Consider the following 109,369-nt stretch of genomic DNA (forward strand, 5'->3'; position numbering starts at 1 on the left):
GCGCACCGACGAAGAAGCGGTGATCGCGCGCCACACGGCGCGCGTGCTGCACATGGGCTGAGCGCGGGCTGAGCGCTCAGCGCGCGGCGGCGCTGGTGGCCATGCGCGGCACCGTGGCGCCGCAGTGGCGCAGGAAGTCGGCGGTTGCGCCGCCCAGCAGCTTGTCGCGGTGCATCACTGTCGCCAGCTTGCGCACGCCGGCCGGCAGCCGCGTGCGCAGTTCGACCAGGTGCCCGTCTTCCAGCGCCTGCGCCACGGTGTAGCGCGACAGGCAGGCCAGGCCGGTGCCCGTGGCCACCACGCGCTTGATGGCCTCGGTGCTCCCCAGTTCGAAGCCCACGTTCACCTGCTCCAGGTTCTGGATCAGCCAGGCATCGGTGACCTGCCGCGTGCCCGAGCCGTGCTCGCGCAGCACCCAGGTGGCCTGCGACAGCTGCTTGTGCGTGGCCACGCGGCCGGCCAGTGCATGGCCCGGCGCAGCCACGATCACCAGTTCGTCGCTGCGCCATGCGCGCACCACCAGGTCGGGGTGGGTCTGCGGGCCTTCGATGAAACCCACGTCGACGTCGAAGCCCGCCACCGCCTCGATCACGTCGCGCGTGTTGGCGATGTGCAGCCGCACCTGGCTCTGTGGGTGCAATGCGGTCCATTGCGACATGCGCTCGGGCAGCAGGTATTCGCCGATGGTGAAGCTCGCCGCCACGCGCAACGGCGCCGCATGCTCGGCGCTGAAGAGGGCCTGCACCTCGCCCGCCTGGTCGAGAAGCGCCTGCGCTTTGGGCAGCAGGGCGCGGCCGTTCTCGTTGAGCACCAGCCGGCGGCCGATGCGGTCGAACAGCAGCACGCCGACCGAGGTTTCCAGGTCGGCCAGCGCGCTGCTCGCGGCCGACTGCGAACGCGCAATGCGGTCTGCCGCCGCACGGGTGCTGCCGCCGCGCGCGGTGGCCACGAACACCTCCAGCTGCCGCAGGTTCAGGCGCAGGCGCTGCGCCGAAAGTTGATCTGTTTTTCCGGTCATGGTGAGAGATATTCTGCGCTTTTCCGATTGATCGGGTGTGCCTAACATCGGCTGCGCCACGCCTGAAAACAAAGGACCGACAGTGTTCAGTTTCCTGTCCCGCGAGCCCGTGCACGACCCGCTGTCGGCGCCCACTCCCACGGCCGACACCACGGTCAAGACCACCACCTGCTACATGTGCGCCTGCCGCTGCGGCATCCGCGTGCATCTGCGCGAGGGCGAGAAGGGCCCGGAGGTGCGCTACATCGACGGCAACCCGGACCATCCGCTGAACCAGGGCGTGATCTGCGCCAAGGGTTCGTCGGGGATCATGAAGCAGGTGTCGCCCGCGCGCATCACGCAGCCGCTGTTGCGCAAGGCCGGCAGCGAGCGCGGGGCGGCCGAGTTCGAGCCCATCAGCTGGGAGCGCGCCTACGACCTGCTGACCGAGCGCCTCGCGAAGATCCGCGCCACCGACCCGAAGAAGTTCGCGCTGTTCACCGGGCGCGACCAGATGCAGGCGCTCACCGGCCTGTTCGCGCGCCAGTTCGGCACGCCCAACTATGCGGCGCACGGCGGCTTCTGCTCGGTCAACATGGCCGCGGGGATGATCTACACCATCGGCGGCAGCTTCTGGGAGTTCGGCGGCCCCGACCTGGAGCGCGCCAAGCTGTTCGTGATGATCGGCACCGCCGAAGACCATCACAGCAACCCGATGAAGATCGCGATCAGCAAGTTCAAGCGCTCGGGCGGGCGCTTCATCTCGATCAACCCGGTGCGCACCGGCTATTCGGCCATTGCCGACGAGTGGATCCCCATCAAGCCGGGAACCGACGGCGCGCTGTTCATGGCGCTGCTGCACGAGCTGATCGCAAGCGAACTCGTGGACCATGCCTTCCTCAAGCGCTTCACCAATGCGCCGCAGCTCGTGGTGCTCGACGACTGCGAGCGGCAGGGCCTCTTCGCCTTCGACCCCGACCCGCAACGCGGCCCGCCCGGCGACGGACGCAATCCGCACAACAAGCTGGTGTGGGACAAGGCCAGCGGCAGCGTGAAGAACGCGTACCCCGAAGGAATCGAGGAAGGCTGCGACCCGGCGCTCGAAGGGCACTACACGCTGGCCGACGGCACGCGCGTGGCGCCGTCGTTCCAGCTGCTGCGCGATCGCGTCGCCGCCTGCACGCCCGAGTGGGCGCAGGCCATCACCGGCATCGACGCGGCGCGCATCCGCAAGCTGGCGCGCGAGATGGGCGAGACCGCGCTCAAGCAGGCCTTCGAGCTGCCGATTCCGTGGACCGACGCCTGGGGCAAGAAGCACCCGACCACGCAGGCGCGGCCGGTGGCCTTCCATGCAATGCGCGGGCTGGCGGCGCACTCCAACGGTTTCCAGACGGTGCGCGCGCTGGCGGTGCTGATGAGCGTGCTCGGCACCATCGACGCGCCCGGCGGCTTCCGGCACAAGGCGCCGTATCCGCGCCACATCGTGCCCAACTACCGGGCCTTCAACGACCCCGGCATGATCCAGCCGAACACGCCGCTCAATGCGGCTCCGCTGGGCTTTCCGGCCGGCCCGGACGAGCTGGCCATCAACCCCGACGGCTCGCCGATACGCATCGACCATGCCTTCTCGTGGGAGCACCCGCTGTCGGCGCACGGGCTCATGCACAACGTGATCACCAACGCGGCCAAGGGCGACCCCTACCGCATCGACACGCTGCTGATCTTCATGGCCAACATGGCCTGGAATTCGAGCATGAACACCATGGCCGTGCGCGAGATGCTCAACCGCAAGGACGAGAAGGGCGAGCACATGATCCCGTTCCTGGTGGTGTGCGACGCCTTCCAGAGCGAGACCGTGGCCTTCGCCGACCTGGTGCTGCCCGACACCACGTACCTCGAGCGGCACGACGTGATGGGCATGCTCGACCGGCCGATCTCGGAGTTCGACGGGCCGGTCGATTCGGTGCGCGTGCCGGTGGTGCCGCCGACGGGCGAGTGCAGGCCGTTCCAGGAGGTGCTGATCGAGCTGGCTTCGCGGCTGAAGTTTCCGGCCTTCACCACGCCGGAGGGCGGGCGCAAGTACACGGGCTACCCGGACTTCGTCGTCAACTTCGAGCCGCAGCCGGGTATCGGCTTTCTCATGGGCTGGCGCGGCAAGGACGGCACCGAGCACCTGCGCGGCGCGCCCAACCCCAAGCAGTGGGAGGCCTATGCGCAGAACAACTGCGTGTTCCAGTACCACATGCCCGAGACCATGCACTACATGCGCAACTGGAACCGGGAGTATCTGGACTTTGCGAAAGACAAGGGCTGGCGCCAGCGCAACGACCCGGTGCAGCTGGCGCTGTATTCCGACACCCTGCAGAGCTTCAGGCTCGCGGCGCAGGGCAAGAGCCCGGGGCGGCAACCGCCCGATGCATTGCGCGAGCGCATCGACAAATACTTCGACCCGCTGCCGTTCTGGTATCCGCCGCTCGAAGAAGCGGCGACCGACCTGGCCGCCTATCCGCTCAACGCGCTCACGCAGCGGCCGATGGCGATGTACCACTCGTGGGACTCGCAGAACGCGTGGCTGCGGCAGATCCACAGCCACAACTACCTGCACGTGAATCCGCTGACCGCGCAGGCGGCGGGCATTGCGGACGGCGGCTGGTGCTGGGTCGAGAGCCGGTGGGGCCAGGTGCGCTGCATGCTGCGCTACAGCGAGGCGGTGGAGCCGGGCACGGTGTGGACCTGGAACGCCATCGGCAAGGCCGACGGCGCATGGCAACTGGCACCGGGAGCCGACGAGGCGCGCAAGGGCTTCCTGCTGAACCACCTGATCAGCGAGGAACTGCCCTGCGCAGGCACCGCGAGCGGGACCATCAGCAATTCGGATCCGATCACCGGGCAGGCGGGGTGGTACGACGTGCGGGTGCGCATACGGCCGGCGGAGCCCGGCGAGCCCGAGGAGAGCTATCCGCAGGTTGCGAGCATGCCGGTGGTGCCCGGGGTGCTGGGGAAGGCGGCGAGTGTGTTGACGTACTTTGCGGGGAGGGGGAAGAAATGATGCAGTGGCTCAAGGATCTGCTGTCCCCCGTGTCGCTCCCTCCCCCTCTGGGGGAGGGCGGGGGTGGGGGCATCGGCGTTGGAGCTGGAAGCCTTGTTGCATCGAAGGCCGGCGTGCCCCCACCCCGACCCTCCCCCAGAGGGGGAGGGAGCAATGCAACCCAGCGCGCAGAGCAGGGCGAAACCCTCGCCAAGCAACTCGCCCTCGTCATCGACCTCAACGTCTGCGTCGGCTGCCACGCCTGCGTCACCTCCTGCAAGCAATGGAACACCTCCGGCAGCGCGGGCCCGCTGGCCGATGAACGCCCCTATGCCGCCAACCCCACCGGCACCTTCTTCAACCGCGTGCAGACCTACGAGGCCGGCGCCTTTCCCGTCACCGAGACCATCCATTTCCCCAAGAGCTGCCTGCACTGCGAAGACCCGCCGTGCGTTCCGGTGTGCCCCACGGGCGCGAGCTACAAGCGCAAGGAAGACGGCATCGTGCTGGTCGACTACGACAAGTGCATCGGCTGCAAGTACTGCGCATGGGCCTGCCCCTACGGCGCGCGCGAGCTCGACGAAGAGCGCCAGGTCATGACCAAGTGCACGCTGTGCGTGGACCGCATCTACGACGAGCAGTTGCCCAAGGAAGACCGCAAGCCGGCCTGCGTGAAGGCATGCCCGACCGGCGCGCGTATCTTCGGCGACGTGAAGGACCCGGACTCTGAAGTGTCGAAGGCCATCCGCGAGCGCGGCGGCTACCAGCTGATGCCCGAGTGGGAGACCAGCCCGGCCAACCAGTACCTGCCCAGGCACATCACGCAGCCGGCGGACGCGAAGGAGTAGCCGCATGCATCCCGCGTTCTCGATTCTTTTCTTCACCACGCTGGCCGGCGCCGCGCAGGGGCTGGTGTTCGCGCTGGCGCTGGCGGTGCTGTTCGGCCTGGAACTGGCGCCGGGCTTCCTGGGCATTGCGCTGGGCGTGGCCGAGGTGCTGCTGGTGGCGGGCCTTGCCGCATCGTTCATGCACCTGGGCCGCAAGACGCGCGCATGGCGGGCGGTGCTGATGTGGCGCACTTCGTGGATGTCGCGCGAGGTCATCGTGCTGCCGGTGTTCATCGCGCTGGTGGCGTCGTGGTGGCTGTCGCTGCGGCTGGGCGCCGGCGCGCCGTGGTCGTGGCTGTTGCCGCTGCTGGTGCTGTGCGGCGCGATGCTGCTCTGGTACTGCACCGCGATGATCTACGCCTGCCTGCGCTTCATCGAGGAATGGGCGCATCCGCTGACGGTGCTCAACTTCACGCTGATCGGGCTGTCTTCGGGGCTGGTGCTGGCATGCGCGATGGCGGCCCTGAGCGGCGAGGCGCGCTTCGTGCAGGTGTTCGGGCCATGGGCGCTCGTCGCCACGCTGGCCGCCTGGGCCGCGCGCGGCGGCGCCTTGCGGCGCAACGCGCGCCTGCGCCACAAGTCGACCTTGCAGTCGGCCACGGGCATCCGCGCGCAGAAGCTGGTGCAGAAGTCCATGGGCATGTCGGCCGGGTCGTTCAACACGCGGGAGTTCTTCCATGGCGTGTCGCTCGCGGCGCTCGGGAACATGAAGCTCGGTTTTCTGCTGCTGGCCTTCGTGCTGCCCGCGTTGCTGGCGGCATGGGGCGTCGCGAGCGCGTCGGTGCTGCCGTGGCTGCTGGCGGTCGCCGTGCAGGCGCCGGGCCTGCTGGCCGAGCGCTGGTTTTTCTTCGCGCAGGCCAGACATCCGCAGAACCTCTATTACCAGGTCGTTTCCTAGGCTTGTTGCTGTTTGCGCCACGGGTCATCGGCGCGTCATGCACGGATGGAAGGATTCGAAACTTTTGTTTCCTGCCCTTCCTCCATGTTGCCGAACCTGCCCCTTCCCCGTGCCTTGACCGGCCTGCCGTCTTCGTCCCTCGGCCTTGTCGCGCTGCTGCTGGCCTCTTGCGGCGGTGGAGGCGGCGGTGGCGGCGGCGTTCCTTTCGCGCTGCCTCCGGCCGCCACGACGCCCGCGCCCGCACCTGCCGCTTCTTCGAACGTGAGCGGTGTGGTCGTGGGAAGTTATTTCGTCAACGCGAAGGTCTGCCTCGACATCAACGCCAACGGCCGCTGCGATGCCGACGAGCCCTCCACGCGCACCGACAAGCAGGGCGGCTTCACGCTGGCCGGCGCAAGCGCAGGCATCGTCGCCGAGATCGGCACCGATGCCACCGAGCTCGACCCCGCCACCTCCACCTCGAAGCCCGTGACCTCGCGGCTCGTGCTGCGCGCGCCGAAAGAGGCACCGGGCGTCGTCGACTACCAGTCGACTGCCGTGGTCGCCGAAATGGAAGCCGGCGGCCTGGACTTCAAGGCGGCCAGCAGCAAGGTCGCCATCTCGGTCGGCGTGGTGGCAGCCAAGCTGCTCGGCGACTTCAACACCGAGAGCGATCCGGTGACCAAGGCCGCGCTAAAGGCCGCGTCCGACGAGGGGCTGCAGCGCATCCGCGACGCGCTTGCGTCGGCCGCCGCCGGCGACGACGTCAAGGCTGTGCTGACCGCCGCGGCCCTGACCGACCGCTACTACCAGACCAAGGCCCCGTACCGTCCGCAGCAGGACGTGAGCACCTACGAGGCGCCGCCCGCGGGCTTTGCGCCGGTCTACACGGAGATGATCGCGCGCCACGGCTCGCGCGGCCTGTCCAGCCTCAAGTACGACCTGGCCGTCTACAACATGTGGGAGAAGGCACGGGACGACGGTGCGCTCACGCCGCTCGGGCAGAAGCTCGGCCCCGACGTGCTGAAGATCATGAAGGCCAACTTCCTGCTGGGCTACGGCGTGGCGGGCATCAGCACGCCTGGCTACGGCAACGAGACGCAGGTCGGCATCAACGAACACACGCAGTTGGCGGCGCGGCTGGTGCAGCGGCTGCCGGCCTACTGGAAGCAGGTCGGCGACAGCGCCGGCTCGGCGCCCCGGCAGATCGTGACCGTCACTTCCGGCGTCGACCGCGCGGTCGACAGCGGCAACTTCTTCGTGCAGTCGCTCAAGGCGGCGCAGCCCGCGCTGGCGCCGCTCGTCACCTATCCGCCCGCACCGGCGCCTTACCCCGACACCGGCGCCGCGGTGAGCCAGCCGGCCGGCACCAACCGCTTCCTGCTGTACTTCCACAAGCTCGTGAAGGCCACCGACCAGGTGACCAAGCCGGCTGACCCGCTCTACACGACCTACCAGGACAGCCAGGCCTACCAGGCCTACAAGTCCGGCGACGCCGACCTGGCCGCCAAGCAGAGCGGCCTCACGGTCACGCCCGAGGCCGCGGCTGCCGGCCGGGTGCTGCTGGAGCGCCTGTTCGCCAAGAGCTTCGTCGACAAGATCGCCGACGGCAGCTACAGCTTCGCGAATACAGGCACCCGCACTTTCGCGAGCGACGACGGCAAGTTTTCGTCCAGCCTGAGCGGTGACGGCAAGACCGCGATCAAGTCGCCGGGCGATGCCGGTTCGCTGCTGTACGAGCTCTACGTGATCGCGCCGGCCATGCGCAGCGAGGCCGGCGTCGACTTCGCCGCCTACATGCCCGCCGCGCAGGCGAAGTTCTTCGCCGCGCTCAACGACGGCTCCGACTTCTACGACAAGGGCCCCGGCATGACCGAGAAGGGCGACATCACTTCGCGCATGTCGCAGATCCTGGTGGACGACATGTTCAACGAGGTCGACGCCATCGCGCGCGGCGACCGCTCGCATGCCGCCAAGCTGCGCTTCGCGCACGCCGAGATCCTCATGCCCTTTGCCGTGCGCATGGGCCTGAAGGGCGTGGACCAGAGCGTGCCCAAGGCCGCCAACTTCAGCTACGGCAGCAACGCATGGCGCGGCGAGTACGTGTCGCCGATGGCTGCCAACATGCAGTGGGACGTGTACGCGGACGCCAGCGGCAAGCTGCTGGTGAAGATGCTCTACAACGAGAAGGAAACCGACTTCAAGGCCGCCTGCGACGGCGCGAAGAAGGCGGGCACCGCCCACTACTACGACTACACGGCCCTGAAGGCCTGCTACGGCCACGTGGTGGCGCAGTAGGCCTGCTTCGTGTTGCCGCGGCGGCCGGCAGCGGCTGCGCCTACTTGCGTACCGGTTCGCGTATCGCGGCCCGCGCAAGCCGCCACGCCGCGAACAGGAACACCAGCGGCAGCACGATGGTCTGCAGCACGAACAGGGCGATCAGCTTCACGATGCGCTCCGCCCAGTCGGAGGCGGATTTCAAGATCTCGTCGTAGGTCGCCTTGAGGTTGGGCAGCTTCGGCAGCCAGCGTTCGACGCGGTCGCGCCAGCCTTCCTGCGCCGCGGGGGCTTCCTGCGTGGCATCGACCACGGCGGTCGGCGACTTCTCGATGCCCGAGAGCGCTGCCTGGTAGTCGTTGGCCATGAACACGCGGTAGAGGCCTTCGTTGGCCACGGCCGCCAGCGGCACCGCGAAGCGCACCAGCAGCAGGCCGATCAACGCCGATTGCAGCCAGCGCGGCGAACTGCCGCGCCGCCAGCGCCACACGATCCAGGCCAGCGCCACCGCGCAGACCAGGTAAGACATGAGGTGGTGCGCGCCGATGCTCAGCAGCACCAGCTGAATGCCGAAAGACACGCTGGCCGCGAGCATCACCGCCGCGAATTGCTCGATGAGTTCGTTCAGCGGCTTCAGCGCCTGCCCCGGCGCGAAGCTCACGCCCACGCCGCCCGGCGTGGCGTCGACCTGCGTGCCCTGCGCCACCGACACCACCGCGCCCAGCGCGCGTGCCGCGGCAAAGGTGGTCAGCGCGCGCTTCAGCCCGTCGTTGACCTGGGCTCGCGCGGGCGCGTCGATGGGTGCGACCCAGCAGCCGATGAACACCAGCACGGCGATGAGCAGGAGATAGGCGCGTTGCAGCAGGAGGGGCTTGGGCAGGGGCATGGTCGGGGCGCGGTCGGGGCGGAGGATGCGGCCATTCTCCACACGGCCCCCGGCACGCGGTGCCGATACCCTTGAGCGGTGTCTAGCTTCTGCGCGACCCCGTGGCGCGCGGCTTGCCGGGCGTGCCCGGCAGCAGGTGGTCGAGCGGCAGCGCCGTTTCCGACTTGATCTCGCGCAGCACGATGCTCGAGCGCACGTGCGTCACGCCGGGCAGGCTGAACAGCACCTCGTGCAGGAAGCGCTCGTAGTGCTTCATGTCGGGCACGGTCACGTTGAGGATGTAGTCCGCCGGGCCGGTGGCTGACACGCAGCGGATGATCTGCGGGCTCGCCGCCACGGCTTCTTCGAAGCGCTGCACCATTGCCTCGCTGTGGCGGTCGAGGTTGACCTCTGCCACGGCCGACACGTGCAGGCCGACCTGCTCGGGGTCGACCAGCGTGGTGTAGCCGCGAATGACGCCGGCCGCCTCCATGTCCTTGATGCGCTTCCAGCAAGGCGTGGGCGACAGCCCGATGGTCTCGGAAATCTGCTGCACGGTCTGTCGCCCGTCGTGCTGCAGCGCGGAGAGGATCTTGAGGCAGTGCTCGTCGAGTGAAACGGTGCCGGCATTCATCGCGGGATCGCAGGTAGTGGCGTCGCAGCGATTCTCACTGATCGATGTGTCCGGCCGGTGCCGTGCCCCGGCCGCCGCCGGCGCCGAAGCTATGCGTCGCGGGCGCGCGCGAATTCCAGCGGCAGGTCCTTGAACTGCTTTTTCAGCGAAGCGTCTGGCGAGCCGCCCACCACGATGCGCGCGAAGGCATCGAGCGGGCTGAAGAACGCCGGGCGCAGCGTGCCGAGCTTGCTTTCGTCCACCACCAGGAAGCTCTGCGACGCGCAGCGGATGGCCGCCTGCTTCACGGGCACTTCGTGGAAGTTGGAGCAGCTCGCGCCGCGTTTCAGGTCGATACCACCCGCCGAGATGAAGGCCTTGCTCACGCCCAGCCTGGCGAGGTACTGCAGGCCCTCGTCGGAGAAGAAGGTGGCCGAAGAGGGGTGGTAGAGCCCGCCCATCAGCATCAGCTGCGTGTTCGGACGGCGACTCAGCACCTGCGCAATGTTCGTGGAGTAACACGCCACGCTCAGCGGCATTTCTGGCGGCAGCGCCTCGGCGAAATGGACCATGGTGGTGCCGCAGTCGATGAACAGGCTGTCGTGCGGCTGCACCAGCCTGGCGGCGTGTTCGCAGGCCAGGCGCTTGTTGGCCGCGTGCTGGTCGCTGGCCTCGTCGAGCGAGTAGCGCTCGGCACCGGGCAGCGTGGTGGCCAGCACATAGCCCCCGAGGGCGGAGAGGGGCGATTCGGCCGACGACAGGTCGCGGCGGATGGTCATTTCCGTCACGTCGAGCTGCAGCGCCGCCTGCTTGATCGGCAGCGGGCCGCCGGCCTCGACGAGTTCCTGCATCCTGGCCAGGCGCATGGCCCGGGCTTCGGCTCCGGCTGTTCTTCGCATGTTCGGTTTTCTCAGATCCACGTGGCGGAGTATCGGTCATGGCACGCTGGATTAATGTTTCTTGAAAAACATATTGCGCTGATAAATGTTGTTGTAATAACATTTAGGCCAACACGAACAGCATCAAGGCTGAGCAGCCACGCGGCGCAGCCCGGAGACAAAAGACATGCCCATTGCCTGCCCGCCGCAGCCGCGGCCCTTGCGCCTGACGGCGCCCGCCCATCCATGACCTCCACTTCCCTCGTTCGCCCCAGCGGCGCGGTGCGCTCGCGCCCGGCGCCGCCGGCTTCCGCCAATGCGGATGCCCCGGCCTTGCCGGCGGCGCCCGCGCAGGCGCATGCCGCCGCTGCCCGCAACACCGCCCAGCCGTTCGACGCGGGCTGGATCGAAGGCATCCGCTTCAACCTCTCGGCTGCGGAGCGCCGCGTGGCCACGCTGCCCGGACGCCGCTCGGTCAAGAAGGACGCGCAGGCCGGCTGGCTGCTCAAGGCGATCACCTGCATCGACCTGACCACGCTCAGCGGCGACGATACCGCCGAGCGCGTGAAGCGGCTCTGCGCCAAGGCCGCGATGCCGGTGCGCCCGGACCTGCTGGCCGCCCTCGGCTTCGCCGACCGCAAGCTGCACACCGGGGCTGTGTGCGTGTACCACCGCTTCGTCTCGACCGCGGTCGAGGCGCTGGCGGGCACGGGCATTCCGGTGGCGGCGGTGTCCACGGGCTTTCCGGCGGGCCTGATTCCGCACGAGCTCAAGCTCAAGGAAATCGAGGCCTCGGTGCGCGACGGCGCCTCGGAGATCGACATCGTCATCACCCGCGAGCACGTGCTCACCGGCCAGTGGAAGAAGCTCTACGACGAGATGCTCGATTTCCGCCGCGCGGCGGGCGCGGCGCACGTGAAGGCGATCCTCGCGACGGGCGAGCTCAAGACGCTGCGCAACGTCGCCAAGGCCTCGATGGTCTGCATGATGGCCGGCGCCGACTTCATCAAGACCTCCACCGGCAAGGAGGGCGTCAACGCCACGCCGCTGGTCACGCTCGCGATGCTGCGGATGATCCGCCAATACGAGGCCCGCACCGGCCTGCGCGTGGGCTACAAGCCGGCGGGCGGCGTCTCCACCGCCAAGACCGCGCTCGACTACCAGGTGCTCATGAAGGAAGAGCTGGGCCGCGACTGGCTCGAGCCCGATCTGTTCCGCATCGGCGCTTCCACGCTGCTGGCCGACATCGAGCGCCAGCTGGAGCACCACATCACCGGCCGCTACTCGGCCTACAACCGCCACCCGATCGGATGAGCCCGATGAGCAGCAGCAGCAACAACAAAAACTCCGCCGCCGGCAGCAGCGTCGCGCGCTATTTCGACACCATGGACTACGGCCCCGCGCCCGAGAGCGACACCGATGCACGCGAATGGCTCGCGCGCCATGCCGAAGGCTTCGGCCACTTCATCGACGGGCGCTTCACGCCCGCTTCCGGCGGCGTGCATTTCGACACCGCCGAGCCGGCCACCGGCCAGCGGCTGGCGCGCGTTGCGCAGGGCTGCGCGAAGGACGTGGACGCCGCGGTGGCGGCGGCGCGCGCCGCGCAGCCCGGCTGGCATGCGCTCGGCGGCCATGGTCGCGCACGGCACCTGTACGCACTGGCACGCATGGTGCAGCGCCATGCGCGCCTGCTCGCGGTGGTCGAGGCGCTGGACAACGGCAAGCCGATCCGCGAGACGCGCGATCTCGACGTGCCGCTGGCCGCGCGCCACTTCTATCACCACGCCGGCTGGGCGCAGCTGCAGGAGCGCGAGTTCGCCGACCAGGTGCCGCTGGGCGTGGTCGGCCAGATCATTCCGTGGAACTTCCCGCTGCTGATGCTCGCTTGGAAGATCGCTCCCGCGCTGGCGCTGGGCAACACCGTGGTGCTGAAGCCGGCGGAGCTCACGCCGCTGAGCGCCTTGCTCTTCGCTGAACTGGCGGCGCAGGCGGGGCTGCCGGGCGGCGTGCTCAACGTGGTGACGGGCGACGGCGCCACGGGCGCTGCGCTGGTCGCGCACGAGGGCGTGGACAAGATCGCCTTCACCGGCTCGACGGAAGTAGGGCGGCTGATCCGCGCCGCCACGGCGGGCACGGGCAAGTCGCTCACGCTGGAGCTGGGCGGCAAGTCGCCCTTCATCGTGTTCGACGACGCGGACATCGACGCCGCCGTCGAAGGCGTGGTCGACGCCATCTGGTTCAACCAGGGCCAGGTGTGCTGCGCCGGTTCGCGGCTGCTGCTGCAGGAAGGCATCGCGGACGACTTCATCGCGCGCCTGAAGCGCCGCATGCAGACCTTGCGCGTGGGCTTGCCGCTGGACAAGGCGATCGACATGGGCAGCCTGATCGACCCCACGCAGCTCGAACGCGTGCGCTCGCTGGTGGCCGCCGGCGTGCGCGATGGCGCGACCTGCTACCAGGCGCCGGGCGAGCTGCCGCCGGGCGGCAGCTTCTTTGCGCCGACGCTGCTGACGGGCGTGCAGCCGGCATCCACCGTGGCGACCGAGGAGATCTTCGGGCCCGTGATGGTCACGATGACTTTCCGCACGCCCGACGAAGCCGTGGCGCTCGCCAACAACACCCGCTACGGCCTCGCCGCCAGCGTGTGGAGCGAGACCATCGGCCTCGCGCTGGGCATCGCGCCGCAGCTGCAGGCAGGCGTGGTCTGGGTCAACGCGACCAACCTGTTCGACGCGGGCGTGGGCTTCGGCGGCTACCGCGAATCGGGCTACGGGCGCGAGGGCGGAAGAGAAGGCTGCTACGAATACCTGAAGCCGCGTGCCTGGGCGCAGCGCAAGCCGCGCCTGGCAGATGTGGCCGCTGCGGCGGCGGCTAACGAAGCCGCCGCGAAGACCGGGAACGGGTCTTCGCCCGCGCTGCCCGCCATCGACCGCACCGCCAAGCTCTTCATCGGCGGCAAGCAGGTGCGGCCCGACGGCGAGCTGTCGCGCCCGGTCTTCGCGGCCGGCGGAGAGCGTGCCGGCGAAGTGGGGGTGGGCAACCGCAAGGACATCCGCAACGCGGTGGCCGCTGCGCGCGCCGCGGCGAGCTGGTCGAGCGCGACGCCGCATCGCCGCGCGCAGGCGCTGTACTACCTCGCGGAAAACCTGTCGGCCCGCGCCGGCGAGTTTGCCGCGCGCATCGCGAGCCTGACCGGTGTTGGCGCGCAAGCCGCGCAGGCCGAGGTCGACGCATCGGTGGGCCGCCTGTTCGCCTACGGCGCCTGGGCCGACAAGTACGAGGGCGCGGTGCATGTGCCGCCGCTGCGCGGCGTGGCGCTGGCCACGGTCGAGGCGATCGGCGTGGTGGGGGTGGTGTGCCCCGACGAGGCGCCGCTGCTGTCATTCGTGAGCCTGCTCGCGCCCCTCATGGCCATGGGCAACCGCACGGTGATCGTGCCCGGCGAGAAACACGCGCTGGTCGCCACCGACTTCTATCAGGTGCTGGAGACCTCCGACCTGCCGGCCGGTGTCGTCAACCTCGTGACCGGTCCGGCCGCGAGCCTCGCGCGCACGCTGGCCGAGCACGACGATGTGGATGCACTGTGGGTTTTCGGCGCGAAGGAACTGTCGCGCGATGCCGAACTGCTGTCGGTCGGCAACCTCAAGCGCACGCTGACCGACCACGGCCTTGCCACCGACTGGCACGACCCGGCCTCGGCCGAGGGCCCCGCGTTCCTGCGGCACGCCACGCAGGTCAAGAACATCTGGATTCCCTATGGCGAATGAGCGGGCGGCCGTCGTGCCCGTCACACGAACCAAGGGAAATCCCCAAATAGCAAACGTTTGCGCAAACGTTTTCTTTACTTAAGATCGCAACCGCGACAGCCGTTCCAATTCGAGGAGACAGACCGCATGCTGAAGTCCATTCATCCGCTGCTCAACGCCGACGTGCTCTACGCCCTGCGCGCCATGGGCCATGGCGACGAACTGGTGCTGTGCGACGCCAACTTCCCGGCCGACTCGGTCGCACGCCAGACCACGCTGGGCCGGCTGCTGCGCATCGACGGCGTGGGCACCACCGAAGCGGCGCGCGCCATTCTTTCGGTGCTGCCGCTGGACAACGCGGTGGACGATCCGGCGCGGCGCATGGAAATCATGGGCCAGTCCGACGAGATCCCGCCGGTGCAACTTGAAATGCAGCGCGAGATCGACGCGGCCGAAGGGCGCCCACGGCCGATGGGCTCCATCGAGCGCTTCGCCTTCTACGAGGCCGCGCGCCGCGCGTACTGCGTGATCGCCACCGGCGAGCGCCGCTTCTACGGCTGCTTCGTGTTCAAGAAGGGCGTGCTCGCCCCCGAGGCCTGAATCGCGATGACCGCCTTTTCCTCGCAGCAGCACGGCGTGGCCGTGCTCGGCATCTTCGTGGCCGACCTCGCCTTTCGCGCGGCCGATCTTCCGGGCGTCGGCCAGACCATCGCCGGCTCCGGCTTTGCCATGGGCCCCGGCGGCAAGGGCTCCAACCAATCTGTGGCGGCGGCGCGCGCAGGCGCGCAGGTGACTTTCATCTCCAAGCTCGGGCAGGACTCCTTCGGCGCCAACGCGCTCGCACTGTGGGCGCAGGAAGGCATCACGCCGCGCGTGCCGCAGGTGGCGACGCAGCCGACCGGCGCGGCCTTCATCTACGTGCACGAGGTCACGGGCGCCAACGCCATCATCGTGGTGCCCGGCGCGGCGGCGCTCATCGACACCGCCGACGTGGATGCCGCCGCCGATGCCATCCGAGGCGCCCGCGTGTTCGTCACGCAACTGGAGCAGCCCGCCGGCGCCGCGCAGCGCGGCCTGGAACTCGCGCGTGCGGCAGGCACGGTCACGGTGTTCAACCCCGCGCCCGCGTTGCCCTTCGACGATGCCGTGTACCCGCTGTGCGACTACATCACGCCGAACGAGCACGAAGCCGCCGCGCTCAGCGGCATTGCCGTCGAGACCGTCGAGGACGCGCGCCGGGCTGGCGACTTCTTTCTTTCCAAGGGCGTGGGCTGCGCGCTCATCACGCTCGGGGACAAGGGCGCGCTGCTGCACAGCGCGAACCAGTCGGTGCACCTGCCCGTGTTCAACGCCGGCGCGGTGAAGGAAACGGCCGGCGCGGGCGACGCCTTCAACGGCGGCTTCGCGGCCGCGCTGGCCGAAGGCGCCTCGCCGCTGGAAGCCGCGCGTTTCGGCTCCGCCGTGGCGGCCATTTCGGTCACGCGCGCGGGCACCGCGCCGTCGATGCCCACGCGCGCCGAGGTCGACGCGCTGCTGGGCCGGGCGGCAGCCTGAACCGCGAACCGCAAAGGAGTCTTTCGTGAAATTCAGGTTCTCGGACCGCGAGCTCAACTTCCTGGTCGGCATCAACGTCGCGATCCTCGTGGTTGCCACCGTGCTTTCGAAGGGCGACTTCCTCGACGTCTACAACTTCCAGTCGATGGGCGGCCAACTGCCCGAACTCGGCCTGCTCGCCATGGGCGTCGCGCTGTCGATGATCTCCGGCAACGGCGGCATCGACCTCTCCGGCGTGGCGCTGGCCAATCTCTCGGGCGTGGTGGCCGCCACGCTGGCACCGATGCTGGTGCAGCCCGATGCATCGCCGTGGCTCTACACCGGCGCCTTCGCAGCCATTGCCATAGCGGTGGGGCTGGCGGGCGGGCTGCTCAACGGCGTGCTGATCGCGCGCGTCGGCCTCACGCCCATTCTCTGCACGCTGGGCACGCAGCTGGTCTACACCGGCCTGGCCGTGGTGCTCACCGGAGGCTCCAGCCTGCGCGTGGGCAATGCGGATCCGCTGTCGGCCATCGGCAACGAGACGGTGCTGGGCGTGCCGATTCCGTTCGCGATCTTCGTGGTGATGCTGCTGGCCGTCGGCTGGCTGCTCAAGCAGAGCCCGTTCGGCATCCGGCTCTTCCTGCTGGGCACCAATGCCAAGGCGGCGCGCTACGCGGGCATTCCGCAGGGTCGCATGCTGATAGCCACGTATGCGCTGTGCGGCGTGCTGGCGGCGGTGGCGGGCGTGATCATCGCGGGCCGCACGGCCAGCGTGAAGTCGGACTACGGCAACTCCTACCTGCTGATCGCCATCCTCATCACGGTGATGGCGGGCGTGCGGCCGCAGGGCGGCTACGGGCGCATGGTGTGTCTGTTCTTCTCGGCCGTGGCGCTGCAGCTGCTGTCCAGCACCTTCAACCTGCTGGGCATTTCCAACTTCTTCCGCGACTGCGCCTGGGGCCTGCTGCTGCTGTTCTTCCTGGCATCGGCGCGCCTGAGCCTGAGCGACCTGCGCAGCTTCATTTCCGTTTCGCGCACCAGCGCACCGCCGCATCAGCCCCCTCCTGGCGCGACGCAGAGAACCACCGAGGGCTAGGAGACAAACGAACATGCTGAAGAAAACCAAGATCGCCTGCACCGTGCTGGCACTGGGCACCGTGGCCTTCGCGTCGGCGCTGCATGCGCAGGGCAAGCCGCAGGACATCGTCACCGTGGTGAAGATCACCGGCATCAGCTGGTTCAACCGCATGGAAGTGGGCGTGAAGGAGTTCGGCGCGAGCACGCCGGGCGTCGCCACGCGCCAGATCGGCCCGGCCCAGTCTGACGCCGCGCAGCAGCAGCGCCTGGTGGAAGACCTGGTGGCCAAGAAGGTCGACGCGATCGCGGTCGTGTCGATGGACCCGCCCACGCTGGAGCCGGTGCTCAAGCGCGCGATGGAGCGCGGCATCAAGGTCGTCACGCACGAGGCGGACAACCAGAAGAACACCATGGTCGACATCGAGGCCTTCGACAACACGGCCTACGGCGCGCGCATCAACGAGCGCCTGGCCGCGTGCATGGGCCAGCAGGGCAAGTGGACCTCGCTGGTCGGCTCGCTGGGCAGCCAGTCGCAGGTGCAATGGGCCGACGGCGGCGCGGCGAACGCGAAGAAGTACCCCAAGATGCAGCTGGTCGACGCCAAGAACGAGTCGCTCAACGACGCCGAGAAGGCCTACGGCAAGGCCAAGGAAATGCTGCGCAAGCATCCGGACCTGAAGGGCTTCCAGGGGTCGTCTTCGCTGGACGTGCTGGGCATCGGCCGGGCGGTGGAAGAGGCCGGCCTGCAAGGCAAGGTCTGCGTCTTCGGCACCGGGCTGCCGAGCGAGGCGGCCAAGTTCCTGGAGTCGGGCGCGGTCGGCGGCATCGCCTTCTGGGACCCGAAGGACGCCGGCATCGTCATGAACAAGGCGGCCAAGATGCTGCTCGACGGCAAGACCATCACCGAGGGCACCGACATGGGCGTGCCGGGCTACAACAAGGTCTCGGTGAAGAAGGGGCCGGGCGTCGGCATCGTCGTCACGGGCCAGGCCTGGGTCGAAGTCGACAAGCAGAACTACAAGAAATACGCCTTCTGAGCCTGCGAGCCATGACCCTTGAAGCGCTCTCTACCCACGCCCCGGCCGCGCCGGCGGGGCGCCGCGTCTTTCTCGAGGTGCAGGACGTGCACAAGCGCTTCGCGGGCGTGCACGCGCTGCGCGGCATCGACCTGACCATCGAGGCCGGCGAGATCTACCACCTGCTCGGCGAGAACGGCTGCGGCAAGAGCACGCTGATCAAGATCATCTCGGGCGCGCAGCCGCCGAGCCAGGGCCGCATCGTGATCGACGGCAAGCCGCACGAATCGCTGTCGCCGCTGCAGGCGCTCGCGCTGGGCATCGAGACGGTCTACCAGGACCTGTCGCTGCTGCCGAACATGAGCGTGGCCGAGAACGTCGCGCTCAGCGAGCAGCTTGTCGCCACCGGCGGCAGGCTGGCGCGGTGCTTCGACCGCAAGGCGCTGGCGGCCACGGCCGCGCGTGCGCTGCAGGCGGTGAAGCTGCCGACCGACACGGCGTTCCTCGCGCGGCGCGTCGACGAAATGCCCATTGCCACGCGGCAGCTCGTGGCCATCGCGCGTGCCGTGGCCACGCGCGCGCGCATGGTCATCATGGACGAACCCACCACCTCGCTTACGCAGAAGGAAGTGGACAACCTCGTACACGTGGTGGAGGCGCTGCGCGAGCAGGGCGTGGCCGTGCTGTTCGTGAGCCACAAGCTCGACGAGTGCATCGCCATGGGCGGCCAGGCCATCGTTTTCCGCGACGGCACGAAGGTGGCGCAGGGACCGATCCGCGACTTCACCAAGGCCGAGCTCGCCCACTGGATGACCGGCAAGCACCTCGACGGCGAGCGCTACCGCCACGGCTCGCACGGCGGCGAAGAGCTGCTCAAGGTGGAGTCACTGGGCCGCGGCGCGCTGTTCAGCGACGTGAGCTTCACGCTGCGCAAGGGCGAGATCCTCGGCGTGACCGGGCTGCTCGACTCCGGCCGCAACGAACTGGCGCTGGCGCTGGCGGGCGTCCAGGCGGCCGACCGCGGGCGCGTGCTGCTCGACGCACGCGAGATCACACTGAAGACGCCCACCGACGGCATCCGCCAGGGCATCGGCTACGTGCCCGAAGACCGCCTGAGCGAGGGCCTGTTCCTCGACAAGCCGATTCGCGACAACATCGTCACCGCGGTGCTCGACCGCCTGCGCGGGCGCTTCGGCGCGCTCGACGCGCGGCAGTGCCAGGCGCTGGCCGAACGCACCGTGGCCGATCTGCAGATCGCCACGCCCGACGTGGACCGGCCGGTGCAGTCGCTGTCGGGCGGCAACCAGCAGCGCGTGCTCATCGGGCGCTGGCTGGCCATCGGGCCGCGCGTGCTGATACTGCACGGCCCCACCGTGGGCGTGGACGTGGGCTCCAAGGACACCATCTACCGCATCGTGCAGCGGCTGGCCGAGCAGGGGCTGGGCGTGATCCTGGTGAGCGACGACCTGCAGGAACTGCTGCAGAACTGCGACCGCATCCTGCTGATGCGCAAGGGCCGCATCGCCAACGACTTCGACGCGCCGGGGCTCGCCGAGAGCGATCTCTATCACGCGCTGGTTTCAGACACACCTTCTCCCGCATTCCCATGACGGCTTCCACCATGCAAGCGCATTCCGCGCCGGCCACGCCCGCGCCGCAGGCGCGGGTCTCCCTGCGCGGCTGGCTCGCGCAGCGCCCCTCGGTCTTCACGCTGGCGCTGATCGTGCTGGCGAGCCTGGCGGTCGGCGCCATCAACCCGAGTTTCTTCCAGCTGCCCGTGCTGTTCGACATCGTGCGCGCCTGCACGGTGCTGGGCCTGTTCGCGCTGGGCGTGCTGATCGTGCTGGCGGCCGGCGGCATCGACGTGTCGTTCGCGGCCATTGCCGCGCTCACCATGTACAGCATCACCAAGCTGGTGCTGAACTACTTTCCGGAAGTGCCCATCGCGCTGCTGCTGATAGCCGGTGCCGCGAGCGGCGCGGTGCTGGGCGTGCTCAACGGGCTGCTGGTGCACTGGCTCAAGGCGCCTTCGCTGATCGTGACCATCGGCACGCAGTACCTCTACAGGGGCATTCTTCTGACCTTCGTGGGCACCGTGTTCTTCATGAACGTGCCGGCGCCCATGGACGCCTTCGGCAAGCTGGCGCTCTGGCGCTTCGACACGCCGCAGGGCCTGCACGCGGTGCTGCCCGCGACCGTGCTGGTGCTCGCCTTCGCGGCGGTGCTGACATGGTGGCTGCTGAACCGCACGCTGATCGGGCGCGCGGTGTACGCCATCGGCGGCAGCCTCCCCATCGCGGAGCGGCTCGGCTACAACCTGCGCACGGTGCATGTCTTCGTGTTCGCGTACGCGGGCTTCCTGTCGGGGCTGGCGGGCATCGTGCACGTGTCCAGCACGCGGCTGGCGAACCCCTTCGACCTGGTGGGCAACGAGCTGGACGTGATCGCCGCCGTGATCCTGGGCGGCGCGCGCATCACCGGCGGCAGCGGCACGGTGGGCGGCACGCTGCTGGGCGTGGTGCTGGTCACGCTGATCAACAACGTGCTGATCATGGCCGGTGTGCCGAGCACCTGGCAGAAGGTGATCATCGGCGCGTTCATCCTGGTGGCGGGCGGCTTCTTCGCGATGCGCAGGCAGGACTGAGCGCGGCCGGTCGGGTTTTCTCGGGATTCGGGTAATCGGAGAAGAGGAGCGACTTTTTCTTCCTTCTGGAAGTGGATTCTTCTCCAAACAAGGGTCTGCGCTAGTGCATTGAAGAAGCACTTCCCCGGAATGCGGCAGAACAATTCCGGGCATGAACGCCCCACACAACGCGACCGCGCTCAAGCGGCCCGGCTACCAGCTTTCCGACAACCTCTGGGCCCCTTCGGGCTCGGTCTTCATCACCGGCACCCAGGCGCTGATTCGCGTGCTGGTCATGCAGGGCTGGCGCGACGCGGCGCGCGGCCTGCACACCCAAGGCTTCGTCAGCGGCTACCGCGGCTCGCCGCTGGGCATGGTCGACCAGGCCATCTGGAAGGCGGGCGAACGCTTCAGGCAGACCGGCATCCGCTTCGTGCCGGCGGTGAACGAAGAGCTTGCGGCCACCCAGGTGCTGGGCACGCAGCGTGTCGAGTCCGACCCCGAGCGCACCGTCGACGGCGTGTTCGCCATGTGGTACGGCAAGGGCCCGGGCGTGGACCGCGCGGGCGACGCGCTCAAGCACGGCAATGCGTACGGCTCGTCGCCGCACGGCGGCGTGCTGGTGGTGGCGGGGGATGACCACGGCTGCGTGTCGTCGTCGATGCCGCACCAGAGCGACCACGCCTTCATGGCCTGGCGCATGCCCGTCATGCAACCGTCCAGCGTGGCCGAATACCTGGAGTTCGGCCTGTACGGCTACGAGCTGTCGCGCTATTCGGGCGCGTGGGTCGGCATGGCGGCGCTGTCGGAAGTGGTCGAGAGCGCGGGCACGGTGGACCTGGACGAGGTCAACGCGCGCGTCGAGGCCTGGGAAGACGCCGACACCGTGCGCGCCGCCACCGGCCATAGCGCGCCGGCGGACGGCCTGCACTACCGCTGGCCCGACCTGCCTTCGCTGCGCATCGAATCGCGGCTCGAAGACAAGCTCGCGGCCGTGGCTGCTTTCTCCAGGCGCAACAGCATCGACCGCGACGTGATCGTGAGCGAGCACGCCAGGTTGGGCATCGTCACCTGCGGCAAGGCGCACCACGACCTGATGGAAGTGCTGCGCCGGCTCGAGCTCTCGCCGGAGCAGCTGGCCCGCGCCGGCGTGCGGCTCTACAAGATCGGCCTGAGCTTCCCGGTCGAGCAGACGCGCATCAAGGCCTTTGCGAAGGGGCTCGAAGAGATTCTCATCGTCGAGGAGAAGGGCGCCGTCGTCGAGACGCAGCTGCGCGACATCTTCTACAACGCACCGCCCGATGCGCGGCCCGTGCTCGTGGGAAAGCACGACCGCGAGGGGCAGCCGCTGGTGTCGGCGCTGGGCGAGCTGCGGCCGTCGCGGCTCATCGAGCTGGTGGCGCACTGGCTGGCGGTGCACTTTCCCGACAACCGCGACCTGGGCGACCACCTGCAGCATGTGCGCGACTTCACGCCGCCCGAGCTGCTCGGCAACGCGAGCGATGCCGTGAAGCGCCTGCCTTACTTCTGCGCGGGCTGCCCGCACAACACCAGCACCAAGGTGCCCGAAGGCTCCACCGCGCGCGCGGGCATCGGCTGCCACTTCATGGCCAACTGGATGGACCGCAGCACGGCGGGGCTGATACAGATGGGCGGGGAGGGCGTCGACTGGATCTCGCACGCCATGTTCACGAAGACGCCGCATGTGTTCCAGAACCTGGGCGACGGCACCTACTACCACTCGGGCTACCTCGCCATCCGGCAGGCCGTGGCGGCCAAGGCCACGCTGACCTACAAGATCCTGTTCAACGACGCGGTCGCGATGACGGGCGGCCAGCCGGTGGACGGCGTCATCAGCGTGGACGCCATCGCACGGCAGGTGGAATCGGAGGGCGTGAGCAAGGTCGTGGTGGTGAGCGACGCGATCGGCAAGTACGACGACATCAAAGGCCGTTTTCCGCAAGGCACCGAGTTCCACGACCGCGCCGCGCTCGACGACGTGCAGCGTCGCCTGCGGGAAATCAAGGGCGTGACGGTGCTCATCTACGAACAGACCTGCGCCGCCGAGAAGCGCCGCCGCCGCAAGAAGGGCGAGCTGGCCGATCCGCCCAAGCGCCTGTTCATCAACGAGGCGGTGTGCGAAGGCTGCGGCGACTGCACCGTGCAGAGCAACTGCGTGGCCGTGCTGCCGCACGAAACCCCGATGGGCCGCAAGCGCAAGATCGACCAGACCAGCTGCAACAAGGACTATTCCTGCGCCAAGGGCTTCTGCCCCAGCTTCGTGGGCGTCACCGGCGGCAAGCTGCGCCGCAAGAGCGGTGCGCTGGCGGCGGGGCGCGATGCGTTCCTGCATCGCGTGGCCGCCTTGCCGCATCCGGCCGCACACGCATGGAGCGCGCCCTACGACCTGCTCGTGACCGGCGTGGGCGGCACCGGCGTGGTGACGGTCGGCGCGGTGATTGCGATGGCCGCGCACCTGGAAGGCAAGGCCGCCAGCGTGCTCGACTTCATGGGCTTCGCGCAGAAGGGCGGCTCGGTGCTGAGCTTCGTGCGGCTCGCGGATTCGCGCGAGCGGCTGCACCAGGTGCGCATCGACACGCAGCAGGCCGATGCCATCCTGGCCTGCGACGTGGTGGTGGGTGCATCGGCCGATGCGCTGCAGACCGTGCGTCACGGCCGCACCCGGGTGCTCGCGAACATCCACGAGATTCCGGTGGCCGAGTCGCTGCGCAACCCGGACGCCGACCTGCACGTGGACCTGCTGCTGGAGAAGATGCGCTTCGTGGCCGGCGAAGAGCAGGTCGAGACCTTCGATGCGCAGAGCCTGGCGGAAGAGTTCCTGGGCGACACGCTGGCGGCGAACATCGTGGCGACCGGCTACGCATGGCAGCGCGGGCTGGTGCCGCTGAGCCTGGAGGCGCTGATGCATGCGATCGAGCTCAACGGCGTGGCCGTGGCCGCGAACCAGTCGGCGTTTTCGCTGGGTCGGCTGGCGGCGGGAGACCCCGCGGCGCTCGACCAGCTGCGCGCCGCGCCCGCCGCCGATGCGCAGTCGTCGCAGGCCGATGAGCTTCCGCTCGACATGCTCATCGCCGACGCGCGCCGCCATCTGACCGGCTACCAGAACGCCGCATGGGCGGATCGCTTCGAAACGCGCGTCCGCGGCCTGCAGGCGCGCGAGGCCGCATTGCAGGGCGGTGATGCAAGCCTGCCATTCACGCGCAATGCCGCGCGCAGCCTGCTGAAGCTCATGAGCTACAAGGACGAATACGAGGTGGCGCGGCTCTACACCGACGGCGCTTTTCTCAAGAAGCTTTCGGAGCAGTTCGAAGGCGAGCTGAAGCTCGAATTCCACATGGCACCGCCCGTGGTGGCGCGCGGCACGCACGGCCGTGCGCCTGCCAAGATCCGCATCGGCAGCTGGATGCTGCCCGCGATGCGGTGGCTTGCGCATGGCAAGCGGCTGCGCGGCACCGCGTTCGACCCCTTCGGCCGCACCGGGGAGCGGCGCATGGAGCGCGAGCTGATCGCGCACTTCGACGGGCTCTTCGATGCGATGGCCAATGAGCTGTCAACCGACAACCAGTCGCTGGCCGCGCGCATCGCCGCGCTGCCGATGTCGATTCGCGGCTTCGGGCATGTCAAGCTCGCGAACCTGGAAGCGGCAAAGCTGCGGGAGGCGGAGTTGCTGCATCGCTTTGCGCCGTCGCGCTATGCGAAGCCGGCGTCCGCATCGGGTGCCGGGCAGATCCGTGGCATTGCGATCGTGGCCGGCGCGCGCTGACCGTCGCCGTTCAGCCGACCGCCTTGATGAGCTTGTCGCGGCCTGCCTTGGCGAGCATGGATGCGACCGCGCAAGATGCGAGCCGGGCCGGCTCCGAATCGGCCCGGCTCGTGAGGATCACCGGCACCTTGGTTCCCAGCACGATGCCCGCCGCATAGGCGCCGCCAAGAAAGGTCAGGCTCTTCGCGAGCATGTTGCCGGCATCGAGGTCGGGCACGATCAGCACGTTGGCACGGCCCGCCACCGGCGAGTTGATGCCCTTGATGCGCGCGGCCTCGGCGTCGATGGCGTTGTCCATGGCCAGCGGACCGTCGAGCACCGCGCCGGTGATCTGGCCCCGGTCGGCCATCTTGCACAGCACGGCGGCATCGAGCGTCGACGGTACCTTCGCGTTGACCGTTTCCGTGGCCGACAGTATTGCCACGCGCACCGCGGGCATCTGCAGCGCGTGCGCAAGATCGATCGCGTTCTGCACGATGTCGACTTTCTCTTCGAGCGTGGGCGCGATGTTGATGGCCGCGTCAGAAATGATCAGCGGTTGCCCATGGCCCGGCACGTCCATCACGAAGCAATGGCTGATGCGGCGCGAGGTGCGCAGTCCGCCTTCGCGGCGCACCACCGCGCCCATCAGTTCGTCGGTGTGCAGGCTGCCCTTCATCAATGCATCGACCTCGCCGCGAAGAGCCATCGCGACCGCTGCGTCGGCCGCGGCATGGCTGTGCGGCGCATCGACGATGGGGGTGTTCGAGAGATCGATGCCGACCTCGCGCGCCGCTGCTTCTATCTTTGCGCGCGGCCCGACCAGCGTCGGCGCGATCAGGCCCAAGGCTGCTGATGAGAAGGCCGCTTCGAGCGACACGGCATTGGCCGGATGAACCACGGCCACGCGCAACGGCGGCAGGCTGCGTGCAGCGGAGATCAGGCGGTCGTAGTGCGGATGTGCTGCAAGGGGCGAAGACGCCATGCGGGCTCCTGGAGGTGAAGGGGAGAATGCGTTGCCGCAACGGTACTTGAAAAAAACTGCCCGAAGATGCCGACTGTTGCGTAAAGAATATCTGCACATGAAGCCCCATGTCCAACCGAACAAGATCGTCGTGCTGTCCGGCTCCGGCGTGAGCGCCGAGAGCGGCCTGCCCACATTCCGCGATGCCAAGGGCTTGTGGAACACCTACGCCTGGCAGGAACTCGCAAGCCCTGAAGGCTGGCGAAAGCACCCCGAGGCGGTGCTTGCCTTCTACAACGAGCGGCGCGCGAAAGCCTGGCAGGCGCAGCCGAATGCGGCGCACCTTGCCATCGCATCGCTCGAGTCGGCATACGAAGTCGTGATCGTCACGCAGAACGTCGATGCACTACACGAGCGCGCGGGCTCGCGCAACGTGCTGCACCTGCACGGCCAACTCGCGTATGCGCGCGGCACGTCGGAGCCGGAACCCAGGCGCTACCGCGTGGACGGCGAACCCATCGCCATGGGCCAGTTGTGCGAAGACGGCACTCAGCTGCGGCCCGACATCGTGTGGTTCGGCGAAGCGGTGCAGCACTTCGAGGAAGCGGAAATGCATGTGGCTACCGCGGCGCGCGTGCTGGTGGTGGGCACGTCGCTCACCGTCAACCCGGCGGCGTCGTTGGTGCGGTATGCGGATCGCTCTGCGCAGAAGGTGCTGGTTGCGCTCGACATGGAAGACGTCCCGTACGGATTCACCTTCCTGCAAGGCAGGGCCACCGATGTGGTGCCCACGCTTGCCGCAAAGTGGTTGAGCGAAGCGCACGGAGCCCCGTAGCCGTCACTGGGCGGGCACCGTACCCGTTGTGAGTCATTCAGCTGGTGCCTGTAATTCTTTTTGCGCATGCCGTTTGGCACTGGCCTGCGGTGGGTGCCTGGCTTAAGGTACGGACGGATTCGATGCGCCGACGTCGCTGTGTCACCAGCGCTGGCGTCATCCGGTTGTGATTCGCTGCCGTCCTGCTGCAAGGGCAGGGCGGCTGGTTCCACGGTGCCCTGCATGGGCACGCAATTTCTGAGGGAGTTGATCTCATGGCAGTAGACATGTTCATGCGCGTCGAAGGCGCGAACGGCGAATCCAAGGATTCGAACCACAAGGAGTGGAGCGACATCAAGTCGTTTGCGTGGGGCGCAACGCAGCCCGGAAACATGGTCAGCGGCGGTGGCGGCGGGGTTGGCAAGGCCAGCTTCAACGACCTGCAGGTGCTCGCGCGCATCGACAAGGCGGCACCGTCGGTGCTGAAGAACTGCGCCAGCGGCAAGCACCTGAGCAAGGTCGAGGTGTCGGTGTGCAAGGCCGGCGGCTCGCAGATCGAATACACGCGCATCACGCTCGAAGAAGTGCTGGTCACGTCGGTGCAGTACACGGCCGAGCAGGGTTCGGACGCGGTGTTCGTGCAGTACGCCTTCCAGGCCGCGAAGGTGAAGCAGCAGTACTGGGAACAGACCGACAAGGGCGGCAAGGGCGCCGAGACGGTGCTGGGCTGGAACATCAAGGAAAACAAGGAAGCTTGAGTTCCCTTTGCCGGGTGCGTTGACCAGGGAGCCTTCCACGAATGACCCGCAGCTTCATCGCCCACAGCGCGCTGGGCGAGCGCCTGAAGTTCCGCTCGATGACGGGACAGGAGCGCATTTCCGCACTGTTCGAGCATCGCGTGCGGCTCATCAGCGACATGCCCAACATCCAGCCCAAGCGCATGCTGGGCGAGGACATGAGCATCGAGGTGAACCTTGCCACCGAGCTTGGCGGCGCCGGCAAGCGCTTCCTGAGCGGGCAGGTCACGCGCTTTGCCTACGTGGGCAAGGACGACGGCGACATGTCCGTGTACGAGGCCACGCTGCGCCCGTGGCTGTGGTACGCCACGCGCCGCTCCGACTTCAAGATCTTCCAGTTCAAGACGGCGCCGCAGATATTGCAGGAGGTGCTTGCGCCCTACGGCTTTGCCATCGACGCGCGCCTGAGCGGCAACTACCGCACCTGGGACTACTGCGTGCAGTACGCCGAGAGCGACTTCAACTTCGTCAGCCGGCTGATGGAGCAGGAGGGCATCTACTACTTCTTCTCGCACGCGCAGGGCAGCCACCAGCTGGTGCTGTGCGACGGCCCTGATTCGCACACGCCGCTGCCCAACGGCCCGGTGAAGGTGCCCTACCACGCGGGCGTGCTGGCCGCGCAGATCCTCGAGCAGGACTTCATCGACAGCTGGAGCCATTCGGAAGACATCGCGTCGGGCAACTTCGCGGCCGACGACTACGACTTCAGGAAGCCCAACGCCGAGATCGACACCGTGCGCCAGCAGCCGGCCGGCCACAGCCGCGATAACTTCGAGATCTACGACTGGCCCGGCGGCTACACCGAGCTTGGCGACGGCGAGAACTACGCGCGCCTGCGGCTGGAGCAGCTCGCCGGGCGCCGCGAACTGGTGAGCGCTGAAGGCAACCTGCGCCACATGGCGCCGGGCTACCTGTTCGAACTGGCGCGCCACCCCAACGCCGAAGACAACCGCCGCTACCTGATCGAAGCCGTGAGCTACGACTTCCAGGAGAACGCGCTGCGCGTGGTGGGCGCGGCGGACGCGGCCTACAGCGAATCGACCAGCAGCACCAGCTACCGCCAGACCTTCGAGGTGCTGCCCGACAGCGCGCCCTACCGGCCCGAGCGCGTCACGCCCAGGCCGCGCACCACCGGGCCCCAGACCGCGGTGGTGGTCGGCCCGGCGGGCGAAGAGATCCACACCGACGAATACGGCCGCATCAAGGTGCAGTTCCACTGGGACCGCTATGGCCGGCGCGACGAGAACTCCTCATGCTGGATCCGCGTGTCGCAGACCTGGGCCGGCAGCAACTACGGCGCCATGCACATACCGCGCATCGGGCAGGAGGTGATCGTCGACTTCCTCAACGGCGACCCCGACTACCCGATCGTCACCGGCTGCGTCTACAACGCCGCGCAGATGCCGCCCTGGGAGCTGCCGCGCCACAAGACCCAGACCGGCTTCCAGACGAACTGGAGCAAGGGCGGCGGCGGCAAGCACATGCTGCGCTTCGAGGACAGCCGCGGCACCGAGCACATCGAGCTATCCACCGACCACGGCAACACCCACCTGCACATGGGCTACCTGATGAACCAGGGCAGCGGCGTGCAGCGCAGCTACGGCTTCGAGCTGCGCACCAACGAGTGGGGTTCCATCCGCGCGGACAAGGGCCTGCTGCTGACCACCTACACGCAGGACTACGCGCAGCGCGCCTCGCGCGACAACCCCGACGGCCACGAGCACATGGGCGCCACGCTGGCGCAGAGCAACGCGCTGATGCAGGCGTCGGGCCAGGCTGTTGCGGCCACCAAGGCGCTGGTGGGCGCGATGGCGCAGGGCAAGAACCAGACGCTGATGGGGCTGGTGCAGGGCGTGCAGGCCGCGGGCGGCGTTTCGCAGGCCGTGGCGGCGCTGGCCGCGGGCGGCACCCCGGAGGCGGGCGTTTCCGACAACCCCGACCCGGCCATGGCCGACGCGCAGCAGATGCTCGACCTCTCGCGCAAGATCGACAAGCCCGTGGTGTCCATCGTCAGCCCCGAGGGGCAGACCATGATCAGCCCCAAGCCGATCGTGGTGAGCTCGGGGCAGAGCGTGTCGGTGCGCGCCACCTCGGCCATGACGCTGACCACCGGCGCGCAGCTCACGCAGCTGGTCACGGGCGGCATGCTCACGCAGGTGAGCGAGGGCGGGCAGGTCAACGTGGTGTCGGGCGGCGACATCGTCTCGCACGCCAGCGCCGGCGCCGTCAACCTGGTGTCGAAGACCGACGCCTCCATCACCTCGACCGACAGCAACGCCAACATCACCGGCCGCAAGTCGGTGGTGATCCAGGCGGCCGACCAGGACGTGTTCGTGACCGGCAAGACCAGCATCTCGCTGATCTGCGGCAAGTCGTCCATCGTGCTGCTTGCGGACGGCACGGTGAAAATCAACGGCGTGAAGGGCCTCGTCAACTTCACGGGCGAACTCGACCAGCGCGGCAGCAAGATCTTCCTGAACTGCGATGCGCCCATCGGCAGCGAGCCTGAAGAAGCGGTGGTGGAAGACGGCGTGCCCGTGGCGCCCGCGGCCGCCGCCACGTCGGCCGAGGCATCGGAGCATGCCGTGCCCGCGGCCGCGCCGCCGGGCTATGTCACCACCGGGCTCGGCAAGGGCGTCGACGCCATCGCGGCGCGCTCGCCCACGCTGCAACGGCAGGTCAAGTTCCTGCAGGGCCAGGGCTGGAAGATCGGCTACGGCGCAGCGGGCGGAGGCACATATGCCGACACCAACCCCGCCGTGAAGAAGATCGTGATCGACGGCAACTACGCGAGCGACCCGTACAAGACTGCCGCGTCGCTGTCGCACGAGGTCGGGCACGCGGTGTATTCGTACCGCTTCAAGCCCGACATGTCCTCGAAGACCGCGTTCGTCAACAGCATGCTCGGCTCCGAGGGCGAGGCCGCGCTCAACCAGATCCAGGTGCAGCGCGAAGTGTGGCGCGCGGCCAAGGTCGACATCCTCAAGGGCGCGAACCCCGCGAACGTGGAAGCCTTCAACGATGCCTACAACAGCATGGTGAAGGGCGGCACCCGGGAGGCCGCCAGGGCCGCCGCCGGCAAGTACTACGGCACGCTCACCACGTCGACCACCGGCGAGCAGTACACGCAGTATTACGGCAACTCCTACGACAAGAAATATGCCGGGAAGCACTGAACCCATGAACCCGCAAGCCACCGCCATGACGCTCTGGCAGGCCATCGATGCGCTGGCGGCGCAGCTGCCGTTCTCCATGCAGAAGGTGGGCCGCACGCTGTCGACCACCCTGAGCGACACGCATGCCGAAGGCGGCACCGTGTTCCAGTTCTTCGAAGGCACGCCGGTGCGCCTTGTGGATGGCGCCGAGCTTGCGCGCATCGACCTGCGCATCAAGCGCGAAGGCGCGCATCCCGGCTTCCTGGTGCTGGAGCTCAAAGGCCGCTGCGTGCCCTTGGCCGAAGTGCGCCAGCACTACCCCGCGCTGGAGATCACCGGCGTGCCGCGCGGCCGTTCGCTCGATGAATCGACCAGCCACACGGCCACGCGCGGCTGGGGCCGGTTGTCGTTCGGCTTCACCGAGCGCAACCCCGATTGCCTGGCCTTCGTGGCCTTCGACCCCACGTAGAACACCCGCAAGAAAGCAGCCTGATGAAGTACCACATCCAGGAAGGCCGGTTCGACGTGCCCGACGACGGGCGCATCGACCGCACGATGAACGTACTGGCCATGCCCGACGGCTCGGGCACCACGCTCATCGTGAGCCGCGACGCGCTGCGCGAGCAGGAGAGCCTGGCGCAGTTCGTGACGCGGCAGATGAACGACCTGACGCGCCAGGTGAGCCAGCTGAAGGAGGTGTCGCGCACCGACATTTCCGTGGGCCCGGCCATCGCGAGCCTGCGGGCCATCGAGCTCGCCACGCAGTTCAGGCAGAACGGGCAGGCGCTGCACCAGCGCCAGGCCGTGTTCGTGCTGCCGCAGGACCCGGCGGGCAAGGCCGTGCTCATTCTCACGGCCAGCAGCCCCGTGCCCTTCGATGCCGATGCGCTCGCGCTGTGGCGGCGCACGCTCGAGAGTTTTCAGCCCAGGGCCTGACATCTCCATGAAGGCCACGAAGACCCATGGCCGGTAAACCCGCCGCCCGGCTGCACGACCCCATTGCTCACACCAATGCGCACGCGCGCTTCTGGGCCAAGTTCGCGGGCGGGCTGATCGGCGGCATTGCGGTGGGCTTTGCCGCGGGCCTGGCGGCGGCCGCCGTGGTCGGCACCGGGGGGCTTGCGGGGCCGCTGGTGGCGGGCGCCGTGGTGGTGGGCGCGCGCATGGCCGGCGGCTACCTCGGCGCGAGCCTGGGCGAGTCGATCGCCGATGCGCTGGTGCCCGAGACCCTCACCGTGACCGGCATGATCACCAGCGGATCGTCTGACGTGTTCATCGACAGCAAGGCCATGGGCGCCGCGCGCGCCTCGCCAGAGATGCCGATGGACACCGTGAGCTGCAAGAACGACTCGCCGCAGATCCTTCTTGCCGAGGGCGCGGAGACCGTGTTCGTCAACATGGGCGTCGCTTCTCGCAAGGACGACCACACCGAATGCGGCGCCAAGGTGAGCGAAGGCTCGCCCACCGTCTTCATCGGCGGGCCGACCGCGCGCGTGCGCGAGGTGGCCGATGAGGTGCCGCTCATCTCGAAGGTGCTGGTGACCGTGTTCAACCTGGTCATGATCTACCGCGGCCTGCGCTGCCTGCCCAAGCTCGCGCGCCAGGGCAAGAACGCGCTGCCTTGCCTGATCGAAGGCGCGGTGGGGCTGGGCATGGGCATCCACGGCATGGTCAGCTCCTTTGGCAACCCGGTGCATGCGGCGACGGGCGGCAAGTTCCTGGGTGGGGAGAGCGAGCTCGACTTCACGCTGCCCGGGCCGCTGCCCATTGCCTGGCAGCGCTTCTACGGCAGCCACGACCTTCGCCGCGACGGCGCGCTGGGGCAGGGTTGGAGCCTGCCCTATGCAATGGAGCTGCGCCTGGGCAGCGATGACCAAGGCCAGCCCATCGTCACGCTCATCGACGAGCAGGGCCGCCCGATGGTGCTGCCCGACATCGAGCCCGGCACCCGCCAGTACAGCCTGCGCGACGGCCTGGACCTGTGCCGCACCGAAGGCGGCCACTACTTCATTCACGTGCCGGGCGGCCTGTTCTTCATGTTCGAGCCGCCGGCCGAAGGCGGGCCGCACGCGCAGACGCTGAAGCTCGCGCGACTCGAAGACCGCAACGGCAACTTCATCGACCTGCGCCACGACGCGCTGGGCCGGCTCGCGGCGCTGACCGACAGCACCGGGCGCCTGCTGGCGCTCGACTACCCGGGCGAGAGCCGCCGGCTGGCCGCGGTGCGCCTGGCCGCCGGCGCACCCGGCGAACTGCCGGGCGTGCTGGTCGCCTACCGCCACGATGCCGAAGGCCGCCTGCTCGACGTGACCGATCGCAACGGCGCGGTGGTACGCCGCTTCGGCTACGACGCCCAGGGCCTCATGAGCTTCCACGCCGACGCTGCGGGGCTGGAGTGCCACTACGAGTGGCGCGGCTCGGCCGGCGACGCACACGTGGCCCGCCACTGGACCAACGACGGCGAGAGCTACACCGTGCGCCGCATGCCCCCCGCCGCCGACGACGCACTGGCGCTGGGCGAGACACTGGTCGTCGACCAGCTCGGCCGCGAGTTCGCCTGGCACTGGAACGCCGACCATCAGGTCACCGACTACACCGACGCGGCCGGCCGCCAGTGGCATGCGGAGTACAACGACCTGCGCCAGCTCGTCGCCATCACCGAGCCCGGCGGTGCCACCACGCGCTGCACCTACGACCCCATGGGCTTCATGAGCAGCCGCACCGATGCGCTGGGCCGCACCCGGAGCACCGGCTGGACCGAGTTCGGCGAGCCATGGCGCGAGACCCTGCCGGACGGCAGCACATGGACCTACGCCTACAGCGACCAGGGCAACCTGGTGCGCGAGACCGACCCGCTGGGCCGCACCACCGAGTACGCCTACGACAGGCGGGGCCTGCCCATCGTCGTGACCGACGCCAAGGGCGGCACCAACCGCATGGCCTGGAACGAGTGCGCGCAGTTGCTCTCCCTGACCGACTGCTCCGGCAAGACCACGCGCTACGCCTACGACGGCTGGGGCCACCTGCAGAGCGTGACCGATGCCGCGGGCCAACGCACCCGGTTGACACACGACGCCATGGGGCGTCTGCTGTCGGTGTCGCTGCCCGACCAGAGCCACCAGTCGTTCCGCCGCGACGCAGCCGGCCGCATCGTGGCTGCCACCGATGCGCTGAGCCGCAGCACGCAGTTCGCATTCGGCCTGCGCGGCCAGCCGCTGGCGCGGCAGGACGCAGAGGGGCGCCGCATCGCGTGGCACTACGACAGCGCCCAGCGCCTGCAGTCACTCGTCAACGAGAACGGCCTGCACTTCGAGTTCGTGCGCGACGCCGCCAACCGCGTGGTGGAAGAGCGCCGCGTGGGCGGCACGCGCGTGCAGGTCGAATACGACGCCAACGGCTGGCCGGTGTGCATCACCCATGTGCCGGGCATCGGCGACGAAGACCTCGCGCTCCACGACGGCACCGCGCCACGGCCCGCCGCGAGCCGGCCCTTGCGCACCGAACTGCTGCGCGACGCCGTGGGCCGCCTCGTCGCAAAGCGCACCGGGAGCCACCACTACCGCTACAGCTACGACCAGCTCGACCGGCTGACCGAGGCGGTCAAGCTGGAGGCGCTGCAACCCGGCACCGGCGGCGAAGTGCGCGCGCTGCACCGCACCGTGTTCGCCTACGACAAGCTCGGCCGCCTCATCGAAGAGACCGCCATCGACGAGCTCACCGGCGAGACGCACACCCTGCGCCACGCGCACGACGAACTCGGCAACCGCACGCAGACCGTGCTGCCCGCCGTCGCGTCGCAGCCGGGCGTGCAGCGCGCGCTGAACTACCTGTACTACGGCTCGGGCCACCTGCACCAGGTCAACCTGTCGCAGCGGCACGGCGACGCACCCGAGGTGCACCAGCTCATCAGCGACATCGAGCGCGACGACCTGCACCGCGAAGTGGCGCGCAGCCAGGGCGCGCTGCACACCCGCTTCGCGCTCGACCCGCTGGGCCGGCGCGCCGCGTCGTGGTGCCGGGCCGGCGGGCTGGACGCGGCCTTCACCACCCAGGACCCGGGCTGGCGCCAGGCCATCGACAGCGCCGGCACCCCCGGCGCCCGCGTGCTCGACGGGCTGATGAAGGAATACAGCTACGACCCCGTGGGCGAACTGCGGCAGAGCCGGCATTCGCTGCAGGGCACCACAGCGCACAGATACGACGCCACCGGACGCATCGAGCAGACCGTGCACAGCGCGGCTGCCGCCAACAGCGAACGCTTCGCCTACGACCCCGCGGGCAACCTGCTCGACCCATCGTCTGGCGCGCCCGGCTACGTGCGCGACAACCTCGTGCGCGTGTTCGAGGACAAGCGCTACAGCTACGACGGCCATGGCCGGCTGGTGCGCAAGAAGGCGGGCAGGCACACAGAGCAGCGCTTCGAGTGGGACGAGGAAAGCCGCCTTGTGGCCGTGCACACCACCCGGCGCCCGGGCACGCCCGAAGCCACCACGCAGCTCACGCGCTTCGACTACGACGCGATGGGGCGTCGCGTGGCCAAGCACGACGCATTCGGCAGCACGCGGTTCATCTGGGAGGGGATGCGGCTGATAGAGGAGCGCAGGGGCTCGCAGGTGGTGAGCTACGTGTACGAGGCGGGCAGCCACGTGCCGGTGGCGCGGCTCGATGCGAAGGCCGAGCCCGCCTCGGCATCGACCACGGCGCAGGTCTTTCACTTTCACAACGACACCGCCGGCCTGCCGGAAGAACTGAGCAACAACGAAGGCCAGCTGTGCTGGCGCGCGAACTACAGGACATGGGGCGCGACCGTTACCGAGCAGTGGGAGGTTACGGCCCTGAATGGCCGCGCCGTTGCATCGACCGGCACGGTGCCCCAGGCCATCGAGCAGAACCTGCGCTTCCAGGGCCAGTACCTGGACCGGGACACGGGGCTGCACTACAACACCTTCCGGTTTTATGACCCGGACATTGGGCGGTTCATCAGCCCTGACCCGATCGGGCTTGCGGGCGGCGACAACCTGCATAGCTACTCGCCCAACCCCATCCGATGGATCGACCCGCTGGGTTGGATCTGCGGCGAGACGCTCGCACGGCCGGTCGGCTTCAACAGGGGCAGCCGCAACTTCACGCTGGAGCAGGGCAACGCCACCTCGGGCTGGAAGCACATCTACGACCGACACGTCGACCCGGCGCGGTTCCCCAACAAGTCAAAGTTCAACTCCAGCATGAGCCAGGGAGAGATTTCCTCGCTGCTGGGCAAGACGCTCAAGCACGGCAAGGAGTCGAGCTACGAGGGGAAGGCCGTGTTCGAGTCCCGGCTGAAGTACGACGGACAATACAAACGCTATCGCGCCACCGTCAACGAAGACGGAACCGTTCGAACCTTCCACCCGCTGGACTGACTATGCTGGACATCTACTACACAGACCCCTCCACAACGGACATGCCCGAAGACCCGGGCAGCCTGGAACTGGCGGGTTCCATCGAACTCGATGCGCACCGTTCGCTGGCCGTCTTGTTCGACAAGGGCAGCAAGGCCGGTGCAAGTTTCAAGTATTTCGAAGATTCCCTGTTGACGCCTGCACAGGTTGCAACGCTGCTGAAAATCTTCACTTCGAATGTGGGAGAACTCGGCGGCAACCGCCAGGCGCTTGCGGCGTTCGACGCGATGCGCGGCATCTTTGAAGGAGCGGTGAGCAAGGGCGCAGGGCTTGTGGCGTTCGGCGACTGAGCCTGTGGTCAGACCGAATGTTCCTTTGACCAAGTGGTGCTGCTTCCATCCAGCGTCACGGTTCATTTCCGCAAGGAGGAGGGCGACGTGCAGGTACTGACGAAGATCGCCGGTGCTCTGCTTTCTTCCGGCGCACTCGCGGACCACTACCGCTCGATGCTGCGGCGCTGAGCGATGGCCCCGGCTGTACGTACTCATGCTCGACAAGGGACTAGTAGATGGCACAGTGCCAGCCTGCTTCTTCGAGAGCCTGTAAGCCCATGACCGCAATTGCTCCCGGCAAACTATTGGCATATTGGGCAGCGCGGCCGACCGTGATGCCGATGCAGGAAGAACTGAGCCTGATCCGCGATATACGCGCACTGGACACTGCCGACATCGCGGAGGATCTTGCGTCGTTCGTCTCGCTCATCGAACTCGTCCAGCGATCGCATGCGAGCAACGGAATTTTCGAGATGACCGAGGCCGACGAAGTGCACACCGCCGGCTTCTTCCAGTGGCTCAAGAGCCTGGAAAGGACGCTTTGCGTGCCGTTGGCAATGCACGCTGATGGCCTTCAGCTAACCTGCGCGGAACTGCAGAAGCGGATGCCTCGATAGCAGCGAGTTCCGGGTGCGGGCAAATTGCGCGGATACGCATTGTTCGTGTGCCACGGTGTGCCCAATGCGGCACTTCCCTTCGTACATTTGTTGGTCGCCGCGCCTCACGGCGAGACATCGATGCACACCGCGCGATGTCGATGTGAGGCACAAAAGGCGACGGCCAAGGTGCGCTAACACCATGGCCGTCTGACCACCTGACGTGCACATCTTTGGAAAGGCAGCACACCAAATGGCTGATCAAATTATCGCCGGGCAAAACGCGCCCACCTTCCACAGCGCAAACGCCTCATCCGACGCGGCTGATCTTCTTGAGAAAAAGTTGTCCCAACTGCAATCCTTGCTGAAGTGTTGCTACGGGGACGGATGTGATTGGTTCGACGCGATCGGGGCAATGCATCGAGACCGCGTCATGTGGATCGCGGCAGACCTTGCCGACGATGCGGCGCAACTCTCTCAGGAACTGCTGAAGCAGATCAATGCGACGGACCTGCCGAGGGCTTGACTAGCAATCGGCCGCTAGGCGGAGGCACCCAGCAAATTAGGGGGGTGCCGCCTCTTCATCAGCGCTGTCGCCAGCGTCCCCTCCCTAGTTCGTGCGCCGAAGGAGAGCAGTCCTAGAACCTGGGTCGAGGTCGGCGCGAAGCCGCCGGCAAATTTCAGGCGAGGCTCTATGAAACCAATGTAGCCAGGATGGGGTGGCAGCGCCCTATTTCATCGGGGATCGACCCTATGAGTTGGGTTGAGTTGTTTAAAGATTGTTAAATTTATGCACTGGCGCCTATCGCCTGCACATTTTTGACCAATCTGCCTCGACCCTCTGCTGCGACATGACCCGCATATTCAGCTTCGACGACTTGCCGACGGCCGACCTTGTCGTGGATGCGATTTATGAAGGGGGGAGCGCCAGCAACACGGGCAGTGACCCGATCGCCAAACTGCTTCCCGGGGCGGGCAACCAGGGTGGATTCAGAGCGTCGGGCCCAGGCTTGAAGAAGAGGTTTGTCGTTCTGTATTCCAGCGGAGAAGAAGGTGACTGGCCCGATCGCTTGGACTTGAACACCGGGCAGTTCATCTACTACGGCGACAACCGTACGCCGGGCCACGATCTTCATGACACCACGCGACGCGGCAATCTTCTTTTGAAGGCGGCCTTTGAGAGCGCTCATGGAGATGCGGCGAAGAGGGCGGAGGTGCCGCCGTTCTTTGTCTTCACCAAATGCCCTACTGCAAAGAGCAATCGGTCTGTCCAGTTCAAGGGGCTCGCGGTGCCGGGCTTTCCAGGTCTTCCCATGGCAGAAGACTTGGTGGCCGTTTGGAAGACGACTGCGGGGGAGCGATTCCAGAACTACCGCTCGGTTTTCACGGTTCTCAACGCGGCGACGGTCTCGCGCGCGTGGATCAATAGTCTCTCGGCTTCGGCGGTTGCGCCAGCAGTTGCGCCTAGCGCATGGCGTTCATGGATAGAGACTGGGGTCTACATGCCGCTGACCTCCGAACCAACGAAAGTGATCCGAAGCGAAAGCGAGCAGCGTCCGGATACGGCCCTCAAAGCGGCAATCCTGGAGCGGGTTTGGACCCATTTCAAAGACTCGCCACATGCGTTCGAGTCTTTTGCTGCCCGGATCTATCAGCTCTCAGATCGGCGCGTGATCATTGATGAGATCACTAGGGGCAGTGTGGATGGAGGACGGGACGCAATCGGCAGGTACTTGCTCGGACTGAGTGGTGACCCGGTCTACGCGGAGTTTGCCTTGGAGGCGAAGTGCTATCGGCCCGCGTCCGAAGGCGTGACGGCGAACACGGTTGGCGTGCGTGAGGTCGCTCGTTTGATCTCTAGGATCAGGCACCGGCAGTTCGGCATCTTGGTAACCACGTCATTGATTGCAAGACAAGCCTACGAGGAGGTGCGTGATGACCGTCATCCGATCGTGTTCATCTGCGGCAGAGATATTGCCGAGATACTGATTCAAGCCGGTTACAACTCGCCGGAGCGCGTTGGCGAGCTGCTCGCCGAATGGCCGGCATGAATCCCGCATAACGGAAAAAGCCCGCTACCTTGTGGATAGCGGGCTTTTAGTTTTGGTGCCGGAGAGATGAATCGAACACCCGACCTTCTCATTACGAATGAGCTGCTCTACCGACTGAGCTACACCGGCGAAGCCTCAGATTATAGACAAAAAATCAGGCTTTCTCTGCGTGGTACTTCGTCAGGCGCTCAACTTCGTTTCTAGAACCCAACATCACGCTCACGCGCTCGTGCAGTTTGGAGGGTTGCAGCTCCAGGATGCGCTGCTTGCCGTTGGTGGCGGCGCCGCCTGCCTGCTCGACCAGCCAGCTCATGGGGTTGGCCTCGTACATCAGGCGCAGCTTGCCGGCCTTTTCGGGCTCGCGCTTGTCCCACGGATACATGAAGACGCCGCCGCGCATCAGGATGCGGTGCACGTCGGCCACCATGCTGGCAATCCAGCGCATGTTGAAGTCCTTGCCGCGCGGGCCTTCCTTGCCGGCCAGGCATTCGTCGATGTAGCGCTTCACGGGCTCGTCCCAGTGGCGCATGTTGCTCATGTTGATGGCAAATTCCTTGGTGTCAGCCGGAATCTGGATGTCTTCCTGCGTCAGCACGAAGCTGCCTTGCTCGCGGTCCAGCGTGAACATGGCCACGCCGTTGCCCACGGTCAGCACCAGGGTGGTTTGCGGGCCGTAGATGCAGTAGCCGGCGGCCACCTGCTGGGTGCCGGGCTGCAGGAAGTCGCTTTCCTGCACGCCGGGGTGGTCGTCGGGCTTCTTCAGCACGCTGAAGATGGTGCCGATGCTCACGTTCACGTCGATGTTGCTGCTGCCGTCCAGCGGGTCGAACATGAGCAGGTATTCGCCCTGCGGGTAGCGGTTGGGCACCACGTGGATGGATTCCATTTCCTCGCTGGCCATGGCCGCGAGGTGGCCGCCCCATTCGTTGGCTTCGATCAGCACTTCGTTGGCGATGATGTCCAGCTTCTTCTGGATCTCGCCCTGCACGTTCTCGCTCTCGGCCGTGCCGAGCACGCCGCCCAGCGCGCCCTTGTTGACGGCCTGGCTGATGCTCTTGCAGGCACGGGCGACCACTTCGAGCAGCAGGCGCAGCTGGCCGGGAATGAGGCCGTCGGCGCGCTGTTGTTCGACGAGGTAGCGGGTGAGGGAAATCTTTTGTTGAGCCATGTGTCTTGTGGGGTTCGGTTGCTTCAGTTTCCGGCGAGAGCGCGCGTCACCACTTCATGGGTGTCCTTGCTCAGGTCGGGCTTTGCGGCCACGCGGGCAATGGCTTCGCGCGCGGCGCTGCGGTATGGCTCGGCCAGCTTGCTCCAGCGGTCGAGCGAGCGCGCCAGGCGCGCGGCCACCTGCGGGTTGATGGCGTCCAGTTCGATGACGCGTTCGCTCCAGAACACGTAGCCGGCCGCGTCGGGGCGGTGGAAGGCGCCGGGGTTGGCGCTGCAGTAGCTGAAGATCACGCTGCGCGCGCGGTTGGGGTTCTTCAGCGAGAAGTCGGGGTGCTTCATCAGCTGCTTGACCAGCGGCAGGATGTCGCCGCCGCGGTCGCTGGCGCCGGCCTGCAGGGAGAACCACTTGTCGATGACCAGCGCCTCGTCCTTGAAGATGGCGTGGAAGCGCGCCAGCGCCTGCGCCGCCAGGGTGTGGCCCGACGACACCAGCGCGTTGAGCGCGTTGAAGCGGTCGGTCATGTTGCCCGCGTCCTTGAAGCGCTGCAGCGTCTTGCCCGGCCACACCACGTCGCCGGAGGCGCGTGCCGCCAGGCACAGGAAGTTGAGCGCCATGCCGGCCAGCGCGCGGCGGCCCGACGAGGTCGGGTCGGGGCTGTAGGCGCCGGTGTCGTGGTTTTCTTCGTAGGCCTGTTGCCAGTCGGCGAAGAGGGCGGTGGCCAGCTGGGCGCGCATGGCTTCGCGCACCAGGTGCACGCGCTGCGGGTCGACCACTTCGAGCTGCTCGGCAATGTAGGTTTCCGACGGCAGCGTGAGCACCAGTTCCTTGAAGGCGGCGTCGAGCTGCGGGTTGCGCAGCACGCTGCGCATGGCGTCGATGTAGGCGTCGTTCAGCACCGGCGTGGTGTCGGTGGCCAGGGCGGCAATGCCCTGCAGCGCGGCGCGCAGGCCCAGGCGCTGGCCGGCTTCCCAGCGGTTGAACGGGTCGGGGTCGTTGGCCAGCAGGGTCAGCAGCTGGGCGTCGGTGTACTCGAAGTCGAGGATCACCGGCGCGCTGAAGCCGCGCAATATGGAAGGCACGGGCTCGGCGTCCAGCCCTACGAAAGTGATCTGCTCGCCGGCGCGCGACAGCACCAGGGTGCGCGTGCCGCGCGTCACTTCGCTTTCGCCTTCGAGCTGCAGCGGCAGTTCGCGGCCGTTGGCGTCGAGCAGGCCCACGTTCAGCGGAATGACGAAGGGTTCCTTGACCGGCTGGCCCGGTGTGGGCGGGCAGCTCTGCACCACGCTCAGGGTGTAGCTGCGGTTCGCGGGGTCGTACACGCCGTGGGCCGCAAGGCGCGGCGTGCCGGCCTGGCTGTACCAGCGCTTGAACTGCGGCAGCAGGCGGGCCAGTTCGGAGTCGGGGTTGGCGTCGGCAATGGCCTGCGCGAAGTCGTCGCAGGTCACGGCCTGGCCGTCATGGCGCTCGAAGTAGAGCGTGATGCCCTTCTCGAACCCTTTGCGGCCGACCAGCGTCTGCATCATGCGCACTACCTCGGCACCCTTTTCGTAGATGGTGACGGTGTAGAAGTTGCTGATCTCGATGTAGCTGTCGGGCCGCACCGGGTGGGCCATGGGGCCCGCGTCTTCTGGGAACTGGGCGGTGCGCAGCACGCGGACGTCTTCGATGCGCTTCACGGCGCGGGCCGAGGCGTCGGCGCACAGGTCCTGGCTGAATTCCTGGTCGCGGAAGACGGTGAGGCCTTCCTTCAGCGAGAGCTGGAACCAGTCGCGGCAGGTCACGCGGTCGCCGCTCCAGTTGTGGAAGTACTCGTGGCCGACCACGCTTTCGATGTTGCTGTAGTCGGCGTCGGTGGCGGTGGCCTGGTTGGCCAGAACGTACTTCGTGTTGAAGATGTTCAGGCCCTTGTTTTCCATGGCGCCCATGTTGAAGTCGCTGGTGGCGACGATCATGAAGCGGTCCAGGTCCAGCGGCAGGCCGAAGCGGGCCTCGTCCCACAGCACCGAGTTGATGAGCGAGTTCATCGCGTGCTCGGTCTTGTCGAGGTCGCCGGCGCGCACGTACACCTGCAGCAGGTGGTCCTTGCCGCTGCGCGCCTTGATGCGCTGCTCGCGCGCTACCAGCTTGCCCGCCACCAGGGCGAACAGGTAGCTGGGTTTCTTGAACGGGTCGACCCACTTGGCAAAGTGGCGGCCTTCGGGCAGTTCGCCCTGTTCGACCAGGTTGCCGTTCGACAGCAGCACCGGGTAGGCGGCCTTGGCGGCGCGCAGCGTGACGGTGTAGCTCGCCATCACGTCCGGACGGTCGAGGAAATAGGTGATGCGGCGGAAGCCCTCGGCCTCGCACTGCGTGAAGAAGGTGTCTTCGCTCACGAACAGGCCCATCAGCTTGGTGTTCTTGATGGGGCAGCAGGTGGTGAAGATCTCGAGCTCGAAGGCATCGGGCAGGCCGTCGATGACGAGCTGGTCGCCTTCCATGCGGAACGACGCGCCCTGGCCGTTGACCAGCACGCGCGCCAGATTCAGTTCGTCGCCGTCCAGGCGCAGCGGCTGCACCGGCACATCGGGGTTGCGGCGCATCTGCATGCGGTTGAGCACGCGGGTCTTGGCGGGGTCGAGGTCGAAGGTCAGGTCGACGGTGTCGATCCAGTAGGCCGGAGCGGCATAGTCTTCGCGGCGAATGGCAATGGGTTGCCCTTGGGCGTCACGCTGCAGCATCGAGGGTCTCCAGAAAATTTGAATGGGCGAGTTCGTTGTAGTCGCGAACGGCGGCGATCACGTGGGGGCCTGCCAGCTCGGCGGCGGTATGGGTGCTGCAAACGGCCACGGCACGCATGCCGCCGCGGCGCGCGGCCTCGATGCCGAAGGGCGCGTCTTCGAACACGATGCAGCGCTCGGGCGCCACGCCGATGCGGCGCGCGGCTTCGAGAAAGATGGCGGGCGTGGGCTTGCCGGTGAAGCCTTCGTCGCCGCCCACGATGGCCAGCGGCAGCGGGTCCATCTTCAGCCGGGACATGGCGAACTCGATGTTGTGCTTGTCGCCCGCCGTGCCCACCGCCACCTTGAGCCCGCGCGCCTCTGCCGCCTTGGCGAAGGCGGTGAAGCCGGCCACTTCGGTGAAGTTGTCGTGGAACATGGCGCGGTAGATCTCTTCCTTCTCGTGCACCATGGCCAGGCACTCGGCATCGGACAGCTCGCGCTCGAACAGCTCGCGCATGCTCTCCGTGCCCGTGCGGCCGGTGGTGCGCGCAAGGATCTCGCTCACGTCGAGCTTCACGCCGTGGTTCTGCGCAAATTCGACCCACGACCGCGCATGCCAGGGCATGGAGTCGATCATGGTGCCGTCCATGTCGAAGATGAAGGCTTCGACCTTGCCGTGCATCGGGCTCATTGGGGTTACACGCCTTGCTTGAGAGAGGCTTCGATGAACACGTCGAGGTCGCCGTCCAGCACCTTCTGGGTGGCCGAGACTTCGACGTTGGTGCGCAGGTCCTTGATGCGGCTGTTGTCCAGCACGTAGCTGCGGATCTGGTGGCCCCAGCCCACGTCGGTCTTGCTGTCTTCGAGCTTCTGCTGTTCTTCCTGGCGCTTGCGCATCTCGTGGTCGTACAGGCGCGAGCGCAGGCGCTTCCACGCCACGTCGCGGTTGCTGTGCTGGCTGCGGCCGTCCTGGCACTGCACCACGATGCCGGTCGGAATGTGCGTCAGGCGCACGGCCGAGTCGGTCTTGTTGATGTGCTGGCCGCCGGCGCCGCTGGCGCGGAAGGTGTCGGTGCGCACGTCGGCCGGGTTGATCTCGATCTCGATGGAGTCGTCGATTTCCGGGTACACGAAGATGCTGGCAAAGCTGGTGTGGCGCCCGCCCGACGAGTCGAACGGCGACTTGCGCACCAGGCGGTGCACGCCCGTTTCGGTGCGCAGCAGGCCGAAGGCGTAGTCGCCTTCTACCTTGATGGTCGCGCCCTTGATGCCGGCGGTGTCGCCCGGCGTTTCGTCTTCGATCTGCGTCTTGAAGCCCTTGCGCTCTGCGTACTTCAGGTACTGGCGCAGCAGCATGCTGGCCCAGTCGCAGGCCTCGGTGCCGCCGGCGCCGGCCTGGATGTCGATGAAGGCGTTGAGCGGGTCGGCCGGGTTGTTGAACATCCGGCGGAATTCGAGCTGCTTGATGTCGGCTTCGAGCGCGGCGGCGTCATCGGCGATGGACTGCAGGCCGTCCATGTCGCCTTCTTCCTTCGACATCTCGAAGAGTTCGGTGTTGTCCGACAGCCCGTTGGTGAGACGGTCGAGCGTGACGACCACGTCGTCGAGCGACTTCTTCTCCTTGCCCAGCTCCTGGGCCTTCTTCGGGTCGTTCCAGACGTTCGGGTCTTCGAGCGATGCGTTGACTGTCCTCAGTCGTTCAGCTTTGGCATCGTAGTCAAAGATACCTCCGTAAATCGACCGTGCGGGCGCTCAGGTCCGCGAGCATTGCGCCGATTTGGTTGATCTGTTCTGCGTCCATGGGGTGTCCTGACTGTGTTCGGGGGAAACCGGACATTTTCTCATGCTCCGGCAACCGGGCCGGGAGCGCCCCCGTATTGCTCCTTCCCCCGCTGGGGGAAGGCCGGGATGGGGGCGGGCAGGGCGTTTAGTGCGAGCGCCGCTTGCCCCCACCCCAACCCTCCCCCGGCGGGGGAGGGAGAAAGTCATCAGAACGCGGGAATCAGCGAGCCCTTGAACTGCGTCTCGATGAAGCTCTTCACCTCCGGCGACTGGTAGGCCGCCACCAGGCGCCTGGCCCAGGGCTTGTCCTTGTCGGCGCGGCGCACGGCGATCAGGTTGGCGTAGGGGCTCTTGGGCGATTCCTTGATCACGGCGTCCTTGTTGAACGACAGGCCGGCTTTCTCCGCGTAGTCGTTGTTGATGGCGGCAATGGCCAGGTCGTCGAGCGAACGCGGCAGCTGGGCGGCGTCCAGCGCCACCAGCTTCAGCTTCTTGGGGTTGGTCACCACGTCCAGCGGGGTGGCGTTGTTGTTCTTCACGGCCTCGGGCTTGAGGGTGATGAGGCCGGCCTGCTGTAGCAGCAACAGCGCGCGGTTGCCGTTCGACGGGTCGTTCTGGATGCCGACCGAGGCGCCGTCCGGCAGCTGGTCGACCGACTTGATCTTGCGCGAGTAGAAGCCCAGCGGCGCGGTGATGGTCAGGCCCACCGGCACCAGGTCGAAGCCGCGCGCCTTGATCTGGTTGTCCAGGAAGGGCTGGTGCTGGAAGGCGTTGGCGTCCAGGTCGCCCGAGGCCAGCGCCGCGTTGGGCAGCTGGTAATCGTTGAACACCACGACCTGGATGTTCAGGCCGTCCTTGGCGGCGACCTTCCTGACCACCTCGAAGATCTGCTCGCCGTTGCCCACGGAAACGCCGACCTTGATGTTGTTCTTGTCCTGGGCCAGGGCAGCGCTGCCGCTGAAGACGGCTGCGGCCAGCGTGGCGATGAAGAGGCTGCGGCGACGGAAAGTGGAATGCATGACAGTGCGGAAATCGAAAAAATGAAGGCGCGAATGTGGCACTGCAGCAAGGAATTGGGAACGAACGAATAGGCATATCGATATGGCGTGTATGGCGCGCATCGAGGTTTTCTTATGCTGTATGCGATATAAACAGCATCCTTTTTCTTCGTTCCCTTTTGCCGCTTTTGTTTTCATACTCGGCACCTTTTTCGCGAACCTCCGTGCCCGGCGCCCTCGCCGGCCGCGCTTCTTCCCAATGAGCCATCCTTCGCCCGATGCGGGCCGCGCCAGCGCGGCACCCGTCATCCGACTCCAATCCGTGCAGAAGTCCTTTGCACTGCCCAGCGGCGAGGTGTTCGACGCCGTGCATTCGCTGTCGCTCGAAATCCAGCAGGGCGACGTGTTCGGCCTGATCGGCAAGAGCGGCGCCGGCAAGTCGACGCTGCTGCGCCTGATCAACCTGCTGGAGCGGCCCGACGCGGGCCAGGTCTTCGTGGGCGGCCGCGACCTCACCACGCTCTCGCGCAGCGAGCTGCGCGACACGCGCCAGAACATCGGCATGATCTTCCAGCAGTTCAACCTGCTGCAGAACGCCACGGTGTTCGACAACGTGGCCTTCCCGCTGAAGATCCACGGCCGCCACTCCAGGGCCGAAATCGACGCGCGCGTGCGCGAGTGCCTGGCCCTGGTGGGCCTGGCCGAGAAGATCGACACCTACCCGGCGCAACTGTCCGGCGGCCAGAAGCAGCGCGTGGCCATCGCCCGCGCGCTGGCGCCGCGCCCGCAGGTGCTGCTGTGCGACGAGCCCACCTCGGCCCTCGACTCCGAGACCACGCGCTCGCTGCTGGAGACGCTGCGCGACATTAACCAGAAGATCGGCGTGACCATCGTGATCGTGACGCACGAGCTGTCGGTGGTCGAGGTGCTGTGCCGCAACGTGGCCATCCTCGAAAAGGGCCGCCTGATCGAGCAGTTCGCCGTCGAAGAGGCGCCGAACGAAGAGCGCAAGACCGCGCTGGGCCGCGAAATCGACGACCTGGTGCGCCGGCGCGAACGCGACGTGCGCGAACAGCAACAGGCGCAGCAGCAGCAAGACCGCGCCGCAACGGCCGTGGCCGCCAAGGAGCCCGCCTGTGTTTGAGAACATCGCCCCCATCCTCCCCGAGCTGTGGGTCGCCACCGGCCAGACCTTCATGATGCTGGCCATCGGCCTCACGGCGGCGGTGCTCATCGGCGGCCCGCTGGGCATCCTGCTGTTCCTGCTGGGCCCGGGCCAGTCGCTCGAGAACAAGCCTGCGTTCCTGGTGCTCAACTGGCTGGTGAACACGGTGCGCTCGTTCCCTTTCATCATCCTGCTGGTGGCGCTGGTGCCGTTCACGCGGGTGATCGCGGGCACGTCCATCGGCCCGCTGGCGGCGGCGGTGCCGCTGTCGTTCGCGGCCATTCCCTACCTGGCGCGGCTGGTCGACCAGTGCCTGCGCGAAGTGCCGCGCGGCGTGATCGAGGCGGCCCATGCCATGGGCGCGACCGAGCTGCAGATCGTCTGGCGCGTGCTGCTGGTGGAGGCCCGTTCGGGCCTGGTGCTGGCGCTGACCGTGCTGGCCGTGAGCTTCCTGTCTTACTCGGCGGTGGCCGGCGTGGTGGGCGGCGGCGGCATCGGCGACCTGGCCATCCGCTACGGCTACTACCGTTTCCAGACCGACGTGATGGTGCTCACCGTGGCGCTGCTCGTGGTGCTGGTACAGATCCTGCAGTTCGTGGGCAACACCACGGCAAGCAGGCTCGACAAGCGTTGAGTTGATTCTTTCTTATCCCTAGCTAGCTTTCTCTATCTCATGAAGACCGTTTTCCTGCGCCGTTCCGTTCTCGCCCTGTCCCTGGCCGCGCTGTCGCTCGGCGGCCTCTCGCTGCAGGCCCATGCGCAAGACCCCGCCAAGAAGAACCTGGTGATCGGCGGCACCGCCGGTTCCAACGCCGACCAGCTGAAGGCCGGCATCGTGCCGATCCTCGAAAAGAAGGGCTACAAGGTCAAGCTGGTGGAGTTCAACGACTACGTGCAGCCCAACCTGGCGCTGGCCCAGGGTTCGCTCGACGCCAACTTCTTCCAGCATCAGGTCTACCTGAAGAAGTTCGCGGCCGACCAGAAGCTCGACATCACCGAGCTGGTGCAGGGCCCGATCGCCCCCATGGGCGTGTACTCGACCAAGCGCAAGACGCTGGCCGACGTGAAGGAAGGCGACCGCGTGACGCTGCCGAACGACCCGAGCAACCTGGCCCGTGCGCTGGTGCTGCTGGAGCAGAACAAGCTGATCACCATCAAGGCCGGCATCGACCCGCTGCGCGCTTCTGAAAAGGATGTGGCCGAGAACCCGAAGAAGCTGAAGTTCATCCCGCTCGAAGCCGCGCAGCTGCCGCGCTCGCTGGGCGACACCGAATACGCCATCGTCAATGGCAACTTCGCGATCTCGTCGGGCCTGAAGCTCACCGAAGCGGTGGTGCTCGAGAAGACGCCCGACTACTACCTGAATGTGGTGGCCGTGAAGACCGCCGACAAGAACACGCAGTGGGCCAAGGACATCGCCGAAGCCTATCGCTCGAAGGAGTTCAAGGCGGTGGTCGACAGCAAGTTCCAGGGCTACGCCAAGCCCAGCTTCCTGCAGTAAGCCTTTCTTTCCTTTCCATCTGACGAAGGACGCTCCCCATGCCCGTTCTGGCCGTATTCGATGCCCAAGGAAGCTGGCGCGACACGCATGTGTGCGACGGCTGGATCACCGAGCACCTGGCGGGGCAGGGTGTGAGTTGGGGGCGCGGCAAGAAGAAGGGGCAGCGGGTGCTGGACAGCGCGGGGCTGTTCTATGTGCCTACTGCTGACGGCTATCTCGGCCTGCTGCTGGAGGCCGGTGAATGGGCGGCCATGCCGGCCGGCAAGCCGCACTTCTTCGATGCGGGGGAGGCGGAGTCGCTCGACGGTCTGCCTGCGTCTTTGCCTTTGTTCGAGGCGTTTGTCGAAGAAGTGCTGTCCTTGACTGGGAACGACGCGGACGAGGAGTGAGTTCTTTGTTCGGGGCGCGTGCACAGGCCACCGGGTACTCCCCTCCGCGAATGTCCCCCGGCCTGCGGCCTCCTCCTTTATTTCGCTGCGGGGAGCACTCGATGCCCTGTGCACAGGGCACGCTGCTGGTGTTCAGCCGATGAATCACCGCTCTGCACACGATCAGGCCGATGAAGTGCCTTGCGCAGCGAAATAAAGGAGGAGGGGCGCAGCCCCGGGGGACATTCGCGGAGCAAGGCACCCCGTCGGCCTGATCGCACCCCCAAAAGAGCGCCTGAAAGAAAAGCGCTAAGCAGCCAACCGCTGCACAGCCCGTCCACCAGGACGCGCCAACCCGAGGTGATCGCGTAATGTGCGCCCCTCGTAGTCCTTGCGGAAGATTCCGCGCTTCTGCAGGATCGGCACCACGCCGTCGACGAAGTCCTGCAACCCGTGCGGCAGAGCATCGGGCATCAGGTTGAAGCCATCGGCAGCTCCGGCCCTGAACCAGCGTTCGATGTCGTCGGCAATCTGCTCCGGTGTGCCGACGATCACGCGGTGCCCGCCGCCGCCCGCCAGCTCGCGGATCAGCTGGCGCACCGTGTAGCCGTGCGTGCGGCCGGCCGCCACCACGGCGTTGAAAAAAGTGTGGTTGCCGTTGCCATTGGCCGGCAGCGGCAGGTCGTCGGGCAGGCGCTCGTCGAGCTTCAGCCGGTCGGGCGTGACGCCCAGCGTGCCGGCGATGCGCGTCAGGCTGTAGTCCCACGGAATCAGGTCGACCAGTTCGTCGCGGCGGCGCAGCGCCTCTGCCTCTGTGCTGCCGACGATGGTGGTCAGGCCCGCGAGCACCTTCACCGCGTCGGGGCCGCGGCCGAGTTCGGCGGCGCGCGTCTTCAAGGCGCGCGCGTACGCCAGAGACTCCTCGAACGATTGCGACGCCGAGAACACCGCCTCCGCATGGCGCGACGCCAGCTCGCGGCCGTCGGCCGATGCGCCGGCTTGCACCAGCACCGGGTGCCCCTGCGGCGGGCGCGGCAGGTTCAGCGGACCCTGCACCGCGAAATGCTCGCCGCGGTGCGCGATGGCGTGCACCTTGGCCGTGTCGATGAAGCTGCCCGTGGCCTTGTTGCCGATGAAGGCATCGTCTTCCCAGCTGTCCCACAGCGCCTTCACGATGTCGGTGAACTCCGCGGCGCGCGCATAGCGCTTCGCATGGTCGGGCACCGCGTCGAGGCCGAAGTTGCGCGCCGACGGCAGGTCGGCCGTCGTCACCACGTTCCAGCCCGCGCGGCCGCCGCTTACATGGTCGAGCGTGGCGAAGCGGCGGGCGATGTTGTAGGGCTCGTTGTAGCTGGTCGAGGCCGTCGCGATCAGGCCGATGTGCGTGGTGGCGGCGGCCACGCAGGCCAGCAGCACCGTGGGCTCCAGCGCGGTGATCGGGCGGAAGTGGATCTGGTCCACGATGGCCGCGTTGTCCGCGAGGAACACTGCGTCTAGCTTGGCCGCCTCGGCGATCTGCGCGGTGCGGATGTAGTGCTGGATGTCCGCAAAGGCCCACGGGTCGCTCTCCGGCAGGCGCCAGGCCGAAGGCACGAAGCCCGAGTGCAGGATGTTGACGTTCAGGTGCAGCTGGCGCGGCCGGTGGCCGGGGTTCGAAGCGCTCATTGGGCGAAGTAGTCGGGCAGGCGGTAGCCGGCCCAGGTCGGGTTGGCCTTGAAGAAGCGCTGGAACTCGGGCGACTGGTAGGCCGCGGCGATGTCTTTCGCGAACTTGGCGTTCTCGTTGCTGCGCTTGACTGCCACCACGTTGACGTAGGGCAGCGTCATGTCTTCGAGCTTGAGCGCCTCGGTGAGCTTCAGCCCCGAGGCCACCGCGAAGTTGCCCTGCACGGCGGCAATGTCGGCATCGGCCAGCGAGCGTGGGGCTTGCGCGGCTTCGAGCGGCACCAGCTTCAGGCGCTTGGGATTGGTCGCTATGTCGCGCTCCGACACCGCGATCGGACTCACGCCCGGCTTGAGCGTGACCCAGCCGATGGCCGCAAGGATGTTGAGCGCGCGCGCCGCGTTCACCGGGTCCGAAGGCAGCGTGACGGTGGCGCCGTCGGGCACCGCGTCGACCGACTTGTGGCGCTGCGAATACAGGCCCATGGGCGGCGTCGGCACATGCACGATGGGCACCAGGTCGAAGCCCTGCTGCTTGTTGGTGGCGCTGAGATACAGCGTGTGCTGGAAGATGTTGGCGTCGATCTGCCCGCGCTCCACGGCGTCGTTGGGCTGCACGCCCTGGCTGAACTCGACGTACTTGACGGTGTAGCCCAGCCTCTTCAGCTGGGGCTCGATGCCGTTGGTGAAGGCGTCGCGATACGGGCCGGGCATGAAGCCCACGCGCAGGTCGGCGGCCTGGGCCGACACGTGGATGAACAGGCCCAGCGCAAGGCTGCCGAGCAGCGAGGCGGACCAGCGTGCCAGCGAGGGCGCGCGCAACTGAAAACGCATGACGGGCAACTCCGGGAAGCAAACAAAGAGAGCTGGGCACTCTAGGTCGCGCCGCCGGCCGTGCGAACGAAGATTCGCGCGCTTGGTTATCCGCTGGCCAAATATCCGTCAGCCGGTCGAGCCTTCGCGCTTGAGGAAATCCACGAAGGCCCGCAGCGGCGCGGGCATGTGCGTGCGGCTCGGGTAATACAGGAACGGCCCCGAGAAGCTCTGCCACCAGTCCTCGAGCACCGGCACCAGCGTGCCGCGGTCGATGGAGGGGCGCAGGTATTCATCGAAGGTGTAGATCAGGCCCAGCCCGGCTTCGGCGGCGTGCAGTTCGAGGCTGAGCATCGACGCAACCAGCGGGCCGGTCGGCGTGATCTTGACGGCCTTGCCTTTGCGCACGAAACCCCATGCCGCGAGTACGCCGCTCTGGAAGCGGTGGGCGATGCAGGCGTGCTTCAGCAGGTCGGTCGGGTGCCTGGGCGTGCCGTGCTTCGCCAGGTAGCCGGGCGAAGCGGCGGCCACGAAGCGCTGCGTGCGCGGGCCCAGCGGCACGGCGATCATGTCGCGGGCAATGCTCTCGTCGTAGCGGATGCCGGCGTCGAAGCCCGCCGCGAGCACGTCGATGAAGGTGTCGTTGGTCGTCACTTCGAGCGTGATGCCCGGGTGCGCGTGCAGGAAGCTGCTGGCCAGCGGCGGCAGCACGCGCTGCGCCACGATGGTCGGCACGTTCAGCCGCAGCGTGCCGGTGGGGCTGTCGCGAAAACTGTTGAGCGTGTCGAGCGCGCCGGCAATGTCGTCGAGCGCTGGCGAGATGCGGTCGAGCAGGCGCTGGCCCGCTTCGGTCGGCGTGACGCTGCGCGTGGTGCGGTTCAGCAGCCGCACGCCGAGCTGCGCTTCGAGCCGGCGCATCGCCTCGCTGAGCGAGGAGGGCGACACGCCGCGCAGCGCCGCGGCACCGCGAAAGCCGCGCGCCCGCGTCACCGCCACGAAGGCGCCCAGGTCCGAGAGGTCGGGTTCGTTCATGGCCTGATTGTGCTTTTTTCCGCACAACCCGTGCGGAGGCGGACGGATTATCGAACGGGGCGTTTCCTTCCAGACTACCTCCCATGCCGCTCGCAACCGCACGCGGCCCCTCTGAAAGGATCGTCACCATGAACACCCTCCAACTCGGCGCCACCGGCCCGCAAGTCTCCGCCTTCGGGCTCGGCTGCATGGGCATGTCGGGCATGTACGGCCCGTCCGACCGCGCGGAAAGCATCGCCACCATCCACGCCGCCATGGATGCGGGCGTCACCCTGCTGGACACCGGCGACTTCTACGGCAGCGGCCACAACGAGATGCTGATCGGCGAAGCGCTGAAGGGCATGAAGGGCTCGCAGCGCGACGCGGCGTTGCTGAGCGTGAAGTTCGGCGCCATGCGCGACCCGGCCGGCGGCTGGATCGGCTACGACGCGCGGCCCGCGGCGGTGAAGAACTTCGCCACCTACTCGCTCCAGCGTCTGGGCGTTGACCACATCGACGTGTACCGCCCCGCGCGGCTCGATGCGAACGTGCCCATCGAAGACACCATCGGCGCCATCGCCGACCTGGTGAAGGCGGGCTACGTGCGCCACATCGGGCTCTCCGAAGTGGGCTCGCAGACGATTCGCAGAGCGGCGGCGGTGCACCCGATCTGCGACCTGCAGATCGAGTATTCGCTGATCTCGCGCGGCATCGAGGACGACATCCTCTCGACCTGCCGCGAGCTGGGCATTGCCATTACCGCCTACGGCGTGCTTTCGCGCGGCCTGATCAGCGGGCACTGGACGAAGGACAGCGCGGGCGCCAAGGATTTCCGCGCGCACAGCCCGCGCTTCCAGGGCGAGAACGCGGAGCGCAACCTCGCGCTGGTCGATGCGCTGCGCAAGATCGCCGATGCCAGGGGCGTGACGGTGGCGCAGATCGCCATCGCGTGGGTGGCGGCGCAGGGCGATGACATCGTGCCGCTGATCGGCGCGCGGCAGCGCACGCGGCTCGACGAGGCGCTGGGCGCGTCGAGCGTGCGGCTCACGGCCGACGATCTGGCGGCCATCGAGCGCGCGGTGCCCAAGGGCGCTGCGGCCGGCGACCGCTATGCGGCGGCGCAGATGGCGACGCTGGACAGCGAGCCGCGCCGCGGCTGAGCAGCAGGCTCAGTCCGCCAGGAATTCCTCGATCATCCGCGCCACGCGCTGCGGCTGGTCGTGGTGCAGCATGTGGCCCGCGTCTTCCAGCCGCTCGATGCGCGCGGCGGGCACGGACTTCAGCCGCTCGTGGAATTCGTCGAGCGTGTAGCGGTTCTTCCACCAGCCGTGCAGGCTGTCGTCGGAGGCCTCGACCATCAGCAGCGGCGCGGTGATGCGGGCGTACAGCGCCAGCGTCTCGTCCACGCGGAAGATGTGCGCGTTGACGATCTTGTGCGCCGCGTCGCCCAGGATCTGCCAGCGCTCGCTGCCGTCGGGCTGCGCATGGTTCACCGACCAGTGGCTGGCGAGCCAGTTGGCCTTGTCGGGCGTGAGCCGCGGGTTGGTCTTCATCAGGCGCCGGGCCACGCCGTCCACTGCCGAATAGCCGGCCAGCGCCATCTCGCCGCGGTGCAGGCGCTTGAGTTCGTCGATCCACTGGCCGTAGCGCGCGGGCGCTTCTTCCGGCTTGCGCGCGGGCATGCCGAAGCCTTCGAGGTTGACCAGGCGGCGGATGCGCTCCGGCCGCACGCCCGCGTAGTGCATGACGACGTTGCCGCCCATGCTGTGGCCGACGAGGTCGATCTGCCTGGCACTTTCTCCTTCGCCGGCGTAGTGGTCCAGCAGCCATTCGAGGTCCGCCAGGTAGTCGGCGAGCCAGTAGTTGTCGACGCCGCCGCCGTCGGTCAGGCCGAAGCCGCGCCAGTCGGGCGCGATGATGAAGCGGTCTTCCTCCATGGCGTCGACCACGAACTGCCAGGACGCCGCCACGTCCATCCAGCCGTGCACCAGCACCAGGGGAGGGCGCGCGTCGGAGGGCTGGCCCCAGAGGCGCACGTGGTAGCTGAGGTTGCGCACGGGCACGAATTCGCTGCGGGAGGGGCGGAGGGCTTGGTACATGGGCGTCGATGATAAAGAGGCCTTTGTGCTGACGCAGTCCGGCACAGGACAGCGGGCGGGTGCGCAACGCTCGGGTTTTGATGGGGCGGCCAGCAGGCCATGGGTCGGGGCGGTAGCATCCCGCGCATGAAAAAGATCCAACTCGGTCAAAGCGACCTGCACGTCACCCCGATCTGCCTCGGCACGATGACCTTCGGCGAACAAGTCGACGAACCCACTTCGCATGCCATCCTGAGCCGCTCGCTCGAGCGCGGCGTCGACTTCATCGACACCGCCGAGATGTACTCGGTGCCCACGCGCAAGGAAACCTACACAATCACCGAAACCATCATCGGCAACTGGTTCGCCGCCAACCCCGGCGCGCGCGAGAAGCTGGTGGTCGCGACCAAGGTGGCGGGCCCCTCGCGCGGCATGCCCTGGGTGCGCGAAGGCAGCGGCATGACGGCGGCCGACATCGAGGCTTCTTGCAACGCCAGCCTGAAGCGCCTGAAGACCGACGTCATCGACCTGTACCAGATCCACTGGCCGGAGCGCCATGTGCCGCTGTTCGGCAACATCTACTACGACCCGGCCAAGGAAAGCTCGAAGACGCCGATCCTCGAGCAGCTCGAAGCGCTGGGCAAGCTGGTGAAGGCCGGCAAGGTGCGCGCCATCGGCCTGTCGAACGAAACGCCCTACGGCGTGCACGAATTCGTGCGGCTGGCCGAGCAGCACGGCCTGCCGCGCGTGGCGACGGTGCAGAACGTGTACAGCCTCATCAGCCGCGGCCACGAGAACGCGCTGGACGAGACCATGCACCGGCTGAACGTGTCGCTGCTGGCTTACTCGCCGCTGGCCTTCGGCCTGCTGACCGGCAAGTACGACCAGAGCGGCATCGAAGGGCCGGATGCGCCCAAGGGCGCGCGCATCTCGAGCTACGAGTCGGTGCGCAAGCAGCGCTGGGGCCGGCCCGATTCGCTGCGCGCGGCCAAGCGCTACAACCAGCTGGCACGCGACAACGGCCTGACGCCGACGCAACTGGCGCTGGCCTTCTGCTACACCAAGTGGCAGGTGGCGAGCACGATCATCGGCGTGACGTCGGTGGCGCAGCTGGATGAAGACCTGGACGTGTACGGCACCACGCTGTCTCCCGAGATCCTGGCCGAGATCGACAAGATCCGCTGGGAGATTCGCGACCCCGCGGCCTGAAGCTGGCAGGGGTGTGATACGGCAAAGTTTTCGTGGAACACCAAGTTTTCTGAAGCCATCCTGAACCCGCAATTGCCACCGAGATGGCCAAGAAAAGCACCCATACCTCCGAGACGCCCGCCACCCAGCTGCTGCGCGCGCACAAGATCGCCTTCAGCGAGCACCCTTACGAATACGTGGAGCACGGCGGCGCGCAGCGCGGCGCCGAGATGCTCGGGCTCGACCCGTTCACCGTCATCAAGACCCTGGTCATGCAGGACCAGGACGCCAAGCCGCTGATCGTGCTGATGCACGGCAACCGCACGGTGTCGACCAAGAACCTCGCGCGGCAGATCGGCGCCAAGTCGGTCGAGCCTTGCAAGCCCGAGGTGGCGCAGCGCCACAGCGGCTACATGGTGGGCGGCACCTCGCCGTTCGGCACGCGGCGCGAGATGCCGGTGTATGTGGAGGCGGCCATCCTCGAGCTGCCGAGGATCGTGCTCAACGGCGGGCGGCGCGGCTACCTGATCGGCATCGATCCGCGGGTGTGCGTGGACCTGCTGGGCGCCAGACCCGTGCGATGTGCGCTGGCAGAATAGCCGGCGCCAGATAGAACAACAACCATCCCTCGCGGAGTGCCGTCTTGAGTTTCACCTTGCCTTCCATCATTGCCATCGTGGCGTCTTACCTGATCGGCTCGCTGTCCTTCGCGGTCATCGTGAGCAAGGCGCTCGGCATGGCCGATCCGCGCAGCTACGGCAGCAAGAACCCCGGCGCCACCAACGTGCTGCGCTCGGGCAACAAGGGCGCGGCACTTGCCACGCTGCTGCTGGACGCGCTCAAGGGCTGGGTGCCGGTGTTCCTCATTCACCAGTTCGGCGCGCAATGGGGGCTGGGGGCGGGCGTTGCCGCGCTGGCCGGCCTCGCAGCCTTCCTGGGCCATCTCTACCCGGTGTTCTTCGGCTTCCAGGGTGGCAAGGGCGTGGCCACGGCGGCCGGCGTGCTGGTGGGCATCGCGCCCTGGCTGGGGCTCGCCACCGGCGCCACCTGGCTGATCATCGCGATCTTCTTCCGCTATTCGTCGCTGTCGTCATTGGTGGCGGCATTCTTCGCGCCGGCCTACTATCTGATCGGCGGCGGCATTGCCTGGCCGCTCGACCGCACGGTGCTGGTCGCCCTCGTCGTCATGAGCCTGCTGCTGATCTGGCGGCACCGCGAAAACATCCGCCGGCTCGCGGCCGGCACGGAGTCGAAGCTCGGCTCCAGGAAAAAGAAAGACTGAAAGAAAACCATGGCCTCCATCACCCGCTTCCACGTCGGCCCGCGCCTCTCCGAAACCGCCGTGCACAACGGCACCATCTATCTCGCGGGCCAGGTGCCCGACGACACCACGCAGGACATCCGCGGCCAGACCGCGCAGGTTCTGGCCATGGTCGACCGCCTGCTGGCGGAGGCCGGCAGCGACAAGTCGCGCATTCTCATGACGCAGATCTTCCTGGCCGACATCGGCGACATCACGGCCATGAACGAGGTGTGGGACGCCTGGATTCCGGCCGGCAACACGCCGCCGCGCGCGACCGTGCAGGCCAAGATGGCCAATGCGGCCTACAAGATCGAGATCGTGGTGACGGCCGCGCAGCCCTGACGCCGGGCTTCAATAGCGTTTTTCAAGGACCATCTGGTCCGCGTCGCGCCGCATCGAAAAGCGGTTGATGAAGCTGTTGCCCAGCAGCACGAAGGGCATCGACTGCTGCGAGACCACGGCGTCGATGTCGTACACCTCGACGTCGCCCACGCGCACGGACTGCAGCCGCAGCTTGTAGCCCGAAGTCGTGCCGTTGGCGGTGCCGATCTGCACCGGCTGGCCCTTGCTGTAGTCCAGCCCGATGCGTTGCGCATCGGCCGCCGACATGGCCACGCTGGTCGCGCCCGTGTCGAGCATGAACGTCACGGCCCGCCCGTTGATGGCGCCCTGCGTCATGAAGTGCCCGCGGCTGTCGGCCGACAGCACGACGCGGCTGCCGCCGCCCGAGCCGCCTCCGCCGCCGCCGATGCTCACCGGCGTGTCCATGCGCAGGTTGACGCGCTTGCCGTCGAGCTCGACCACCGCCTGCTCGGACTGCAGCGACACGAGCTTCACGCCCTGGAAAGTTTCGCCGACCGCCACCGTCTTGGGCGGGGCGCCGTTCACGATCAGGATCGCGCGGCTGCCGATGGTGCCGGTCAGGGTGACCGAGCCGGCGGCGTGCGCCACGGCGGCCGCAGCCAGGAGCTGCGCCGCGACGACGAGCGCTTTCATGGAGCGGGGCTCAGTCGCGGAAATTATTGAACGTGAGCGGCATGTCGGGCACGTCCTTTTTGATGAGGGCCATGGCCGCCTGCAGGTCGTCGCGCTTGGCGCCGGTGATGCGCACCGCGTCGCCCTGGATCGCCGCCTGCACCTTGAGCTTGCTGTCCTTGACGATGCGGGTGATCTTCTTGGCCTGCTCACTCTCGATGCCGCTCTTGACCTTGATGACCTGCTTGACCTTGTCGCCGCCCATCTTCTGCACGTCGCCCTTGTCGAGGAAACGCACGTCGACGCTGCGCTTGGTGAGCTTGCTGCGAAGGATGTCTTCGACCTGCACGAGCTGGAACTCGGCGTCGCCGATCATGGTGATCTCCTTGTCCTTGAGCTCGACGGCAGCGGACGTGCCCTTGAAGTCGAAGCGCGTCGCGATCTCCTTGGCGGTGTTTTCGACCGCGTTCTTCACTTCGGGCAGATTGGGCTCGCAGACGGTATCGAAGGACGGCATTGACTCTCTCCTGAATTCACTGATGCTGGATGCGACAATTCTCCCATGATCGTGGAGTCCAACGTCCCGCTGCAGCCCTACAACAGCTTTGGCATCGTCGCACGCGCGCAGCATCTTGCGCGCATCACCGGCGAGGCCGACCTGGCCGCGCTGCGCGCCGATGCGCAGTGGCGCGACGCGCCGCGTTTCGTGCTGGGCGGCGGCAGCAACATCGTGCTCACAGGCGACGTCAAGCCGCTGGTGCTGAAGGTCGAGATCAAGGGCCTGCGGCTGGTGGAAGAAACCCCGCGCGCCTGGATCGTCGAGGCCGGCGCTGGCGAAATCTGGCACGACGCGGTCGAATGGATGGTGCGCAACGGCTACCCGGGGCTCGAGAACCTCGCGCTGATCCCGGGCACCGTGGGCGGCTCGCCGGTGCAGAACATCGGCGCCTACGGGGTCGAGCTGCAAGACCGCTTCGAGTCGCTCGATGCCTACGACCTGGAAACCGGCCGCAGTTTCACGCTCGACGCGGCCCAATGCGCCTTCGGCTACCGCGATTCCGTGTTCAAGCATGCGCGCAGCGGCCCCAACGACTTCGGGCTGGCGGGCAGGGCGGTGATCACCCGGGTGCGCTTCCGGCTGCCCAAGCCGTGGAAGGCCGTGGTCGGCTATCTCGACCTGGAGCGCAAGATGGAGGAAACCGGCAACTTCACGCCGAGCGCACTCGACATCTTCGAATGGATCTGCGCCATCCGCCGCGCCAAGCTGCCCGACTGGCGGGTGCTGGGCAACGCCGGCAGCTTCTTCAAGAACCCGACGGTCACGCCCGAGCAATGCGCCGACATCATCGCGCGCGACCCCAAGATCGTTCACTACCCGATGGACGACGGCAGCATCAAGCTGGCGGCCGGCTGGCTCATCGACGCCTGCGGCTGGAAGGGCAAGTCGGTCGGCAACGCCGGCGTGTACGAGAAACAGGCGCTGGTGCTGGTCAACCGCGGCGGCACCGAGAACCCGGTGACCGGCGGCGAGGTGATGACGCTCGCCAAGGCCATCCAGACCAGCGTGTACGAGCGTTTCGGCATCCGCCTGGAGCCGGAGCCGGTGGTGGTCTGAGCCCGCGGGAATGGATCTCGACTTTCTCCAGCTGAACTACCGGCGGCGCATTGCCGCCCTGGTATGGGCTCGCCGCGCGGTGCCGGTCGTCGCGCTGCTCGCGTTGTTCCTGGGCTCGCGCCGCTGGGGCTCGATGGTGGTGGTGATCTTGGTGGCGCTGCTGTTCGCGGCGGTGCTCAGGTTCCTCGAAACCAGCCTGCGGCGCCAGTTCATCCGCGAAGCGCGGCTGCCGGCTTTTCTCGTCGGCAAGCTGTGTCAGGCGCATCCGCAGCTCAGCCGGCGCGACGCCGAACTGGTGCTGCGCGGCCTGCGCCAGTTCTTCATGGCGCACCTTCGCAGCGACCGCAAGTTCGTGGCCATGCCCTCGAAGGTCGTCGATACGGCCTGGCACGAGTTCATCCTGCACACGCAGGGCTACCAGAACTGGTGCAAGGCGGCGTTCGGCGGCATGCTGCATCACAGCCCGGCCGAGGTGCTGGGCCGCGACCCCAAGCGCAACGACGGACTGCGCCGCACCTGGTACTGGGCCTGCAAGGAAGAGAGCATCGATCCGCGCAAGCCGGCGCGGCTGCCGCTGCTGTTTGCGCTGGACGTCAAGTTCGCGATCGACGGCGGTTTCCACTATGTGCCCGACTGCCGGGCGGTCGAGCGGCACATCGGCTCCGACGCCCATTGCGGCACGAGCTTCGGGGAGTCGTCCTCTTCGGATGGCGGCAGCTCGGGCGATGCCGGCGGCTTCGGCGGCTGCGAGTCGAGCAGCGGCGGCGGCGATGGTGGCTCCAGCGACGGCGGAGGCTCGTCCGACGGCGGCGGGGGCTGTGGCGGCGGCTGCGGTGGAGGTGGCGGCGGGGATTGAACTCCGTGCCCCAACGAAAACGGGCCCCGAGGGGCCCGTCGTCGTTTCTGCCCCGCACCGAGGCAGGGACCGGCGATCAGCTCGCGTCGCCGTCGTTGGCCAGCTTCGGCAGCGATGCGCCTTCGTTCGGCGACAGCAGGCCGACCTGCGTGTAGATGCCGAGCTTCTCACGCGTGTCGGCGATGTCGAGGTTGCGCATCGTCAGCTGGCCGATGCGGTCCAGCGGCGTGAACGCGCCCTCGACCTTTTCCATGCTCAGGCGCTCGGGCTTGTACGTCAGGTTGGCCGACTCGGTGTTCATGATCGAGTAGTCGTTGCCGCGGCGCAGCTCGACGGTCACCTCGCCGGTGATGGCGCGAGCCACCCAGCGCTGCGCGGTCTCGCGCAGCATGATGGCCTGCGGGTCGAACCAGCGGCCCTGGTAGAGCAGGCGGCCGAGCTTGCGGCCATTGTCGCGGTACTGCTCGATGGTGTCCTCGTTGTGGATGCCGGTGACGAGGCGCTCGTAGGCGATGAACAGCAGCGCGAGGCCGGGAGCCTCGTAGATGCCGCGGCTCTTGGCCTCGATGATGCGGTTCTCGATCTGGTCGCTCATGCCCAGGCCGTGGCGGCCGCCGATGCGGTTGGCTTCGAGGATCAGATCGACCAGGCTCGAATAGCGCACGCCGTTCAGCGCAACGGGCACGCCTTCTTCGAAGCGCACCGAAACGGTCTCGCGCTTGACTTCGACTTCGTCTTTCCAGAAGGCCACGCCCATGATGGGCTGAACGATCTGGATGCCGCTGTTCAGGTGCTCGAGGTCCTTGGCCTCGTGCGTGGCACCGAGCATGTTGGAGTCGGTCGAGTAGGCCTTCTCGGCCGACATCTTGTAGGCGAAGCCGGCCTTCTGCATGAACGCCGACATTTCGGCGCGGCCGCCCAGCTCGTCGATGAAGACCTGGTCGAGCCAGGGCTTGTAGATCTTGAGGTTGGGGTTGGTCAGCAGGCCGTAGCGGTAGAAGCGCTCGATGTCGTTGCCCTTGTAGGTGCTGCCGTCGCCCCAGATGTTGACGTCGTCTTCCTTCATGGCCGACACCAGCATCGTGCCCGTGACGGCGCGGCCCAGCGGCGTGGTGTTGAAGTAGGTCACGCCAGCGGTGGTCACGTGGAAGGCGCCGGCCTGCAGGGCGGCAATGCCTTCGTTGGCCAGTTGCACGCGGCAGTCGATCAGGCGGGCGTTCTCGGCGCCGTAGAGCATCGCCTTGCGCGGGATCTCGTCGTAGTCGGGCTCGTCGGGCTGGCCGAGGTTGGCGGTGTAGGCGTAGGGAATGGCGCCTTTGTTGCGCATCCAGTGCAGCGCCGCGCTGGTGTCCAGGCCGCCCGAGAAGGCGATGCCGACCTTCTGGCCGGCGGGTACGTTTTGGAGGATGGTCGACATGTCGGGTCCCGGTTCAGCCGAAATGGCAGATGTAGCTGTAGGGCTCGCCGCTGACGCGGATCTGGAAGCTGGAGTTGCCGGGCACGCTGAACTTCTGGCCGGGGCCCGAGGCAATCCATTCGCTGGTGCCCGCGAGCTGGTATTCGCAGCTGCCGCCGGTGCCTTCCATGATTTCAGGCGCGCCGGTATTGAAGGTGAGGGTGGACGGCAGGATCACGCCGACCGACTTCTTGGTGCCGTCCGCCAGCGTGAGGTTGTGGCTCACGCATTTGCCGTCGAAGTACACATTGGCCTTGGTGGCCACTGCGGCGCTGTTGATTGTGTCGGTAGTCGTCGTCATTGGGTGGCGCCGGCGCGCAAGCGGTCGGCGAATCGAGGACGCACCGCACCAGCGGCGCACCCGTCAAGGGTTGGAAAAGTCCTCGATTTTAGGGGCTCGACGGGCCCCCGCCCGCTCAGCGGTGCCAGCCGCCGCGGAAACCGCCCCAGCCGCCGCGGTGGTAGCCGCCGCCCCAGCCACGCGAATAGCCGAGGTTCAGCGAGATGCCGACCGGCGGATAGGCGTATGGATAGCCGTAGCCATAGAAGGGGTCCACATACACCGGTGCCGCGTAGACGGGCGCCGGCTGCACGTACACGGGCGCGGGAGCGCTCGCGCCGACCACCACGCCGGGTTCGGGCACGACGTTGTCCCACGGGGAGCCGCCGCCGCCGCTGCCGCTGGCTTCGACCGGATAGGTCTGGACCTGTCCCTGCGGGGCCACCGGCGAGGTCACGACGCCATACGAAGACGCCTGGACCGCGATGGTCGCGCCGGGCCGGGTGTTCGTGCGGGTGGTGTACTGCTGGCCGTTGTACTCGTAGGTAACGTTGTAGCTGACATCGCTACCAGTCGTTTCGCGGATCGGCGTGGCGGAAATCACCCGTGCCTGGACGACCTGGCCTTGCTGTTGCTGCGCGTGCACGAGGCCCGTGCCAACCGCCAGCGCGCCGGCCATCGAGATGCCGGCAAGGGTGCGAAAAACGTGTCTGTTCATGTTGGTCTCTCCTGCGGATGCCGGTTGGACGGCCCGCCGCAAGGCGGGTTCCGGCATTTACACGGCCTTCACAGCGGCCCAGGCCTCGGCATCGAAGCCCGTGGTGACCGGCTTTTTCGGGCCCCAGTCGACCACCGGCCGCTTGATGAGGCTGGGGTTGGCCAGCAGCACCGGGCGGGCGGAGGCGGCATCGGTCACGCCTTCGCGCGTGGCTTCGTCCAGCTTGCGCCAGGTGGTGCCCTTGCGGTTGACCAGGGCCTCCCAGCCCGGTTTCTTCAGCCACTGGTCGAGTTCGGCTTCGGGCACGCCCTGTTTCTTGAAATCGTGGAAGGTGTAGGCCACGCCATGTTCGTCGAGCCAGGCGCGAGCGCGCTTGACGGTGTCGCAGTTCGGAATGCCGTATAGGGTTGTCATGGCCGCGATGATGCCCCGGCGCGCGGGTCGGCGACAATCCCGGCCTCCATGGAAACCCTTAACGACTGGCTCGCCCGCGCCGAGCAACTGCATCCCAAGAACATCGAGCTCGGGCTCGATCGCGCCAAAGAAATGGCGCAGCGCCTCGGCCTGCGCTTCGGCTGCCCCGTCATCACCGTGGCCGGCACCAACGGCAAGGGGTCGACCTGCGCGATGCTCGAGTCGATCCTCACGCACGCGGGCTACCGCACGGCGGTCTTCACGTCGCCGCACCTGGTGCGCTTCGAAGAGCGGCTGCGGCTCAAGGGCGAGGCCGTCGATGCTTCCAAACTGATAGCAAGCTTCGATGTGGTCGAAAAAGTGCGCGGCGACATGCCACTGACCTACTTCGAGTTCACCACCCTCGGCATCCTGCATTGCATGATCGAGGAAAAGCCCGACGTGGCAATTCTCGAAGTCGGCCTGGGCGGGCGGCTCGATGCAGTGAACATCATCGACACAGACTGCGCGGTCATCACCAGCATCGACCTCGACCACATGGAATACCTCGGCCCCGACCGCGAAAGCATCGGCTTCGAGAAGGCCGGCATCATGCGCGCGGGCAAGCCGGTCATCGTGAGCGACCCGATGCCGCCGCAGAGCGTGATCGACCATGCCAATGCCATCGGTGCCGACCTCTGGCGCTTCGGCACCGACTTCAACGTGTCCGGCGACAAGCAGCAGTGGGGCTGGTCGGGCCGCGGCCGGCGCTATAGCGGGCTGGCCTACCCGGCGCTGCGCGGCGCCAACCAGCTCATCAATGCCGCGGGCGTGCTCGCGGCGCTGGAGGCCCTGCGGCCCCAGTTGCCGATCACGGCGCAGGCGGTGCGCAACGGGCTGGCCATGGTCGAGCTGCCGGGACGTTTCCAGATCGTGCCGGGCGAGCCCGCGCTGGTGCTCGACGTGGCGCACAACGCCCACGCCGTGGCCGCGCTGGCCGAGAACCTGGACGCGATGGGCTTCTATCCCACCACGCACGGCGTGTTCGGCGTCATGGCCGACAAGGACCTGGCACCGATCCTCGCGCGCATCGGCCCGCTGATCGACCGCTGGTACTTCACCGACCTGCCCACGCCGCGCGCCGCCAAGGCGGCCGATCTTCTCGCTGCCTGGCAGGCCCAGAACAGCCGTGCCGACGCCTCGGGCAGCGTGCACGCGGGCCCGATGGACGCGTTGCGCGCAGCCATCGAGCAGGCAGGGCCCGCTGATAGAATCGTCGTCTTCGGATCGTTCTTCACCGTGGGTGGCGTGCTCGAAAACGGCACCCCCCGGCTGCAAGCCAAACACCTGCTGCCAGGCGGCTGATCGCCGGGCTGTACACACACCCATCGGCACCACCGGGCATAACCTCGCTGCACTCCTCCAGGGATCGAACTTCATGGCGTTTTTCAAGTTCCGCACGCGCGGCCCGCAAGGCAACGAAGGGCGCAGCGCCCCCGCCGCAGCGCCGGCGGAAAGTGTCGAAACCATGCGTCGGCGTGCGCGCCACCGGCTGCTCGGCGCGGCCGTTCTGGTGCTGCTGGGCGTCATCGGTTTCCCGCTGCTGTTCGACACACAGCCACGGCCGGTGTCGGTAGACATCCCCATCGAGATTCCCGACCGCAACAAGGTCAAGCCGCTGCCCGTGCCCGCCACGCCGGCACCGGCCGTCAGCACGGCCCCGACCGCGCCCGAAAGCGGCTCGTCGCGTGTCGCTTCGGCTTCTTCGGCCGGAGGCATGATCACCGAGACCGCGGACGGCACCGAAATCGATCCCGGCAAGCCGGCCGCCAGCACGCCGCCGGCCGCAGCGGTTCCGGAGCGCAAGCCCGAACCCAAGCCGGAGCCCAAACCCGAACCCAAGCCGGCAGAGCACAAGCCGGAACCCAAGCCCGAGCCGAAGCCGAAGCCGGAACCCAAGCCCGAAGCCAAGCCCAAGCCGGCAGCCACCGTCGACGACGGCGCCCGGGCCCGCGCGCTGCTCGAGGGCAAGCCGATCACGGCCGCCGCTGCCGCCACGTCCAAGCCCGCCGCCGCCGACGAGGCCGGTGGCCGCTTCGTGGTGCAGGTGGGCGCGTTCGCCGATGCCGACAAGGCGCGCGAAGTGCGCCAGAAGCTCGAGCGGGCCGGTCTCAAGACCTATGTGCACGTGGCGAAGACGGCCGACGGCGAACGCACGCGTGTGCGTGTCGGCCCCTTCGCCTCGCGTGCCGAGGCCGACCGCGCCGCCGAGAAGGTCAAGGGCTTGTCTTTGTCGGCCGCCATCCTCACGTTGTAAGAATCTTTTTCGCTTGCCGTGGCCCTGTTCGACTGGATCGCCGTTGCGCTCATCGGTGTGTCGATGCTGCTTGGCCTGATGCGCGGGCTGGTGTTCGAGGTGATATCGCTGATCGGCTGGGTGGCCGCCTTCATTGCCGCCCAGTGGCTGGCTTCAGGCGTGGCGGCATGGTTTCCGTTCGGAGACCCGCAGGGCGCCTGGCGCTATCCGCTGGCCTTCGTGCTGGTGTTCGTGGCGGTGGCGTTCGGCGTGGGCCTGGTGGCCTCGCTCACGCGCAAGCTGATCACGGTCGTGGGACTGCGGCCGGTGGATCGTATTTTGGGAGCGGCGTTCGGTGCGGCACGGGGGGCGGTGGCCCTGCTCGTGCTGGCGGTCGTTGTTCATTTGCTGGTGTTCAGCGACAGTGCCTGGTGGCACGAATCGCGCAGCGCCATTGTTCTCGATGCGGCATTGCAGGGCCTCAAGCCCTCGCTGCCTGAAAAGTTGGCAAGCTACCTGCCCTGAGAGGAATCGTTCATGTGTGGAATCGTCGGCGTTGTCAGCAACGCACCCGTCAACCAGCTGCTCTATGACGCGCTGCTGCTCCTGCAGCATCGCGGCCAGGACGCGGCAGGCATCGTGACCTTGCTCGAGCGCAAGTTCTTCATGCACAAGGCCAAGGGCATGGTGCGCGACGTGTTCCGCACGCGCAACATGCGCGCGCTCCCTGGCAACGTCGGCCTTGGCCAGGTGCGCTACCCGACCGCCGGCAACGCCTACAGCGAGGAAGAGGCCCAGCCCTTCTACGTGAACGCGCCGTTCGGCATCGTGCTGGTGCACAACGGCAACCTGACCAACGCGCATGCGCTGCGCGCGGAGCTGTTCTCCACCGACCACCGCCACACCAACACCGAGAGCGACTCCGAAGTGCTGCTCAACGTGCTGGCCCACGAGATCGAGCGTTCGTCGCGCGGCGTGCCGCTGCACCCGGCTGAAGTCTTCGCCGCGGTCAAGAACATGCACAAGCGCCTGCGCGGCTCGTATGCCGTGGTGTCGCTGATTGCCGGCCACGGCCTGCTCGCCTTCCGCGACCCGTACGGCATTCGCCCGCTGTGCATGGGCCGCAGCGCCGACGGCGCGGTGATGGTGGCCAGCGAATCGGTTGCCCTGGAAGGCTCGGGCCATGTGTTCGAGCGCGACATCGCCCCCGGCGAGGCCGTGTTCATCGACCTCGAAGGCAACGTGCATTCGATGCAGTGCGCCGAAACGCCCACGCTGAACCCCTGCATCTTCGAATTCGTGTACCTCGCACGCCCTGACTCGGTGCTCGACGGCATCTCGGTGTACCAGGCTCGCCTGAACCTCGGCGAGACGCTGGCCAAGCGCGTGGTCTCGACCGTGCCGCCGAACCAGATCGACGTGATCATCCCGATCCCCGAATCGAGCCGCCCGAGCGCCACGCAACTGGCGCACCTGCTGGGCGTGCCGTACCGCGAAGGCTTCGTGAAGAACCGCTACGTGGGCCGCACCTTCATCATGCCGGGGCAGGGCGTTCGCAAAAAGTCGGTGCGCCAGAAGCTCAACGTGATCGCCAGCGAGTTCAAGGGCCGCAACGTGCTGCTGGTCGACGACTCCATCGTGCGCGGTACCACCAGCCGAGAAATCGTGCAGATGGCCCGCGATGCCGGCGCCCGCAAGGTGTACCTTGCCAGCGCCGCGCCGCCGGTGCGCTACCCCAACGTGTACGGCATCGACATGCCGACCAAGGGCGAGCTGGTGGCGCACGACCGCACCGTCGAAGAAATCCGCGAGCTCATCGGCTGCGACGCGCTGATCTACCAGGACGTCGACGCCATGAAGCGCGCCATCGGTTCGCTCAACGGCAAGCTCGACGGCTTCGACGCCTCCTGCTTCGACGGCGTGTACGTGACCGGCGACATCGACACCGAAGCCATCTCGCGCATGAACGGCAACCGGCCGCGCATCGAGGAGACCGAAGAAGATTCCTCGCGCCTCGCGCTCCCCAATCACAGCGAATAAGAGCCGACGAAGTGACCGACGAAAGACCCCTGCCGCCCGGCCTGCATCCCGACACGCTCGCGCTGCGCACCGGCCTCGCGCCGAGCCAGTACGGCGAGCATTCCGACGCGCTGTTCCTGACCAGCGGCTTCGTGCAGCCCGACGCCGAAACTTCGATGCGCCGCTTCGCGGGCACCGAGCCGGGCTTCACCTACTCGCGCACCTCCAACCCCACGGTGACCAGTTTCGAGCAGCGCATCGCGGCACTCGAAGGCACCGAGGCGGCCATCGGCGCATCGACCGGCATGGGGGCGATCCTCATGATGTGCATGGGCCTGCTGAAGGCCGGCGACCACGTGATCTGCTCGCGCTCGGTGTTCGGCTCCACGCTGAACCTGTTCGGCAAGGAGTTCGCCAAGTTCGGCGTGGAGACCACCTTCGTCTCCCAGACCGACGTGGCCGAGTGGCGCGCGGCGGTCAAGCCCAACACGAAGCTGCTGTTCGCCGAAACGCCGACCAATCCGCTGACCGAGGTCTGCGACATCCGCGCACTGGCCGACGTGGCGCACGCGGCAGGCGCGCTGCTGGCGGTCGACAACTGCTTCTGCACGCCGATCCTGCAGCGCCCGGCGGCACTGGGCGCCGACCTCGTCATCCACTCGGGCACCAAGCACCTCGACGGCCAGGGCCGCGTGATGGCCGGCGCGATCTGCGGTCCTTCGAAGCTCATCGTCGACGTGTTCGGCCCCGTGGTGCGCACCGCCGGCATGGCGCTGGCGCCGTTCAATGCGTGGGTCGTGCTCAAGGGCATCGAAACGCTGGGCGTGCGCATGAAGGCGCACTGCGCCAATGCGCTGGACATCGCGCAGTGGCTCGAGAAGCAGCCGGGCATCGCTCGCGTCTATTACCCGGGCGTGCCTTCGCACGCGCAGCATGAACTGGCGATGCGGCAGCAGTCGGGGCAGGGTGGCGCGGTGGTGTCGTTCGACGTGGTCGGCGACACGCCCGAGACCGCGCGCGCCAATGCGTTCCATGTCATCAACAGCACGCGCGTGGTGAGCGTCGCCACCAACCTCGGCGACGTGAAGACCATCATCACGCACCCCGGCACCACCTCGCACGGACGCCTCACCGAGGTCCAGCGCCAGGCTGCCGGCATCGGCCAGGGACTGATCCGCCTCGCGGTCGGCCTCGAGCATGCCGAAGACATCAAGGCCGACCTCGCGCGCGGCCTGAGCACACTGAATCAACCATAACGAAATGACCGGCAAAGTACGCACCCGCATCGCACCGTCCCCCACGGGTTTTCTTCACCTGGGCACGGCCCGCACGGCGCTCTATTCGTGGGCCTATGCACGCCATTACGGCGGCGAGTTCGTGCTGCGCATCGAAGACACCGACGTGGCCCGCTCCACGCAGGACTCGACCGACCAGATCCTCGCGTCCATGCACTGGCTTGGCCTCGAATACGACGAAGGCCCGATCTACCAGATGCAGCGCCTGGAGCGCTATCGCGAAGTGATCGCGCAGATGCTTGCCGCCGGCACGGCCTACCACTGCTATTGCACGCCCGCCGAACTCGACGAAATGCGCGAGGCGCAGCGCGCACGCGGCGAGAAGACGCTGTACGACCGCCGCTGGCGCCCCGAGCCGGGCAAGGTGCTGCCGCCCGTGCCCGAAGGCGTGCCGCCCGTGGTGCGCTTCTGCAACCCGCCCGAAGGCGACGTGACGTGGAACGACCTCGTCAAGGGCGAGATCACCATCAACAACCGCGAGATCGACGACCTCATCATCCTGCGGCCCGACGGTGTGCCCACCTACAACTTCGCGGTGGTGGTCGACGACTGGGACATGAACATCACGCACGTGTTCCGCGGTGACGAGCACATCAACAACACGCCGTGGCAGATCAACATCTTCCGTGCGCTCGGTGCGCCGTTGCCGCAGTTCGGTCACGTGCCGGTGATTCTTGGCGACGATGGGCAGAAGCTTTCCAAGCGCCGCGGCGCGGTGAGCGTCACTGCCTACGAAGACAACGGCTACCTGCCCGAGGCAATGCTCAACTACCTCGCGCGCCTCGGCTGGAGCCACGGCGACGACGAGCTTTTCACGCGCGAGCAGATGGTGAGCTGGTTCGATGGCTCGCACCTGTCGAAGAGCCCCGCGCAGTGGGATGCGGCCAAGCTCGCCTGGGTCAACGCTCAATACATCAAGGCGAAGACCGGCGAAGAGCTTGCACCGCTCGTCGAGGCACAGCTGCAGAAGAAGGGCATCGTTGCGGACGAACGCCTGCCCGCGATCTGCGCGCTATTCAAAGATCGTTGCGACACCACGGTGGCACTCGCCAACTGGGCTGCGGCCTTCTACACGGACATTTCGGTGACTGAAGAGGACCGTGCGCAGCACATCACCGAGGCCGTTAAACCCGCGATTGCAGAACTCGCAGAAAAATTGATAACTGCGACCTGGGATAAGGCCTCAATCTCGGCTATGATCAAGGAAGTGCTCGCAGCGCACAGCATGAAAATGCCAGTGTTAGCGATGCCAGTACGTGTGCTTGTGATGGGAACGTCGCAAACACCGTCCCTCGATTCAGTCCTAGAGATTTTTTCCAGAGAAAAAGTTATCGAAAGATTGAGAAAGGCCTGAAAAACGGGCTATAATTCGAGGCTCGACACCCACACGGGGGTATAGCTCAGCTGGGAGAGCGCTTGCATGGCATGCAAGAGGTCATCGGTTCGATCCCGTTTACCTCCACCATTAAGTGTCGAGAGAGTTGAAGATAAGTGCTGATCGCAGCACTGTTCCTAAGGTTTTGACCCTATCGTCTAGAGGCCTAGGACACCACCCTTTCACGGTGGCTACCGGGGTTCGAATCCCCGTAGGGTCGCCAGTTTCACGCAAGTGAAGCAGGCACAAGTGGCAACACTTGGCTCGGTAAAACGAGTGAACGTTGTCTACCAGGAGTGGTAGTTCAGTTGGTTAGAATACCGGCCTGTCACGCCGGGGGTCGCGGGTTCGAGTCCCGTCCACTCCGCCAGTTCCGACGAGGGTTAGCAGATGAAAGTCTGCTAACCCTTTTGTCTTTTTCGGAACCTGCACTTCGTTGATCCATGCGATCGGCGACTGGTGCTTCCTCCAAATGTTCAGCCACCTGCCAGTGCTCAAGCACCCTGGCCGATCGCATCAATGATCGGCAGCCCATTGGCGTTCTTCCCAACTTTGACTCACACCTTAACTCGGCCAAGAGCTCGATGGCCAAGTTGCGATGCCCAGGATGCTCTGTCGAGGAGAAAGCTCCTCGTGTACGAGGGATCTTTTCGTCTGCCATGCGCCCCTCGACACCACTTTATGCGGCCGAGTTACATAGGCCCTCTCGCAGTCGAATAAACTCCGCCCCGCTTGCAGCTTGTATTCGTTGCTGCGCCGCCATAGGCAACATGGCGAAATTAACCTAATAGGAACTCACTTGAACCGCATCGAACTCGTCGAAAAAATCGCTACCGCCCACAACCTCAGCAAGGCGGAAGCCGCGCGCGTCCTCGAGACCATCACCAGCACGATCGTTGCTGCCGTGAAGAAGGATGACGCAGTGCAGATCGTCGGCTTCGGCACTTTCAAGCAAGTGGCGCGCGCCGCACGCTCGGGCTTCAACCCCAGCGCCGGCACCAAGATCAAGATCGCCGCACAGAAGGTGCCGAAGTTCGTGCCGGGCGCCGCCTTCAAGGCCGCCGTGGACCCGAAGGCTGCAAAGCGCAAGGCCGACAGCAAGGCCGTGGCCGCCAAGCCGGCTGCCAAGCCTGCTGCGAAGCCCGCAGCAAAGAAGGCTGCCGCCCCCGCCAAGAAGGCCGTGGCCGCCAAGAAGAAGTAATTGACGCATTGCCGCGGCTTCGCGCCGCGGATGCCGGGCAAACGCCTGAACCGAAATGCCCCGCCCAGCGGGGCATTTTTCGTTGGGGCCAGAGCGAGCCGCGCGCCTGCATTTGCGGCGGTTGCCTCCTACATCGCGCCACACGTGGTGCGCTGTAGCTTGGTTTCTTCGAATTCAAGACAAGGGGATCAGAATGCAAAGCGCCAAGAACCTCGGTAGCGTCCTCCATGGCCGGCAATCCTTCGATCAAGGCGGCTGCCATGGATGAGATGCTCGAATTTCCCCATGCGGGCTGGACCTTCCTTTGCAGCGCGGAGAAGCTTCCCTCCGGTTCCTTTCAGGCCGTGCTCCGTTACAGGGCGCCGCCGAACGACGATATCCGCATGCTGAAGATCGATCCGGCCGCGGGGCACAGCGTGCGCGAGGCGCTCGAGCGCGCGAAGGCCATGGCTGTGGAGTGGGCCGCGAAGCGAGCCGATGACGGCAAAGGCGGCGGCTGAGGCGCCGCACGCACGCTGCCGCACGTTAGAGTCGGGCCGATGCCAACTCGCGGCCGCTCGATCGAGGCAGCCTAACAACGATGACGATCATCAAACCAGGCCGGCTTGCCCTTCAGGCGCTATTGCTCACGACAGCGGGTGCATGCGCTGCGGGAACGATCACATGCGTTCCCGGGCCTGCCGCCGCATCGGCGCCTTCGCACTGGATCCGCAGGATTGCCATCGACGAGCACTCGCGTACCGTCAACATGGACATCGTGCGTTCCAGGACAAAGGACACGGAGACGATGGGGAAGATGAGGGCCGAACTCCTCAGCATGGAGGAGACCCAGTCCGGCGAGCCGGTCTATGTGTTCAACGCCATCCCCAGTGTCGGTACTGATGTCACGCATCTCTTCAGGCTGTTCAAGGCCGGAGAGTGGCGTCTGATTGGCGCCGGTGTGACCTTCATGGGCAAGGTGCCTGCGCTGAGAGCGGTCGAGCCGGGATTGGTGCTCGATTGCAAGCGCTCCGACCTGGGTTAGCGTTCGTTCCTTATCGCCAGCATGAGCTAGGCACAATCGCGCTATGCCAAACATTGCATCCATTCTCAAAGCCGAAATCTCGCGCGTTGCCCGCAAAGAGGTTCGAGCGGAAATCGAGACGCTGAAGAAGGCCTCCGTACACCACAGGGCATTGATCGCCGCTCTGCGTCGCCAGGTGAATGCGTTGGAGAAGGAACTGCGCAACGTTGCCAGCAGTGCCGGCAAGCGTGCAGTGGTTAGCGATGTCGACGAGGCTGCCGAGGCGGGGCCCAAGCGGCGCTTCAGCCCGGCTCGACTGGCTTCGCACCGCAGCAAGCTGGGACTGTCTGCAGCCTCGTACGGCAAGCTCGTCGGTGTATCGGGCCAGACGATCTACCACTGGGAACAAGGCAAGGCGCGGCCGCGCGCTGCTCAGTTGGAGCGCCTGGCCTCGGTGCGCGAGTTTGGCAAGCAGCAGGCGGCCGAGCGACTTCAGGCCGGCTGAGGCGCTGGTCCCAGGTCGGGGATTACCCGGTCCACTTTCGTCGCAAGCTCAAACTATCTTCGGATCGACGAACAGCCGGCGTTAGCGCAGGCTGCCGCGAGGGGAGTGTTCATGACGCGAGGGTATTGATCAATGCTGAACAGCACTCGTCAACTGCGCTTGTTGGCGCTTTCTCGCCAGTTCGATCTTGCGGCCCTGATGACCATGCTGGCCGCCATCGGGAACTGGCTGATGTTCTGGTTCGGCGAATGAACCGGATAGCGCCGGCCTGATCGGCGAAGGCCGTCAGTTGCACTCGAACAAGACGCCCTGTTCCGCAGGTGCCTTGCCAAGCCATCTTGGCGACTGTCCCTTGACGTCGCAGTAGTTCGAGGCCTGCACATAAGTCACGGCACGCAGCACGCCGGGGCGCACTTGCGTGACCTCGTTGGGAGGGGTCGAGCAGCCGGCGAGGACCAGGGCAAGCGGAAGCAGTGTGCGCCAATTCATCGGGCCATTCTAAGACCGGCCGGCAACTGGGCTGGTGTGCGATCCATATAGCGGTATCCGGAATGGTCGCCCGAGCGAGCTGTATGCATATACAGTAAACTACGGGCTTGCCGACCACTTTCTCCTTGACGGGTAAACCGTCCCCGCCGGTCAACCTGTGCGGGGCCTTGATGCATGCCAGCAGATAGGCTTTTTCACACCCAGCCCTCCGGCTGGGTTTTTTTTGCCTGGACCCGGGGCTATAGTCGTCGGCCGCTGCCACATCACAAGAATGCTCGTGTCGGACTCCCTGACTTCCACGCTGACCCGCTACTACGACGCGGTGCCTTATGACTCGCATCCGTTTCCCCAGTCGGCCATGGAGCATCTGGAAGCGCTGGCGTTCCTGTTCGGGCTCGACACCCCGCCGCCCGCCGAAGCCAGCGTGCTGGAACTCGGCTGCGCTGCCGGCGGCAACCTGATTCCCTTCGCCGCCCGCCATCCGGGCGCTCGCGCGGTCGGCGTGGACCTGTCCACCGTGCAGGTGGCGCAGGGCGCGGCGGTCATCGCCCGGGCGGGACTGTCGAACATCGAACTCAAGGCTTTCGACATCTCGGAGATCGACGCTTCGTTCGGCCAGTTCGACTACATCGTCTGCCACGGCGTCTACAGCTGGGTGCCGGGCCCGGTGCAGGACGCGATCCTGCGCATCTGCGCCGAGAACCTCGCGCCCAAGGGCGTGGCCTACGTCAGCTACAACGTGTACCCCGGCTGGAAGGCCCGCGAGATCGTGCGCGACGCGATGATCCTGCGCGGCGGCCCGCGCGACACGCCGGACGAAAAGCTCGCCTATGCGCGCGGCATGCTCGAGTTCCTCGAAGAGTCGGCCCGTGCCGACAGCGTGCTCAAGAAGACGCTCGAAGAGACGATGCCCATCGTGCGCAGCGCCAACAGCTCTTATCTGCTGCACGAGTTCCTGGAGCCCTGCAACGCGCCGTGCTACTTCAAGGAGTTCGTGGCGCGCGCCGAGGCCCGCGGGCTGGCCTACCTGTGCGATGCCGAGCCCTCGACCATGTTCGTGCAGAACTACGGCGACAAGGTGCGCGACCCGTTGCTGCGCGAATGCGGCGGCAGCCAGGTGTTGATGGAGCAGTACCTCGATTTCCTGGTCAACCGCACCTTCAGGCAGACCCTGCTGGTGCGGCAGGCGCGCGCCGTAGACATCCGCTACCGGATGGACCCCGCGCGCATCCGCGCCCTCGAAGTCGCCGGCCTGTTCACTGCCGAAGGCGGCGCGGAGCTGGCGCTCGATGCCAGCGAACAGCCTTGCGACGCGATCCGTGGCCTGAAGGTCACGCTGCGGCTGCCCATTCACAAGGCCGTCGCGCGCCTGCTCGAGGCGGCGTACCCGGCTTCGATGCCCGTGGAAAAGCTGATCGCCGACGCAGCCCGGCTCGTCGGGCAGCCCGCCGCAGCGGTCGACCAGGCGGCCATGTCGATGCTCGAGGAACTGCTGATCCTCGGCGCGCTGCGCTTTCGCCGCACGCCGGTGCCCGCCGCGGCCTCGGTGCCCGGCCTGCCGCGGGCGTTGGGCGCCGTGCGTAGCGCGCCCGGCCTGGCTCCGGCGGCCGGCGCGAACGCCAATGCCTGTAACCAGTGGCATGAGCCCGTGGCACTCACGCTGCTCGAACGCAGCCTGCTGCCGCTGCTCGACGGTACGAACTCGCACGACGCGCTGGCCGAGCATCTCGAAGCCGAAGTGCGCGGCGACCGCCTTCGCTTCGTCAAGGACGACAAACCGTTGACCGAACCGCAGGCAGTCAAGGCGTTCGCGCGCCAGCAGGTCGAGCTGGCGCTCGATGCCTTGCGGCGCAAGGCTCTGCTCGTGGACTGACCGGCGCGTTACCGTTTTTCTTTCTTCAACACAGGACCTACAGAGGAGACTCCTACATGCAAAAAATCCACTGGACCCCGAAGCTGCGCGCCGCCGTCACGGCGGTGCTCGCGCTGGCGGCGGCCGGCGCCTCGAATGCGGCATCGGTGGCGCCCGTCGCGGCCGAGAACGGCATGGTCGTGAGTGCGCAGCACCTGGCGAGCAAGGTCGGCGTCGACGTGCTCAAGCGCGGCGGCAATGCCGTCGACGCGGCGGTGGCCGTGGGCTATGCGCTGGCCGTGGTGTACCCGGCAGCGGGCAACCTCGGCGGCGGCGGTTTCATGACCATTCAGCTGGCCGACGGCCGCAAGACCTTCCTCGACTTCCGCGAGAAAGCGCCGCTGGCCGCCACGGCCAACATGTACCTCGACAAGGACGGCAACGTCATCAAGGGCCTGAGCACCAAGGGCCACCTCGCCGTGGGCGTGCCGGGCAGCGTGTCGGGCATGGAGTACGCGCGCGAGAAGTACGGCACCATGAAGCGCGGCGAGCTGCTCGCCCCGTCGATCCAGCTGGCCGACAAGGGCTTCGCGCTGGAGCAGGGCGACATCGACCTGCTCGGCACCGCCACGGCCGACTTCAAGGAAGACCCGGCCTCGGCCGCCATCTTCCTGAACAAGGGCGAGCCCTACAAGGTGGGCGACAAGCTGGTGCAGAAGGACCTGGCCAAGACGCTGCGCGAAATCAGCGCCAAGGGCACCGACGGCTTCTACAAGGGCTGGGTCGGCAATGCCATCGTGGCGTCCAGCCAGGGCGGCAAGGGCCTGATCACGCAGGCCGACCTCGACCAGTACAAGACGCGCGAACTCGCGCCGGTGGAGTGCGACTACCGCGGCTACCGCGTCGTGTCGGCACCCCCGCCCAGTTCCGGCGGCGTGATCATCTGCGAGATGCTCAACATCCTCGAGGGCTATCCGCTCAAGGACCTGGGCTACCACTCGGCGCAGGCCGTGCACTACCAGATCGAGGCCATGCGCCACGCCTACGTGGACCGCAACAGCTACCTGGGCGACCCCGACTTCGTAAAGAACCCGCTCGACCGCCTGCTCGACAAGGGCTACGCCGAGAAGATCCGCGCCGTCATCGATCCCAAGAAGGCCGGCGTCTCGAAGGACATCAAGCCCGGCGTCGCGCCGCATGAAGGCAGCAACACCACCCATTACTCGATCGCCGACAAATGGGGCAACGCGGTTTCTGTGACCTACACGCTGAACGACTGGTTCGGCGCCAAGATCACCGCCGCCAAGACCGGCGTACTGCTGAACGACGAGATGGACGACTTCACCTCGAAGGTGGGCGTGCCCAACCTGTACGGCCTGGTGCAGGGCGAGGCCAACAAGATCGAGCCGGGCAAGCGCCCGCTGAGCTCGATGAGTCCGACCATCGTGTCCAAGGACGGCAAGCCCGTGATGGTGGTCGGCACGCCGGGCGGCAGCCGCATCATCACGGCGGTGATGCTGACCATGATCAACGCCATCGACTACGGCATGAACGTGCAGGAAGCAGTGGATGCGCCGCGCTTCCACCAGCAGTGGCTGCCCGACGTCACCAACGTCGAAGCCTATGCGCTGAGCCCCGACACCCGCAAGATCCTGACCGACATGGGCCACAACCTGGGCGTGCCGCAGCCGGCCAACCACCTCGCGGCCATCATCGTCGGCGCGCCGTCGCTGGGCGGCAAGCCGGTCGGCAACAACCGCTTCTACGGCGCCAACGACCCACGCCGCAACACCGGCCTGGCAGCGGGCTACTGAACCTGCGGCACACTCGAAGGCGGTCGTGCCCTTGTCGGCGCGGCCGCTTTTTTCATTTTTCATGCACCTGCAAGACATCCTCTACACCCAGGGCTTCGGCACGCGCCGCGTGTGCGCGGGGCTGGTCCAGCAAGGCCACGTGACCATCGGCGGCCAGGCGGTGACCGACCCGTTCGCCGATCTCGATCCCGAGGGGCTTCTCTACACGGTCCAGGGCACGGCCTGGGTCTATCACGAGAAGGCCTACCTGATGCTGCACAAGCCGGCCGGCACCGAGTGCTCGCAGAAGCCCTCGACCTACCCGAGCATCTACACGCTGCTGCCTTCGCCGCTGCGCCTGCGCCCCAACAAGGGAGCGGTGCAGGGCGTGCAGGCCATCGGCCGGCTCGACCAGGACACCACCGGCCTGCTGCTTTTGACCGACGACGGCCAGTTCATCCACAAGATGGGATCGCCCAAGCACCACGTGCCCAAGGTCTACGAGGTGACGGCCAAGCATCCGGTGGACGAGGCGCAGATCGCGAAGCTGCTGGCCGGCGTGGTGCTCGACGACGATCCGAAGCCCGTGCGAGCCGCCGCCTGCGAATCCGACAGCCCGCTGCACCTGCGGCTCACCCTCACCGAGGGCAAGTACCACCAGGTCAAGCGCATGCTGGCCGCGGTCGGCAACCGGGTCGAGGGGCTGCACCGCTCGCGCATCGGCGACCTCGCGCTGCCGGAAGACCTGGCGCCTGGGCAGTGGCGCTGGCTCACCGCCGAGCAGGTCGCCGCGCTGCGCGCACCGGCCAAGCCCGCCAAAGCCGCCAAGCTTTCGAAGTAACAGGCGCTGACAGGGGGAGAAAGCCGGGTTTCCAGGTCAGCCAGTCTTAATGCTCGACCGTTAAGATCGCCAGCTCTCTCTCGGAACCTTCCCTTGCGACTTCCAGCCCGCCCGAACGGCCGCATCGCGGCCCTCCTGTTTTCCTGCATGACGGCCCTGGCGGCACACACTGCCGCCGCCGCGCCGGCAGAGCCTCCCCCGATCTTCGTGCTCAACTCGCTGGATGCCAGCGTGAGCGTGATCAACCCGGTCGACTGGAGCGAAAAACAACGCATCACCACCGGCAAGGAGCCGCACCACATCTACATGACGCCCGACGAGAAGTCGGTCATCGTGGCCAATTCGGCGGGCGACTCGCTGACCTTCCTCAACCCCCGCACGGCCGAGGTGCAGCGGGTGGTCTACGGCATCATCGACCCCTACCAGCTGCAGTTCTCGCGCGACATGAAGTGGTTCGTCACGGCGGGCAACCGCCTGAACCACGTCGACGTCTACCGCTGGGACGGCAAGGACCTCAAGCTGGCCAAGCGCATCGCCACCGGCAAGACGCCCAGCCACATCTGGATCGACAACACCAGCACCATCGCCTACGTGACGATGCAGGACAGCGACGAGATGATCGCGGTCGACCTGCCTTCGCAGACCGTCAAGTGGCGCACCGCCACCGGCCCGATGCCGGCGGACATCTTCGGCACCCACAACGACAAGACGCTGCTCGTGGGCCTGACCGGCGGCGATGGCGTGCAGGTGTTCGACGTGGAGGGCGCGCAGCCCAAGCTGGTCGGCAAGATCCCCACCGGCAAGGGCGCCCACGCCTTCCGCTCGGCCGGCGACGGCAAGACCGTGTTCGTGAGCAACCGCGTGGCCAATACCATCAGCCGCATCGACCTGGCGACGCTCAAGGTCGTCGCCACCTATGCCGTGCCGGGCGGTCCCGACTGCATGGACGTGTCGGCCGACGGCAAGACGCTGTACGTGACCTCGCGCTGGGCCAAGAAGCTCACCGTGGTCGATCTCGTCGGCCAGAAGGTGGTGCGGCAGGTCAACGTGGGACGCTCGCCGCACGGCGTCTGGACGCTGGACCATGGCAAGCGCACGTAGGCGCGCCGGCGCGGCCGTGCTGCTGGCGCTGGCCTGCGGCACGGTGGTGCCGGGCGCCTGGGCGCAGCAGCAGGCCGCCACCTGCGAAAAGCCCGTCTACCTGACCTTCGACACCGGCCACATGGGCATCGCCCCGCTGGTGGCCGACGTGCTCAAGCGGCAGAACGTGCGCGTCACCTTCTTCGCCGCCGCCGAGCGCACCCAGACCGACGGCGACAGCCTCGACGACCACTGGGCGCCCTGGTGGAAGGCGAGGGCGGCCGAAGGCAACGAGTTCGGCTCCCACACCTACGACCACGCCTACTGGCGCGCCGACGTCAAGGGCACGCCGCCGAGCTTCCGCATCAAGCCTTCGGCCGGCCCGCAGAACGGCAAGGAATCGACCTGGAGCGCGGCCGAGTACTGCGCCAACATCCGCAAGTCGTCCGACCGGCTGGCCGCCATCACCGGCAAGAAGCCGCTGCCGCTGTACCGAGCGCCGGGCGGCAAGACCTCGCCCGCGCTGCTGGCGGCTGCCGAGGGCTGCGGCTACAAGTACGTCGGCTGGGCGCCCGCCGGTTTCCTTGGCGACGAACTGCCGAGCGAGAAATTCAGCAACGCGAAGCTGCTCACGCAGGCGCTCGACACCATCCGCCCCGGCGACATCCTGCTCGCGCACCTGGGCATCTGGTCGCGCAAGGATCCGTGGGCGCCGGCCAACCTCGAGCCGCTGATCGTCGGCCTCAAGGCCAAGGGCTTCTGTTTCCAGACGCTGCGCCAGCACCCGGATTACCGCGCCTGGATCGCATCCCACTCCTGAGTTCGCGCCATGATCGATTGGCTGACTGACGCTTTTTCTGCTCTCCAGGGCTGGTTCTTCGAGGCCGTCGTGCAGCCGCTGGTGTTTGCCGTGGGCCTCGGCGGTTGGACCGAAGATGCATTCGACGCCACCGGCTGGCTGCTGGTCGGGGTCATCCAGATCCTGGTGCTGATCGCCATCATCGGGCCGCTGCAGCGCTGGCGCTCGGTGGAGCCCGTGGTCGACCGCCATGCCATCCGCATCGACGTGCTCTACACGCTGATCCACCGGCTCGGGCTGTTCCGGCTGGCCATCTTCTTCACGCTGCAGCCGTTCTTCGACGACGCCATGGGCGCGCTGCGCACGGCGGGGTGGGGCACCTTCCACCTCGACGAGGTCTGGCCCGGCGTGACCGACGTGCCGGTGATCGCCTTCGCGATCTATCTCGTGGTGCTCGACTTCGTGGGCTACTGGATCCACCGCGGCCAGCACCAGTTCAACTGGTGGTGGGGCCTGCACTCGCTGCACCACTCGCAGCGCCAGATGACGATGTGGAGCGACGACCGCAACCACCTGCTCGACGACATCGTCCACGACACGCTCATCGTCATCGTGGCGCAGCTCATCGGCGTGGCGCCGGGGCAGTTCATCGCGTTCGTGGCCTTCACCCAGCTCAGCGAGAGCCTGCAGCACGCCAACCTGCGGCTGAGCTTCGGCGCCATCGGCGAGCGGCTGTGGATCAGCCCGCGCTTTCACCGGCTGCACCACAGCATCGGGCTGGGCCATGAATCGAACGGCAGGAGCACGCTCGGCGGCCACAACTTCGGCGTGCTGCTGCCCTGGTGGGACATGATGTTCGGCACCGCCAACTTCGAGAACCGCTACGACCCCACCGGCATCCGCGACCAGGTGGAGCCCGGCACCGACGGGCGCGTGCGCGAGTACGGCCGGGGGTTCTGGGTCCAGCAGTGGCTCGGCCTGAAGCGAATGGTCGGACGCGCTTGAGGGTCACCGGCCCCTGACGGCGCCGCTCCAGGCGTTATCCTCGCTGCCTCATGCGCCTGCTCCTCGACTCCTTCTGGCGCGCGGTCGCCTATTGCATGCTGCCGCGCGTGATCGTGCTGTCGCTGCTGCCCCTGGGGTTGATGGTGGTGCTCGCCGCGGGCCTCGGCTATTTCTACTGGGAAGCCGCCGTGGCCTGGACGCGCGGCGCGCTCGATGCTTGGCCTTTGCTGGCCAGCTTCTGGGCCTGGATCGGCCGGCTTTTCTCGAGCGACGTGACGGCCATGCTGGCGCCGCTGGTGGTGGTGTTTGCCGCCACGCCGCTGATCGTGGTGGTTTCGCTGCTCGTCGTGGCCGGCTTCATGGCTCCCGCGCTCACCCGGCTGGTGGGCGAACGCCGCTTTCCCTCGCTGGAGCAGAAGAAGGGCGCCTCCTTCTTCGGCAGCGTGGCCCGCTCGCTCGCCGTCACCATCCTGGCGCTGGTCGCCCTCGTGGTGTCGATGCCGCTGTGGCTCATTCCGCCGCTCGTGCTCATCCTGCCGCCGCTCATCTGGGGCTGGCTCACCTACCGCGTGATGAGCTTCGACGCACTGGCCGAGCACGCCAGCCCCGAGGAGCGCGCCACCCTGCTGCGCACGCACCGGCTGCCGCTGCTGTGCGTGGGCGTGCTGTGCGGCTACCTGGGCGCGGCGCCGAGCATCGTCTGGGCCTCGGGCCTGCTGTTCGCCGCCGCTTTCTTCGTGCTGGTGCCGATCGCCATCTGGATCTACACACTGGTCTTCGCCTTTTCGGCGCTCTGGTTCGCGCACTACTGCCTCGACGCGCTCGCGCAACTGCGTGCCCAGCGCGCGGTGGCCGCGGCGGCGCCGGGTGCCGAAGGCGCCCCGGCCCTCGCGGCCGCGGAAGCCAACAGGGCCGCTCTTTCTCAATGGGGTTCACCATGACACGCGCATTCGGTCTCATCGTCGTCGGCGACGAGATCCTCTCCGGCAAGCGGGCCGACAAGCACATGGCCAAGGTCATCGAACTGCTCGCAGCACGCGGCCTGCAGCTCAGCTGGACCGAGTACGTGGGCGACGAGCCCGCGCGCATCACCGCCGCGCTGCAGCGGGCCTTTGCCTCCGGCGACATCGTCTTCTCGACCGGCGGCATCGGCGCCACGCCCGACGACCACACCCGCCAGTGCGCCGCCAAGGCCCTGGGCGTGCCGCTGGCGCTGCACCCCGAGGCAGAACTGCTGATCCGCGAGCGCATGCAGGACACCGCGCGCGAGCAGGGCGTGCCCTACGAGCCCGACCGCGCCGACAACGTGCACCGGCTCAACATGGGCGTGTTCCCGCAGGGCGCCACGCTCATCCTCAATCCGTACAACAAGATCCCCGGCTTCAGCGTCGGCCACGTGCATTTCGTGCCGGGCTTCCCGGTCATGGCCTGGCCGATGATCGAGTCCGTGCTCGACGCCCGCTATGCCGACCTGTTCACCCGCAACGCGGTCGCCGAGAAGTCGGTGATCGTTTTCGGTGCCATGGAAGCCACCCTGACACCGCTGATGCAGGCCATCGAAGACACGCACACCGGCGTCAAGGTGTTCAGCCTGCCCAGCGTCGACCACCCCCAGTACGGGCGGCACATCGAGCTGGGCGTCAAGGGCGACCCTGCCCGGCTCGATGCTGCCTATGCCCAGCTGATCGAAGGCCTGCACACCTTTGATGCCAAGCTGGGCCCTGAATTGGTGCGTTAATTCTTATTGCACCAATATGGTGATATTTCTTGTCCATTTGTGGTTCGCTTTGGTGAACAAGGCCTCATCCAGAGAGGTGACAATGGCACAGAAACTGCATCCCTCGTCCCTGTATTCCTAACCACCATCCAACTCCAGGAGAAACTGATGGCAAAGACCGTCGCCGATGTACTCAAGCTCGTCAAGGAAAACGAGGTCAAGTTCGTCGACTTCCGCTTCACCGACACCCGCGGCAAAGAGCAGCACGTGACCGTGCCGGTCTCGGCTTTCGATGAAGACAAATTCACCTCGGGCCACGCATTCGACGGCTCGTCCATCGCCGGCTGGAAGGGTATCGAAGCCTCGGACATGCAGCTCATGCCCGACCCCAACACCGCCAACATCGACCCCTTCTTCGAAGAAACGACGCTGATCCTGACCTGCGACGTGATCGACCCCGCCGACGGCAAGGCCTACGAGCGCGACCCGCGTTCGCTCGCCAAGCGCGCCGAGGCGTACATGAAGGCCTCGGGCCTGGGCGACACCGCCTTCTTCGGTCCGGAACCCGAATTCTTCGTGTTCGACGGCGTCCGCTGGAAGAACGACATGTCGGGCTGCTTCGTGAAGATCGAGTCCGAAGAAGCCTCGTGGAACACCGACAAGGAATACGAGCACGGCAACACCGGCCACCGTCCCGCGGTCAAGGGCGGCTACTTCCCGGTTCCCCCGGTCGACAGCTTCCAGGACATGCGCTCGGAAATGTGCCTGGTGCTCGAATCGCTCGGCATCCCGGTCGAAGTGCATCACCATGAAGTGGCCAACGCCGGCCAGATGGAACTCGGCACCAAGTTCAGCACACTCGTGCAGCGCGCCGACTGGGTCCAGCTGCAGAAGTACGTGATCCACAACGTGGCCCACGCCTACGGCAAGACCGCCACCTTCATGCCCAAGCCCATCGTCGGCGACAACGGCTCCGGCATGCACGTGCACCAGTCGGTCTGGAAGGACGGCAAGAACCTGTTCGCAGGCGACGGCTACGCAGGCCTGTCGGACTTCGCGTTGCATTACATCGGCGGCATCATCAAGCACGCCCGTGCCCTGAACGCCATCACGAACCCCGGCACCAACAGCTACAAGCGCCTGGTCCCCGGCTTCGAAGCCCCGGTGAAGCTGGCCTACTCGGCAAAGAACCGCTCGGCCTCGATCCGCATCCCGTTCGTGGCCAACCCGAAGGGCCGCCGCGTCGAAGCGCGCTTCCCCGATCCGCTGATGAACCCGTACCTGGGCTTCGCCGCGCTGCTGATGGCCGGCCTGGACGGCGTGGAAAACAAGATCCACCCGGGCGAAGCCGCCAGCAAGGACCTGTACCACCTGCCGCCGGAAGAAGACGCGCTGATCCCGACCGTCTGCCACAGCCTCGACCAGGCGCTGGAATACCTGGACAAGGACCGTGCGTTCCTGACCAAGGGCGGCGTGTTCACCGACGCGTACATCGACGCGTACATCGAACTGAAGATGCAGGAAGTCACGCGCTTCCGCATGGCGACGCACCCCGTCGAGTTCGACATGTACTACTCGCTCTGATCGACGAGCAAACAGCCTTCACAGGCATGTAAGTCAAAAGGACGGCCTCGGCCGTCCTTTTTCCTTGGGGCGGAACATCGGGGCTCCGGGTGCGTCGAATTGCATGAAAATGCGCCTTTGTCGCGCCTCCATCGATACACATGAAGACAGCTTCTCTCTTTTTCCTGGCCGGTTCACTCCTGATCGCGTTGCCGGCGGTTGCGCAGGAACGCGTCTGGCGCTGCGGCAACGAATACACGAACAACGCGACCGTGGCCCAGCAAAAGGGCTGCAAGGTCCTCGAAGGCGGCAACGTCACGGTGGTCCAGGGCACCCGGGCTTCGGGTGGCGGATCGGCATCGTCGTCCTCGGGTACTGCTTCCACGGCGGCGCGCGCGCCGGCCGGCAGCCCGCGCGTCGAAGGCGTCGACCAGCGCGCCCGCGACGGCGAGGCCCGCTCCGTGCTCGAGTCCGAGCTCAAGAAGGCCGAGGCCCGCCAGGCCGAACTGCTGAAGGACTACAACAACGGCGAGCCCGAGAAGCAGGGCAGCGAAGGCCGCAACTACCAGAAGTACCTCGACCGCGTGGCCGAAATGAAGGCCGAGATCGCGCGCAACGAGAGCGACATCGCCGGCATCCGCCGCGAAATCAACCGGCTGCCGCCCCGGCAGCAATAACCAACAGCAAGCGCAAGCAAGAAACCTCTATGGCATTCGGGAAGAAGGCGACCGGCGCCAATCCGCGCTTCCAGTCCTTCGACCTGCTGTCCACCCTGATCGCGGTGGTCAACAGCAACGGCTCCGTGCTGTTTGCCAACGCAGGCCTCGAAGACGCACTCGGCACCTCGCGCCGCACGCTGGAAGGCTCGCAGTTCGGCGCGTGCTTCCATGAGCCGCAGGTGCTGCGCACCGCCATCGACGGCGCGAGCAGCAACGACTTTGCGACGCTGCGCTACGAGGCCTTCCTGCGCCGCGTCAACCACGAGCTCATGCCCGTGCAGGTCACGCTCGCGCAGGGCGAGAAGAAGGGCGAGCTCATCATCGAGATGTCGCCGCTCGAGCAGCAGGTGCGGCAGGACCGCGAAGAGCGGCTCATCGACCAGGCGCAGGCCAACAAGGAACTCATCCGCAACCTGGCGCACGAGATCAAGAATCCGCTGGGCGGCATCCGCGGCGCGGCGCAGCTGCTGCAGATGGAGGTCGAGTCGCGCGACCTCATCGAATACACGCAGGTCATCATCCACGAGGCCGACCGGCTGCAGACGCTGGTCGACCGCCTGCTGGCGCCGCACCGCCGTCCGCACGTGGTGGGCGACGTCAACATCCATGAAGTGTGCGAGCGCGTGCGCTCCGTGATCCTCGCGGAGTTTCCGCGCGACCTGCACATCGAGCGCGACTTCGACGTCTCCATTCCCGAGTTCCGCGGCGACCGCGAGCAGCTCATCCAGGCGACGCTCAACATCGTCCACAACGCCGCGCAGGCGCTGGCCGAGCGCCGCGCGGCGGGCGATGCGCAGATCACTTTCAAGACCCGCGTGGCGCGTCAGGTGATTTTCAACAAGCAGTGGTATCGATTGGCACTGGAATTGCATGTAATCGACAATGGACCGGGTGTGCCGGACACGATCAAGGACCGCATCTTCTATCCGCTCGTATCGGGCAGGGAAGGCGGGACCGGGCTGGGATTGACGCTCGCGCAAACTTTTGTGCAACAGCATCACGGCGTGATCGAGTGCGACAGCGTCCCGGGCCGAACCGATTTCAAGATATTGATACCGCTGCCCTAGCGCAGCCACCGGCAACAGAGGAGATGCATGAAGCCGATCTGGATAGTTGATGACGACCAATCGATTCGCTTCGTGCTCGAGAAGGCTCTGCTGCGCGAAGACCTGCCCACGCGCAGTTTCACCAACACGCGCGAGGTGCTCGCCGCACTCGAGCAGGCCGCCGACGACGAACAGCAGGGCCCCCAGGTACTGGTGAGCGACATCCGCATGCCCGGCGGCTCCGGGCTCGACCTGCTCGACAAGATCAAGGCCAAGCACCCCGGCCTGCCCGTCATCATCATGACGGCGTTCTCCGACCTCGACAGCGCCGTCTCGGCCTTCCAGGGCGGCGCATTCGAATACCTGCCCAAGCCCTTCGACCTGCCGCGCGCGGTCGAACTCATCCGCCGTGCCGTCGACGAAAGCCAGCGCGAGGAAGTGGCCGAGGAGCGCATGGTCGCCGCGCCCGAAATGCTCGGCCAGGCCCCTGCGATGCAGGACGTGTTCCGCGCCATCGGACGGCTCTCCCAGAGCAACGTCACGGTGCTCATCACCGGCGAATCGGGCTCGGGCAAGGAACTGGTGGCGCGTGCGCTGCACAAGCACTCGCCGCGCGCCAACGGCCCCTTCGTGGCCATCAACACCGCAGCCATTCCCAAGGACCTGCTCGAGAGCGAACTGTTCGGCCATGAGCGCGGCGCCTTCACCGGCGCGCAGACCATGCGCCGCGGCCGCTTCGAGCAGGCCGAGGGCGGCACGCTCTTCCTCGACGAAATCGGCGACATGCCCTTCGACCTGCAGACGCGCCTGCTGCGCGTGCTGAGCGATGGCCATTTCTACCGCGTGGGCGGCCACAACTCGGTGAAGGCCAACGTGCGCGTCATCGCGGCCACCCACCAGGACCTGGAGCAGCGCGTCAAGCTCGGCGGCTTCCGCGAAGACTTGTTCCACCGCCTCAACGTGATCCGCCTGCGCCTGCCGGCGCTGCGCGAACGTGGCGAAGACGTGCCCGCGCTCACGCGCCACTTCCTGCAGGTGAGCGCGCGACAGCTCGGCGTGGAGCCCAAGCGCATTTCCGATGCCGCGCTGACCAAGCTCGCGGCGTTCAGCTTCCCGGGCAACGTGCGCCAGCTCGAGAACATCTGCCACTGGCTGACGGTGATGGCGCCGGCCCAGTTGATCGAGGCCAAGGACCTGCCGCCCGAAGTGATGGCGGTGGGCACCGCGGCCAGCGAGGCGCATGCTGCGCCGGAAGCTGCCCCGCAGGCCCCGGCCATCGCGAGCCCGCTGGTTGCGCCCCCGGCGGCCTTCGGCGACGCGCCCGCCGTCGCGCATGTTCACTCCGAGGCCGTCGAAAGCCCCGCGCTGGTGAGCAGCTGGGAAAGCGGCCTCGAGGTCGAGGCCCAGGCCCTGCTGGCCGCCGGCCGTACCGACGTGTGGGACGTGCTCTCGCGCCGCTTCGAGTCCAGGCTCATCCTCACCGCGCTGGCCAACACGCGCGGGCGGCGCATCGAGGCCGCGCAGAAGCTGGGTATCGGGCGCAACACCATCACCCGGAAAATCCAGGAACTCGGCATCGAATGAAAAAGGCCCCTCAGGGCCTTTTTCTTTGCCTCTGCCCGGTTGCCTGTTACCTGCTGCGCTGTCCCAGCGTCAGCGAGTCGATCTGGAACTTGCCGCTCTTGTCCCAGAGCCAGGTGTCGACATAGGTGTGGCCGCCGAGCTTGCCCGGGCTCGGCAGCGGCGACGTCGCCTTGATGAGCTCCGCGATCATCGGCGCCACTTCCGGCGCATGGCTCGGCGTGCGGCTGAACGTCACGTTGACCACCTTGCCGTTTGCGTCGATGTCGGTTTCGACCACCACCACGGCATACACCAGCGGCGGGATCTTGCCCTTGTAGATGCGATTGGCGTAGGCCTTGTAGATGTGCTGCGCGCCGATCTTGCGGTAGGCCCGCACGGCGGGCGTCTGCGCGGTGATGAGCCGCACCGTGGGTACGTCGCGCCCGCTGGGCGCGGCCTCGTCGTTGGGCGCCGTCGCGGTGCTGCCCTTGCCGCCTTCGTCGGCCTTGTCGGCCGGCTTGAACAGCGAGCACGACGCCAGCGCGAAGGCTGCCGCGGCGATGACCAGAAAGCGGCAGGACCGGCCCGCCGCGCCTGCTTCGATTCCCGCGCCTGTTTTCATCGGATCAGGCACCCTGGTCGAGGTCCAGCACCACGGGCGCGTGGTCGCTCGGCTTTTCCCATTTGCGCGGCACGCGGTCGACCACGCAGCCCTTCACGCGCGGCACCAGCGGCTCGCTCACCAGGATGTGGTCGATGCGCAGGCCGCGGTTCTTCTGGTAGCCCAGCATGCGGTAGTCCCACCACGAGAAGCTCTTCTCGGGCTGCTCGAACATGCGGAAGCTGTCGGTCAGGCCCAGGTCGAGCAGCGCCTTGAAGTGCTTGCGCTCCTCGGTCGTGTGGTGGATGGTTTCCTTCAGGCCCACCGGGTCGAAGCTGTCGCGGTCTTCCGGCGTGATGTTGAAGTCGCCCAGCAGCACGAGGTTCGGGTTGGCCACCATCTCCTGGCGCAGCCAGTCGCGCAGCGCGTCGAGCCACTTCATCTTGTATTCGAACTTGTCGCTGCCCGGCGCCTGGCCGTTCACGAAGTAGCCGTTGACCACGCGCAGCGGACCCGAGGGCGTCTCGACCGTGGCCGCGATCACGCGCGACTGGTCGTCGGTGAAGCCGCCGATGTTCTTCACCACGTCGCGCACCGGCGCGAGGCTCAGGATGGCGACGCCGTTGTAGGTTTTCTGGCCGAACACCGCCGCTTCATAGCCGGCCGACTTGAGCACCTCGAGCGGGAACTTGTCGTCGGTCATCTTCAGTTCCTGCAGGCACAGCACGTCGACCGGGTTGGCGATGAGCCAGTCGAGCACGTGCTGCAGGCGCGCGGTGAGGGAGTTGACGTTCCAGGTGGCAATCTTCATTTTTCGGGAATTCTTTTATAAATCAACTACTTGGAGAGTTGAAAGTGGGGAATTTCTGTCTGGCTACCCGGCTGGCTACCCGCAGTTCGAGGGCTTGAGCAGAGGGGGCGCACCCCCTCATCCTAACTAGCATCCGACGGCTGGCGAGCGCGGAGAAGTTCGGAAACACTCTCGGCGGTGACGCGGCTGCCGCGCTTTCCGACCTTGACCAAAGTGAGGTGCTTGTCGCGCACGAGCCGGTAGACCGTCGAGCGCGAGACATCGAGCATCTGGGCCACGCGGTTGATCTGGAAGGCAACGGAGATGGCCGGGGAAGATTGTTGAGCGGTGTTCATGGGGTGGTCCTCCGGTGATGGCGCTCCAGCAACTGCGCGACGCGTGCCTGCAGTGCGTTGGGCCAAGGGATGTCGTGATCGATGTGGCCGTGCTTCCGGACCAGGTGCGCTTTCACGCGGGCTCGGGCTTCGGCGACGCAGGCGGCGCGCAGCGTGAGGTAGCGCCGGCCGCCGCCGATGAAGACGCGGGCGATTGCTTGTTTCATGGTGTCATACTGAAAAGATGCCGAAGACCACCCGCACCGCGCGCCAGTTGCAGCAGATCCTGATCGAGCGCATCGAGGCTCTGCCGGGCATGGCCGGCCAAGTCACGGATGTGCACCTGGGCGGCGTGCGGTGGATGGATGGAGGGGAGGGGGGCGCGAACTGGACCGTGCCGATCCTTCGGAACAGGGACCTGCACACCCCCTCGGTTGCGAGGGCGATCCGGCAGACCCAGATGGAATTCGATCTCGAAGCGGACTGAGCAGGCCGTCAGGAGCCTTCTGCAAACAGGTCGCGGACTGCCAGCCGCGCGCGGCGGGTTGCCTGAGCGTTTGCCTTGTGCTGCTCCGCATCGAGCGCGAGGTGGCAGCGCTGACACAGCGCCTTCAGGTTCGACGGATCGCAGTTCTCAGGGATGTGATCAAGGTGAGCGATGGTGAGCACCACGCTGGTCATTCGGTCTACGCTGTAGTCGCTCATTCGGCATCGTCCGAGGTGTTCTCCAGTTGCCGCGTCGTAAACGTTGGCGTCGTCGGTCATGTAGGTGCCGGCGTCGTGGTCGGCACCGCGCGCGATGCGAAGATGGTTCGGTGCGCGGCACTGCTCGCATCGATCCTCGGCGCGGCGCAGGATGCTCTCCCGAATCTGCTTCCAGTCCGCAGGGTAGCGGCACTTGTTCTCAGGTTTGATTGGCATCTTGGCCTCCATCTCCCGCCGCGGCCAGGCAGCGCCGCGCGGCGGCCGGCGCATCGCGCCAGCGAATCTCTACCGCGCCGGCGGCCACCGCCAGCGCGCGCTTGGTCAACGCTATGTCGTAGTGCGGCCAGCGCGTGACGGGCGGCCCCTGGTACCAGCGCCGTCGCACGCCAATGCGATCCGCCATCGCGTGGAGTTCGGGAAGGGTGTCCGCCACCAGGTGGCACATCACCATGCCGCGAAAGGGCGCGCGCATGTCATCGACGTAGACCGTCATTTGCGGACGCCAATCACGGTCAGGATCTCGGGCGTGCCCACGATGGCGATTCTGTTGCGCAGGTGGTCGCGGCTCTCGTAGAGCGCGTTGTTGATCATGCTCACTGCCTCGGCACGGGCTTGCCGGAAAATCTGCTCGGCGGGGCAGTCGCCTCCCCATGACCCATTGACCTTAATCCGCAAGGTCAACTGAATCTCCGCCGTGGCTTGCACGTTCGCCACCTTCGTCTTTGTGGTCATGTCGAGCCTCCTTCGCCCGAACGGGCTACCGAGCGCGCCACCACCAGTGGGTCGCCCATGCCCGCGGCGTAGGCATCGCGAGCCAGTTGCTTGTCGCCAGTGCACGCCTTCGGATGTGCTTGAAACCAGTCCTCGAAGGAAGAGTCGCCGACGTGCAGATGCGACGTGCTGTCCGCGTAGACGCGATTTCGGGCATCGCCCTTGGCGATTTGCGCAGCATCCACGGCCGCCAGTGCGGCCATGGTCTTCGGGTGTTTCTCCAGCGTATCTGCAGCAGGGTCCAGCAGCTCGTTGCGCGGGTCCAGGACCACGGCCATGCCGAAGGTGACACGGAAGATGCTGCCCTTCGCGGCCGCGTCGAGCAGGATGCCCAGAGCGCGCTGGCACTGCTCGGCATCGTCGCGGTCGAACCACTCGATTCCCTGCCGCTCTTCTCCTGGCGCTTCGGGCATGTAGCGCTTCTCAAGGTCTTCGAGGATGCGGCTGACAGCCAGGGCGGCGTCGATGTCGGCGTCCGATGCGCGAGCCATCTTCATGCCGCACCTCCAGGAACATCGAGCACCACCATGATCGTGCTCACCATCGTGCCGGACGCCTTGAACGATCCATCGGGCAGCCGGGCGACGGATCCACCCAGCGATTCGACCGTTGCGTTGAATTCAGCGGTGCGGCGATCACTGCGGAAGGTCAAGCCGTTCGACATGATCGCGACTAGCCGGCCACCTGGCTTCACGAACTTCAGCGCGTGCAGGACGTGCTTGATATCCGCTTGCTTGGCGAAGGGCGGGTTCATCACCACGCGGTCGTAGATGGCCCGGGGCGGTTGCTCCAGGAAGTCTCCGGCGGTGACGTGCAGGCAGCGGCGCTCCAGTTCGGCGACGTTCTCCATCAGGACCTCGACGCACTCCACTTTGCCGCCCGCGGCGCGTACCGCTTCTGCGAGGGCGCCGTGGCCGGCGGAGGGTTCCAGCACCAGCATGCCGGGCTCGATGTCGGCGGCCGCCACTGCCTCGTGCGCGATGTTGTCGGGGGTGGGGAAGAAGCCGAATTCCTGCTGGATTGACTTCTTGGTCACTACCTCGCCCGTCAGCAGGATCTGCTCCAAAGCGTCGTCGGCATCGCATTCGAACAGATGGGCCTTGGCCTTCTTGTTCCACTTGCCGCCAACGGCTTCGAGCACGGCGTTGACCGCGGCGTAGTTCTTGCGGTCGAGCTGCCCAGTCAAGCGGAGCGCGGCGCCATCGGTGTCGGCGCGTTCGAGGATGGAAAGGATGTGTGGTGCGATACGACTCATTGCGTGTCTATTTCGGCAGCCTGCGCTGCCGCAACATTGATAGCGAACACATGCACTGGCTCAGTGCCGAAGTGCGGGTGGGTGATGGTCTTGATGGAGAAGCCGCGCCACGGCCGCTCCAGGCGGCGCGCAGCGTCGGCGGCGGGCGGGTAGCCCAGCGTGAGCACGATGCGGTCGAAGGTTTGGCCCTCCAGGCGACGCTGCCAGAAGGGCGTACAGAGGCGATATTCCTCTGTCTTCGTACCGTCGCGGATCTGCTCGAAATAGCAGCGTTTGAGCGGCAGGTGCAAGGTCTTCATGCGGCCTTGCGCCATTCGACGTGGCTGTTCCAGTTGGCTTCGATGACCGCGCGGCCCAACGGGGGCGGGACGGCGTTGCCGCACATGCGCACCTGGGTGCTCTTGCTGAAGATGCGCTCGTCGTGTCCGTGGTCGATACGGTACGTCGGAGCGAAGCCGTTGGCGTTGTACAGCTCGCGCGGCGTGAGCATGCGCAGCTGGATGTCCACGATCACATAGGGCTCGCAGCGCAGCCACACGGTGACCAGGGCAAGCCGGTCCTTCGTGGTGCTGGTGCTCATCGGTTCGTGCAGGTCGCCGAGCTGCCCGCCCTGACCGTAATAGCGGATCAGGAATGCCGCAATGCGCAGCGCGCCGGCTTCCGCCTCTGGAGACAGGTGGTACTCCACCACCGCGTGATGCTCGCCGCCGGCGGTCATCGTCGGCACCGGTTCGCGCAGGTCCTGGCCGATGCAGTTCTGGCGCAGAGTTGCGAGGTGCGCTGTCACCACCCGTTGCTGCGAGCCGCTGGCCGTGCTGGTGGACATCGGCTCGCGTGCGTCTCGCGCCGGCGTCGCATTGAAGCCGCCATTGGCTTGCTCCACGAATGCCGTGACGGCCGCGAACTTGCCGGCGCCGACGACGGTACCCAGCGGCTCGCGCACATCCAGCGCGCGCGGTGCCTGGCCTTCGCGCTCGCCATAGCCCATCTGAACCAAGGTTCCGACCGCGACGGCCTGGCCGCCGCCGCTGGCTGTGACGGTGCCCACGGGGTCGCGCGGATCTTTGGCGCCGTAGCTCCAGCGCGGAGCGTCTGGCGTGCCCTGGCCGTGGCCGGCTTGCACCATCACCGGCGCCACCACCGCGTGGGAGCCGCCGCGCGGCCACGCCGTCACGGTGGACAGTGGCGCGCGCGTGCTGGCGGTGCCTTCCCGCGACCAGTTGGCGATCTGCACGATGAAAGGATCCGCGCTGTCCAGCACGTATCTTTTCAGGCCGTGCGCCACGCGGCGCAGCGTCGCATCGGCCAGAGGCTTCTCGCGCTCGAAGATGCTGCGGCCCTTGATGGTCCAGTCGATGCACTCGTGCGCGGCGCGCCAGCGCTTCTGTCCCTTCGCGGGGCGCTTGAAGTGCGTGGGGGCCGGCCAGACGATGGGAGCACCGTCGCAGCGCGCAACCATGAAAAGGCGGGTGCGCGTTGTCGGCGCGCCGTAGTCGGCGGCGCAGAGGACCTGCCAGTCCACTTCGTAGGCCATTGAGCGCAGCACGGCGACGAACCGCCGCCAATGCCGCCCCTTGCGTGTCGGGTCGGGCACCAGGTGCTGCAGGTTCATCGGCACGCGCTCGCCCGGCTTCGCCACGGTGCCATCGATCTTCACGACGCGGCCGGTGCGCGGGCAGCGCTTTGCGATCAGCGGCCCCCAATCCAGGATCTGCTTCACGTTCTCCAGCGTGATGATGCGCGGGCGCTTCTGGCCGGCCCAGCGGGCGCCGATCCAACAGAGGCCGCGCAGCTTCTTGCTGCGGGGCTGCCCGCCGCGCGCCTGACTGTGATGCGTGCAGTCAGGGGACATGTGGAGCAGGCCGACCGGGCGATTGCCCGTGGCTTCGCGCGGATCCACCTCGAACACGTCCTTCCAGTAGTGTTCGGTTTGCGGGTGGTTCGCCGCATGCATGCTGCAGGCGTCTTCGTCGTGGTTCACGGCGATGTCAACGTGGCGGCCGGTGGCCTGCTCGATGGCTTCGGACATGCCGCCGCCGCAGGCGAATTCGTCCACCAGCAGTTCGTCGTCCAGACCAAGGATGAATTGGGGGGAGCGCATCGCTTCTCCGAAAGAAGAAAGCCCGCGTGGTGCGGGCTTCGGTGGGGTGGGGCGGGCTCAGTGCCCGCAGGGGAGCGTGCCGTCCGGCGCCTGTTTTGCGCCGCAGCCCAGGCAGGTTTTCGGCGCGATGGGGTCGCGCAGCTCGAAGGCGCCGCAGGAGCATGCGAACTTCGCCGCTACGCGCGCGGCCGCCGTGCCGTCGTTCGAGATGTGGAGATGCGTGACGTTCTTTTCGAACTCGAACGTGTGGGCGCTCCCACTAGTGCAGGCGGCGCTGGTCATGCGGGCACCTTGTGCAACTGTCCCACTAGCTTCGCGAACGCCGCGCTCTGCGCCGCGCCCAGGCTCTTCATAAGAGTGGCGAGTTCGCGGGCCAGGACCAGCGTGGGGTCGGTGGGATCGCTCCAGTGCACGGGCTCGGCCACGCCGGTGACCTGCATCGCCTGCTGGATGGTGCCGTTCTCGACCGGCTGCCCGATGTGCTGGGTGATGGCCAGTGCCATGGCGTCGAAGCTGGGCAGGGCTGAGATCTCGCTCGCCTTCGTCTTCAGCCACTCGCAAAGGCGATAGAAGTCCAGGGGCGAAAGCTCGATGCTGGGGGCGGTCGGCGTGCGGGTGTTCTTCTTCGTCGTCATGGTCGGTTGGTTGGTGGTGGTGGGCGCGGCCGCGGTATCGCGAGCCACGGTGTTCTCGCGAGCGAAGCGCTTCATGAGGGAAAGCTGGTTGAGGTCGCCGCGCGGGTCGCTGCGGTTGCCAAGGCTGATGGAAAACTCGCGTTCGGCGCCGTTTTCGCCGGAGCACACGAGATAGATGCGGGCGTTGCGCCGCTCGGCCCGCACGGCGGTGAGGCCCGCATGTTCGGCCATCAGGGTGATGTCTTTTTGTCGTCGTTCCACGGTGTGTCTCTACAGGTGGTTCATCAGGACAAGGCACGCGGTGCATGCCCTGTGCTGATGCCCCCGCGGGGCAGGGGCGGAGGGGGTCAGCTGCTCGGCAGGCCGCTCAGGATCGCGAGCGTGGTGGCGTCGCTGATGCGCTTGCGCAGTTCGTTCACGGCCGTCTCGATCACCTTGTGCGGACGCACCAGCTCGTACCAGAGAGTGAGGCCGCCTTCGGAGATCCGGTAGCGCAGCCGGGCATCGACGCGCCAGGCCTCGCCGCCCTCGAACACCGGGATGCCGATGACGAAGTGGTCGGGAACCGCCATCTGCCCCTTCTGGGTGGCGCCCTGCACGTCTTCCTCGTAGGTGAACTGGTTCGACCCGTCCGACAGGCGAATGGCGCTGGCGAACTTCACGTTCTTCTTCGCGATCAGGCCGTGCGCCACTTCCAGGAGGTCGGCGCCGGCCGGCTCCACGATGTCGGGCAGGTTGTCCTCGATGAACTGCGCGAAGTCGGCCTGCTTCTGCGGGCGGCCGCTCTTCTCGGTCCAGATCTTCCATTCCGGCGACAGCGGTGCGTTGTAGGCGGCGCGGTGGTCGCCCCAGCCGGGCAGCTCGGCGATGTGGTTGAAGACCGCCGTGAAGGTCGGCGGGTTGATGGTCGAAAACAGGCGCGTGTCGTTGGTCTTCTGGTCGTTGAGCACCGCAATGAAGCTGGCTTCGTCGGTCAAGACCGTGGTGCCCTTCTTGCGCACCGGTGCGCCCAACTGAGACTCCAACGAGTGGAAGCGATAGTCCTGCGGGACGATGACGAAGGGCACGCCGTTGACGTGGCGGGCATCCTGCAGTGCGGCGGACATGGACGCGATCGATTGCGCCTCGGTAGTTTGGTCGTTGCTCATGGATTGAAGTTCGAGTGATTGAGAAAGCGGTGCGCTGGATCAGCCCACCACGCGGAGCGCTGCCTTGTCGGCAGCTTCCTGGTCGGCCGTCTTGAGGCCTTCCAGCGTCTTCTGGCGCGGGTCTTCGCGCTGCAGGTTGTTGTCGGGCGTCGCGAACATGATGGTCACGCCGCGGGCAGCCTTCGGTGTCTTCACCTTCACGTCGGTGGCGATCTCCATCTGTGCGCCCTTGCCCACCGGCTTGAGCTTGATGTCGAGGGTGATCTGGCCGGACTTGCCGGTTTCGGTCACGGCGTGCACCAGGTCGTTGAGCTGACTGGTGGCTTCGTCAGAGAAGGCGCCGTAGTCGATGGACTCGAAGAACTCCGTGAAGCTCTTACGCTTGGCCTCCGGGGTCGGCGATTTCAGGGTGGTGCTCATGATTTCCTTTCGGTTGCGAGCGAACGGGCGAAAAAAAGCCCGCGCGTCGGCGGGCCGGAGGAAGGCGCTGCGCAACTCAGGCTGCGGCCGACGCCTCGAACTTCTTGAACGACCGCGGCTTGATGTGCGCGCCGAAGAAGGTGCCGATGGACTCGGCGTTGATCAAGTCCTCGTGCAGCTTCGACTCCACATCGGGGTAGTGGTAGACCGTGCCCGGCCCGCTGTTGAAGGTCACGGCCAGCGTCTTGGTGGGCGCGTCGTAGCCGATGGCCTTCACCTGGCCGGAGCTGACGGGAACGAGGGGGATCGGGCGGTATTCCTTCGGGTCGGTGAAGGGCGCCGGCGGGGTGTAGGTCTTCTTCATGGTGGTGGTCATGCCGCAGCAGCGGCGGGTTCATTGATGACGTTGCGTGCCGCCTGGATGTGGGCCACGATGGCGTCACACAGGCGGGGGTAGTCGGCCGCGGCCATGACGACAGCGGCGCGCACTTTCTGGGTCTTGAATCCCAGCGTTTCGAGCCCGGCGGCATCGATCTGCAGGGGCGCGATGCGGGTCTTGATCTGACCCAGCGTCAGGGTGGCGCCGTCGTTCGCCGGCGTGGCCTGCAGCGCCGCCAACGAGGTCACGACGGCGGATGGTGTGGCCGGGCGCGGCGCAGGCGCTGCCGCTGCGGTCGGCTCTGCCTGCGCTACTGCAACGGCGGGGGGCGAGGCTTCGGCGAGCTTCGCTGCTTCCTCCGTGCGGATCCGCTCGCGCTCCCGTTCTGCAGCGTCCTCGGCCTGTTTCTTCAGCGTGGCTTCGTGCTCGGAAACTCGCGCCGTCACCACCGCCTTGAAGTCGTCGGGTGCCTTCAGTACCAGCGCAGCGAGGTCCGGGAACAGCGCGTGGTACTGCACCTGTACGTTGCCGAGGTGCGTGAGATTCGCATGGATGCCCATGGCGATCTCGGTTGCGGCAACCTTGGCGCGCGCCAACTCGGTGTTCACGGCATTGCGCAGGCTGTCCAGGGTGCGCAGGCCCTTGATGACGCCGGCGAAGTCGGCAGGCACCTGGGGCATGAACGGACGGCCGATGCGTTCGTTCAGGCTGCGCAGGTGGTCGCCCAGCCTGGTTTGGCCGTCGGTGATGATCTCCAGCCGGATCTCCTTCTTGCGGGCATCGACCAGCTTCTCCTTCGCGAGGCGAACGGTGCTGGCGAGGTCGCGAAGATCGCGCATCGTGCGGCGCACCTGCTCCAGGTCGGAGAACTGCGACAGCGTGCTCTCGTCGGCCGCGGCCAGGGCTTCCTCCGCCTTCTTGAGGGCCTTGCATGCCGCCTCGGTGTCGGCGAAATCCTGATCGGTGGCGGGCTTCTCCGGAATCATGCTGACGAAGCGGCGCAGCGCCTCGCCGAATTTGTCCAGGTTGCCAGTCACGGCGATCTGGCCGGACATCTGCACCACTACGGCCGGCAGGCTCTCCATCACGCGCGGCGCTACGGGTTCGGCCTTAGCGGGCGCAACGTAGGCAGCCACGTCAGCCTCGAACTGGTCCCAGCCGGCTTCGATCTGTGCCCGCAGCTCCAGGTTCGGTGCGTACCAGCAGTGCCGCTCTTCGACCAGCGTGTTGTCGTCGGCCCACTTTGATGCCATGAACAGCACACGTTCGATGGTTGGACAGGTGAGGCACTGATGCTCCATCTGCACTTGGTAGACCATGGGGAGGTCTGCACCGGTACACCCTTCGACCATTGCAGCGCGGAGCGCATCGTTCAGGCTCTTGTGCTCGAACGCGATCTGCTGGAAGAAGGTCAAGCCGTCGTAGCTGGACGAATAGCGGCCAGAGACGCCCACCAGCGGGGCAATCTCTTCTCCGATGATCTTCTCCGCCAGCGGGCCCGCCAGGGCTTCGAATCGGTGCCCGGCATCGAAGATGCGCTGCTTGCCGGCGCTCACGTCCTCAGTGAAGCCGGTTGCCGCTTCGCGCACCAGCTCGTCGCGTGTCTTGTACGGGCTCACGCCCATCATGACGGGGGCGTCCGACGCGTTGCGGTGGCCGGCGCGGTGGGCATGCCATTCCGGCGTGCCCTGCTTCAGGTTCACGATTTCCATGATTGATTCCTCAGAAAGGAGGCAGTTCGTCGGCGCGCTTGTTGAGCAGCGCGGTCAGCTCTTGCCGATGTGCGGCGTTCGCGACCGCGCCGATCAACTCGTCCATGTCCTTCAGGTCTTCCTGCGTCTCCGCCTTGGCGATGCGGTCCGCGACCATGGCGAACGTCACAGCACCATCGGACGCGGCCGCGGGCTCCGCTTCGGGCGTCGGTGCTGCAGCTGCAGTGGATGCAGGCGCTTCGGCGGCGGGCTTCTCCTTCGCCACCACGTCGGTCGCCTCGGCCGCGGGAGGGGGCACCTTGACTGCACGGAGCCGCGCGGCCTGTTCCTCGGTCAGCGGCTCGCCGCGTGTCGCCAGGAACTGCACGTAGTCGTCGGCCGTCTTCCGGCGGATTCGGATCGTTTCCGCCCACGCCGGGAAGTTGGCGTCGAACTTCGCCTGGTCGTAGGTCTTGGGCGGCGGGGGAGGTGCCGCGACTTCATCGACCATGCCCATGAACTTTTCGCCGGGCTCGGCCAGCTCGTCCGCGGTGTACACGCCCAGGATCACGTCGGGGGCGTAGAGGCGTGACCAGCGCTTCTGCGCCAGGTAGGCCAACTGCTGCTTCGGATCGTCTGCCCACAGCGTCGAGTTGCGCACCCGCGCCTGCGCAAGCAGCAGGTCGAGCACACGGGGCTGCATCTCCCCCCGAAGAGTGGCCGATACCTTGATGCCGCAGCCTTCTTCGTCGGCCAGTGACCAGCCAGGCTGCCGGTATTCCTTGCCCTCGGCGTTCTTCTTGATGACGAACTTGCCGATCACCTTCTCCCAGGGGCCGAACCATTCGAACTTGAAGCGGTCCTTGACTGCTCCGCTGGAGTTGATGACGGCCGCGACCAGCTGGGCTTCGTAGCCGAGCGTGCCGTTCACCAGGTGCGTTTTCTGTGCCACGGCGAACGGGTTCATGCCCCACTGCATCGACTGCAGGCAGATCGCGAAGCAGTCGCCCTTGTTGCCGCGCAGATGCTGCGGGACAGTGGCCTTGCCCTCGGCCATCAGGTCGGCGAGGCGTTCGAGGCGTTCCATGCTGCTGGCGTCCATCAGCAGGGCGCCGGCGGATGCGCTGCTTACGGCCAGCGCAGTGTTCTCGGTGATGGTGGTGGCGTTCACTTGCGTTCCTTGCGGTACTGCTCCGCGGTGATCTGCTGGATGTCGGCCTTGCCGCCTTCCTTCGCCGCGTCGGCGCGGCGTGCGGTGAAGAAGCGGTCGGAGTCCCAGACGAGGTGTTGCGAGACATGGACGTTGCCGTCCTTGTCGGTGTGGCGCGCGAACACGTCGCGCGTGATGAGGCTGTCGTTCATGGTCAGTGCAGGCGAAGGATGGGGATGAGCGCCAGGCCTGCGACGAGGCAGGACGGCACGATCCAGCGATGCCCGTCGAGCCAGCGGGCCGGCGCGGCGGCGGGTTTCTCCAGCAGAGCGGCCTGGACGCGCTCCGCGTCGTGGCTGGGCTCTGGTGCCGGCGGCGTGTATGCGCAGCCGATCTGGAGCAGGCGGCAGGTCTGCACGCGGCCGTTGACGACGCGTGGCGGGCAGTAGGACTCGGGGAGCGTTGCGGTGCTCACGCCGGGCTCCCGGCGGTCAGGTGCTCCAGCCGCAGGCTGACGCCATTGGCGCCGCGCTGATGCCATGCGGCGATGTCCTCGATGCGCGCGCCAGCTTCATGCTGGGCGAGCAGGTCGCGGTCCTCTGCCTCGTTGTATCGGACCGACTGGCGCAGCGGCTCCTGCCCGCTGCGTCGGCTGTCGGCTGACATGACGCCATCCATGCGCCAGCCGCGTGTGTTGAGCTTGGGGGAAGAAAGGCGCTTAGGCATTGCGTCTGCTCCTGGTGGGTTTCGTCTTGCGGAGGTGGCGGAACTTCACGTAGTGGCCGTACCGCGCCACCCCTTCGCATGTCATGTCGGGCACCACCTCGGGGAACTGCACGATGCAGTCCACGCGGTGGGTGCAGGGCCGACCGTGTTTCACGACGCGACCGACGAGGCCGACCGCGGCGGGGCTGTGGTGGCCGGGCTTGACGATCACCGGCATGCCGAGCGGCCAGCGGAAGTGATCGCCCCACACGCGGCGGCAGTGTTTGCGGCGCTGTGCGGCGTTCATGCTGCGCACCATGCGAAGGTGGATGCGGCTCGCGCGGCGCGTGCCTCGGCGTAGCGGTGCCGCAGCGCGGCGATTTGGCGCTGGATCTCCAGGCCCTGGGCGAGCACGAGGTTTTTCACGCTGCACGTCCGATCTGCTGTTCGAGCGCGAAGCGGTCCGAGGGCGCGCGGTAGTCCGGCGAGCCCTTGGCATCGTTGCGGGCGCGGTCGAACGCCAGCCGCTGTTCCTCGGTGAAGTTGGGCAGGTCGGGAAGACGTTGAGGCGTGCACGGCACGCGGCTCACCGTCGAAGGTGCTCCGAAGGACATCGAATGACTCCAGGGGGATTGCCGGCGTGCGGCGGGGGGAGGGGGGTTACTCGCTGCGTCCGTCGTGCGGCACTGGGCGGCTCCCGCCCGCTGCGCGTGGCATCCGCTTTCACCCGAATAGGTGCCCCGGGTTCCACGGAGCTGCCTTTGACCGCCTCAATTGCAAGGCGGCTTCGGCTCGCAGAGGCCGGGCTGCGGCTTGCGTCATGGACTTCCACCACTCTGCCGGTGCTGTTTCAGCGCGCCCGGTCACGCCCTGCGCGGGCTTGCGATGCATGTGCTGCTCTGTGGGGTACCTTCTTGACAGCCAAGTGCTGGTCGATAGATTCCGGCTTTCAGGGATCGGACCTAATCACTTTTTAGAAACTGGAGCAGAACCATGCCAAAGCCTCTTGTAGCGCTCGCGAAATTTCTTTTTTTTCTCCTGCCCGCCATTGGAGCGGCGGCCGCCGTCCCACCGCTTACCCCTCAAGAATGGAATATTTCACAAGACCTTCCATTTGCAGATCAAGTCAAACGACACATTGCACTGATGAAGAGAATCAATGAAGTGATGACTGAAACTGGAGAGCGAAAAACGGCGGCCATTGCTGCGAACAGCCTGCCGGGGTATTTGGAAGCTGAAGCTGATATGGAGAACGTGAAAAAGCTTCTCGCTCCTTATGCCGTTGCAGAGGCGAAAGTAAAGGAGCTTGTATCCCAGGGGTACAAACTGAATGCGGTAGAGCCAAAAGTGTGCAAGGCTGAAGCGGAATGCGTGCCAATTGACGCTATAACTGAAATGTTTTTCTTTACTAAGACCTACTCCTCAGCGCTCGGTCCGGGCTTCAATAAGGAAGAAAAGGATCAAGATCCTGTAACTGTAAACGGTTTTCCAATTGAATCATTCTTCCGAGTCTTAGCCGATAAACCCCTTGATTTTTTTACTTTCGGGCTACTGCCGGCGATTCGTGATGCATTCATTCCGCCCGGTGAAACGGGAGAAATAGCGCTTTTGATCCGTGATCCTGGCAAGCGCACCGTAGAAATCGTTCAAAACCTTCGCGATGGAATTGTTCCAAAATCGGATAACGGTGAGGGTGCCAAGATTCTTCGCGATCCAATCAACTGCACAATTGGTAGATTTTTCAAGCGCTGCTGAATGCGCTTTAGTCCATTGCATAAGCGGGCCACGCTCGATAACTGGCTATCTCAGCGGGCGTACTGTGCCGCCCGTTGGTCCTGGGCTCGCTGGCTTACAGCGTCCAGTGCCTGAGATATCGCCCTTGATGCGATGCGTGTCCCTCCACGCCGCCGCTGATGTGATGGCCCTCTGTAGAGGGCATGCCGGTAACTCGATCCGGCTCCACGATGGGAAGAGTTGTGCCCAAGCTGTCACGCTCTGAGGCTTCGACCGCCGATTACCTCGCCATCGGTCGGTTTGGCGCCGCGCTGTTGTGTGTGCGCGAACTGGCCCTGTCGCTTCATCACGCACCACGCGGCACGCTCTGCGACTGGAAGAACCAGACTTCACCCCTTTCTCTTTCTGCTCGGGCGGCGGTGCAGGGCGCTTTCAACTGCTGTGCGCCTGGGATATCCGATATCGGTTTTAAAGACCGTGACGGGAGGCAGTGCGATGACAGCGACCCCATCGCGTGGTGCACCACCTGCTGCGCTCCGAAGAGCTGGACCCGCCTCTGCTTCCTGTTGGCTTTGCCGGCTTCGTGTCGCTTGCCGGGGTCGTTTCGCTGTGTGTGCTGCGATGGACTGCATTATGCAGAACTGCATTGGATAGTCAATGCAGTAGTGCATGATTTTTTGCGATACTTCCTCCACGCCATGTCGGCGGACGCAAAAAGCCCGCGCGTGGCGGGCTTAGAGAAGGAGTTGCAGATGGGTACCGAACTACACGCTACCAGCGAGCAGATGAGTGAGCGGGCGACGCATCCGAGGCAGATTGTTCAGGAGCGTAGTGCCGCTCTACTGCGTGCCCTGACTGGCCTGCCCGTTGAGGAGGGGGAGGCCGTCCTGTCCTGGTTGCGCAGCAAGATCACCTGCGCGAACGTGATCATCATGGACAACCCAGTCGATACGACTGGGTTCCCACGCATAGGCACGTAAAGATCAATCCGTGACAGCCGAAGCCGTCTTGCCGTCCTTGAATTCGAATAGCGGCGCGCGCTTGCGATCGACTACCAAGTCGTAGCAATGAATACAGTCAGCGCGGTTCTTGTATGTTTCGCTGCTACGGGCAAGTTCTTCATGATTGCCATATGACGCGACGTTCCAGTACCAGGGTTGACCAAACTGGTTGCTTGCGTTGTAGAGCAGACGGCCATAGACAGACATTTTTTTCCTCATGTGGTGCTGCTTGCGCGCTCAAGCGCGTCTCTTGTGCTCCCTGATTAATACTGCTCGCTCTTCCACACCGTCAAGATCTTGCCGATGATGTGCAGGTGCGGGTTTTTGGGTGAGATGTCGTAGGGCGGGAAGTCGTCCTTGTTCTTCGAGATCACGCGAAGGACGAAGCCAGGCCCATTGAATTCGGGCACGCGCTGAAGGATCTTGATGTAGCCCTCATCGCCGACGCGGAAGAAGTAGACGCCTTCATGATCAACGCGGTTCACGCCGCGGTCCATCAGCAGCGGGTCGCCTGGGTTGAACATGCCCTTCATCGACGGGCCGAACCCGGTGACGATGCAGAGATTCGCCAGGCTCGTGTACGACCGCACGTTGAGCTGCAGCCACTCGCGATCCACCTTCCAGCTCTTGATGATGCCGGGCGGCTCTGCCTCCAGGAGCAGCTTGCCGCGCGTATCCATGCCGCCGGCAACGTCGTATTGAACGATGACCACCTCGTCGCCGGATACGGAAGGCGACGATGACGACTGCGTGGCGGGCGGTGGCGCTTCGCCGGAAATGCGGGCCCATTCGCTCGCGGCCAGAGCCTCGTCGTAGAAGGCCAGCACATCCACGCCGAGGTGCTTTGCCGCCAGTTCGAGCGCTTCGCTGCGCTTGGGCTGCTTGATGAGCCCCTTCTTGAACCGGTCGAAACCGGACTGAGCAGACGGCCTCTTGATCGCGCCGGCCAGGGAGTTGGGGTTCAAGCCGCGCTTGGCGAGTAGTTTGTCAAAGAGGGTAGGGCCGTCCATGGATTGAACTATGCATAAATGAGTAATGCATGTCTGCTTGATAAAGCAATGCAGAACTGCATAATGACGGCATGACTCAGATCCAAGCCGTTATCCGGAAGCTGCGCAGCCATCTGTCGCAATCAGAGATATCTCGCCTGACGGGCATTGCGCAACCGAAGATTTCCCGCTGGGAGGCCGGCAAGGTGGCCGCTGGCGCCGAAGAGGCCCTGAAGCTCGCTGCTCTGGCTGCCCAGTACCCGGCCGCCAGCACCGGCAAGGAGGTGTCGCAGTGACCGACGACATCCCCATGTTCGCCCGCTCCGTGCTGGGCGGAAAGAAGACCGCCAAGCTCGAAGCCCGCGTTTCCGACGACCTGAAGGAAACCGTGCGCCGCCGCTGGGTGGACCTCGGCTTCGAGTCCGAGAGCCAGTACCTCGAATACCTTGCGACGGTGGATTGCTACGGCGTTGAGCATGTCCGTATGGTCCATGAACGCCGCCTGTCTATGGTCCGCACTTTGTCGGCAACTTCGCAGACAGGAGCGCTGGCATGAAGACGGCGACCACCATGCCCGCGCACGCCAAGCGCGTCGCTACCGCGCGCCGCCTCGGCGAGGAAGCCGGTCAGGCCAGCCTTGCGCTGGCGGAGCAGGATGACCCGGACTTCGGCGCGAAGGCCTACCAGTTCATCGTCGCCTACGTCCGCAAGCGTCGCCGCGTGCCGGGCGAGAGCGTCACGCTCGCATGCTGCCTGGCCGGCATCCGCCCGAAGGATGACCGCAGCTTCGGCCCGATCTACGCGAAGGCGATCCGCGCTGGCGACATCCGTGTAGTGGGCACCGTGGCGCGCGTGCGCGGCCATGGTTCGGCCGGCGGGAAGTTGTATGCGCCGGGAAAGGCTCGCACGACGCAATGAGCACGATCATCATGGCGGCCTGCTGGCCGCTCCAAGGAATGTCGCCCGCGCAGAAGGCGGTGCTGATCTCGCTCGCGGACCAGGCGAACGACGATGGCGTCTGCTGGCCGTCCGTCAACACCATCGGGCTGCGCACCTGCTTGTCCGAGCGCGCTGTTCAAGCCGCGCTGAAGTGGCTGGAAGAGCAGGGCGCCTTGCTGCGTGACCACCGTTCGCAGCGCTCCACCATGTACACCGTGACGCCGCAGGCACTGGTCGGCGAGATCACGCGCACGGTGCACTACGTCTATCGCATCACGCACACCCCGTCGGGACAGTTCTACATCGGCTTGCGCACCTGCGGCGGGGATCCGCTCGAAGACAGCAGCTACTTCGGCTCGGGTGTGTCGGCCGAGTGGCTGGCGAAGCGGAAGGCTGATTGCGTCAAGGAGATCGTGGCCAGCTTCGAGCACCGGCACCAGGCCGCGCAGTTCGAAACGGCGGAGATTGCTCTGGCGATCCAGAACCCGAGGTGCCTGAATCGCAAGGTCAGTGCCCCGGGCTCTGCGACCCACGGCCGGCATGTCGTGGCTGACCCCGCAGATGCTGCACCCGCAGCTCCTGCACCCGCAAATGGCGCACCCCACCCCGCAGCATCTGCGCCGTCAACCCCGCAGCATCTGCACCTCGACGGTGCGGCATCTGCACCCGGAACCATCAATGAACCATCAGTAGAACCGTCAAGAGAACCATTACCGGCAGCTGCGCCGCCGGTCGCCGCGAAGGGCCGCGCCGACAAGGCGAAGGGCGGGGAGGCCGAGGAAACCGCGTTGCAGGCCGCCTGCCGCGCCACCTGGGCCGCCTATGCCGAGGCCTACGGAGCCCGCTACGGCGCGCGCCCGGTGCGCAACGCCCAGGTCAACGCGAAGGTGAAGCAGTTCGTCCAGCGCATCGGCTACGACGAGGCACCGGCGGTGGCGAAGTTCTACGTCGAGCGCGTCGCCGACGCCTATGTGACGCGCGAGTGCCACCCGGTGGGCACGCTGCTGCAGAAGGCGGAGGGCTACCGCACGCAGTGGGCTGCCGGGCACGCGATGACCAGCACGCGGGCGCGCCAGATGGACCAGTCTCAGGCGAACTTCGACGCGGCCGAGGAAGCGATGGCCATCTTGCGCCAGCGCCGCGGCGAACTGGAGGGGGGCAGCAATGCGTGACTCCGACCTGCAATGGCTGGTGCAGCAGCTGATCGGCACGGCCGAGCTGCTGGGCCAGCAGATGTCGCCGACGGCGGCCGCCCTGATGGCCGAGGACCTGAGCGCTTTTCCGCGCGAGGCCCTGGATCGCGCGCTGCGGCGCGTTCGCACGGAGCACACCGGCAAGCTGACGCCGAAGGCCGTGCTGGATCGCGTCGATGAGGTGATGGGCCGCCCGGCGCCGAACGAAGCCTGGGCCATGGCCTTGGAAGCGCTGGACGAGCGCGCCACCGTGGTGTGGACCAGCGAAGTGTCGCTGGCGTGGCAGATCGCCCGCCCCATTGCAGTCGGCGGCGACAAGGTGGGCGCGCGCATGGCGTTCCTCTCCGCCTACGAGCGCCTGGTGCGTGATGCGCGCGACCGCCGCGAAGCGCCCGAGGTGCTGGTGTCGGTGGGCTGGGACGGTGCCGCACGCGATGCCGCGCTGGACCGCGCCGTGCAGTACGGGCGCCTGGGTCATGAAGCGGCTGCGGCCATGCGCGGCACGGCGCTGGAGCTGGCGCCGCCGGTACTCAACCCCGTGGCGCTGCTGGCCGGCAAGGTCGAGGCGACAGCACAGGCCTCCCCAGAAATGCGCCGCCGGCTGACCGCGCTGCGCGAGGAACTGGCCAGCCGCGCGAAGGCGCGTGCCGCCGAGAGCGCTGCCGCCGTGCAGCACCGAAACGAAGCGTGGGCCGCCCGACAGGCGGACGCGCAGCGCCGGGTGGACGAACGCCTGGCCGCCGAGCAGGAATCCGAAGCATGAAGACCATCGAAGAGATCAAGGGGCGCTGCAAGATCACGCCCGAAGGCCACTGGCTGTGGGACGGTTCGCTGCGCCCGGACGGCCGCGCCAACATCTGGGCGCCGGACTACACCAAGGGCGGGATGACGGTACAGAGCGGGCCGCGGGCGGTGACGCACTGCACGACGGGCAAGCCCATCCCGAACGGTTGGCGCGCCTACGGCACCTGCGACGAGCGCGCGTGCTGCAACCCGGATCACATCGCTTGCACGAGCGACGCCGCCTTCGGCCGCTGGCAGACGAAGACCGGTGTGTACAAGGGCAAGACCACGCGCATCCTCGCGAACCGCGCCATCGCCCGCGCGCGCTCGAAGGTGACGCCGGCGCTGATCGTGGAGATCCAGTCCAGCCGGGAGACGGGGCGCGCCATCGCGAAGCGGCTGGGCATCGGTACCACGCTGGTCAGCCGCGCGCGCCGCGGCGAGCTGAAGAGCTTTGCCAGCAAGGGCGTGTTCACCGGCCTCGGTGCGCGTGAAGGAGCATGCCCATGACCTGCCCCAACTGCGCCAAGGCGGCTATCCGGGCGGACTGGCCCGGCTACACGGCCAACTGCCGCGAGTGCCTGACCCGCGGCATCGCCAATGGTCCCGAATTCTGGCGCTCTCGCCAGGACGGCACGCTGCGCGACGAGTACAAGGCCGCGCTCCGGAACATCTGGGGCGACGACTGGAAGAAGGGGCACGAGGCCGTCAAGCTCGCCGCCCAGCAGCTCGGCCAGATGCGCGCCGCACCACAAGGAGCCTTGCTGTGACGGTGCACATCCTCGGTATCGACCCGGGCGCGAGCACAGGCCTTGCAGCCTTCGACGGTGGCGCGCTGCAGTTCCTTCGCACTGTGGAGCCGCACACCATCGAGCACATGCTGCGCAGCTACATGCCAGCGCGCGTGGTGTTCGAGGACAGCCGGCTGGAGTCGAAGGTGTGGACGACCGCGGGCAGCCGCGCGGCAGCGCTGAAGATCGCTCGTAACGTAGGGCAGGTTGATGCGTGGTGCGGCCTCATCACCTCGGTGTGTGCAGACCTCGGCATTCCGGCGCACGGCATCAGCCCGACCGCCAAGGGCGCCAAGCTGAACGCGGCACAGTTCGCCGCCGCTACCGGCTGGGCCGAGCGGAGCAACCAACACGAGCGCGATGCCGCCATGGTGGCGTGGCCGTACCGGAGGGCGCGTCATGGCTGACATCGTGCTGGTGCGCCAGCAACCCGTCGAACTGCCTGAAGAGAAGCGCGCCATCGCGCGCGAGGTGTTCACCGGCCACGTCGATGGCCTGGGCCAGCAGAACCAGAACCGCTGGCGCCGTTTTCTCTCCGGCCTCATGCGGCTGGAGCCGGGCGAAATGATGGAGGTGAAGACCCACCAGCAGCGCCTGGGCTGGTACCACCGCAAGCACATGGCGCTCGAGCAGGCCGTGTTCCAGGCCCAGGAGCGTTTCGAAGCCTTCGAGCCCTTCCGCGACTGGCTGAAGGTCGGAGCCGGGCACGTCGAGTGGTATCCGGGCCCGAAGGGCGGCGTGTTCCCCGTGCCGAAGAGCATCAGCTACTCGAAGATGGAGCAGGGCGAGATGGAGGTGTTCCACGCCAACGCCGTCGCCTTCCTGCGCACCGAGCACGCGGGAAAGACGCTTTGGCGCCACCTGTCCACGCCCATGCGCATCCAGATGATCGAGACGGTGCTGGGGGAATTCCGGGAATGACGCTGCGCCGCACGCCCATGAAGCGCACGCCCTGGCCGCGCCCGGCCGCGCCAGAGTCGTCCTGGACCGCTGAGCGCGAAGAGCGGCTGGCCACCCGTGCCGCGGCCGCGATGACCGCCGCGAAGCCGCGGCACGCTGTCATGGCACGGCCGCCAGCCGTGATCCGCGCCATCCCGAAGACGCTGCCGCAGCGCAGCGAGCCCTACCTGCGCCTGGTGGCCGCACTTCCGTGCGCGCACTGCGGACTGCACGGACACAGCCAGGCCGCCCATGCGAACAAGGGCAAGGCCAAGGGCGGCAAGACCGACGACCGGACCTGCTTCCCGCTGTGCGCCGACCGGCCGGGCGTGCTGGGCTGCCACACGCGCTTTGACCAATACAAGCTGTTCCCGCGCGAGCTGGCCGCGCGGCGGGCGGACGAATGGGGACACGACACCCGCCAGCACATCGAATCCCAGGGCCTGTGGCCCGTGAACTTGCCGAAGTGGAGACCATGAACACAACAACCCCGAAGACGAGCACGCAGCAGGTGCTCGAAGCCGTGCAGGACCTGCACAACCAGGAGCAGATCGTCACGCGCGAGACGCTGGCGCAGGTGACCGGCCTGAAGCTGACCGTGATCGATGACCGCCTCGGCGTGCTGGTGGACGACGGGAAGATCCTGCGCGTGCAGCGCGGGGTGTTCGTGCCGGCCGCGGTGCACCCGCCGGCGCGCGCCATGTCGAAGACGCTCATGCCGGACGGCATGGTCAAGCTGGAGATCGGGGACGACGTGTTCATGCTGACGCCGCGCGAGGACCGCATGCTGGCCGGCCTGCAGGCGGGCGCCGCGGCGCAGTTCGCTTCCATCGACCTGGGCCAGCAGGCGCTGCGCGTCAACACCGAGCTGGCCGACCAGGTGCGCAAGCTGACGCGCGAGGTGGCAGCCCTGAAGGAACGCCACGACCCGTCGCAGCGCTCGCTGCTGGAGGCGTGATGGAACAGGGTCTGGATCAGACGACTTGGCGGGGCATCGACCCCGGCGGACCCGAGGGGGACCGGACCGTCTACCTCATCCCGGCGAGCGCCGAGGCGGACCTGCGGCAATTCTTCGGGGGCGCGCTACCGGACTGGATCATGGTTCTTGCGAAGCTGCCGGCATCGAAGACAATGGGCGGCCCCCAAAACCCCTGATCTAGCAGGCGCCGGCTGGCGCAGGCCTCTAAAGGACTTTCGCTGTGACCATTTCCCCAGGTGACGTGATTTCTGGCCTCGCGCTCCTGGTCAGCATCGGGGCGGGTTTCCAGTCGTACTTTGCGAATGGCCGTGCTGCGAACGCAGAGAAGCGGGCCGAGGAACTGAGCGAGGCGGCCGAGCGCCGCCGGCTGGTTGATGACGTGATTCTGGAAGCACATGGACTCTCTGACGACGTGCGCCTTCATGGCGGTGATGTCGTCAAGACCAAGCAGCGCGCCAAGGTGCTGGAGATCAAGAGCGGTTCGTACAACAATTCCTCCGTCGCGCTGATTCTCAATGAATGCGAGGGCAAGCGAATCACGGCGGAAGGCCTGCTGCAGGCCGCGCAGCCGGTGATCTCCGGCGGCGAAGAGTCATTGAAGCAGCGCACGCACGACGAACTGCGCGTGCTGCTCCGGGACTTGAGGACGGCGCGCAATAAGGTGGCTATGCAGCGCGACGAGTTGCGAGGGCTAGCGGAGGGGTAGTCGCAGGACAGCTTGGGGCGTGCTCAGGCGTTGCTCCCCAGCCGAATGGAGAATGCAATGCTCAGATGGAGCTTCAGCTCCTTCGAGCCGGTAGTGCTGGCAATCTTTTGAAGCGCAGCTTTATAAGTGCCCAGGCGCCAGAGAGTGCCCAAAGTCATGATGGTGGA

The 109,369-nt window shown here is 66.7% G+C and carries 122 protein-coding genes and 4 tRNA genes (2 of these 126 running past the window's edge); 77 read left to right on the forward strand and 49 right to left on the reverse strand.

The genetic code is table 11. The features are described from left to right. Positions 1–61, forward strand: the end of a protein-coding gene (locus C4F17_RS26270) for an acetate/propionate family kinase (protein ID WP_106937196.1). The gene continues 1,142 nt to the left of window position 1, outside the view; only the last 61 of its 1,203 coding nucleotides appear in the window; its start codon lies off the left edge, out of view; its stop codon occupies positions 59–61. 15 nt (positions 62–76) lie between these two features. Here C4F17_RS26270 and C4F17_RS26275 read toward each other — a convergent pair whose 3' ends face one another. Next, positions 77–1,018: a LysR family transcriptional regulator gene (locus C4F17_RS26275; RefSeq protein WP_106937197.1), complete on the reverse strand. Its 942-nt coding sequence runs from the start codon at positions 1,016–1,018 to the stop codon at positions 77–79. Positions 1,019–1,100: 82 nt separating this feature from the next. On the opposite strand from C4F17_RS26275, the gene C4F17_RS26280 reads away from it, so the two are divergent. The 4 genes from C4F17_RS26280 (at position 1,101) to C4F17_RS26295 (ending at position 8,087) form a co-directional block, all read left to right on the forward strand. Further along, positions 1,101–4,046 carry a molybdopterin oxidoreductase family protein gene (locus tag C4F17_RS26280; protein ID WP_106937198.1) on the forward strand — a complete coding sequence of 982 codons (2,946 nt, stop codon included), beginning with the start codon at positions 1,101–1,103 and terminating at the stop codon, positions 4,044–4,046. After that, complete coding sequence (locus tag C4F17_RS26285) at positions 4,043–4,873, forward strand: 4Fe-4S dicluster domain-containing protein (protein WP_325001419.1); 831 nt, start codon at positions 4,043–4,045, stop codon at positions 4,871–4,873. The genes C4F17_RS26280 and C4F17_RS26285 overlap by 4 nt, the downstream gene beginning before the upstream one ends. Positions 4,874–4,877: 4 nt before the next feature. After that, positions 4,878–5,810, forward strand: a complete 933-nt coding sequence (locus C4F17_RS26290) for a dimethyl sulfoxide reductase anchor subunit family protein (RefSeq protein ID WP_106937199.1) — start codon at positions 4,878–4,880, stop codon at positions 5,808–5,810. Between the two features lie 114 nt (positions 5,811–5,924). Further along, entirely contained in the window at positions 5,925–8,087 is a 2,163-nt protein-coding gene (locus C4F17_RS26295; protein WP_106937200.1) for a histidine-type phosphatase, read from the forward strand. Between the two features lie 40 nt (positions 8,088–8,127). Here C4F17_RS26295 and C4F17_RS26300 read toward each other — a convergent pair whose 3' ends face one another. The 3 genes from C4F17_RS26300 to C4F17_RS26310 all read right to left on the reverse strand — a co-directional run bounded on the left by C4F17_RS26300 (position 8,128) and on the right by C4F17_RS26310 (position 10,443). Beyond that, the gene (locus C4F17_RS26300) at positions 8,128–8,952 is read right to left on the reverse strand and encodes a hypothetical protein (protein ID WP_159053724.1); all 825 of its coding nucleotides are present in this window, start codon (positions 8,950–8,952) and stop codon (positions 8,128–8,130) included. Positions 8,953–9,034: 82 nt separating this feature from the next. Next, the gene (locus C4F17_RS26305; protein WP_106937202.1) at positions 9,035–9,565 is read right to left on the reverse strand and encodes an Lrp/AsnC family transcriptional regulator; all 531 of its coding nucleotides are present in this window, start codon (positions 9,563–9,565) and stop codon (positions 9,035–9,037) included. A gap of 89 nt (positions 9,566–9,654) precedes the next feature. Further along, on the reverse strand, positions 9,655–10,443 hold the full coding sequence (locus tag C4F17_RS26310; RefSeq protein ID WP_081271240.1) for a DeoR/GlpR family DNA-binding transcription regulator: 789 nt from the start codon (positions 10,441–10,443) through the stop codon (positions 9,655–9,657). 225 nt (positions 10,444–10,668) lie between these two features. On the opposite strand from C4F17_RS26310, the gene deoC reads away from it, so the two are divergent. The 9 genes from deoC to C4F17_RS26355 all read left to right on the forward strand — a co-directional run bounded on the left by deoC (position 10,669) and on the right by C4F17_RS26355 (position 24,204). Beyond that, positions 10,669–11,736, forward strand: coding sequence for a deoxyribose-phosphate aldolase (gene deoC, locus C4F17_RS26315; RefSeq protein WP_106937203.1), 1,068 nt, complete (start codon positions 10,669–10,671; stop codon positions 11,734–11,736). Between the two features lie 5 nt (positions 11,737–11,741). Further along, positions 11,742–14,189, forward strand: a complete 2,448-nt coding sequence (locus tag C4F17_RS26320; RefSeq protein ID WP_106937204.1) for an aldehyde dehydrogenase family protein — start codon at positions 11,742–11,744, stop codon at positions 14,187–14,189. A 126-nt stretch (positions 14,190–14,315) separates the two neighbouring features. Further along, positions 14,316–14,768 (forward strand): RbsD/FucU family protein, encoded by a 453-nt coding sequence (locus C4F17_RS26325; RefSeq protein ID WP_106937205.1) that lies wholly within the window; start codon positions 14,316–14,318, stop codon positions 14,766–14,768. 6 nt (positions 14,769–14,774) lie between these two features. Next, complete coding sequence (locus C4F17_RS26330) at positions 14,775–15,722, forward strand: ribokinase (RefSeq protein ID WP_106937206.1); 948 nt, start codon at positions 14,775–14,777, stop codon at positions 15,720–15,722. A 25-nt stretch (positions 15,723–15,747) separates the two neighbouring features. Further along, the gene (locus C4F17_RS26335) at positions 15,748–16,800 is read left to right on the forward strand and encodes an ABC transporter permease (RefSeq protein WP_106937207.1); all 1,053 of its coding nucleotides are present in this window, start codon (positions 15,748–15,750) and stop codon (positions 16,798–16,800) included. A gap of 13 nt (positions 16,801–16,813) precedes the next feature. After that, positions 16,814–17,818: a substrate-binding domain-containing protein gene (locus C4F17_RS26340; protein WP_081271245.1), complete on the forward strand. Its 1,005-nt coding sequence runs from the start codon at positions 16,814–16,816 to the stop codon at positions 17,816–17,818. Between the two features lie 11 nt (positions 17,819–17,829). Further along, the gene (locus tag C4F17_RS26345) at positions 17,830–19,407 is read left to right on the forward strand and encodes a sugar ABC transporter ATP-binding protein (RefSeq protein WP_199851896.1); all 1,578 of its coding nucleotides are present in this window, start codon (positions 17,830–17,832) and stop codon (positions 19,405–19,407) included. Beyond that, complete coding sequence (locus tag C4F17_RS26350; RefSeq protein ID WP_106937208.1) at positions 19,404–20,441, forward strand: ABC transporter permease; 1,038 nt, start codon at positions 19,404–19,406, stop codon at positions 20,439–20,441. Before C4F17_RS26345 ends, C4F17_RS26350 begins: the two co-directional genes overlap by 4 nt. 151 nt (positions 20,442–20,592) lie before the next feature. Next, the gene (locus C4F17_RS26355) at positions 20,593–24,204 is read left to right on the forward strand and encodes an indolepyruvate ferredoxin oxidoreductase family protein (RefSeq protein WP_106937209.1); all 3,612 of its coding nucleotides are present in this window, start codon (positions 20,593–20,595) and stop codon (positions 24,202–24,204) included. 10 nt (positions 24,205–24,214) lie between these two features. Here C4F17_RS26355 and C4F17_RS26360 read toward each other — a convergent pair whose 3' ends face one another. Further along, positions 24,215–25,168, reverse strand: a complete 954-nt coding sequence (locus C4F17_RS26360; RefSeq protein ID WP_081271249.1) for a phosphate acetyltransferase — start codon at positions 25,166–25,168, stop codon at positions 24,215–24,217. A 97-nt stretch (positions 25,169–25,265) separates the two neighbouring features. Between C4F17_RS26360 and C4F17_RS26365 the strand changes: the two genes are divergently transcribed. The 11 genes from C4F17_RS26365 (at position 25,266) to C4F17_RS26410 (ending at position 38,273) form a co-directional block, all read left to right on the forward strand. After that, on the forward strand, positions 25,266–25,982 hold the full coding sequence (locus C4F17_RS26365; RefSeq protein WP_106937210.1) for an SIR2 family NAD-dependent protein deacylase: 717 nt from the start codon (positions 25,266–25,268) through the stop codon (positions 25,980–25,982). 254 nt (positions 25,983–26,236) lie between these two features. Beyond that, on the forward strand, positions 26,237–26,719 hold the full coding sequence (locus C4F17_RS26370; protein WP_081271256.1) for an Hcp family type VI secretion system effector: 483 nt from the start codon (positions 26,237–26,239) through the stop codon (positions 26,717–26,719). 41 nt (positions 26,720–26,760) lie between these two features. Continuing rightward, positions 26,761–29,934: a type VI secretion system Vgr family protein gene (locus tag C4F17_RS26375; RefSeq protein ID WP_106937211.1), complete on the forward strand. Its 3,174-nt coding sequence runs from the start codon at positions 26,761–26,763 to the stop codon at positions 29,932–29,934. Positions 29,935–29,938: 4 nt separating this feature from the next. Next, positions 29,939–30,382: a hypothetical protein gene (locus C4F17_RS26380; RefSeq protein ID WP_106937212.1), complete on the forward strand. Its 444-nt coding sequence runs from the start codon at positions 29,939–29,941 to the stop codon at positions 30,380–30,382. A 23-nt stretch (positions 30,383–30,405) separates the two neighbouring features. After that, the gene (locus C4F17_RS26385) at positions 30,406–30,849 is read left to right on the forward strand and encodes a DcrB-related protein (RefSeq protein WP_106937213.1); all 444 of its coding nucleotides are present in this window, start codon (positions 30,406–30,408) and stop codon (positions 30,847–30,849) included. A gap of 26 nt (positions 30,850–30,875) precedes the next feature. Beyond that, positions 30,876–35,315, forward strand: coding sequence for an RHS repeat-associated core domain-containing protein (locus C4F17_RS26390; RefSeq protein WP_106937214.1), 4,440 nt, complete (start codon positions 30,876–30,878; stop codon positions 35,313–35,315). 2 nt (positions 35,316–35,317) lie between these two features. Then, entirely contained in the window at positions 35,318–35,644 is a 327-nt protein-coding gene (locus C4F17_RS26395) for a hypothetical protein (protein WP_106937215.1), read from the forward strand. Between the two features lie 36 nt (positions 35,645–35,680). Continuing rightward, positions 35,681–35,815: a hypothetical protein gene (locus tag C4F17_RS33665; RefSeq protein ID WP_267898700.1), complete on the forward strand. Its 135-nt coding sequence runs from the start codon at positions 35,681–35,683 to the stop codon at positions 35,813–35,815. Positions 35,816–35,904: 89 nt separating this feature from the next. Continuing rightward, complete coding sequence (locus C4F17_RS26400) at positions 35,905–36,243, forward strand: hypothetical protein (RefSeq protein WP_159053725.1); 339 nt, start codon at positions 35,905–35,907, stop codon at positions 36,241–36,243. A 232-nt stretch (positions 36,244–36,475) separates the two neighbouring features. Continuing rightward, positions 36,476–36,748 (forward strand): hypothetical protein, encoded by a 273-nt coding sequence (locus C4F17_RS26405; RefSeq protein ID WP_199851897.1) that lies wholly within the window; start codon positions 36,476–36,478, stop codon positions 36,746–36,748. Between the two features lie 325 nt (positions 36,749–37,073). Next, positions 37,074–38,273 carry a restriction endonuclease gene (locus C4F17_RS26410; protein WP_106937217.1) on the forward strand — a complete coding sequence of 400 codons (1,200 nt, stop codon included), beginning with the start codon at positions 37,074–37,076 and terminating at the stop codon, positions 38,271–38,273. Between the two features lie 53 nt (positions 38,274–38,326). Here the strand turns inward: C4F17_RS26410 and C4F17_RS26415 are convergent. The 6 genes from C4F17_RS26415 to C4F17_RS26440 form a co-directional block, all read right to left on the reverse strand. Then, positions 38,327–38,402, reverse strand: a tRNA-Thr gene (locus tag C4F17_RS26415). Positions 38,403–38,427: 25 nt separating this feature from the next. Next, positions 38,428–39,441 carry a class 1 fructose-bisphosphatase gene (locus C4F17_RS26420; RefSeq protein ID WP_106937218.1) on the reverse strand — a complete coding sequence of 338 codons (1,014 nt, stop codon included), beginning with the start codon at positions 39,439–39,441 and terminating at the stop codon, positions 38,428–38,430. Between the two features lie 23 nt (positions 39,442–39,464). Further along, positions 39,465–42,158 (reverse strand): aminopeptidase N, encoded by a 2,694-nt coding sequence (gene pepN / locus C4F17_RS26425; RefSeq protein ID WP_106937219.1) that lies wholly within the window; start codon positions 42,156–42,158, stop codon positions 39,465–39,467. After that, positions 42,145–42,831, reverse strand: a complete 687-nt coding sequence (locus tag C4F17_RS26430) for an HAD family hydrolase (RefSeq protein WP_106937220.1) — start codon at positions 42,829–42,831, stop codon at positions 42,145–42,147. The genes pepN and C4F17_RS26430 overlap by 14 nt, the downstream gene beginning before the upstream one ends. A 5-nt stretch (positions 42,832–42,836) precedes the next feature. Then, positions 42,837–43,941, reverse strand: a protein-coding gene (gene prfB, locus C4F17_RS26435) for a peptide chain release factor 2 (RefSeq protein ID WP_106937221.1) whose coding sequence is annotated in 2 segments (ribosomal slippage) — positions 42,837–43,859 and positions 43,861–43,941 — 1,104 coding nt in all. Because the reading frame shifts where the segments join, the coding sequence is not laid out codon by codon here. Positions 43,942–44,128: 187 nt separating this feature from the next. After that, a complete protein-coding gene (locus C4F17_RS26440) occupies positions 44,129–44,941 on the reverse strand; it encodes a MetQ/NlpA family ABC transporter substrate-binding protein (RefSeq protein ID WP_106937222.1) in 813 nt (270 codons plus the stop codon). A gap of 238 nt (positions 44,942–45,179) precedes the next feature. Between C4F17_RS26440 and C4F17_RS26445 the strand changes: the two genes are divergently transcribed. From C4F17_RS26445 to C4F17_RS26460, 4 genes are read left to right on the forward strand one after another with little or no spacing between them, the layout of a single operon-like run. Continuing rightward, on the forward strand, positions 45,180–46,064 hold the full coding sequence (locus tag C4F17_RS26445) for a methionine ABC transporter ATP-binding protein (protein WP_106937223.1): 885 nt from the start codon (positions 45,180–45,182) through the stop codon (positions 46,062–46,064). After that, positions 46,057–46,719 (forward strand): methionine ABC transporter permease, encoded by a 663-nt coding sequence (locus tag C4F17_RS26450; protein ID WP_081271273.1) that lies wholly within the window; start codon positions 46,057–46,059, stop codon positions 46,717–46,719. The genes C4F17_RS26445 and C4F17_RS26450 overlap by 8 nt, the downstream gene beginning before the upstream one ends. 39 nt (positions 46,720–46,758) lie before the next feature. Further along, a complete protein-coding gene (locus tag C4F17_RS26455) occupies positions 46,759–47,586 on the forward strand; it encodes a MetQ/NlpA family ABC transporter substrate-binding protein (protein WP_081271274.1) in 828 nt (275 codons plus the stop codon). A gap of 38 nt (positions 47,587–47,624) precedes the next feature. Next, the gene (locus C4F17_RS26460; RefSeq protein ID WP_081271275.1) at positions 47,625–47,975 is read left to right on the forward strand and encodes a hypothetical protein; all 351 of its coding nucleotides are present in this window, start codon (positions 47,625–47,627) and stop codon (positions 47,973–47,975) included. A 288-nt stretch (positions 47,976–48,263) separates the two neighbouring features. On the opposite strand, the gene C4F17_RS26465 is transcribed toward C4F17_RS26460, so the two are convergent. The 3 genes from C4F17_RS26465 to C4F17_RS26475 all read right to left on the reverse strand — a co-directional run bounded on the left by C4F17_RS26465 (position 48,264) and on the right by C4F17_RS26475 (position 51,460). Continuing rightward, positions 48,264–49,619, reverse strand: a complete 1,356-nt coding sequence (locus C4F17_RS26465; RefSeq protein WP_106937224.1) for an LLM class flavin-dependent oxidoreductase — start codon at positions 49,617–49,619, stop codon at positions 48,264–48,266. Beyond that, complete coding sequence (locus C4F17_RS26470; protein WP_106937225.1) at positions 49,616–50,449, reverse strand: MetQ/NlpA family ABC transporter substrate-binding protein; 834 nt, start codon at positions 50,447–50,449, stop codon at positions 49,616–49,618. Before C4F17_RS26470 ends, C4F17_RS26465 begins: the two co-directional genes overlap by 4 nt. Before the next feature lie 108 nt (positions 50,450–50,557). Continuing rightward, positions 50,558–51,460, reverse strand: a complete 903-nt coding sequence (locus C4F17_RS26475) for a LysR family transcriptional regulator (protein WP_106937226.1) — start codon at positions 51,458–51,460, stop codon at positions 50,558–50,560. A gap of 128 nt (positions 51,461–51,588) precedes the next feature. Here C4F17_RS26475 and C4F17_RS26480 point away from each other — a divergent pair, with 128 nt between their 5' ends. Next, complete coding sequence (locus tag C4F17_RS26480; RefSeq protein ID WP_106937720.1) at positions 51,589–52,599, forward strand: aldo/keto reductase; 1,011 nt, start codon at positions 51,589–51,591, stop codon at positions 52,597–52,599. 9 nt (positions 52,600–52,608) lie between these two features. Here C4F17_RS26480 and C4F17_RS26485 read toward each other — a convergent pair whose 3' ends face one another. After that, positions 52,609–53,538 carry an alpha/beta fold hydrolase gene (locus C4F17_RS26485; RefSeq protein ID WP_106937227.1) on the reverse strand — a complete coding sequence of 310 codons (930 nt, stop codon included), beginning with the start codon at positions 53,536–53,538 and terminating at the stop codon, positions 52,609–52,611. Positions 53,539–53,664: 126 nt separating this feature from the next. Between C4F17_RS26485 and C4F17_RS26490 the strand changes: the two genes are divergently transcribed. The 4 genes from C4F17_RS26490 (at position 53,665) to C4F17_RS26505 (ending at position 56,350) form a co-directional block, all read left to right on the forward strand. Further along, complete coding sequence (locus C4F17_RS26490; protein WP_081271280.1) at positions 53,665–54,726, forward strand: aldo/keto reductase; 1,062 nt, start codon at positions 53,665–53,667, stop codon at positions 54,724–54,726. Positions 54,727–54,809: 83 nt separating this feature from the next. Further along, on the forward strand, positions 54,810–55,304 hold the full coding sequence (locus tag C4F17_RS26495) for an aminoacyl-tRNA deacylase (protein WP_106937228.1): 495 nt from the start codon (positions 54,810–54,812) through the stop codon (positions 55,302–55,304). Positions 55,305–55,348: 44 nt separating this feature from the next. Then, positions 55,349–55,987 carry a glycerol-3-phosphate 1-O-acyltransferase PlsY gene (gene plsY, locus C4F17_RS26500; RefSeq protein WP_081271283.1) on the forward strand — a complete coding sequence of 213 codons (639 nt, stop codon included), beginning with the start codon at positions 55,349–55,351 and terminating at the stop codon, positions 55,985–55,987. A gap of 9 nt (positions 55,988–55,996) precedes the next feature. Further along, on the forward strand, positions 55,997–56,350 hold the full coding sequence (locus C4F17_RS26505) for a RidA family protein (RefSeq protein WP_081271284.1): 354 nt from the start codon (positions 55,997–55,999) through the stop codon (positions 56,348–56,350). A 9-nt stretch (positions 56,351–56,359) separates the two neighbouring features. Here the strand turns inward: C4F17_RS26505 and C4F17_RS26510 are convergent, their stop codons facing one another. Beyond that, positions 56,360–57,004: a retropepsin-like aspartic protease family protein gene (locus tag C4F17_RS26510; protein WP_081271285.1), complete on the reverse strand. Its 645-nt coding sequence runs from the start codon at positions 57,002–57,004 to the stop codon at positions 56,360–56,362. A 10-nt stretch (positions 57,005–57,014) separates the two neighbouring features. After that, positions 57,015–57,500, reverse strand: coding sequence for a YajQ family cyclic di-GMP-binding protein (locus tag C4F17_RS26515; protein ID WP_081271286.1), 486 nt, complete (start codon positions 57,498–57,500; stop codon positions 57,015–57,017). A gap of 45 nt (positions 57,501–57,545) precedes the next feature. Between C4F17_RS26515 and murB the strand changes: the two genes are divergently transcribed. Both murB and C4F17_RS32925 read left to right on the forward strand, forming a co-directional pair. Then, positions 57,546–58,598: a UDP-N-acetylmuramate dehydrogenase gene (gene murB, locus C4F17_RS26520; RefSeq protein WP_081271287.1), complete on the forward strand. Its 1,053-nt coding sequence runs from the start codon at positions 57,546–57,548 to the stop codon at positions 58,596–58,598. 10 nt (positions 58,599–58,608) lie between these two features. After that, positions 58,609–59,454, forward strand: a complete 846-nt coding sequence (locus tag C4F17_RS32925) for a glycine-rich domain-containing protein (protein WP_159053726.1) — start codon at positions 58,609–58,611, stop codon at positions 59,452–59,454. 76 nt (positions 59,455–59,530) lie between these two features. On the opposite strand, the gene argG is transcribed toward C4F17_RS32925, so the two are convergent. From argG to C4F17_RS26545, 4 genes are all read right to left on the reverse strand, one after another. After that, positions 59,531–60,871, reverse strand: coding sequence for an argininosuccinate synthase (gene argG, locus C4F17_RS26530; RefSeq protein ID WP_106937229.1), 1,341 nt, complete (start codon positions 60,869–60,871; stop codon positions 59,531–59,533). A 13-nt stretch (positions 60,872–60,884) separates the two neighbouring features. Continuing rightward, entirely contained in the window at positions 60,885–61,211 is a 327-nt protein-coding gene (ppnP, locus tag C4F17_RS26535) for a pyrimidine/purine nucleoside phosphorylase (RefSeq protein ID WP_081271290.1), read from the reverse strand. A 115-nt stretch (positions 61,212–61,326) separates the two neighbouring features. Then, the gene (locus tag C4F17_RS26540; protein WP_106937230.1) at positions 61,327–61,908 is read right to left on the reverse strand and encodes a hypothetical protein; all 582 of its coding nucleotides are present in this window, start codon (positions 61,906–61,908) and stop codon (positions 61,327–61,329) included. A gap of 57 nt (positions 61,909–61,965) precedes the next feature. After that, positions 61,966–62,322 (reverse strand): ArsC family reductase, encoded by a 357-nt coding sequence (locus C4F17_RS26545; protein ID WP_081271292.1) that lies wholly within the window; start codon positions 62,320–62,322, stop codon positions 61,966–61,968. 36 nt (positions 62,323–62,358) lie between these two features. On the opposite strand from C4F17_RS26545, the gene folC reads away from it, so the two are divergent. The 13 genes from folC to C4F17_RS26610 all read left to right on the forward strand — a co-directional run bounded on the left by folC (position 62,359) and on the right by C4F17_RS26610 (position 71,995). Then, positions 62,359–63,666, forward strand: coding sequence for a bifunctional tetrahydrofolate synthase/dihydrofolate synthase (gene folC, locus C4F17_RS26550; RefSeq protein WP_081271293.1), 1,308 nt, complete (start codon positions 62,359–62,361; stop codon positions 63,664–63,666). A 73-nt stretch (positions 63,667–63,739) separates the two neighbouring features. Further along, positions 63,740–64,618, forward strand: a complete 879-nt coding sequence (locus tag C4F17_RS26555) for an SPOR domain-containing protein (RefSeq protein ID WP_106937231.1) — start codon at positions 63,740–63,742, stop codon at positions 64,616–64,618. 18 nt (positions 64,619–64,636) lie between these two features. Beyond that, complete coding sequence (locus tag C4F17_RS26560) at positions 64,637–65,122, forward strand: CvpA family protein (protein ID WP_106937232.1); 486 nt, start codon at positions 64,637–64,639, stop codon at positions 65,120–65,122. 12 nt (positions 65,123–65,134) lie between these two features. Then, positions 65,135–66,637, forward strand: a complete 1,503-nt coding sequence (gene purF / locus C4F17_RS26565; protein ID WP_106937233.1) for an amidophosphoribosyltransferase — start codon at positions 65,135–65,137, stop codon at positions 66,635–66,637. 11 nt (positions 66,638–66,648) lie between these two features. Further along, positions 66,649–67,872, forward strand: a complete 1,224-nt coding sequence (locus C4F17_RS26570) for an O-succinylhomoserine sulfhydrylase (RefSeq protein WP_106937234.1) — start codon at positions 66,649–66,651, stop codon at positions 67,870–67,872. Positions 67,873–67,876: 4 nt separating this feature from the next. Then, the gene (gene gltX, locus C4F17_RS26575; RefSeq protein WP_106937235.1) at positions 67,877–69,265 is read left to right on the forward strand and encodes a glutamate--tRNA ligase; all 1,389 of its coding nucleotides are present in this window, start codon (positions 67,877–67,879) and stop codon (positions 69,263–69,265) included. 35 nt (positions 69,266–69,300) lie between these two features. Next, positions 69,301–69,376 (forward strand) — tRNA-Ala (locus C4F17_RS26580). 57 nt (positions 69,377–69,433) lie between these two features. Then, positions 69,434–69,509, forward strand: a tRNA-Glu gene (locus C4F17_RS26585). Positions 69,510–69,579: 70 nt separating this feature from the next. Beyond that, positions 69,580–69,656 (forward strand) — tRNA-Asp (locus tag C4F17_RS26590). A gap of 429 nt (positions 69,657–70,085) precedes the next feature. Beyond that, positions 70,086–70,487, forward strand: a complete 402-nt coding sequence (locus C4F17_RS26595; RefSeq protein WP_106937236.1) for an HU family DNA-binding protein — start codon at positions 70,086–70,088, stop codon at positions 70,485–70,487. A 260-nt stretch (positions 70,488–70,747) separates the two neighbouring features. Beyond that, a complete protein-coding gene (locus tag C4F17_RS26600) occupies positions 70,748–70,987 on the forward strand; it encodes a hypothetical protein (protein ID WP_234382403.1) in 240 nt (79 codons plus the stop codon). Positions 70,988–71,067: 80 nt separating this feature from the next. Further along, positions 71,068–71,511: a hypothetical protein gene (locus C4F17_RS26605; RefSeq protein WP_106937238.1), complete on the forward strand. Its 444-nt coding sequence runs from the start codon at positions 71,068–71,070 to the stop codon at positions 71,509–71,511. A 43-nt stretch (positions 71,512–71,554) separates the two neighbouring features. Further along, positions 71,555–71,995 (forward strand): helix-turn-helix domain-containing protein, encoded by a 441-nt coding sequence (locus C4F17_RS26610; protein WP_106937239.1) that lies wholly within the window; start codon positions 71,555–71,557, stop codon positions 71,993–71,995. Positions 71,996–72,280: 285 nt separating this feature from the next. Here C4F17_RS26610 and C4F17_RS26615 read toward each other — a convergent pair whose 3' ends face one another. Next, complete coding sequence (locus C4F17_RS26615; protein ID WP_081271303.1) at positions 72,281–72,484, reverse strand: hypothetical protein; 204 nt, start codon at positions 72,482–72,484, stop codon at positions 72,281–72,283. A gap of 271 nt (positions 72,485–72,755) precedes the next feature. Between C4F17_RS26615 and C4F17_RS26620 the strand changes: the two genes are divergently transcribed. The 12 genes from C4F17_RS26620 to ntrC all read left to right on the forward strand — a co-directional run bounded on the left by C4F17_RS26620 (position 72,756) and on the right by ntrC (position 86,483). After that, positions 72,756–74,357, forward strand: coding sequence for a class I SAM-dependent methyltransferase (locus tag C4F17_RS26620; RefSeq protein ID WP_106937240.1), 1,602 nt, complete (start codon positions 72,756–72,758; stop codon positions 74,355–74,357). 56 nt (positions 74,358–74,413) lie between these two features. Beyond that, positions 74,414–76,150, forward strand: a complete 1,737-nt coding sequence (gene ggt, locus C4F17_RS26625) for a gamma-glutamyltransferase (RefSeq protein WP_106937241.1) — start codon at positions 74,414–74,416, stop codon at positions 76,148–76,150. Positions 76,151–76,211: 61 nt separating this feature from the next. Further along, positions 76,212–76,970, forward strand: a complete 759-nt coding sequence (locus tag C4F17_RS26630) for a pseudouridine synthase (RefSeq protein WP_106937242.1) — start codon at positions 76,212–76,214, stop codon at positions 76,968–76,970. Between the two features lie 93 nt (positions 76,971–77,063). Then, entirely contained in the window at positions 77,064–78,071 is a 1,008-nt protein-coding gene (locus C4F17_RS26635; RefSeq protein WP_106937243.1) for a YncE family protein, read from the forward strand. Further along, positions 78,055–78,870: a polysaccharide deacetylase family protein gene (locus C4F17_RS26640; protein ID WP_106937244.1), complete on the forward strand. Its 816-nt coding sequence runs from the start codon at positions 78,055–78,057 to the stop codon at positions 78,868–78,870. The genes C4F17_RS26635 and C4F17_RS26640 overlap by 17 nt, the downstream gene beginning before the upstream one ends. 9 nt (positions 78,871–78,879) lie before the next feature. Next, the gene (locus C4F17_RS26645) at positions 78,880–79,854 is read left to right on the forward strand and encodes a sterol desaturase family protein (RefSeq protein WP_106937245.1); all 975 of its coding nucleotides are present in this window, start codon (positions 78,880–78,882) and stop codon (positions 79,852–79,854) included. Positions 79,855–79,904: 50 nt separating this feature from the next. Next, positions 79,905–80,795, forward strand: a complete 891-nt coding sequence (locus C4F17_RS26650; RefSeq protein ID WP_106937246.1) for an EI24 domain-containing protein — start codon at positions 79,905–79,907, stop codon at positions 80,793–80,795. Further along, entirely contained in the window at positions 80,792–81,592 is an 801-nt protein-coding gene (locus C4F17_RS26655; protein WP_199851899.1) for a competence/damage-inducible protein A, read from the forward strand. Before C4F17_RS26650 ends, C4F17_RS26655 begins: the two co-directional genes overlap by 4 nt. Positions 81,593–81,739: 147 nt before the next feature. Beyond that, entirely contained in the window at positions 81,740–83,155 is a 1,416-nt protein-coding gene (gene glnA / locus C4F17_RS26660) for a type I glutamate--ammonia ligase (protein ID WP_081271312.1), read from the forward strand. 140 nt (positions 83,156–83,295) lie between these two features. Then, complete coding sequence (locus tag C4F17_RS26665) at positions 83,296–83,811, forward strand: hypothetical protein (protein WP_081271313.1); 516 nt, start codon at positions 83,296–83,298, stop codon at positions 83,809–83,811. Between the two features lie 29 nt (positions 83,812–83,840). Then, positions 83,841–84,920, forward strand: coding sequence for a nitrogen regulation protein NR(II) (glnL, locus tag C4F17_RS26670; RefSeq protein WP_081271314.1), 1,080 nt, complete (start codon positions 83,841–83,843; stop codon positions 84,918–84,920). A 27-nt stretch (positions 84,921–84,947) separates the two neighbouring features. Continuing rightward, the gene (gene ntrC / locus C4F17_RS26675; protein WP_106937248.1) at positions 84,948–86,483 is read left to right on the forward strand and encodes a nitrogen regulation protein NR(I); all 1,536 of its coding nucleotides are present in this window, start codon (positions 84,948–84,950) and stop codon (positions 86,481–86,483) included. Positions 86,484–86,529: 46 nt separating this feature from the next. Here ntrC and C4F17_RS26680 read toward each other — a convergent pair whose 3' ends face one another. The 4 genes from C4F17_RS26680 to C4F17_RS26695 form a co-directional block, all read right to left on the reverse strand. Then, complete coding sequence (locus C4F17_RS26680) at positions 86,530–87,084, reverse strand: hypothetical protein (protein ID WP_106937249.1); 555 nt, start codon at positions 87,082–87,084, stop codon at positions 86,530–86,532. Between the two features lie 4 nt (positions 87,085–87,088). Then, positions 87,089–87,874 (reverse strand): exodeoxyribonuclease III, encoded by a 786-nt coding sequence (xth, locus tag C4F17_RS26685; RefSeq protein ID WP_106937250.1) that lies wholly within the window; start codon positions 87,872–87,874, stop codon positions 87,089–87,091. Positions 87,875–87,996: 122 nt separating this feature from the next. Beyond that, positions 87,997–88,209, reverse strand: coding sequence for a helix-turn-helix domain-containing protein (locus tag C4F17_RS26690; protein WP_106937251.1), 213 nt, complete (start codon positions 88,207–88,209; stop codon positions 87,997–87,999). Next, positions 88,206–88,415: a hypothetical protein gene (locus C4F17_RS26695; RefSeq protein ID WP_106937252.1), complete on the reverse strand. Its 210-nt coding sequence runs from the start codon at positions 88,413–88,415 to the stop codon at positions 88,206–88,208. Before C4F17_RS26695 ends, C4F17_RS26690 begins: the two co-directional genes overlap by 4 nt. Positions 88,416–88,432: 17 nt before the next feature. On the opposite strand from C4F17_RS26695, the gene C4F17_RS26700 reads away from it, so the two are divergent. Beyond that, positions 88,433–88,675: a hypothetical protein gene (locus tag C4F17_RS26700; RefSeq protein WP_106937253.1), complete on the forward strand. Its 243-nt coding sequence runs from the start codon at positions 88,433–88,435 to the stop codon at positions 88,673–88,675. Positions 88,676–88,683: 8 nt separating this feature from the next. Here C4F17_RS26700 and C4F17_RS26705 read toward each other — a convergent pair whose 3' ends face one another. The 20 genes from C4F17_RS26705 to C4F17_RS26790 form a co-directional block, all read right to left on the reverse strand. Beyond that, positions 88,684–89,109 carry a hypothetical protein gene (locus C4F17_RS26705; RefSeq protein ID WP_106937721.1) on the reverse strand — a complete coding sequence of 142 codons (426 nt, stop codon included), beginning with the start codon at positions 89,107–89,109 and terminating at the stop codon, positions 88,684–88,686. Beyond that, entirely contained in the window at positions 89,093–89,386 is a 294-nt protein-coding gene (locus C4F17_RS26710; RefSeq protein WP_106937254.1) for a DUF4031 domain-containing protein, read from the reverse strand. The genes C4F17_RS26705 and C4F17_RS26710 overlap by 17 nt, the downstream gene beginning before the upstream one ends. After that, complete coding sequence (locus tag C4F17_RS32930) at positions 89,383–89,625, reverse strand: hypothetical protein (RefSeq protein WP_159053727.1); 243 nt, start codon at positions 89,623–89,625, stop codon at positions 89,383–89,385. Before C4F17_RS32930 ends, C4F17_RS26710 begins: the two co-directional genes overlap by 4 nt. Next, positions 89,622–90,161 (reverse strand): hypothetical protein, encoded by a 540-nt coding sequence (locus C4F17_RS26715; protein ID WP_106937255.1) that lies wholly within the window; start codon positions 90,159–90,161, stop codon positions 89,622–89,624. Before C4F17_RS26715 ends, C4F17_RS32930 begins: the two co-directional genes overlap by 4 nt. Beyond that, a complete protein-coding gene (locus C4F17_RS26720; RefSeq protein ID WP_106937256.1) occupies positions 90,158–90,919 on the reverse strand; it encodes a methyltransferase in 762 nt (253 codons plus the stop codon). The genes C4F17_RS26715 and C4F17_RS26720 overlap by 4 nt, the downstream gene beginning before the upstream one ends. Further along, the gene (locus tag C4F17_RS26725; RefSeq protein WP_106937722.1) at positions 90,916–91,218 is read right to left on the reverse strand and encodes an RNA-binding protein; all 303 of its coding nucleotides are present in this window, start codon (positions 91,216–91,218) and stop codon (positions 90,916–90,918) included. Before C4F17_RS26725 ends, C4F17_RS26720 begins: the two co-directional genes overlap by 4 nt. After that, positions 91,215–93,020, reverse strand: a complete 1,806-nt coding sequence (locus C4F17_RS26730) for a DNA cytosine methyltransferase (RefSeq protein ID WP_106937257.1) — start codon at positions 93,018–93,020, stop codon at positions 91,215–91,217. Before C4F17_RS26730 ends, C4F17_RS26725 begins: the two co-directional genes overlap by 4 nt. A 57-nt stretch (positions 93,021–93,077) precedes the next feature. Further along, the gene (locus tag C4F17_RS26735; protein ID WP_106937258.1) at positions 93,078–93,302 is read right to left on the reverse strand and encodes a hypothetical protein; all 225 of its coding nucleotides are present in this window, start codon (positions 93,300–93,302) and stop codon (positions 93,078–93,080) included. Further along, positions 93,299–93,916: a hypothetical protein gene (locus tag C4F17_RS26740; RefSeq protein ID WP_159053728.1), complete on the reverse strand. Its 618-nt coding sequence runs from the start codon at positions 93,914–93,916 to the stop codon at positions 93,299–93,301. Before C4F17_RS26740 ends, C4F17_RS26735 begins: the two co-directional genes overlap by 4 nt. Positions 93,917–94,002: 86 nt before the next feature. Further along, positions 94,003–94,803, reverse strand: a complete 801-nt coding sequence (locus tag C4F17_RS26745; RefSeq protein ID WP_106937260.1) for a DUF2303 family protein — start codon at positions 94,801–94,803, stop codon at positions 94,003–94,005. 39 nt (positions 94,804–94,842) lie between these two features. Next, positions 94,843–95,223 (reverse strand): hypothetical protein, encoded by a 381-nt coding sequence (locus tag C4F17_RS26750; protein WP_106937261.1) that lies wholly within the window; start codon positions 95,221–95,223, stop codon positions 94,843–94,845. Positions 95,224–95,299: 76 nt separating this feature from the next. After that, positions 95,300–95,599 (reverse strand): KTSC domain-containing protein, encoded by a 300-nt coding sequence (locus tag C4F17_RS26755; protein WP_234382411.1) that lies wholly within the window; start codon positions 95,597–95,599, stop codon positions 95,300–95,302. Continuing rightward, positions 95,596–97,314, reverse strand: a complete 1,719-nt coding sequence (locus tag C4F17_RS26760) for an endonuclease (protein ID WP_106937262.1) — start codon at positions 97,312–97,314, stop codon at positions 95,596–95,598. Before C4F17_RS26760 ends, C4F17_RS26755 begins: the two co-directional genes overlap by 4 nt. Before the next feature lie 10 nt (positions 97,315–97,324). Further along, positions 97,325–98,464, reverse strand: coding sequence for a RecT family recombinase (locus tag C4F17_RS33760; RefSeq protein WP_325001474.1), 1,140 nt, complete (start codon positions 98,462–98,464; stop codon positions 97,325–97,327). After that, positions 98,461–98,655 carry a hypothetical protein gene (locus C4F17_RS26770; protein WP_106937263.1) on the reverse strand — a complete coding sequence of 65 codons (195 nt, stop codon included), beginning with the start codon at positions 98,653–98,655 and terminating at the stop codon, positions 98,461–98,463. The genes C4F17_RS33760 and C4F17_RS26770 overlap by 4 nt, the downstream gene beginning before the upstream one ends. A gap of 2 nt (positions 98,656–98,657) precedes the next feature. Next, complete coding sequence (locus tag C4F17_RS26775; protein ID WP_106937264.1) at positions 98,658–98,918, reverse strand: hypothetical protein; 261 nt, start codon at positions 98,916–98,918, stop codon at positions 98,658–98,660. Further along, on the reverse strand, positions 98,915–99,169 hold the full coding sequence (locus C4F17_RS26780) for a hypothetical protein (protein WP_159053729.1): 255 nt from the start codon (positions 99,167–99,169) through the stop codon (positions 98,915–98,917). Before C4F17_RS26780 ends, C4F17_RS26775 begins: the two co-directional genes overlap by 4 nt. Then, the gene (locus C4F17_RS26785) at positions 99,162–99,455 is read right to left on the reverse strand and encodes a hypothetical protein (RefSeq protein ID WP_159053730.1); all 294 of its coding nucleotides are present in this window, start codon (positions 99,453–99,455) and stop codon (positions 99,162–99,164) included. Before C4F17_RS26785 ends, C4F17_RS26780 begins: the two co-directional genes overlap by 8 nt. After that, on the reverse strand, positions 99,452–99,574 hold the full coding sequence (locus C4F17_RS33670; protein WP_267898701.1) for a hypothetical protein: 123 nt from the start codon (positions 99,572–99,574) through the stop codon (positions 99,452–99,454). The genes C4F17_RS26785 and C4F17_RS33670 overlap by 4 nt, the downstream gene beginning before the upstream one ends. Next, a complete protein-coding gene (locus C4F17_RS26790) occupies positions 99,571–99,762 on the reverse strand; it encodes a hypothetical protein (protein ID WP_106937267.1) in 192 nt (63 codons plus the stop codon). Before C4F17_RS26790 ends, C4F17_RS33670 begins: the two co-directional genes overlap by 4 nt. Positions 99,763–100,141: 379 nt before the next feature. On the opposite strand from C4F17_RS26790, the gene C4F17_RS32935 reads away from it, so the two are divergent. Together C4F17_RS32935 and C4F17_RS32940 are read left to right on the forward strand one after the other, a co-directional pair. After that, positions 100,142–100,903, forward strand: a complete 762-nt coding sequence (locus C4F17_RS32935) for a hypothetical protein (protein ID WP_159053731.1) — start codon at positions 100,142–100,144, stop codon at positions 100,901–100,903. 221 nt (positions 100,904–101,124) lie between these two features. Beyond that, positions 101,125–101,862, forward strand: a complete 738-nt coding sequence (locus tag C4F17_RS32940; protein WP_159053732.1) for a hypothetical protein — start codon at positions 101,125–101,127, stop codon at positions 101,860–101,862. Positions 101,863–101,865: 3 nt separating this feature from the next. Here the strand turns inward: C4F17_RS32940 and C4F17_RS26800 are convergent, their stop codons facing one another. Next, complete coding sequence (locus C4F17_RS26800) at positions 101,866–102,102, reverse strand: hypothetical protein (protein ID WP_234382414.1); 237 nt, start codon at positions 102,100–102,102, stop codon at positions 101,866–101,868. Between the two features lie 44 nt (positions 102,103–102,146). Continuing rightward, positions 102,147–102,893: a S24 family peptidase gene (locus C4F17_RS33190; RefSeq protein WP_199851900.1), complete on the reverse strand. Its 747-nt coding sequence runs from the start codon at positions 102,891–102,893 to the stop codon at positions 102,147–102,149. Between the two features lie 71 nt (positions 102,894–102,964). Here C4F17_RS33190 and C4F17_RS26810 point away from each other — a divergent pair, with 71 nt between their 5' ends. From C4F17_RS26810 to C4F17_RS26870, 13 genes are read left to right on the forward strand one after another with little or no spacing between them, the layout of a single operon-like run. Next, positions 102,965–103,168: a helix-turn-helix domain-containing protein gene (locus C4F17_RS26810; protein WP_106937270.1), complete on the forward strand. Its 204-nt coding sequence runs from the start codon at positions 102,965–102,967 to the stop codon at positions 103,166–103,168. Beyond that, positions 103,165–103,428, forward strand: a complete 264-nt coding sequence (locus C4F17_RS26815) for a hypothetical protein (RefSeq protein ID WP_159053733.1) — start codon at positions 103,165–103,167, stop codon at positions 103,426–103,428. Before C4F17_RS26810 ends, C4F17_RS26815 begins: the two co-directional genes overlap by 4 nt. Then, positions 103,425–103,790, forward strand: a complete 366-nt coding sequence (locus tag C4F17_RS26820) for a hypothetical protein (RefSeq protein WP_106937272.1) — start codon at positions 103,425–103,427, stop codon at positions 103,788–103,790. Before C4F17_RS26815 ends, C4F17_RS26820 begins: the two co-directional genes overlap by 4 nt. Further along, on the forward strand, positions 103,787–104,983 hold the full coding sequence (locus C4F17_RS33195; RefSeq protein WP_199851901.1) for a helix-turn-helix domain-containing protein: 1,197 nt from the start codon (positions 103,787–103,789) through the stop codon (positions 104,981–104,983). Before C4F17_RS26820 ends, C4F17_RS33195 begins: the two co-directional genes overlap by 4 nt. Next, positions 104,976–105,767, forward strand: a complete 792-nt coding sequence (locus C4F17_RS26830; protein WP_106937273.1) for a hypothetical protein — start codon at positions 104,976–104,978, stop codon at positions 105,765–105,767. The genes C4F17_RS33195 and C4F17_RS26830 overlap by 8 nt, the downstream gene beginning before the upstream one ends. After that, the gene (locus tag C4F17_RS26835; RefSeq protein WP_106937274.1) at positions 105,764–106,297 is read left to right on the forward strand and encodes a hypothetical protein; all 534 of its coding nucleotides are present in this window, start codon (positions 105,764–105,766) and stop codon (positions 106,295–106,297) included. Before C4F17_RS26830 ends, C4F17_RS26835 begins: the two co-directional genes overlap by 4 nt. Then, positions 106,294–106,557, forward strand: a complete 264-nt coding sequence (locus C4F17_RS26840) for a hypothetical protein (RefSeq protein ID WP_106937275.1) — start codon at positions 106,294–106,296, stop codon at positions 106,555–106,557. The genes C4F17_RS26835 and C4F17_RS26840 overlap by 4 nt, the downstream gene beginning before the upstream one ends. Continuing rightward, positions 106,554–106,985 carry a hypothetical protein gene (locus C4F17_RS26845; RefSeq protein WP_106937276.1) on the forward strand — a complete coding sequence of 144 codons (432 nt, stop codon included), beginning with the start codon at positions 106,554–106,556 and terminating at the stop codon, positions 106,983–106,985. Before C4F17_RS26840 ends, C4F17_RS26845 begins: the two co-directional genes overlap by 4 nt. Continuing rightward, positions 106,978–107,499, forward strand: coding sequence for a DUF1367 family protein (locus C4F17_RS26850; protein ID WP_106937277.1), 522 nt, complete (start codon positions 106,978–106,980; stop codon positions 107,497–107,499). Before C4F17_RS26845 ends, C4F17_RS26850 begins: the two co-directional genes overlap by 8 nt. Continuing rightward, on the forward strand, positions 107,496–107,996 hold the full coding sequence (locus C4F17_RS26855) for a DUF968 domain-containing protein (RefSeq protein ID WP_234382416.1): 501 nt from the start codon (positions 107,496–107,498) through the stop codon (positions 107,994–107,996). Before C4F17_RS26850 ends, C4F17_RS26855 begins: the two co-directional genes overlap by 4 nt. Then, positions 107,993–108,475 carry a hypothetical protein gene (locus tag C4F17_RS26860; RefSeq protein ID WP_106937278.1) on the forward strand — a complete coding sequence of 161 codons (483 nt, stop codon included), beginning with the start codon at positions 107,993–107,995 and terminating at the stop codon, positions 108,473–108,475. The genes C4F17_RS26855 and C4F17_RS26860 overlap by 4 nt, the downstream gene beginning before the upstream one ends. Continuing rightward, positions 108,475–108,672, forward strand: a complete 198-nt coding sequence (locus C4F17_RS26865; RefSeq protein ID WP_106937279.1) for a hypothetical protein — start codon at positions 108,475–108,477, stop codon at positions 108,670–108,672. Before C4F17_RS26860 ends, C4F17_RS26865 begins: the two co-directional genes overlap by 1 nt. Positions 108,673–108,716: 44 nt before the next feature. Next, positions 108,717–109,202, forward strand: coding sequence for a hypothetical protein (locus tag C4F17_RS26870; RefSeq protein ID WP_159053734.1), 486 nt, complete (start codon positions 108,717–108,719; stop codon positions 109,200–109,202). A gap of 23 nt (positions 109,203–109,225) precedes the next feature. Here C4F17_RS26870 and C4F17_RS26875 read toward each other — a convergent pair whose 3' ends face one another. Then, positions 109,226–109,369, reverse strand: partial view of a hypothetical protein gene (locus C4F17_RS26875; RefSeq protein WP_159053735.1) — the final stretch only. 333 nt of this gene lie beyond the right edge of the window; only the last 144 of its 477 coding nucleotides appear in the window; its start codon lies off the right edge, out of view; its stop codon occupies positions 109,226–109,228.

It is taken from the genome of Variovorax sp. PMC12 (assembly GCF_003019815.1).
Classification (GTDB): domain Bacteria; phylum Pseudomonadota; class Gammaproteobacteria; order Burkholderiales; family Burkholderiaceae_C; genus Variovorax.

Coding starts and splice junctions, on each gene's coding strand:
- C4F17_RS26750 (WP_106937261.1), bottom strand. CDS start 95,223: ATGAGCACCACCCTGAAATCGCCGACCCCGGAGGCCAAGCGTAAGAGC.
- C4F17_RS26700 (WP_106937253.1), top strand. CDS start 88,433: ATGCCGAAGACCACCCGCACCGCGCGCCAGTTGCAGCAGATCCTGATC.
- C4F17_RS26405 (WP_199851897.1), top strand. CDS start 36,476: ATGGCTGATCAAATTATCGCCGGGCAAAACGCGCCCACCTTCCACAGC.
- C4F17_RS26510 (WP_081271285.1), bottom strand. CDS start 57,004: ATGAAAGCGCTCGTCGTCGCGGCGCAGCTCCTGGCTGCGGCCGCCGTG.
- C4F17_RS26690 (WP_106937251.1), bottom strand. CDS start 88,209: ATGAACACCGCTCAACAATCTTCCCCGGCCATCTCCGTTGCCTTCCAG.
- C4F17_RS26810 (WP_106937270.1), top strand. CDS start 102,965: ATGACTCAGATCCAAGCCGTTATCCGGAAGCTGCGCAGCCATCTGTCG.
- C4F17_RS26350 (WP_106937208.1), top strand. CDS start 19,404: ATGACGGCTTCCACCATGCAAGCGCATTCCGCGCCGGCCACGCCCGCG.
- C4F17_RS26850 (WP_106937277.1), top strand. CDS start 106,978: ATGGCTGACATCGTGCTGGTGCGCCAGCAACCCGTCGAACTGCCTGAA.
- C4F17_RS26340 (WP_081271245.1), top strand. CDS start 16,814: ATGCTGAAGAAAACCAAGATCGCCTGCACCGTGCTGGCACTGGGCACC.
- C4F17_RS26440 (WP_106937222.1), bottom strand. CDS start 44,941: ATGCATTCCACTTTCCGTCGCCGCAGCCTCTTCATCGCCACGCTGGCC.
- C4F17_RS26385 (WP_106937213.1), top strand. CDS start 30,406: ATGAAGTACCACATCCAGGAAGGCCGGTTCGACGTGCCCGACGACGGG.
- C4F17_RS26420 (WP_106937218.1), bottom strand. CDS start 39,441: ATGGCTCAACAAAAGATTTCCCTCACCCGCTACCTCGTCGAACAACAG.
- C4F17_RS26470 (WP_106937225.1), bottom strand. CDS start 50,449: ATGCGTTTTCAGTTGCGCGCGCCCTCGCTGGCACGCTGGTCCGCCTCG.
- C4F17_RS26820 (WP_106937272.1), top strand. CDS start 103,425: ATGAAGACGGCGACCACCATGCCCGCGCACGCCAAGCGCGTCGCTACC.
- C4F17_RS26310 (WP_081271240.1), bottom strand. CDS start 10,443: ATGCGAAGAACAGCCGGAGCCGAAGCCCGGGCCATGCGCCTGGCCAGG.
- C4F17_RS26715 (WP_106937255.1), bottom strand. CDS start 90,161: ATGAAGATGGCTCGCGCATCGGACGCCGACATCGACGCCGCCCTGGCT.
- C4F17_RS26695 (WP_106937252.1), bottom strand. CDS start 88,415: ATGAAACAAGCAATCGCCCGCGTCTTCATCGGCGGCGGCCGGCGCTAC.
- C4F17_RS26465 (WP_106937224.1), bottom strand. CDS start 49,619: ATGAGCGCTTCGAACCCCGGCCACCGGCCGCGCCAGCTGCACCTGAAC.
- C4F17_RS26360 (WP_081271249.1), bottom strand. CDS start 25,168: ATGGCGTCTTCGCCCCTTGCAGCACATCCGCACTACGACCGCCTGATC.
- C4F17_RS26305 (WP_106937202.1), bottom strand. CDS start 9,565: ATGAATGCCGGCACCGTTTCACTCGACGAGCACTGCCTCAAGATCCTC.
- C4F17_RS26860 (WP_106937278.1), top strand. CDS start 107,993: ATGAACACAACAACCCCGAAGACGAGCACGCAGCAGGTGCTCGAAGCC.
- C4F17_RS26600 (WP_234382403.1), top strand. CDS start 70,748: ATGGATGAGATGCTCGAATTTCCCCATGCGGGCTGGACCTTCCTTTGC.
- C4F17_RS26745 (WP_106937260.1), bottom strand. CDS start 94,803: ATGAGCAACGACCAAACTACCGAGGCGCAATCGATCGCGTCCATGTCC.
- C4F17_RS26375 (WP_106937211.1), top strand. CDS start 26,761: ATGACCCGCAGCTTCATCGCCCACAGCGCGCTGGGCGAGCGCCTGAAG.
- C4F17_RS26615 (WP_081271303.1), bottom strand. CDS start 72,484: ATGAATTGGCGCACACTGCTTCCGCTTGCCCTGGTCCTCGCCGGCTGC.
- ntrC (WP_106937248.1), top strand. CDS start 84,948: ATGAAGCCGATCTGGATAGTTGATGACGACCAATCGATTCGCTTCGTG.
- purF (WP_106937233.1), top strand. CDS start 65,135: ATGTGTGGAATCGTCGGCGTTGTCAGCAACGCACCCGTCAACCAGCTG.
- C4F17_RS26300 (WP_159053724.1), bottom strand. CDS start 8,952: ATGCCCCTGCCCAAGCCCCTCCTGCTGCAACGCGCCTATCTCCTGCTC.
- C4F17_RS32925 (WP_159053726.1), top strand. CDS start 58,609: ATGGATCTCGACTTTCTCCAGCTGAACTACCGGCGGCGCATTGCCGCC.
- C4F17_RS26455 (WP_081271274.1), top strand. CDS start 46,759: ATGAAGACCGTTTTCCTGCGCCGTTCCGTTCTCGCCCTGTCCCTGGCC.
- C4F17_RS26430 (WP_106937220.1), bottom strand. CDS start 42,831: ATGAGCCCGATGCACGGCAAGGTCGAAGCCTTCATCTTCGACATGGAC.
- ppnP (WP_081271290.1), bottom strand. CDS start 61,211: ATGACGACGACTACCGACACAATCAACAGCGCCGCAGTGGCCACCAAG.
- C4F17_RS26665 (WP_081271313.1), top strand. CDS start 83,296: ATGAAGACAGCTTCTCTCTTTTTCCTGGCCGGTTCACTCCTGATCGCG.
- C4F17_RS26380 (WP_106937212.1), top strand. CDS start 29,939: ATGAACCCGCAAGCCACCGCCATGACGCTCTGGCAGGCCATCGATGCG.
- C4F17_RS26800 (WP_234382414.1), bottom strand. CDS start 102,102: ATGAGGAAAAAAATGTCTGTCTATGGCCGTCTGCTCTACAACGCAAGC.
- C4F17_RS26720 (WP_106937256.1), bottom strand. CDS start 90,919: ATGAGTCGTATCGCACCACACATCCTTTCCATCCTCGAACGCGCCGAC.
- C4F17_RS26605 (WP_106937238.1), top strand. CDS start 71,068: ATGACGATCATCAAACCAGGCCGGCTTGCCCTTCAGGCGCTATTGCTC.
- C4F17_RS26320 (WP_106937204.1), top strand. CDS start 11,742: ATGAGCAGCAGCAGCAACAACAAAAACTCCGCCGCCGGCAGCAGCGTC.
- C4F17_RS26650 (WP_106937246.1), top strand. CDS start 79,905: ATGCGCCTGCTCCTCGACTCCTTCTGGCGCGCGGTCGCCTATTGCATG.
- C4F17_RS26285 (WP_325001419.1), top strand. CDS start 4,043: ATGATGCAGTGGCTCAAGGATCTGCTGTCCCCCGTGTCGCTCCCTCCC.
- C4F17_RS26505 (WP_081271284.1), top strand. CDS start 55,997: ATGGCCTCCATCACCCGCTTCCACGTCGGCCCGCGCCTCTCCGAAACC.
- C4F17_RS26545 (WP_081271292.1), bottom strand. CDS start 62,322: ATGACAACCCTATACGGCATTCCGAACTGCGACACCGTCAAGCGCGCT.
- C4F17_RS26730 (WP_106937257.1), bottom strand. CDS start 93,020: ATGCGCTCCCCCCAATTCATCCTTGGTCTGGACGACGAACTGCTGGTG.
- C4F17_RS26630 (WP_106937242.1), top strand. CDS start 76,212: ATGCACCTGCAAGACATCCTCTACACCCAGGGCTTCGGCACGCGCCGC.
- xth (WP_106937250.1), bottom strand. CDS start 87,874: ATGAAGATTGCCACCTGGAACGTCAACTCCCTCACCGCGCGCCTGCAG.
- C4F17_RS26645 (WP_106937245.1), top strand. CDS start 78,880: ATGATCGATTGGCTGACTGACGCTTTTTCTGCTCTCCAGGGCTGGTTC.
- C4F17_RS26830 (WP_106937273.1), top strand. CDS start 104,976: ATGCGTGACTCCGACCTGCAATGGCTGGTGCAGCAGCTGATCGGCACG.
- C4F17_RS26735 (WP_106937258.1), bottom strand. CDS start 93,302: ATGACCAGCGCCGCCTGCACTAGTGGGAGCGCCCACACGTTCGAGTTC.
- C4F17_RS26855 (WP_234382416.1), top strand. CDS start 107,496: ATGACGCTGCGCCGCACGCCCATGAAGCGCACGCCCTGGCCGCGCCCG.
- C4F17_RS26840 (WP_106937275.1), top strand. CDS start 106,294: ATGACCTGCCCCAACTGCGCCAAGGCGGCTATCCGGGCGGACTGGCCC.
- C4F17_RS26325 (WP_106937205.1), top strand. CDS start 14,316: ATGCTGAAGTCCATTCATCCGCTGCTCAACGCCGACGTGCTCTACGCC.
- C4F17_RS26760 (WP_106937262.1), bottom strand. CDS start 97,314: ATGGAAATCGTGAACCTGAAGCAGGGCACGCCGGAATGGCATGCCCAC.
- gltX (WP_106937235.1), top strand. CDS start 67,877: ATGACCGGCAAAGTACGCACCCGCATCGCACCGTCCCCCACGGGTTTT.
- C4F17_RS26515 (WP_081271286.1), bottom strand. CDS start 57,500: ATGCCGTCCTTCGATACCGTCTGCGAGCCCAATCTGCCCGAAGTGAAG.
- C4F17_RS26370 (WP_081271256.1), top strand. CDS start 26,237: ATGGCAGTAGACATGTTCATGCGCGTCGAAGGCGCGAACGGCGAATCC.
- C4F17_RS26610 (WP_106937239.1), top strand. CDS start 71,555: ATGCCAAACATTGCATCCATTCTCAAAGCCGAAATCTCGCGCGTTGCC.
- C4F17_RS26275 (WP_106937197.1), bottom strand. CDS start 1,018: ATGACCGGAAAAACAGATCAACTTTCGGCGCAGCGCCTGCGCCTGAAC.
- C4F17_RS26445 (WP_106937223.1), top strand. CDS start 45,180: ATGAGCCATCCTTCGCCCGATGCGGGCCGCGCCAGCGCGGCACCCGTC.
- C4F17_RS26790 (WP_106937267.1), bottom strand. CDS start 99,762: ATGTCCTTCGGAGCACCTTCGACGGTGAGCCGCGTGCCGTGCACGCCT.
- C4F17_RS26330 (WP_106937206.1), top strand. CDS start 14,775: ATGACCGCCTTTTCCTCGCAGCAGCACGGCGTGGCCGTGCTCGGCATC.
- C4F17_RS26725 (WP_106937722.1), bottom strand. CDS start 91,218: ATGAAGACCTTGCACCTGCCGCTCAAACGCTGCTATTTCGAGCAGATC.
- C4F17_RS33190 (WP_199851900.1), bottom strand. CDS start 102,893: ATGGACGGCCCTACCCTCTTTGACAAACTACTCGCCAAGCGCGGCTTG.
- C4F17_RS26410 (WP_106937217.1), top strand. CDS start 37,074: ATGACCCGCATATTCAGCTTCGACGACTTGCCGACGGCCGACCTTGTC.
- C4F17_RS26345 (WP_199851896.1), top strand. CDS start 17,830: ATGACCCTTGAAGCGCTCTCTACCCACGCCCCGGCCGCGCCGGCGGGG.
- C4F17_RS26480 (WP_106937720.1), top strand. CDS start 51,589: ATGAACACCCTCCAACTCGGCGCCACCGGCCCGCAAGTCTCCGCCTTC.
- murB (WP_081271287.1), top strand. CDS start 57,546: ATGATCGTGGAGTCCAACGTCCCGCTGCAGCCCTACAACAGCTTTGGC.
- C4F17_RS26540 (WP_106937230.1), bottom strand. CDS start 61,908: ATGAACAGACACGTTTTTCGCACCCTTGCCGGCATCTCGATGGCCGGC.
- C4F17_RS26395 (WP_106937215.1), top strand. CDS start 35,318: ATGCTGGACATCTACTACACAGACCCCTCCACAACGGACATGCCCGAA.
- C4F17_RS26390 (WP_106937214.1), top strand. CDS start 30,876: ATGGCCGGTAAACCCGCCGCCCGGCTGCACGACCCCATTGCTCACACC.
- C4F17_RS26865 (WP_106937279.1), top strand. CDS start 108,475: ATGGAACAGGGTCTGGATCAGACGACTTGGCGGGGCATCGACCCCGGC.
- C4F17_RS33195 (WP_199851901.1), top strand. CDS start 103,787: ATGAGCACGATCATCATGGCGGCCTGCTGGCCGCTCCAAGGAATGTCG.
- deoC (WP_106937203.1), top strand. CDS start 10,669: ATGACCTCCACTTCCCTCGTTCGCCCCAGCGGCGCGGTGCGCTCGCGC.
- C4F17_RS26785 (WP_159053730.1), bottom strand. CDS start 99,455: ATGAACGCCGCACAGCGCCGCAAACACTGCCGCCGCGTGTGGGGCGAT.
- C4F17_RS26365 (WP_106937210.1), top strand. CDS start 25,266: ATGAAGCCCCATGTCCAACCGAACAAGATCGTCGTGCTGTCCGGCTCC.
- C4F17_RS26355 (WP_106937209.1), top strand. CDS start 20,593: ATGAACGCCCCACACAACGCGACCGCGCTCAAGCGGCCCGGCTACCAG.
- C4F17_RS26780 (WP_159053729.1), bottom strand. CDS start 99,169: ATGCCTAAGCGCCTTTCTTCCCCCAAGCTCAACACACGCGGCTGGCGC.
- C4F17_RS26460 (WP_081271275.1), top strand. CDS start 47,625: ATGCCCGTTCTGGCCGTATTCGATGCCCAAGGAAGCTGGCGCGACACG.
- pepN (WP_106937219.1), bottom strand. CDS start 42,158: ATGCTGCAGCGTGACGCCCAAGGGCAACCCATTGCCATTCGCCGCGAA.
- argG (WP_106937229.1), bottom strand. CDS start 60,871: ATGTCGACCATCCTCCAAAACGTACCCGCCGGCCAGAAGGTCGGCATC.
- C4F17_RS26485 (WP_106937227.1), bottom strand. CDS start 53,538: ATGTACCAAGCCCTCCGCCCCTCCCGCAGCGAATTCGTGCCCGTGCGC.
- C4F17_RS26710 (WP_106937254.1), bottom strand. CDS start 89,386: ATGACGGTCTACGTCGATGACATGCGCGCGCCCTTTCGCGGCATGGTG.
- C4F17_RS26770 (WP_106937263.1), bottom strand. CDS start 98,655: ATGAACGACAGCCTCATCACGCGCGACGTGTTCGCGCGCCACACCGAC.
- C4F17_RS26620 (WP_106937240.1), top strand. CDS start 72,756: ATGCTCGTGTCGGACTCCCTGACTTCCACGCTGACCCGCTACTACGAC.
- C4F17_RS26495 (WP_106937228.1), top strand. CDS start 54,810: ATGGCCAAGAAAAGCACCCATACCTCCGAGACGCCCGCCACCCAGCTG.
- C4F17_RS26640 (WP_106937244.1), top strand. CDS start 78,055: ATGGCAAGCGCACGTAGGCGCGCCGGCGCGGCCGTGCTGCTGGCGCTG.
- glnL (WP_081271314.1), top strand. CDS start 83,841: ATGGCATTCGGGAAGAAGGCGACCGGCGCCAATCCGCGCTTCCAGTCC.
- C4F17_RS26655 (WP_199851899.1), top strand. CDS start 80,792: ATGACACGCGCATTCGGTCTCATCGTCGTCGGCGACGAGATCCTCTCC.
- C4F17_RS26705 (WP_106937721.1), bottom strand. CDS start 89,109: ATGCCAATCAAACCTGAGAACAAGTGCCGCTACCCTGCGGACTGGAAG.
- C4F17_RS26755 (WP_234382411.1), bottom strand. CDS start 95,599: ATGACCACCACCATGAAGAAGACCTACACCCCGCCGGCGCCCTTCACC.
- C4F17_RS26475 (WP_106937226.1), bottom strand. CDS start 51,460: ATGAACGAACCCGACCTCTCGGACCTGGGCGCCTTCGTGGCGGTGACG.
- ggt (WP_106937241.1), top strand. CDS start 74,414: ATGCAAAAAATCCACTGGACCCCGAAGCTGCGCGCCGCCGTCACGGCG.
- glnA (WP_081271312.1), top strand. CDS start 81,740: ATGGCAAAGACCGTCGCCGATGTACTCAAGCTCGTCAAGGAAAACGAG.
- C4F17_RS26490 (WP_081271280.1), top strand. CDS start 53,665: ATGAAAAAGATCCAACTCGGTCAAAGCGACCTGCACGTCACCCCGATC.
- C4F17_RS32930 (WP_159053727.1), bottom strand. CDS start 89,625: ATGACCACAAAGACGAAGGTGGCGAACGTGCAAGCCACGGCGGAGATT.
- C4F17_RS26555 (WP_106937231.1), top strand. CDS start 63,740: ATGGCGTTTTTCAAGTTCCGCACGCGCGGCCCGCAAGGCAACGAAGGG.
- C4F17_RS32935 (WP_159053731.1), top strand. CDS start 100,142: ATGCCAAAGCCTCTTGTAGCGCTCGCGAAATTTCTTTTTTTTCTCCTG.
- C4F17_RS26680 (WP_106937249.1), bottom strand. CDS start 87,084: ATGAAAACAGGCGCGGGAATCGAAGCAGGCGCGGCGGGCCGGTCCTGC.
- C4F17_RS26400 (WP_159053725.1), top strand. CDS start 35,905: ATGACCGCAATTGCTCCCGGCAAACTATTGGCATATTGGGCAGCGCGG.
- C4F17_RS26290 (WP_106937199.1), top strand. CDS start 4,878: ATGCATCCCGCGTTCTCGATTCTTTTCTTCACCACGCTGGCCGGCGCC.
- C4F17_RS26835 (WP_106937274.1), top strand. CDS start 105,764: ATGAAGACCATCGAAGAGATCAAGGGGCGCTGCAAGATCACGCCCGAA.